Annotated in this window: 101 protein-coding genes and 2 pseudogenes (1 of these 103 cut by a window edge); 43 read left to right on the top strand and 60 right to left on the bottom strand. The window is 72.9% G+C overall.

Translation table 11 applies throughout. The features are described 5' to 3' along the window. Positions 1-249: 249 nt before the first annotated feature. Complete coding sequence (locus ACFY0K_RS42710; RefSeq protein ID WP_390644441.1) at positions 250-504, bottom strand: hypothetical protein; 255 nt, start codon at positions 502-504, stop codon at positions 250-252. A gap of 266 nt (positions 505-770) precedes the next feature. Between ACFY0K_RS42710 and ACFY0K_RS42705 the strand changes: the two genes are divergently transcribed. From ACFY0K_RS42705 to ACFY0K_RS42695, 3 genes are all read left to right on the top strand, one after another. Further along, complete coding sequence (locus ACFY0K_RS42705; protein WP_390644440.1) at positions 771-1,322, top strand: PH domain-containing protein; 552 nt, start codon at positions 771-773, stop codon at positions 1,320-1,322. Positions 1,323-1,726: 404 nt separating this feature from the next. Further along, positions 1,727-2,215 (top strand): hypothetical protein, encoded by a 489-nt coding sequence (locus tag ACFY0K_RS42700; RefSeq protein WP_390644439.1) that lies wholly within the window; start codon positions 1,727-1,729, stop codon positions 2,213-2,215. A gap of 133 nt (positions 2,216-2,348) precedes the next feature. After that, positions 2,349-2,495, top strand: coding sequence for a hypothetical protein (locus tag ACFY0K_RS42695; protein WP_390644438.1), 147 nt, complete (start codon positions 2,349-2,351; stop codon positions 2,493-2,495). Positions 2,496-2,706: 211 nt separating this feature from the next. Here the strand turns inward: ACFY0K_RS42695 and ACFY0K_RS42690 are convergent, their stop codons facing one another. The 7 genes from ACFY0K_RS42690 to ACFY0K_RS42660 form a co-directional block, all read right to left on the bottom strand. Next, positions 2,707-4,401, bottom strand: coding sequence for an FtsK/SpoIIIE domain-containing protein (locus ACFY0K_RS42690; RefSeq protein WP_390644437.1), 1,695 nt, complete (start codon positions 4,399-4,401; stop codon positions 2,707-2,709). Positions 4,402-4,466: 65 nt separating this feature from the next. Next, positions 4,467-4,808, bottom strand: a complete 342-nt coding sequence (locus ACFY0K_RS42685) for a hypothetical protein (protein WP_390644436.1) — start codon at positions 4,806-4,808, stop codon at positions 4,467-4,469. An 86-nt stretch (positions 4,809-4,894) separates the two neighbouring features. After that, complete coding sequence (locus ACFY0K_RS42680; RefSeq protein ID WP_390644435.1) at positions 4,895-5,086, bottom strand: DUF6257 family protein; 192 nt, start codon at positions 5,084-5,086, stop codon at positions 4,895-4,897. Further along, positions 5,086-5,289, bottom strand: coding sequence for a hypothetical protein (locus tag ACFY0K_RS42675; RefSeq protein WP_390644434.1), 204 nt, complete (start codon positions 5,287-5,289; stop codon positions 5,086-5,088). Before ACFY0K_RS42675 ends, ACFY0K_RS42680 begins: the two co-directional genes overlap by 1 nt. Positions 5,290-5,377: 88 nt before the next feature. Then, the gene (locus ACFY0K_RS42670; RefSeq protein WP_390644433.1) at positions 5,378-5,695 is read right to left on the bottom strand and encodes a hypothetical protein; all 318 of its coding nucleotides are present in this window, start codon (positions 5,693-5,695) and stop codon (positions 5,378-5,380) included. Further along, the gene (locus ACFY0K_RS42665; protein WP_390644432.1) at positions 5,692-6,351 is read right to left on the bottom strand and encodes a hypothetical protein; all 660 of its coding nucleotides are present in this window, start codon (positions 6,349-6,351) and stop codon (positions 5,692-5,694) included. Before ACFY0K_RS42665 ends, ACFY0K_RS42670 begins: the two co-directional genes overlap by 4 nt. A gap of 28 nt (positions 6,352-6,379) precedes the next feature. Beyond that, entirely contained in the window at positions 6,380-6,577 is a 198-nt protein-coding gene (locus tag ACFY0K_RS42660; RefSeq protein WP_390644431.1) for a hypothetical protein, read from the bottom strand. 197 nt (positions 6,578-6,774) lie between these two features. On the opposite strand from ACFY0K_RS42660, the gene purB reads away from it, so the two are divergent. Both purB and mug read left to right on the top strand, forming a co-directional pair. Then, a complete protein-coding gene (gene purB, locus ACFY0K_RS42655) occupies positions 6,775-8,220 on the top strand; it encodes an adenylosuccinate lyase (RefSeq protein ID WP_390644430.1) in 1,446 nt (481 codons plus the stop codon). Next, positions 8,217-8,792, top strand: coding sequence for a G/U mismatch-specific DNA glycosylase (mug, locus tag ACFY0K_RS42650; protein WP_390644445.1), 576 nt, complete (start codon positions 8,217-8,219; stop codon positions 8,790-8,792). Before purB ends, mug begins: the two co-directional genes overlap by 4 nt. Here the strand turns inward: mug and ACFY0K_RS42645 are convergent. Then, entirely contained in the window at positions 8,770-9,210 is a 441-nt protein-coding gene (locus ACFY0K_RS42645; RefSeq protein ID WP_390644429.1) for a hypothetical protein, read from the bottom strand. The genes mug and ACFY0K_RS42645 overlap by 23 nt on opposite strands. Before the next feature lie 176 nt (positions 9,211-9,386). Between ACFY0K_RS42645 and ACFY0K_RS42640 the strand changes: the two genes are divergently transcribed. Beyond that, positions 9,387-10,544: an ROK family transcriptional regulator gene (locus tag ACFY0K_RS42640; RefSeq protein WP_390644444.1), complete on the top strand. Its 1,158-nt coding sequence runs from the start codon at positions 9,387-9,389 to the stop codon at positions 10,542-10,544. 76 nt (positions 10,545-10,620) lie between these two features. Here ACFY0K_RS42640 and ACFY0K_RS42635 read toward each other — a convergent pair whose 3' ends face one another. Further along, on the bottom strand, positions 10,621-11,382 hold the full coding sequence (locus ACFY0K_RS42635) for a GntR family transcriptional regulator (protein WP_351955727.1): 762 nt from the start codon (positions 11,380-11,382) through the stop codon (positions 10,621-10,623). A 560-nt stretch (positions 11,383-11,942) separates the two neighbouring features. Between ACFY0K_RS42635 and ACFY0K_RS42630 the strand changes: the two genes are divergently transcribed. The 4 genes from ACFY0K_RS42630 to ACFY0K_RS42615 all read left to right on the top strand — a co-directional run bounded on the left by ACFY0K_RS42630 (position 11,943) and on the right by ACFY0K_RS42615 (position 16,580). Further along, complete coding sequence (locus ACFY0K_RS42630; RefSeq protein WP_093505801.1) at positions 11,943-12,773, top strand: alpha/beta fold hydrolase; 831 nt, start codon at positions 11,943-11,945, stop codon at positions 12,771-12,773. 111 nt (positions 12,774-12,884) lie between these two features. Then, positions 12,885-13,070: a hypothetical protein gene (locus ACFY0K_RS42625; protein WP_390644428.1), complete on the top strand. Its 186-nt coding sequence runs from the start codon at positions 12,885-12,887 to the stop codon at positions 13,068-13,070. 214 nt (positions 13,071-13,284) lie between these two features. Beyond that, positions 13,285-14,865 carry an alkaline phosphatase D family protein gene (locus ACFY0K_RS42620; protein WP_390644427.1) on the top strand — a complete coding sequence of 527 codons (1,581 nt, stop codon included), beginning with the start codon at positions 13,285-13,287 and terminating at the stop codon, positions 14,863-14,865. Between the two features lie 275 nt (positions 14,866-15,140). After that, positions 15,141-16,580, top strand: a complete 1,440-nt coding sequence (locus tag ACFY0K_RS42615) for a GNAT family N-acetyltransferase (RefSeq protein WP_390644426.1) — start codon at positions 15,141-15,143, stop codon at positions 16,578-16,580. 89 nt (positions 16,581-16,669) lie between these two features. Here the strand turns inward: ACFY0K_RS42615 and ACFY0K_RS42610 are convergent, their stop codons facing one another. Beyond that, positions 16,670-17,848: a trans-sulfuration enzyme family protein gene (locus ACFY0K_RS42610; protein WP_390644425.1), complete on the bottom strand. Its 1,179-nt coding sequence runs from the start codon at positions 17,846-17,848 to the stop codon at positions 16,670-16,672. A 59-nt stretch (positions 17,849-17,907) separates the two neighbouring features. On the opposite strand from ACFY0K_RS42610, the gene ACFY0K_RS42605 reads away from it, so the two are divergent. From ACFY0K_RS42605 to ACFY0K_RS42580, 6 genes are all read left to right on the top strand, one after another. After that, the gene (locus tag ACFY0K_RS42605; protein ID WP_351955732.1) at positions 17,908-18,399 is read left to right on the top strand and encodes an Lrp/AsnC family transcriptional regulator; all 492 of its coding nucleotides are present in this window, start codon (positions 17,908-17,910) and stop codon (positions 18,397-18,399) included. Between the two features lie 33 nt (positions 18,400-18,432). Next, a complete protein-coding gene (locus ACFY0K_RS42600; RefSeq protein ID WP_390644424.1) occupies positions 18,433-20,121 on the top strand; it encodes a DUF885 domain-containing protein in 1,689 nt (562 codons plus the stop codon). 245 nt (positions 20,122-20,366) lie between these two features. Next, on the top strand, positions 20,367-21,038 hold the full coding sequence (locus tag ACFY0K_RS42595) for a hypothetical protein (protein WP_390644423.1): 672 nt from the start codon (positions 20,367-20,369) through the stop codon (positions 21,036-21,038). Between the two features lie 147 nt (positions 21,039-21,185). Further along, on the top strand, positions 21,186-21,413 hold the full coding sequence (locus ACFY0K_RS42590; RefSeq protein WP_352361506.1) for a ferredoxin: 228 nt from the start codon (positions 21,186-21,188) through the stop codon (positions 21,411-21,413). Further along, positions 21,400-22,794, top strand: a complete 1,395-nt coding sequence (locus tag ACFY0K_RS42585; RefSeq protein ID WP_390644422.1) for an NAD(P)/FAD-dependent oxidoreductase — start codon at positions 21,400-21,402, stop codon at positions 22,792-22,794. Before ACFY0K_RS42590 ends, ACFY0K_RS42585 begins: the two co-directional genes overlap by 14 nt. Before the next feature lie 34 nt (positions 22,795-22,828). Beyond that, positions 22,829-24,058 (top strand): cytochrome P450, encoded by a 1,230-nt coding sequence (locus ACFY0K_RS42580; RefSeq protein ID WP_390644421.1) that lies wholly within the window; start codon positions 22,829-22,831, stop codon positions 24,056-24,058. A 7-nt stretch (positions 24,059-24,065) separates the two neighbouring features. Here ACFY0K_RS42580 and ACFY0K_RS42575 read toward each other — a convergent pair whose 3' ends face one another. Together ACFY0K_RS42575 and ACFY0K_RS42570 are read right to left on the bottom strand one after the other, a co-directional pair. Further along, positions 24,066-24,581, bottom strand: coding sequence for an immunity 21 family protein (locus ACFY0K_RS42575; protein ID WP_390644420.1), 516 nt, complete (start codon positions 24,579-24,581; stop codon positions 24,066-24,068). 47 nt (positions 24,582-24,628) lie between these two features. Further along, a complete protein-coding gene (locus ACFY0K_RS42570) occupies positions 24,629-25,102 on the bottom strand; it encodes a rhodanese-like domain-containing protein (protein WP_390644419.1) in 474 nt (157 codons plus the stop codon). Between the two features lie 135 nt (positions 25,103-25,237). Here ACFY0K_RS42570 and ACFY0K_RS42565 point away from each other — a divergent pair, with 135 nt between their 5' ends. Next, positions 25,238-25,684 carry an Lrp/AsnC family transcriptional regulator gene (locus ACFY0K_RS42565; protein WP_382728609.1) on the top strand — a complete coding sequence of 149 codons (447 nt, stop codon included), beginning with the start codon at positions 25,238-25,240 and terminating at the stop codon, positions 25,682-25,684. 214 nt (positions 25,685-25,898) lie between these two features. Here the strand turns inward: ACFY0K_RS42565 and ACFY0K_RS42560 are convergent, their stop codons facing one another. The 5 genes and pseudogenes from ACFY0K_RS42560 to ACFY0K_RS42540 form a co-directional block, all read right to left on the bottom strand. Next, positions 25,899-28,889, bottom strand: coding sequence for an AAA family ATPase (locus tag ACFY0K_RS42560; RefSeq protein ID WP_390644418.1), 2,991 nt, complete (start codon positions 28,887-28,889; stop codon positions 25,899-25,901). 34 nt (positions 28,890-28,923) lie between these two features. Next, a complete protein-coding gene (locus ACFY0K_RS42555) occupies positions 28,924-30,087 on the bottom strand; it encodes an exonuclease SbcCD subunit D (protein WP_390644417.1) in 1,164 nt (387 codons plus the stop codon). A 227-nt stretch (positions 30,088-30,314) separates the two neighbouring features. Next, positions 30,315-31,073 (bottom strand): annotated as a pseudogene (locus ACFY0K_RS42550) (cupin domain-containing protein); the annotation flags it as partial. Then, positions 31,067-31,993 (bottom strand): PmoA family protein, encoded by a 927-nt coding sequence (locus ACFY0K_RS42545; RefSeq protein ID WP_390644416.1) that lies wholly within the window; start codon positions 31,991-31,993, stop codon positions 31,067-31,069. The gene ACFY0K_RS42545 and the pseudogene ACFY0K_RS42550, both read right to left, overlap by 7 nt. After that, positions 31,990-33,108 (bottom strand): Gfo/Idh/MocA family protein, encoded by a 1,119-nt coding sequence (locus ACFY0K_RS42540; RefSeq protein ID WP_390644415.1) that lies wholly within the window; start codon positions 33,106-33,108, stop codon positions 31,990-31,992. The genes ACFY0K_RS42545 and ACFY0K_RS42540 overlap by 4 nt, the downstream gene beginning before the upstream one ends. A 387-nt stretch (positions 33,109-33,495) precedes the next feature. On the opposite strand from ACFY0K_RS42540, the gene ACFY0K_RS42535 reads away from it, so the two are divergent. Together ACFY0K_RS42535 and ACFY0K_RS42530 are read left to right on the top strand one after the other, a co-directional pair. Further along, positions 33,496-33,864: a LacI family DNA-binding transcriptional regulator gene (locus tag ACFY0K_RS42535; protein WP_390644414.1), complete on the top strand. Its 369-nt coding sequence runs from the start codon at positions 33,496-33,498 to the stop codon at positions 33,862-33,864. Positions 33,865-33,963: 99 nt separating this feature from the next. Continuing rightward, on the top strand, positions 33,964-35,820 hold the full coding sequence (locus ACFY0K_RS42530; RefSeq protein ID WP_390644413.1) for a glycosyl hydrolase family 28-related protein: 1,857 nt from the start codon (positions 33,964-33,966) through the stop codon (positions 35,818-35,820). Positions 35,821-35,914: 94 nt separating this feature from the next. On the opposite strand, the gene ACFY0K_RS42525 is transcribed toward ACFY0K_RS42530, so the two are convergent. From ACFY0K_RS42525 to ACFY0K_RS42515, 3 genes are read right to left on the bottom strand one after another with little or no spacing between them, the layout of a single operon-like run. Next, the gene (locus ACFY0K_RS42525; RefSeq protein ID WP_390644412.1) at positions 35,915-36,541 is read right to left on the bottom strand and encodes a YigZ family protein; all 627 of its coding nucleotides are present in this window, start codon (positions 36,539-36,541) and stop codon (positions 35,915-35,917) included. A gap of 23 nt (positions 36,542-36,564) precedes the next feature. Further along, the gene (locus ACFY0K_RS42520) at positions 36,565-37,122 is read right to left on the bottom strand and encodes a histidine phosphatase family protein (RefSeq protein ID WP_351961279.1); all 558 of its coding nucleotides are present in this window, start codon (positions 37,120-37,122) and stop codon (positions 36,565-36,567) included. Beyond that, positions 37,119-37,856, bottom strand: coding sequence for a hypothetical protein (locus ACFY0K_RS42515; RefSeq protein ID WP_390644411.1), 738 nt, complete (start codon positions 37,854-37,856; stop codon positions 37,119-37,121). Before ACFY0K_RS42515 ends, ACFY0K_RS42520 begins: the two co-directional genes overlap by 4 nt. 205 nt (positions 37,857-38,061) lie before the next feature. Here ACFY0K_RS42515 and ACFY0K_RS42510 point away from each other — a divergent pair, with 205 nt between their 5' ends. The 3 genes from ACFY0K_RS42510 to ACFY0K_RS42500 all read left to right on the top strand — a co-directional run bounded on the left by ACFY0K_RS42510 (position 38,062) and on the right by ACFY0K_RS42500 (position 41,641). Next, positions 38,062-38,475 carry a CoA-binding protein gene (locus ACFY0K_RS42510; RefSeq protein WP_390644410.1) on the top strand — a complete coding sequence of 138 codons (414 nt, stop codon included), beginning with the start codon at positions 38,062-38,064 and terminating at the stop codon, positions 38,473-38,475. A gap of 229 nt (positions 38,476-38,704) precedes the next feature. Then, entirely contained in the window at positions 38,705-40,342 is a 1,638-nt protein-coding gene (locus ACFY0K_RS42505; protein ID WP_390644409.1) for an APC family permease, read from the top strand. 75 nt (positions 40,343-40,417) lie between these two features. Further along, complete coding sequence (locus ACFY0K_RS42500; protein ID WP_390644408.1) at positions 40,418-41,641, top strand: 4-hydroxybenzoate 3-monooxygenase; 1,224 nt, start codon at positions 40,418-40,420, stop codon at positions 41,639-41,641. A gap of 30 nt (positions 41,642-41,671) precedes the next feature. Here the strand turns inward: ACFY0K_RS42500 and ACFY0K_RS42495 are convergent, their stop codons facing one another. Further along, positions 41,672-42,037 (bottom strand): ArsR/SmtB family transcription factor, encoded by a 366-nt coding sequence (locus ACFY0K_RS42495; protein ID WP_390644407.1) that lies wholly within the window; start codon positions 42,035-42,037, stop codon positions 41,672-41,674. 64 nt (positions 42,038-42,101) lie between these two features. Here ACFY0K_RS42495 and ACFY0K_RS42490 point away from each other — a divergent pair, with 64 nt between their 5' ends. After that, positions 42,102-43,232: a cation diffusion facilitator family transporter gene (locus ACFY0K_RS42490; RefSeq protein ID WP_390644406.1), complete on the top strand. Its 1,131-nt coding sequence runs from the start codon at positions 42,102-42,104 to the stop codon at positions 43,230-43,232. Positions 43,233-43,363: 131 nt separating this feature from the next. On the opposite strand, the gene ACFY0K_RS42485 is transcribed toward ACFY0K_RS42490, so the two are convergent. The 4 genes from ACFY0K_RS42485 to ACFY0K_RS42470 form a co-directional block, all read right to left on the bottom strand. Then, complete coding sequence (locus tag ACFY0K_RS42485) at positions 43,364-43,918, bottom strand: YbaK/EbsC family protein (RefSeq protein WP_390644405.1); 555 nt, start codon at positions 43,916-43,918, stop codon at positions 43,364-43,366. Positions 43,919-43,949: 31 nt separating this feature from the next. After that, complete coding sequence (locus tag ACFY0K_RS42480; protein WP_390644404.1) at positions 43,950-44,522, bottom strand: XRE family transcriptional regulator; 573 nt, start codon at positions 44,520-44,522, stop codon at positions 43,950-43,952. Positions 44,523-44,648: 126 nt separating this feature from the next. Further along, positions 44,649-45,497 (bottom strand): DUF1206 domain-containing protein, encoded by an 849-nt coding sequence (locus ACFY0K_RS42475; protein ID WP_390644403.1) that lies wholly within the window; start codon positions 45,495-45,497, stop codon positions 44,649-44,651. A gap of 83 nt (positions 45,498-45,580) precedes the next feature. Further along, entirely contained in the window at positions 45,581-46,345 is a 765-nt protein-coding gene (locus ACFY0K_RS42470) for an acyltransferase (RefSeq protein ID WP_351961269.1), read from the bottom strand. A 109-nt stretch (positions 46,346-46,454) separates the two neighbouring features. On the opposite strand from ACFY0K_RS42470, the gene ACFY0K_RS42465 reads away from it, so the two are divergent. Beyond that, positions 46,455-46,982, top strand: coding sequence for a gamma carbonic anhydrase family protein (locus ACFY0K_RS42465; protein WP_352361397.1), 528 nt, complete (start codon positions 46,455-46,457; stop codon positions 46,980-46,982). Between the two features lie 66 nt (positions 46,983-47,048). On the opposite strand, the gene ACFY0K_RS42460 is transcribed toward ACFY0K_RS42465, so the two are convergent. Beyond that, positions 47,049-47,693 carry a DedA family protein gene (locus tag ACFY0K_RS42460; RefSeq protein ID WP_390644402.1) on the bottom strand — a complete coding sequence of 215 codons (645 nt, stop codon included), beginning with the start codon at positions 47,691-47,693 and terminating at the stop codon, positions 47,049-47,051. A gap of 200 nt (positions 47,694-47,893) precedes the next feature. Between ACFY0K_RS42460 and ACFY0K_RS42455 the strand changes: the two genes are divergently transcribed. Continuing rightward, a complete protein-coding gene (locus tag ACFY0K_RS42455; protein WP_390644401.1) occupies positions 47,894-48,886 on the top strand; it encodes a YbhN family protein in 993 nt (330 codons plus the stop codon). A gap of 9 nt (positions 48,887-48,895) precedes the next feature. On the opposite strand, the gene ACFY0K_RS42450 is transcribed toward ACFY0K_RS42455, so the two are convergent. The 8 genes from ACFY0K_RS42450 to ACFY0K_RS42415 all read right to left on the bottom strand — a co-directional run bounded on the left by ACFY0K_RS42450 (position 48,896) and on the right by ACFY0K_RS42415 (position 67,804). Next, positions 48,896-49,951, bottom strand: a complete 1,056-nt coding sequence (locus ACFY0K_RS42450; protein WP_390644400.1) for a class I SAM-dependent methyltransferase — start codon at positions 49,949-49,951, stop codon at positions 48,896-48,898. Beyond that, the gene (locus ACFY0K_RS42445; protein ID WP_390644399.1) at positions 49,935-51,125 is read right to left on the bottom strand and encodes a glycosyltransferase; all 1,191 of its coding nucleotides are present in this window, start codon (positions 51,123-51,125) and stop codon (positions 49,935-49,937) included. Before ACFY0K_RS42445 ends, ACFY0K_RS42450 begins: the two co-directional genes overlap by 17 nt. Beyond that, positions 51,122-51,937, bottom strand: a complete 816-nt coding sequence (locus ACFY0K_RS42440; RefSeq protein WP_390644398.1) for an alpha/beta fold hydrolase — start codon at positions 51,935-51,937, stop codon at positions 51,122-51,124. The genes ACFY0K_RS42445 and ACFY0K_RS42440 overlap by 4 nt, the downstream gene beginning before the upstream one ends. A 3-nt stretch (positions 51,938-51,940) precedes the next feature. Continuing rightward, a complete protein-coding gene (locus tag ACFY0K_RS42435) occupies positions 51,941-52,258 on the bottom strand; it encodes an acyl carrier protein (protein ID WP_093505746.1) in 318 nt (105 codons plus the stop codon). Continuing rightward, positions 52,255-56,808, bottom strand: coding sequence for a beta-ketoacyl synthase N-terminal-like domain-containing protein (locus tag ACFY0K_RS42430; protein ID WP_390644397.1), 4,554 nt, complete (start codon positions 56,806-56,808; stop codon positions 52,255-52,257). Before ACFY0K_RS42430 ends, ACFY0K_RS42435 begins: the two co-directional genes overlap by 4 nt. 1 nt (position 56,809) lies before the next feature. Beyond that, on the bottom strand, positions 56,810-63,670 hold the full coding sequence (locus ACFY0K_RS42425; RefSeq protein ID WP_390644396.1) for an SDR family NAD(P)-dependent oxidoreductase: 6,861 nt from the start codon (positions 63,668-63,670) through the stop codon (positions 56,810-56,812). Between the two features lie 528 nt (positions 63,671-64,198). Beyond that, the gene (locus ACFY0K_RS42420; protein ID WP_390644395.1) at positions 64,199-66,679 is read right to left on the bottom strand and encodes a beta-glucosidase; all 2,481 of its coding nucleotides are present in this window, start codon (positions 66,677-66,679) and stop codon (positions 64,199-64,201) included. A gap of 519 nt (positions 66,680-67,198) precedes the next feature. Then, on the bottom strand, positions 67,199-67,804 hold the full coding sequence (locus ACFY0K_RS42415) for a CGNR zinc finger domain-containing protein (protein ID WP_390644394.1): 606 nt from the start codon (positions 67,802-67,804) through the stop codon (positions 67,199-67,201). A 291-nt stretch (positions 67,805-68,095) separates the two neighbouring features. Here ACFY0K_RS42415 and ACFY0K_RS42410 point away from each other — a divergent pair, with 291 nt between their 5' ends. After that, positions 68,096-68,821, top strand: a complete 726-nt coding sequence (locus tag ACFY0K_RS42410; RefSeq protein WP_390644393.1) for a flavin reductase family protein — start codon at positions 68,096-68,098, stop codon at positions 68,819-68,821. A 101-nt stretch (positions 68,822-68,922) separates the two neighbouring features. After that, positions 68,923-69,969, top strand: coding sequence for a hypothetical protein (locus tag ACFY0K_RS42405; protein ID WP_390644392.1), 1,047 nt, complete (start codon positions 68,923-68,925; stop codon positions 69,967-69,969). Between the two features lie 56 nt (positions 69,970-70,025). Here ACFY0K_RS42405 and ACFY0K_RS42400 read toward each other — a convergent pair whose 3' ends face one another. After that, on the bottom strand, positions 70,026-71,882 hold the full coding sequence (locus tag ACFY0K_RS42400) for a ricin-type beta-trefoil lectin domain protein (protein WP_390644391.1): 1,857 nt from the start codon (positions 71,880-71,882) through the stop codon (positions 70,026-70,028). Positions 71,883-72,297: 415 nt separating this feature from the next. On the opposite strand from ACFY0K_RS42400, the gene galU reads away from it, so the two are divergent. After that, the gene (gene galU / locus ACFY0K_RS42395) at positions 72,298-73,245 is read left to right on the top strand and encodes a UTP--glucose-1-phosphate uridylyltransferase GalU (protein WP_390644390.1); all 948 of its coding nucleotides are present in this window, start codon (positions 72,298-72,300) and stop codon (positions 73,243-73,245) included. A 158-nt stretch (positions 73,246-73,403) separates the two neighbouring features. Here the strand turns inward: galU and ACFY0K_RS42390 are convergent, their stop codons facing one another. Then, positions 73,404-73,856, bottom strand: a complete 453-nt coding sequence (locus ACFY0K_RS42390; protein ID WP_352361424.1) for a DUF4442 domain-containing protein — start codon at positions 73,854-73,856, stop codon at positions 73,404-73,406. Between the two features lie 134 nt (positions 73,857-73,990). On the opposite strand from ACFY0K_RS42390, the gene ACFY0K_RS42385 reads away from it, so the two are divergent. Then, positions 73,991-74,995: a hypothetical protein gene (locus ACFY0K_RS42385; RefSeq protein ID WP_390644389.1), complete on the top strand. Its 1,005-nt coding sequence runs from the start codon at positions 73,991-73,993 to the stop codon at positions 74,993-74,995. A 174-nt stretch (positions 74,996-75,169) separates the two neighbouring features. Further along, the gene (locus tag ACFY0K_RS42380; RefSeq protein ID WP_390644388.1) at positions 75,170-76,498 is read left to right on the top strand and encodes an MFS transporter; all 1,329 of its coding nucleotides are present in this window, start codon (positions 75,170-75,172) and stop codon (positions 76,496-76,498) included. Here the strand turns inward: ACFY0K_RS42380 and ACFY0K_RS42375 are convergent. Beyond that, positions 76,460-77,305: a spermidine synthase gene (locus ACFY0K_RS42375; protein WP_390644387.1), complete on the bottom strand. Its 846-nt coding sequence runs from the start codon at positions 77,303-77,305 to the stop codon at positions 76,460-76,462. The genes ACFY0K_RS42380 and ACFY0K_RS42375 overlap by 39 nt on opposite strands. A gap of 92 nt (positions 77,306-77,397) precedes the next feature. Next, positions 77,398-78,564: an elongation factor Tu gene (gene tuf, locus ACFY0K_RS42370; RefSeq protein WP_390644386.1), complete on the bottom strand. Its 1,167-nt coding sequence runs from the start codon at positions 78,562-78,564 to the stop codon at positions 77,398-77,400. Between the two features lie 313 nt (positions 78,565-78,877). Here tuf and ACFY0K_RS42365 point away from each other — a divergent pair, with 313 nt between their 5' ends. Beyond that, a complete protein-coding gene (locus ACFY0K_RS42365) occupies positions 78,878-79,642 on the top strand; it encodes a TVP38/TMEM64 family protein (protein ID WP_390644385.1) in 765 nt (254 codons plus the stop codon). Between the two features lie 99 nt (positions 79,643-79,741). On the opposite strand, the gene ACFY0K_RS42360 is transcribed toward ACFY0K_RS42365, so the two are convergent. Continuing rightward, a complete protein-coding gene (locus ACFY0K_RS42360; protein ID WP_388600783.1) occupies positions 79,742-80,914 on the bottom strand; it encodes a thiolase family protein in 1,173 nt (390 codons plus the stop codon). Between the two features lie 103 nt (positions 80,915-81,017). Here ACFY0K_RS42360 and ACFY0K_RS42355 point away from each other — a divergent pair, with 103 nt between their 5' ends. Next, positions 81,018-81,488 carry a winged helix-turn-helix transcriptional regulator gene (locus ACFY0K_RS42355; RefSeq protein WP_390644384.1) on the top strand — a complete coding sequence of 157 codons (471 nt, stop codon included), beginning with the start codon at positions 81,018-81,020 and terminating at the stop codon, positions 81,486-81,488. A gap of 18 nt (positions 81,489-81,506) precedes the next feature. On the opposite strand, the gene ACFY0K_RS42350 is transcribed toward ACFY0K_RS42355, so the two are convergent. Together ACFY0K_RS42350 and ACFY0K_RS42345 are read right to left on the bottom strand one after the other, a co-directional pair. Continuing rightward, entirely contained in the window at positions 81,507-82,436 is a 930-nt protein-coding gene (locus ACFY0K_RS42350; RefSeq protein ID WP_390644383.1) for a PmoA family protein, read from the bottom strand. Further along, positions 82,433-82,588 carry a hypothetical protein gene (locus ACFY0K_RS42345; protein WP_390644382.1) on the bottom strand — a complete coding sequence of 52 codons (156 nt, stop codon included), beginning with the start codon at positions 82,586-82,588 and terminating at the stop codon, positions 82,433-82,435. Before ACFY0K_RS42345 ends, ACFY0K_RS42350 begins: the two co-directional genes overlap by 4 nt. A gap of 334 nt (positions 82,589-82,922) precedes the next feature. Here ACFY0K_RS42345 and ACFY0K_RS42340 point away from each other — a divergent pair, with 334 nt between their 5' ends. Beyond that, complete coding sequence (locus tag ACFY0K_RS42340) at positions 82,923-83,798, top strand: undecaprenyl-diphosphate phosphatase (RefSeq protein ID WP_390644381.1); 876 nt, start codon at positions 82,923-82,925, stop codon at positions 83,796-83,798. Positions 83,799-84,075: 277 nt separating this feature from the next. On the opposite strand, the gene ACFY0K_RS42335 is transcribed toward ACFY0K_RS42340, so the two are convergent. Both ACFY0K_RS42335 and ACFY0K_RS42330 read right to left on the bottom strand, forming a co-directional pair. Continuing rightward, positions 84,076-84,450 (bottom strand): DUF4440 domain-containing protein, encoded by a 375-nt coding sequence (locus ACFY0K_RS42335; RefSeq protein WP_390644380.1) that lies wholly within the window; start codon positions 84,448-84,450, stop codon positions 84,076-84,078. 54 nt (positions 84,451-84,504) lie between these two features. Next, positions 84,505-85,212 carry an alpha/beta fold hydrolase gene (locus tag ACFY0K_RS42330; RefSeq protein WP_390644379.1) on the bottom strand — a complete coding sequence of 236 codons (708 nt, stop codon included), beginning with the start codon at positions 85,210-85,212 and terminating at the stop codon, positions 84,505-84,507. Positions 85,213-85,345: 133 nt separating this feature from the next. Here ACFY0K_RS42330 and ACFY0K_RS42325 point away from each other — a divergent pair, with 133 nt between their 5' ends. Then, on the top strand, positions 85,346-86,179 hold the full coding sequence (locus ACFY0K_RS42325; protein WP_390644378.1) for a helix-turn-helix domain-containing protein: 834 nt from the start codon (positions 85,346-85,348) through the stop codon (positions 86,177-86,179). A gap of 262 nt (positions 86,180-86,441) precedes the next feature. Continuing rightward, positions 86,442-86,621, top strand: a complete 180-nt coding sequence (locus tag ACFY0K_RS42320; protein WP_350778494.1) for a hypothetical protein — start codon at positions 86,442-86,444, stop codon at positions 86,619-86,621. An 11-nt stretch (positions 86,622-86,632) separates the two neighbouring features. On the opposite strand, the gene ACFY0K_RS42315 is transcribed toward ACFY0K_RS42320, so the two are convergent. The 3 genes and pseudogenes from ACFY0K_RS42315 to ACFY0K_RS42305 all read right to left on the bottom strand — a co-directional run bounded on the left by ACFY0K_RS42315 (position 86,633) and on the right by ACFY0K_RS42305 (position 88,930). Then, positions 86,633-87,373, bottom strand: a complete 741-nt coding sequence (locus ACFY0K_RS42315) for an SDR family oxidoreductase (protein ID WP_390644377.1) — start codon at positions 87,371-87,373, stop codon at positions 86,633-86,635. A gap of 68 nt (positions 87,374-87,441) precedes the next feature. Beyond that, positions 87,442-88,296: a phosphotransferase enzyme family protein gene (locus tag ACFY0K_RS42310; protein WP_390644376.1), complete on the bottom strand. Its 855-nt coding sequence runs from the start codon at positions 88,294-88,296 to the stop codon at positions 87,442-87,444. Between the two features lie 60 nt (positions 88,297-88,356). After that, positions 88,357-88,930: pseudogene (locus ACFY0K_RS42305) on the bottom strand (dihydrofolate reductase family protein). A 166-nt stretch (positions 88,931-89,096) separates the two neighbouring features. On the opposite strand from ACFY0K_RS42305, the gene ACFY0K_RS42300 reads away from it, so the two are divergent. Together ACFY0K_RS42300 and lnt are read left to right on the top strand one after the other, a co-directional pair. Beyond that, entirely contained in the window at positions 89,097-89,582 is a 486-nt protein-coding gene (locus tag ACFY0K_RS42300; protein WP_390644375.1) for a nuclear transport factor 2 family protein, read from the top strand. A gap of 76 nt (positions 89,583-89,658) precedes the next feature. Further along, on the top strand, positions 89,659-91,233 hold the full coding sequence (gene lnt / locus ACFY0K_RS42295; protein ID WP_390644374.1) for an apolipoprotein N-acyltransferase: 1,575 nt from the start codon (positions 89,659-89,661) through the stop codon (positions 91,231-91,233). On the opposite strand, the gene ACFY0K_RS42290 is transcribed toward lnt, so the two are convergent. Next, a complete protein-coding gene (locus ACFY0K_RS42290; protein ID WP_390644373.1) occupies positions 91,151-92,062 on the bottom strand; it encodes a Gfo/Idh/MocA family protein in 912 nt (303 codons plus the stop codon). The genes lnt and ACFY0K_RS42290 overlap by 83 nt on opposite strands. A 98-nt stretch (positions 92,063-92,160) precedes the next feature. Here ACFY0K_RS42290 and ACFY0K_RS42285 point away from each other — a divergent pair, with 98 nt between their 5' ends. Further along, entirely contained in the window at positions 92,161-92,673 is a 513-nt protein-coding gene (locus ACFY0K_RS42285; RefSeq protein WP_390644372.1) for a DinB family protein, read from the top strand. A 112-nt stretch (positions 92,674-92,785) separates the two neighbouring features. Then, complete coding sequence (locus ACFY0K_RS42280) at positions 92,786-93,259, top strand: hypothetical protein (RefSeq protein ID WP_390644371.1); 474 nt, start codon at positions 92,786-92,788, stop codon at positions 93,257-93,259. Between the two features lie 15 nt (positions 93,260-93,274). Here ACFY0K_RS42280 and ACFY0K_RS42275 read toward each other — a convergent pair whose 3' ends face one another. From ACFY0K_RS42275 to ACFY0K_RS42245, 7 genes are all read right to left on the bottom strand, one after another. Then, positions 93,275-93,775, bottom strand: coding sequence for a hypothetical protein (locus tag ACFY0K_RS42275; protein ID WP_390644370.1), 501 nt, complete (start codon positions 93,773-93,775; stop codon positions 93,275-93,277). 201 nt (positions 93,776-93,976) lie between these two features. Further along, on the bottom strand, positions 93,977-94,663 hold the full coding sequence (ung, locus tag ACFY0K_RS42270) for a uracil-DNA glycosylase (RefSeq protein ID WP_382733554.1): 687 nt from the start codon (positions 94,661-94,663) through the stop codon (positions 93,977-93,979). A gap of 93 nt (positions 94,664-94,756) precedes the next feature. After that, a complete protein-coding gene (locus ACFY0K_RS42265) occupies positions 94,757-96,334 on the bottom strand; it encodes an ABC transporter substrate-binding protein (protein WP_390644369.1) in 1,578 nt (525 codons plus the stop codon). 211 nt (positions 96,335-96,545) lie between these two features. Next, positions 96,546-97,307 (bottom strand): SDR family oxidoreductase, encoded by a 762-nt coding sequence (locus ACFY0K_RS42260; protein WP_390644368.1) that lies wholly within the window; start codon positions 97,305-97,307, stop codon positions 96,546-96,548. Positions 97,308-97,338: 31 nt separating this feature from the next. After that, on the bottom strand, positions 97,339-98,100 hold the full coding sequence (gene fabG, locus ACFY0K_RS42255; protein ID WP_390644367.1) for a 3-oxoacyl-ACP reductase FabG: 762 nt from the start codon (positions 98,098-98,100) through the stop codon (positions 97,339-97,341). Positions 98,101-98,237: 137 nt separating this feature from the next. Continuing rightward, the gene (locus ACFY0K_RS42250) at positions 98,238-98,654 is read right to left on the bottom strand and encodes a DUF3037 domain-containing protein (protein ID WP_390644443.1); all 417 of its coding nucleotides are present in this window, start codon (positions 98,652-98,654) and stop codon (positions 98,238-98,240) included. Between the two features lie 29 nt (positions 98,655-98,683). Beyond that, positions 98,684-99,448, bottom strand: coding sequence for a HipA family kinase (locus ACFY0K_RS42245; protein ID WP_390644366.1), 765 nt, complete (start codon positions 99,446-99,448; stop codon positions 98,684-98,686). A 410-nt stretch (positions 99,449-99,858) separates the two neighbouring features. Between ACFY0K_RS42245 and ACFY0K_RS42240 the strand changes: the two genes are divergently transcribed. Further along, positions 99,859-100,359 (top strand): Rieske (2Fe-2S) protein, encoded by a 501-nt coding sequence (locus ACFY0K_RS42240; RefSeq protein WP_390644365.1) that lies wholly within the window; start codon positions 99,859-99,861, stop codon positions 100,357-100,359. 3 nt (positions 100,360-100,362) lie between these two features. Here the strand turns inward: ACFY0K_RS42240 and ACFY0K_RS42235 are convergent, their stop codons facing one another. Beyond that, on the bottom strand, positions 100,363-101,010 hold the full coding sequence (locus ACFY0K_RS42235) for a cysteine hydrolase (RefSeq protein ID WP_390644364.1): 648 nt from the start codon (positions 101,008-101,010) through the stop codon (positions 100,363-100,365). Positions 101,011-101,098: 88 nt separating this feature from the next. Here ACFY0K_RS42235 and ACFY0K_RS42230 point away from each other — a divergent pair, with 88 nt between their 5' ends. Beyond that, complete coding sequence (locus ACFY0K_RS42230) at positions 101,099-101,566, top strand: pyridoxamine 5'-phosphate oxidase family protein (RefSeq protein ID WP_293994619.1); 468 nt, start codon at positions 101,099-101,101, stop codon at positions 101,564-101,566. Positions 101,567-101,584: 18 nt separating this feature from the next. Here ACFY0K_RS42230 and ACFY0K_RS42225 read toward each other — a convergent pair whose 3' ends face one another. Further along, positions 101,585-102,487, bottom strand: a complete 903-nt coding sequence (locus tag ACFY0K_RS42225) for a LysR family transcriptional regulator (protein WP_351961229.1) — start codon at positions 102,485-102,487, stop codon at positions 101,585-101,587. A gap of 74 nt (positions 102,488-102,561) precedes the next feature. Here ACFY0K_RS42225 and ACFY0K_RS42220 point away from each other — a divergent pair, with 74 nt between their 5' ends. Beyond that, positions 102,562-103,536, top strand: a complete 975-nt coding sequence (locus tag ACFY0K_RS42220) for a DMT family transporter (RefSeq protein WP_388600759.1) — start codon at positions 102,562-102,564, stop codon at positions 103,534-103,536. Between the two features lie 25 nt (positions 103,537-103,561). On the opposite strand, the gene ACFY0K_RS42215 is transcribed toward ACFY0K_RS42220, so the two are convergent. Beyond that, positions 103,562-104,890, bottom strand: a complete 1,329-nt coding sequence (locus ACFY0K_RS42215; protein WP_388600757.1) for an aminotransferase class I/II-fold pyridoxal phosphate-dependent enzyme — start codon at positions 104,888-104,890, stop codon at positions 103,562-103,564. A gap of 36 nt (positions 104,891-104,926) precedes the next feature. On the opposite strand from ACFY0K_RS42215, the gene ACFY0K_RS42210 reads away from it, so the two are divergent. After that, complete coding sequence (locus ACFY0K_RS42210; protein ID WP_390644363.1) at positions 104,927-105,616, top strand: pyridoxamine 5'-phosphate oxidase family protein; 690 nt, start codon at positions 104,927-104,929, stop codon at positions 105,614-105,616. A gap of 57 nt (positions 105,617-105,673) precedes the next feature. On the opposite strand, the gene ACFY0K_RS42205 is transcribed toward ACFY0K_RS42210, so the two are convergent. Next, positions 105,674-106,642 (bottom strand): DMT family transporter, encoded by a 969-nt coding sequence (locus ACFY0K_RS42205; protein ID WP_390644362.1) that lies wholly within the window; start codon positions 106,640-106,642, stop codon positions 105,674-105,676. Between the two features lie 46 nt (positions 106,643-106,688). Further along, a protein-coding gene (locus ACFY0K_RS42200) for a Clp protease N-terminal domain-containing protein (protein WP_390644361.1) crosses the window boundary here: on the bottom strand, positions 106,689-107,081 show its 3' portion. Its footprint extends 213 nt past the window's final position; only the last 393 of its 606 coding nucleotides appear in the window; the start codon falls outside the window, past its right edge — the gene reads right to left on this strand; its stop codon occupies positions 106,689-106,691.

The raw sequence follows: 107,081 nt of genomic DNA, 5'->3' as shown, positions 1-107,081 counted from the left end.
TACGGCGACCGCGTCACCGACAACCAGTAGCACCGCCACACCACACAGAAGAAGCGTCAGCACCAGGGCTTACACAAAGAAAAAGACACTCCCCAAGCACCCCGAGGCGCGGGTGCGGGACGCCCGGGTTCACACCCTGCTGCGCTCGGGCTTCGACCCTCTCAAGGCCGCCTGATGCAGGAGAGCGGCCCGTCCGGGGGCCGCTCCTCCTGTACCTACCGATCGAGATGCCCGACGGGCTCGGTGTAGTCAGGACTTCGGCGGGTTCCCCTCTCGCCCCCACCGGGTGGCCCAGTACAGATCCCGTACCGGCACGTACTCCTGAAACGCCTTCATTGCCTCGGTCTGTGCGTCACGATGCGCCTTCGTCAGGACCGGAGGCTCTTCTCCAGGAGCAAGCGGCTTGGGGTCCCCCATCGCCTCATGCAACACCTGATAGGCCTTGCTCATCCGGTTCAGCGCGGTCCTGTACCGGTCTTCCAGTTCCTCGAACGATGCGCTCATCCCCGCTCCCTTTCCGTGCGATTGGACGGCGTGGAGCGGGAATGTACGACCGTGGCCGGGGATCGGCAAGCAGTAGTGAGACTGCGAAGGGGACGGTGCCGCACCGGCTTCCCGGTTCCACAGGACCTGTGTCGGCTGCTGGTCGGTCCGCGACTTCCCGAATCCGCCTGCACCGCCAGCATGTGCTGACAGGCTTCGTCGATGGTGCTGCGCAGCCATGGACGCGTCGATACGATCCGGACATTCATTTCAGGAGGGGGGACGTCATGGCGACGTTCAATGTTCGGCCGGACATCGATGCGGCTGCTGCGAAGCTGAGCAGCACCTTGGGGTCGAAGCGAGAGATCCAGAGACTGCCCGAGGTGCTGTGGGAGGGCGAGACGGTCGAGATGCTCGCGACCGGGCAGTATGGCGGGGGCGCAGGTCTGGTCGCGATGACCAACCTGCGGCTGATCTTCTACAAGAACGGGATCATGTCGCAGAAGGTCGAGGACTTCCCGTACGGCAAGGTGTCCTCGGTGCAGTGGCAGGGCGGCATCATGATGGGCACGCTCACGGTGTACACCTCGGGCAACCGGGCGGACATCAAGAACATGCCCAAGGACCAGGGCAAGGCACTGGCCGACGATCTCCGCCGCCACATCGCACAGGGCACAGCCCCCGGCGCACCGGCCGCGGCCCCGGCAGTATCCCCGGCCCCGGCGGCCGGCCAGGACGTGGCGAGCCGTCTGGCGACGCTCGACCAGCTGCGCGGCCAAGGGCTCGTCTCCGAGCAGGAGTACGCGCAGCGCCGCGCGCAGATCCTCGACAGCCTGTAGACCGGCGCTGCGGCGTCGAAGCCTCGGGCTAGCGGTGCTCCGGGGCTTTGCGCAGGCGGAGGGAGACGAACCGATGCCAGACGAGACGCTGGCCAAGCGTTGGAAGCTCGCGCTCGAGACCACCCCGGCAAGTCCGCGTCAGCGTGCACGGTGGGTGCGGCCAGCGAGGGCCAGGCGTCGTTCGACCTGATGTCCGCGGAGATGTCCATCGGCAACGATCACCTGGACACTGTGGTGAAGGGGATTAACGAGATCACCGGGAACTAGCCAGCGTCTGATGCAATGCCAGACGCAACCGAGACCAGCACGGCCCGCTGACAGGGGCTGCTGGCCTCCCGAGGCACCATGTACTGTCCTGCTGAAACAGTCGCTGATCAGGTACGACGTGAGAATCAGAGGACAGCATGAGTCAGTGCACGGTCACGACGAAGAAGGGAACCCGCTGCCGCCACCCGCTCATGGTCTGGCACGGCATCGGCCCGCACCCGGAAGTCTGCGCGCGCCACGCCACCCCTGAGCAAAAGGCCGCATCCGCAGCGGCCCTGGACATTCCCGTCAACATCGCCACCGCGGACCCCGCCACGGTGTTTCCCATGGTGTCGATCACGCCGCAACGAGTTTTCAGCGACAGTCCGATCGGTTGGGTCGCCAAGATCCGAGGAACGAACAAGAAGTACGTGTACGCGCGCACCTTCCTCGACCGCAGCGGCCCCCCTTATGGATGGGCGCTCGCCGGAAACGGCCTCTACGAGTGTCGGGAGATCGGAGCACAAGGAAAGTTCTCTGGCTTCTTCGTCGTCAAGGGCGCCTTCCGTCGCAAGGTGGAGCTGGTGTCCCCGGAGATGGCCGCCCGGCTCGCCCGCAAGATGGGGCCGCAGCCCGCTGAGACGTGAATCGTCAGCCCATCTGGTCGGATCGAGAGCGCCCCACCCGCGACACGCTGAGAAAAGTTGGGGCGGCCTCCTGTCCAGGCACCCTGTGCTGGCCTGTGGGACGAGAGCAAGCTCAACCAGAAAGGCAAAGATCATGGTCAAGGAGCCCGACGGCGTCACCTTCTGCAAGGACTGCGGCCTCCCCGTCAGCCTCGGCGCTACGAACGGGAGCGGCGAGAGTGTCTCGCCTCGCCACATCACCGAGCCCGGCCAGCCGACGGAGTGTCCCGAGCAGAAGTAGGCAGACGCGAAAGGCCCCCGCCTCGGCATGGCGGGGGCCGTGTGACTTCGGGCTGGGCAGGTACGGCGAGGCCGCCATAGGGCAGGGTTTCCGCCCTATAGGGCTGCCTACGAAACCCGAAACTTCCCAGCTCAGGCCCGATATCGGGGGCGAAACCAGTTTCGGGCCGGGGTGAAACCTCAACCCGTCCCCGAAACCGGCTGGAGGGGCCCTACTCAACGTTCTCGGCGTCCGGGAGGTCGGTGTAGCGGAGGCCCTTGGCGCCACCGCAGCACTCCCTGATGGTGATCTGCTTGGTGGAGATCTTGAAGGGCTTCAGGGCGGCGCTGAGTGCGGTAGACGAGGCGACGGTGTCCAGATCCGTCCACGGTCCGTACAGGTCGTGCCGAAGGCGGGCGAGGGCTTCGACGAGGCGGTGGGAGTGGACCGTCTCGACTCCGTCCGGCCACACGGCGCGCAGGTGATCGACGACCGTCTCGATCTCCAGTGTCTCGATCTGCTGGCCGACGGACTGCCCGGACAGGGCGCCGGTCGCCGTACGCAGCGCGAGGGCGCGCTTGGCGATGTCCTCGGCCTCGGTCTGCTTGATGAACGCGGCGCGCACGGTGATGCCTTCGCGGCCTCGGGCGAGGATGCCGGTGCCCTGCTCGTCGACGCTGATGTCTGTGGCGCGCAGGCCCCGCTCATAGGCGCTGGTGCCCAGGACGTTGTTGTTGGCCCGCCAGTCCATGACCGCCAGGCACAGGCGGGTGCCGACCGACGAAGAGACTGAGGTGGGCAGGGACGGTGCGTCGGGGTTCTGGGTGAGCAGGATGAGGATGATCCCGTAGGCGCGGGCCTTCTTGATGAGGCGGGTGGCCAGGGCGGCGGCTTCCTCCTTGTACTCGGCGTGGGTGAACAGTTCCTGCACCTCGTCGATGACGATGACACGCGGTCCGAGGTTCTGCTCGGGGTACTTCTCGGCGAGCGCGCGGGTGACCTTGCGGCCTTCGGGGACCTCGGAAGCAGGCAGGGAGCGGATGAACGCGGCGCGCCGCTGGTACTCGGCGATCCCCGAGCGCATCCCGTTGAGCGCGGCCTCCAGGTCTTCGTCTTCGTCGCCAGATACGTAGCAGTGGCAGATGGGCTTGACGGAGTCGAGGTCTCCGGACCCCTTGAGCTCGTAGATCCAGAGTTCCGCGGTGGGGTCGAGGGCGACGCCGAGGACGATCGCCAAGGCGCACGAGGTCTTACCGGAGCCGGGGATGCCTCCGACCAGCAGGTTGGAGTACATCAGGGTGATGGTGATGAGGTTGCCGCGAGGGTCGAACCCAAAGGGCAGCGGCTCGTACACGTCAGCCTGGCCGGACTTCATGAGCGGCCACAGCTTGCGGCCCGTCTTCGCCGGGTCCCGCTGGGCAACCCACAGGACGAGGCGGCCGGGGTGGGCGGTGCGGTCGGCTTCGGGCCACACCGTGCTGATGGGGCGGCGCATGGCGGCGGCGAGCGCGGCCCGCTTCTCCAGGACGGCGGTGGCCTCGACGCCGGGCGGGAGGTCGATCTCGGCGCGCCAGCCGGGGCCGTCGCGCATGATCTCGGAGACGAACTCCACACCCTTGCGGCCCTTCTTGCCCTCGATACCGATCGCGGCGAGCGCGTCGAACACCTCGGTGGAGTCGAGGCGGCGCATCACGTTCTTGGCGACGTAGCGGGTGACCAGGGGCTTGTCGCCGCCCTTCTTCCCGTTCAGCCCGGCGAGTGCTGCGGCGGCGACGGCTGCCGTGAGGGTCCAGCCGGGCACCAGGAACGCGGCGGTCAGGGTGGTGATGCTGGTGGTGGCGGCGACGGCCAGGGAGGCGATACGCCTGGGCCGGACCCGGCGGGAGTGCTCCCGGGACAGGGCCATCCACGCCTCGATGTCCGCCATGGCGGCGGCCTTGGCCTCGACGGGCCGGGCTTCGGTGTCGGCGACCCACTTTCCCCAGCGGACGATCAGCCGGCCAGCACCGCGGGGGAGCGCAGCAGCAGGCGGGCGAGGTAGGCGGGCGCCCTGACGGTGTGGAAGGCGCTGACGTGGGCGTAGTAGGAGACGGTCCAGCGGGTGGCGTCCTTGAAGGTGTCCCAGCGGCGGAAGGCGGCGGGTACGACGGGCGGGGCGTCGGCAAGGTAGGCCTTCCGTTCGGCGAGCCAGCTACCAGGTTCAGGAGCCGGGCTGGGCGGGTCGACAGGCTGTGGCTCGGCGTCGTGGATGACGTCGATGACCGTCTCGGTGAGGGTGTCCGTGGACATGCCGGGCGGCGGGGTCTTGTGGAGCTGGATCACGTTCTCGGTCATGCTGAGGGCTCCCTGCCTCTTGCTGGGGGTTGGGAGGCCCGGGTCGGCAGACGTCTGGCCAAGGTGACGGCCGACCCGGGGTGTAGCTACATGCGGGTCTTCTTACGACGGCGGGCGCCGTCCTCGATCCGCTCGATGCGGCGCTGCAAATCGCTGATGTCGACGTTGCCGGTGCCGTCGTCGGCCAGGCCGCGTTTCGCCATCCGCGCCGTGAGGGCGCCGATACGAAGCCGTTCGCCCACCGTGAAGTCGGAGAAGCTCAGGTCGTCGTCGGCCATCAGCGGCGGCGACCGGAGGGTCCGAGGGCCCTGATGAGGACGCTGACCTTGTCGGTGACGTCGGTGACCCGGCCGGACTCCAGTTCGTCAGCCCGTTCCTCCAACTGCTTGGCCCGCTGCTCGTGGCCGTGGGCGCGGGCCCACTCGGCAGCCTCTCGGTTGTCGTCGGCCTGGCGGCGCATCCGGTCGGTGATCTCGGCCATGTGGTTCCTCTCGGGTGGCGGCCCGGGCTGTCCGGCCCCTCCGCACCTGCACGGTCATGGAGGCCGTGCAGGACAGGAGGGCCGGACGTCAGCGGCCCGCGAGGTGGTCGCGCCACATCGAGCGCAGCACCAGGACGCAGATGGTCAGGGCGACGACGGCGATGGACAGCACCACCAAGGCGATGGACAGGCCGATGAGGATGGCGATGATGACCGCGCCGACGATCGCCAGGGCGACGACGCCGAGGCAGCCGAGCCCGACGTACGTACCGACCGGGTACGCCTTGATCGGGGGCAGAGGTACCGGCGCCGGGGTGGTCGGCCACGGGTAGATCGGCTGGCCGGTGCTGGTCATACCGATCGGCCGGAGGTGGTCACGCGACGGCGTGTAGTCGGGGGTGTTCATGACCGCTTCCCCTCGACGATCTCGCGCCGCAGTTCGGCCGCTTCACGGCGAGACAGGTCGAACTCCGAACGCAGGCGATCGATGGTCACCTTCCGTCCGGTCGCGGTGACCACTTCCCGGTTCAGCTTGAGTGCCCTTTTCCGCAGCTCAGCGGGGGTGAGGGTGACCACCTCGGTGACCACCCTCCGGGGGGTGGCGGCGGGGAGGGAAGTGGTCACCTTGCTGGTCGTCTGAGTGGCAGTGACGTCGGCCCAGGCGAACGGCAGCGGGTCGGGCAGAGCGGACGGCGGAGTGACCACCTGCGCGGGCCTGCGCGGCGCTTCGGGCGTGGTCACCTCGGACTCGCTCCGGGCGAGGGCATGGGTACGCCACAGCGCCACGGGGACGAGCAGCGAGACGACCACCACGAGACGGAAGGTGACCGTGATGACGCCCGCCTCCAGGGCGTGTGCCGCGACCTGCGCGGCGCACATCAGCCCGAGCGACAGGGTGACGTCGAGTGCGCGGAACCATCGCAGGGCGGCGACCACGTACGCGTCGATGGCGACGGGCAGCATGGCGGCGATGACCGGGTGCGCGCCGAGGGTACGGGCGAGGTCGTATTCGGCGGTGGCGGTGAAGGCGATCCCGGCGGCGAGGGACAGTCGCGCAGCCACGTGCGCGTGAGGTCGTGATCCTGGTCGGTCACTGGTCGCCGCCTTCGACGGTGAGGATCAGCATGGCGACGACGACCTCCAGTCGGCCGACGAGACGACACAGGTCCTGCGCGCTGAGTTCGGTGTAGTCGAGCCCATCCGTCTCGACGAGCAGCTGACGGGCAATGGCGACGTGGCGGCGGGCGGTCTCGTCGAGTTCCTGGCGCGGGGCGGGTACGTTTTCCATGGGTCTGGCTCCTTGATCAGAAGGGTCTGGATCAAGGCCCCGGCTGGTGATGGGTTCACCAGTCCGGGGCCGCCGCCGTCTCACGCTTGTCTCACGGACTGTGCGAGGGTCGACGGACTCGGAGCCCCTGACCTGGACGTTCTCACCCTGTGTAGACAGTGACGGAGCACCGCGGACGGTGGGTAAACTCCCTACACGTGACTTCAGCCGCGCCCGCCAAGCCCCGCATTCCGAACGTCCTCGCCGGACGCTACGCCTCCGCCGAGCTCGCCACGCTCTGGTCGCCCGAGCAGAAGGTGAAGCTGGAGCGGCAGCTCTGGCTCGCCGTGCTGCGGGCCCAGAAGGACCTCGGGATCGAGGTGCCGGACGCGGCGATCGCCGACTACGAGCGGGTCCTCGACACCGTCGACCTGGCCTCGATCGCGGAGCGCGAGAAGGTCACCCGGCACGACGTGAAGGCGCGGATCGAGGAGTTCAACGCTCTCGCCGGCCACGAGCACGTGCACAAGGGCATGACCTCCCGGGACCTGACGGAGAACGTCGAGCAGCTGCAGATCCGCCTCTCGCTGGAGCTGATGCGGGACCGTACGACGGCCGTCCTGGCCCGCCTGGGCAGGCTGGCCGGCGAGTACGCCGAGCTGGTCATGGCCGGCCGCTCGCACAACGTGGCCGCGCAGGCCACCACCCTCGGCAAGCGGTTCGCGACCGCCGCCGACGAGCTCCTTGTGGCCTACGGCCGCGTCGAGGAACTCCTCGCCCGTTACCCGCTGCGCGGCATCAAGGGCCCGGTGGGCACCGCACAGGACATGCTGGACCTGCTGGGCGGGGACGCGGCGAAGCTGGCCGAGCTGGAGGACCGGATCGCGCGGCACCTCGGCTTCTCGCAGGCGTTCACGTCGGTCGGCCAGGTGTACCCGCGCTCGCTGGACTACGAGGTGGTGACCGCGCTCGTCCAGCTGGCCGCCGCGCCGTCCTCCCTGGCCAAGACGGTCCGGCTGATGGCCGGGCACGAGCTGGTCACCGAGGGCTTCAAGCCGGGCCAGGTCGGCTCCTCCGCGATGCCGCACAAGATGAACACGCGGTCCTGCGAGCGCGTCAACGGCCTCATGGTGATCCTGCGCGGCTACGCCTCGATGACCGGCGAGCTGGCCGGCGACCAGTGGAACGAGGGCGACGTCTCCTGCTCGGTGGTGCGCCGGGTGGCCCTGCCGGACGCCTTCTTCGCGCTCGACGGCCTCCTGGAGACCTTCCTCACGGTCCTCGACGAGTTCGGCGCCTTCCCGGCCGTCATCGCCCGGGAGCTGGACCGCTACCTCCCGTTCCTCGCCACCACCAAGGTGCTGATGGGCGCGGTGCGCGCGGGCGTCGGCCGTGAGGTCGCGCACGAGGCGATCAAGGAGAACGCCGTCGCCACCGCGCTCGCGATGCGCGAGCAGGGCGCCGAGCGCAACGACCTGCTCGACAAGCTCGCCGCCGACGAGCGGCTGCCGCTGGACCGCGAGCAGCTGGCGGCCCTGATGGCCGACAAGCTGTCCTTCACGGGCGCGGCCGCCGCCCAGGTCGGTGCCGTCGTCGGCCGGATCGAGGAGATCGTCAAGCAGCACCCCGAGGCCGCCGGTTACACCCCCGGAGCGATCCTCTGACCCGCTTCACCCAGGCGGAGCTGGAGGCCGCCCGCGACCGGCTCGTCCCCGACGTGCTCGCGGACGGCCTCCACGTCCTGTTCTGCGGGATCAACCCCGGCCTGATGACGGCGGCCACGGGCCACCACTTCGCCCGTCCCGGCAACCGCTTCTGGCCGGTCCTGCACCTGTCCGGCTTCACCCCGCGGCTGCTGAAGCCCGCGGAACAGGGCGAGTTGCTGTCGTACGGGCTCGGCATCACGAACGTCGTGGCGCGGGCGACCGCGCGCGCCGACGAGCTGACGGCCGCGGAGTACGCCGAGGGCGGGCGCCTCCTGACGGCCAAGGTGACGCGGGTCCGGCCGAGGTGGCTGGCGGTCGTGGGCGTCACGGCCTACCGGGCCGCCTTCGCCGACCGCAGGGCCCAAGTGGGGCCACAGGAAGGGACGATCGGGGAGACACGGGTGTGGGTCCTGCCCAACCCCAGCGGCCTGAACGCGCACTGGACGGCGGCGACGATGGCGGAGGAGTTCGGGCGGTTGCGGGCCGCGGCGGCGGAGGGACAGCCGGTCACGGAGGGTCCGCAAGAATGACGAAGGCCAGCAGCTGGAAGGGCAGCTCACGGTCCCACTGGGAGACGCCGAGGCCGACCCGGCGGCCGGTGTCCGTCTGCCACAGCTGCACGTCCGGCACGTGGTCGCAGAGGTGCGCCCAGGGTTCGTCGACCTCCTCGCCGTCCATGGCACGCTCCACAACGCTGTGCAGACCGACCTCCTGAGCGGGCCCCCACCGCTCGCCGAGCCGTCTGCCGAGGGCGTCCCGGTCGGCCTCGAACCGCGCCTCCGTCTCCTCCCGCTCCCCTCCCTCGTCCTCGTAGAAGTCTCCGCTGGTCTCCAACGCGGTTATCAGGTATCCCGGTCCGCCCGTGCCGGCATCCGTTCGGCCGTGTTCCGCCGGGAACTCCCGCGCGCACAACTCGTCGATCCGGGCGAGGCACTTCGCGATGTCCATGTGATCCAGTAAAACCGGTGCCACTGACACCCGGCCGATCCTCAGGCCGCGTGCCTGCGCCTCGGGTCGTGCTGATCGCGGATCTCGGGCAGATCGGGGGCGTCCGGCACTCGCCGGGGTCGTCGGCGTCGAAGTACGATCCGGCCAACGTGCACGGACAGCTGGGAGGACGGACGTTGGCGGGGTTGACCGGTGGTGATCCGTCTCTGTTGCGGAGGATCAATTCCGCGGTGGTGCTGCACGCGCTGCGAGCCACCGACTGTGCCACGCTCACCGAGATCACCCGGGTGACCGGGCTGTCCCGGCCGACCGTCGAGGGGGTCGTGGAAGGGCTCATCGAGGCCGGACTGGTCGTCGAGACGGTGGCCGAGGAGGGCGCCACCCGGAAGCAGGGGCGGCCGGCGCGGCGGTTCCGGTTCCGGGCCGAGGCCGGGCACCTGCTGGGCCTGGAGATAGGCCCGCACCGCGTCGCCGCGCTCCTGTCCGACCTGGACGGGCGGGTGCTGGGGGCACAGGCCAAGGAGGTCGACGAGACGGCCGGCGCGGACGAGCGGCTGGAGCGGCTGCGCACCGCCGTCGCCGAGCTGCTGCGCCGGGCCGGGGTGGCGCGCGGTTCGCTGCGGGCCGTCGGGGTCGGCACCCCCGGCATCGTCGAGGCGGACGGCCTGGTGCGGCTGGGGACCGCGCTGCCCGAGTGGACGGGGCTGCCGCTCGGCGAGCGGCTGAGCCGGTCCTTCAAGTGCCCGGTCCTGGTGGAGAACGACGCCAACGCGGCGGCCGTGGCCGAGCACTGGAAGGGCGCGGCCACCGATTCCGACGACATGGTGATGGTGATGGCCGGGCTGAGTCCGGGCGCCGGATCGCTGATCGGCGGGCGGCTGCACCGGGGGTACGGCGGGGCGGCCGGGGAGATCGGCGCACTGCACCTGCTGGGCCGTGAGGTGACCCCGGAGACGCTGCTGTCGACCACCGACGAGCCGCTGCACCCGCTGGACGAGCAGGCGGTCGCCGAGGTGTTCGCGCTGGCCCGCAAGGGGGACGCGCGGGCGCGGGCGGCCGTCGACCGGTTCATCCAGCGGCTGGTCCACGACGTGGCCGCGCTGGTGCTGGCGCTGGACCCGGAGCTGGTGGTGATCGGCGGCTGGGCGGCCGGGCTGGACGGCGTCCTGGAGCCGCTGCGCCGGGAGCTGGCCCGGTACTGTCTGCGGCCGCCCCGGGTGGCGCTCTCGCTGCTCGGTGAGGCGGCGGTGGCGACGGGCGCGCTGCGGCTCGCCCTCGACCATGTGGAGGAACAGCTGTTCGCCGTGGACGGGACGGTCACCGCGCGCCGCTGAGCGGCTGCGCCGGGCCGGCAAACCCGTCGCGCCCCGGAGGTGGTCCGGGGCGCGGTCCGGTCGTCCGGCGCGGTGGCTAGGAGGCCTGCCGCTCGGGGCCGTGGTGGATCTCCACGCCGCCGGTGTCACCGAAGGTCAGCCGGCAGGTGTCCGCACGGTAGGTGGCGACGGAGAGCGCGGAGGTGCGGCCGGCGGCGAGGAACCGGGTGGTGACGACCAGCACCGGGGCGCCGGGGAGCCGGTCGAGTTCCTTGGCGTCGTCCGCGCGGGCCGAGCCGAGCTCCACGGCGCGGTCCTGGCCCTCGAGCTCCAGGCGCTGCAGCTCACGCAGGACCGCACGCGCGCGGGGCGCGCCGGACGGCGCGTCGATCGCGGTCAGCTCCGGGACCGAGTCCGCCGGGATGTAGAGCAGCTCGGCGGCGACGGGCTGGCCGTGCGAGACGCGAGAGCGGCGCACGATGTGCACGGGCTCCTCAGGGCCGGTCTCCAGGGCGGTCGCGACGGCGGCGGGCGGCACCGCGAGGGTGCAGTCGACGGGCTGCCAGGCGTCCCCGGCGGCGCCCGGCCAGGCGTGCTGGTCGGTGCCGACCGCCACGCCTACGCGCGGGGGCGCGACCGTGGTGCCGACACCGCGGCGGCGCTGCAGCCGGCCCTCCAGTTCGAGCTGTTCGAGGGCCTGGCGGAGGGTGGCGCGAGCCACGCCGAAGCGGGCGGCGAGGTCGCGCTCGTTGGGCAGGATCTCGCCGACCGAGAACTCCGAGTCCAGTGCCTCACTGAGCACGGTCTTGAGATGCCAGTACTTCGGTTCCGGCACCGATTCCAGCTGCGTGGTCCCCACCCTGTCCTCCGCGATCGCCGTGGTCCGGCGGCGTTTTAGCGCCCTTGTTTATTAAAGGTTGTTTTACTTATCTGCGACCATAGGGCGGCGCAGACCCTTGGTCAAGACCAATCCTCGATCCCTTGGCCCACGCATAGAAAGCGGTGCCACAGAGCGTTCACGAGGCGTTCGCGCAGGTGCGTTTTCGTGACATGGCGGCAAAGCTCCCGTCGCGCGGCGGGAAGCGCCCGGAGCAGGGCGAGCCGCGGCCGGCGCCGAGGGCGTCACTCCCGCCGGGCCCGACACGTTCGCGCATGCCAGGGCGGAATCGCGCCGCGCCCCGCACCCTCGGCCCAGAATGATCCGGGGGCTGCCGGAGGACGGCGGCCCCGGTGCGGAAGCGGCCGGCGCGGTGAACCCCGGGATGCGTGCGCGGCATCCCGAGGCGAATCCGGAGCCGTCCGAGGTGCGTTGACGGCGCGTGCCGGCATACGACACACCCCATCGGGGACTACCCGCGAGTAGCAATTGCTGACAAGCTGTCTACGGCGTCCGCCGAAGTCGCCAGACGAGGAGCCCCCATGTCCGCCACCGTCTCGTTCAAAGCCCCGGCCGCGCACGGCCGGCAGGATGTGACCGTCTCGTACGCGCGCGTGGGCCGCGGCGAACCACTGGTCCTCATCCACGGCATAGGGCATCACCGGCAGGCCTGGGACCCCGTGGTGGACATCCTCGCGACCGAGCGGGACGTGATCGCCGTGGACCTGCCCGGCTTCGGCGCCTCCCCGGCCCTGCCCGACGGCCTCGCCTACGACCTGCCGACCACCAACGCCCTGCTCGGCGCCCTGTTCGAGGCTCTGGAGCTGGACCGGCCGCACGTGGCGGGCAACTCGCTCGGCGGACTGCTGGCCCTGGAGCTGGGCCGCGAGAAGCTCGTACGGTCCGTCACCGCCCTCTCCCCCGCCGGGTTCTGGTCACAGGCCGAGCGGCGCTACGCCTTCGGTGTGCTCATCGCCATGCGGCGGATCGCGGAGCGGCTGCCGCTCCCGCTGGTCGAGCGGCTGTCCCGGTCGGCCGCCGGCCGGGCCGCCCTGACGAGCACCATCTACGCCCGCCCGGCGCGCCGTTCACCCGAGGCCGTGGTCGCCGAGACGCTGGCCCTCGCGCAGGCCAGCGGATTCGCCGAGACCCTGCGGGCGGGTGCCGCCGTCCAGTTCACCGACGACGTCCCCGGCATCCCGGTCACCGTGGGCTGGGGCACCCGGGACATGCTGCTGGTGCGCCGCCAGGGGGTCCGGGCCAAGCAGATCATCCCCAAGGCCCGGCTGGTCCGGCTGCCCGGCTGCGGCCACTGCCCGATGAACGACGACCCGGCGCTGGTCGCCCGCGTCATCCTCGACGGCAGCCGCTGACCGACACCCGGGCGCCGGCGCCGGGTGCGCAGCGGACAGCCGGCGCCGGTCGGCCGACGGCACGGAGCGGCGCGGAGCCGGGGGAAGGTGCGGTGCGGGGGCGGAGCGACGGTGTGGCGCGGGGCCTCGGCGGCCGGGGTCGAGACGGCCGGGGTCGCGCTGCGCCCGTCCGCTCAGCGCGTGCACACACGCGCGGGTGACGCGTCCGGCGTACGGCTGGTGCTGGGGTACGCGCATCTGCCGGCGGCCCGGGGCCGGGAGGGCGTGCGGGTGATGGCGGAGGCGGTGGACGGGTGAGGCCGGCATCGCCGGACGCGAAGCGGCGGCGCGACGGCCGGACCGGAACCACCAGGACACCGCTGGACCGGACCGACCGCGAAGCGGCTGCCCCCCGGAGGGACAGCGCTTGCGGGACCGGTCAGTTGTTCACTCGCGGTTTGCGTGTGCGCTGCGGTGCCCCAGTAGTTGTGGCTGTGCACCCCTGGCCGGATCCCGTTCTGGAGGCCCTTCCATGTCCCTTTCGCTGCCTGGCCGCCGCAGTGTGCTGCGCGGCTCGCTCGCCGCGTCGGCTGCCCTGACCCTGCCCACGGCGCTCTCTTCCGCGCCGGCGTTCGCACTGTCCGGGCGTCCCCAGGCGGACTGGGGCGTGCAGGCGGGCGACGTGACCGCCGACTCCGGTCTGGTGTGGGTCCGTTCGGACCGACCGGCCCGGATGATCGTGGAGACCTCGGCCACCGAGTCGTTCCGCAACGCCCGCACCTGGCGCGGCCCGCTGCTCGGCGCGGACAGCGACTTCACCGGTACCACGCGGCTGCACGGACTGCCGTCCGGCGAGCAGATCCACTACCGGGTGCGGCTCGCCGACCCCGACGACCCGCGCCGCACCGGCGAGCCGGTCACCGGCACCTTCCGCACCGCGTCCGCGCGCCGCCGCCAGGGCGTGAAGTTCCTGTGGTCCGGCGACCTCGCCGGGCAGGGCTGGGGCATCAACGAGTCCATCGGCGGCTACCGCATCTTCGACGCGATGGCGAAGCTGGACCCGGACTTCTTCCTGTGCAGCGGTGACAACGTCTACGCCGACGGCGTGATCACGGCAACCCAGGCGCTGCCCGACGGCAGCCTGTACCGCAACGTCACCTCCGAGGCGAAGTCGCACGTCGCGGTCACGCTCGACGACTTCCGCGGCAACTTCCGCTACAACCTGCTGGACGAGGCGCTGCGCAGGTTCAACGCCCAGGTGCCGAACGTCATCCAGTGGGACGACCACGAGGTCCGCAACAACTGGTACCCGGGCGAGGTCATCGGCACCGGCACCGCCTACCCGGCCGGCACCCGGCTGGACGACATGGCGCTGCGCTCCCGGCAGGCGTTCTCCGAGTACTTCCCGATCTCCACGATCAGCGGCCGCCCCGACGGCCGGATCTATCGCGTCCACCACCACGGCCCGCTCCTGGACGTGTTCGTGCTGGACATGCGGACCTACCGCAACGCGAACTCGCCCGACGACCAGACCACCGACCCGCAGGGCATCCTCGGCGCCGAGCAGCTGGCGTGGCTCAAGCGCGAGCTGTCCCGCTCGCGTGCGGTGTGGAAGGTGATCGCCGCGGACATGCCGATCGGTCTTGTCGTGCCCGACCCGGTCGAGGGCAAGCCGAACTTCGAGGCCGTCGCCCAGGGCGACCCGGGCGCGCCGCTCGGCCGTGAGCTGCAGATCGCGGAACTGCTGCGGTACATCAAGCACCGGAGGATCACCGGCACGGTGTGGCTGACCGCCGACGTCCACCACACCTCGGCCCAGCACTACGACCCGTCGCGGGCCGCGTTCAAGGACTTCGCGCCGTTCTGGGAGTTCGTCTCCGGCCCGCTGAACGCCGGCGCCTTCCCGGCGAACGCATTGGACGGCACGTTCGGCCCCGACCGGGTGTTCGTCAAGGCGCCGACCGCCTCGAACGTGTCACCCGCCGAGGGCTACCAGTTCTTCGGCGAGGTCGACATCGACGGCGACAGCGGCGAGCTGACGGTGCGCCTGCGGGAGTACGACGGCACCGTGCTGTTCACCCGGACCCTGCAGCCGGGCCGGGTCGGCCAGTAACTCCCGTACGCTTTCACCAGGGCCGCGGACCGGCGTCATCCCCCGGTACGCGGCCCTGCCGCATGCTCCGAACCCGCCCGCCCGCAGCGCAGCTTCGCGGGCTCTTCGCAGGTCGACACAGGGCATGGCGGAGGGCGGCGCAGGACGCCCTGACCATGACCGCGGCAACTGTTGAAAACAGCACAAAAACCACGTAAGCATGCTTTACCCATCGGTCACAGAGCGTTCGTGATCACGCAACACCATTGCTTCACAGTGGCTGCATGAATCGAGACATGTCTGATGTGACGCGCACGAGGAACGGACGCCCCGTGCACCACTGGCGGCGGGACGTCGTCGAACTCGCCGCCCTGTTCACGGCGGTCGCGGTGGCCGACGGAGTGGCCAACCTGGTCGGGCACGGGCCCGACGGTCCGGCGCTGCTGGTGCTCTCGGCGCTGGTGCTGGCGGCGACGGCGGGCTTCCACGTCTGGTGGGCGAGGCGCCCGGGTCACGCACCCCCGGTGACGGATACCGATACCGGCGCCCGGCCGGCCGTTCCCCAGGCGCGGCAGGCCGGACCCGGCGCGGACACCTCGGGAACCGGCGACCGGGCGAGCACGCTGTGGCGGCTGCGGACGACGGTGCGGGACGAGCCCGGATCGCTGGCGGCGCTGTGCGGCGGGCTCGCCAGGCACCGGGTGGACATCCTGAGCCTGCAGACCCATCCGCTGGGCGACGGGACCGTGGACGAGTTCCTGCTGCGGGCGCCGGGTGAACTGACCGCCGGCGAGATCACGCGGGCGGTGGCGCTGGCCGGGGGCACGGACACCTGGATCGAGCGGGCCGACGCCCACGATCTGGTGGACGCGCCGACCAGGGTCCTCGGCCTGGCCACCCGAACCGCCCTGGACGCGGCGGAACTTCCGCTGGCCCTCCGGCAGTTGTTGGGGAGGTGCACGATCCGCTCGCTCCCCGCCCACCCGGTCGGCGGGGCCCGGGGCCCCGAGGCGGTTCCCGTCGAAGGGGTGCTGGAGGACACCGTGATGCGGCTGCGTGCGCCGGAGGGGGGAGTGATCACCGTGGAACGGCCGTATCTCCCGTTCACGCCGACCGAGTTCGCGCGGGCGCGGGCGCTGGTGGAGCTGGACGCCCGGCTCGGACCGCGCATCCCGCGCGGCCAGGACGTGATCTCGCTGCCCGCGGGCAGCGAGATCACGGTGCGCCGGGCCGACACCGGTGACCTGGAGGCGGCGAAGGCGATGCACGAGCGCTGCTCGTCGCGGACGCTCGGGCTCCGCTACCACGGGCCGGTCGGGGACGCCGACCGGTACCTGAACCACCTGCTCAGCCCCCGCTTCGGCCGGACGCTGGCCGTGCAGACCGCGTCGGGCCGGATCGTCGGCCTCGGGCATCTGCTGTGGGACGGGGACGAGACCGAGGTGGCGCTGCTCGTCGAGGACGACTGGCAGCGGCGCGGTATCGGCGGCGAGTTGCTCGGGCGGCTGGTGAGGATGGCCGTCGAGGCGGGCTGCGAGAGCGTGTACGCGGTGACGCAGGCGTCCAACACGGGGATGGTGGCGGCGATGCGGGGGCTGGGGTTGCCGTTGGACTATCAGATCGAGGAGGGGACGCTGGTCATCACGGCGCGGCTCGCTGCGGAGATGGGGGACGCCGTGACTGCTGCGGGGTGGCTTTCCGGTGCGGGTGAGCTGGGGAACGCCGAGGCGCCGTAGAGTTCAGGGCGGTCCTGCGGCTGCGGGTGTGCGGGGGCTGGTCGCGCAGTTCCCCGCGCCCCTGCCGGGGCGCTACGGCCGACGGGCCTCTAGATCACCCCCAGTGCCCGGTCCAGGTCCGCCCACAGGTCGTCGGTGTCCTCCAGACCGACCGAGAGGCGCAGCAAGTTGTCGCTCACGCCGGCGCCGCGGCGGTCTCCCTCGTCGACGACGCGGTGGCTGATGGAGGCCGGGTGCTGGATGAGGGTGTCGACGCTGCCGAGGCTCACGGCAGGGGTGATCAGGCGTACCCGGGAGATGACCTCGTGCGGGTCGTCGTAGACCTCGAAGGCGATCATCGCGCCGCCCAGCCGCGGGTAGTGGACGCGGGCGACGCGCGGGTCGGCGGTGAGGCGGTGGGCCAGTTCGGCGGCCGTGGCGGAGGCCGCGCGGACCCGTACCGGGAGGGTGGCGAGACCGCGCAGCAGGAGGTAGCCGGCGAGCGGGTGCAGGACGCCGCCGGTGGCGAACCGTATCTTTCTGAGCTGTCCGGCGAACTCCTCGTCGCAGGCGACCACTCCGCCGAGCACGTCGCCGTGGCCGCCGAGGTACTTGGTGGCGCTGTGCAGTACGAGCCGGGCGCCGAGTTCGGCGGGGCGTTGCAGCACGGGGGTGGCGAAGGTGTTGTCGGCGAGCAGCGGCACCGTGCCGCAGGCGTGCGCGACGGCCCGCAGGTCGAGTTCGGCGAGGGTCGGGTTGGCCGGGGACTCGACCAGCACCAGGCCGGTGTCGGGGCGCAGCGCGTCGGTGATCCCGGCCGGGTCGGTCCAGGTGACCTGGGTGCCGAGGAGGCCGGCGTCGAGGAGATGGTCGCTGCAGCCGTACAGCGGCCGTACCGCGACGACATGGCGCAGGCCGGCGGCCGCGCGGGCGAGGAGGACGGCGGTCAGGGCGGCCATGCCGCTGGCGAAGGCGACCGCGGCGCCGGTGCCCTCCAGACGGGCCAGGGCGGTCTCGAAGCGGGCCACCGTCGGGTTGCCGAGGCGTCCGTACACCGGCGGTCCCGCCGGGTCCGCGCCGTCGGCGGCGAAGGCGTCGACGCGGGCCGCCTCGGCCCGGCTGTCGTACGACGGGTAGGTGGTGGACAGGTCGATCGGCGGGGCGTGCAGGCCCTGGCGGGCGAGGTCGTCGCGGCCGGCGTGCACGGCCTCGGTGGCCAGGGCGCGGGGTGCGCGGGAGACGGGGCCGCCGACGGGCGCCAGGGTGTCGTAAGAGCTCGCTGTGTCCATGACGGAAGGGTGAACAACCGACGGGGTGGGCGCGGTGAACCCCGTGCTACGTTCGGCCCGTGGCCGATTCCGTCGTACTGGATCCGGTCGATCTGCATCTGCTGCGGCTGCTGCAGAACGACGCCCGGACCACCTACCGTGATCTCGCCGCCCAGGTGGGCGTGGCGCCGTCGACGTGTCTGGACCGGGTGACCCGGCTGCGCCGCTCGGGGGTGATCCTCGGGCACCGCCTCGAACTCGATCCGGCCAGACTCGGGCGCGGTCTGGAGGCGCTGCTGTCGGTGCAGGTCAGGCCGCACCGGCGGGAGTTGGTGGGACCGTTCGTGGAGCGGATCCGGGCGCTGCCGGAGTCACGGACGGTGTTCCACCTCACCGGTCCCGACGACTATCTGGTGCATGTGGCCGTGGCGGACATGACGGACCTGCAGCGGCTGGTCCTGGACGAGTTCACCGCCCATCGGGAAGTGGCCCGGGTGGAGACCCGGCTGATCTTCCAGAAATGGGAGTGCGGGCCGCTGCTTCCGCCGGTGTCGTCGGTTCAATCCCCGTGACGGACGGCGGTCCGTCGTACGAGGATGGACCGCATGTCACAGACCAGCAACCCGCTGCCCCGTCAGGTCGCCGACACCTTCGTCGACGAACTCATCGCCCTCGATCCGATCACCGGTACCTTCCTCGGCGACAAGGAGAGTTCGGGCCGGCTGCCCGACAACTCGCCGGCCGGGGCGGAGGCGCTCGCCCGGCTCCAGCGCGACACGCTCGCCAAGCTGGACGAGGCCGAGCGGCAGCCCGGTGCCGACAGTGACATCGAGCGTCGCTGCGCGCGCCTGCTGCGCGAGCGGCTCAGCGCCTCCCTCGCCGTGCACGAGGCCGACGAGAGCCTGCGTTCGGTCAGCAACCTGAGTTCGGCCGCGCACGCGGTGCGCCAGGTGTTCACGGTGACGCCCACCGCCACCGAGGAGGACTGGACGGCGGTCGCCGAGCGGCTGCGCGCGGTGCCGGCCGCGCTGGAGGGCTACCGGCAGTCCCTCGAACTCGGCCTGGAGCGGAAGCTGTACGGCGGTCCGCGCGCCACCGCGACCTTCGTCGGGCAGCTCGGCGAGTGGGCCGACACGGGCGACGGCACGGGCTGGTTCGAGCAGTTCGCGGCGTCCGGCCCCGAGGCTCTGCGCACCGAGCTGGACACGGCGGCCCGCTCCGCCACCGAGGCCGTGGTGGCGCTGCGCGACTGGATGCGGGACGTGTACGAGCCCGCGGTCGAGGGCTCGCCGGACGTGGTGGGCCGGGAGCGGTACGCCCGCTGGGTGCGCTACTTCAACGGCACCGACCTCGATCTGGACGAGGCGTACGCGTACGGCTGGTCCGAGTACCACCGGCTGCTCGGCGAGATGAAGGCCGAGGCCGAGAAGGTCCTGCCCGGCGCGGCCACGCCGTGGGCGGCGCTGGCGCACCTGGACGAGCAGGGCACGCACATCGAGGGTGTCGACGAGGTGCGCGGCTGGCTGCAGGCGGTGATGGACGAGGCCATCGAGAAGCTGGACGGCACCCACTTCGACCTGGCCGAGCGGGTGCGCCGGGTGGAGTCCCGGATCGCTCCGCCCGGCAGCGCGGCGGCGCCGTACTACACCCCGCCGTCGGACGACTTCTCGCGCCCGGGCATCACCTGGCTGCCGACCATGGGCCAGACCCGGTTCCCGGTCTACGACCTCGTGTCGACCTGGTACCACGAAGGCGTGCCCGGCCACCACCTCCAGCTGGCGCAGTGGAAGCACGTCGCCGAGAACCTCTCCCGCTACCAGGCCAGCGTGGGCATGGTCAGCGCCAACGCCGAGGGCTGGGCGCTGTACGCGGAGCGGCTGATGGACGAACTGGGCTTCCTGACCGACCCGGAGCGCCGCCTCGGCTACCTGGACGCGCAGATGATGCGGGCCGCGCGGGTCATCATCGACATCGGCATGCACCTGGAGCTGACGATCCCGGACGACTCCCCGTTCCACCCCGGGGAGCGCTGGACGCCGGCGCTGGCGCAGGAGTTCTTCGGCACGCACAGCAGCCGGCCCGCGGACTTCGTGGAGAGCGAGCTGACCCGCTACCTGTCCATGCCGGGGCAGGCGATCGGTTACAAGCTGGGCGAGCGGGCCTGGCTGCTGGGCCGGGAGCAGGCCCGGGAGCGGCGGGGCACCGGCTTCGACCTCAAGTCCTGGCACATGGCGGCCCTCTCCCAGGGCTCGCTCGGCCTGGACGACCTGGTGGACGAGCTGTCCCAGCTGTGACGACAGGGGCGGCCCGCGCCTGACCGGGCGGCTGCGCCGGGCGACGACGCCGGGCGGCTGCACCGAGCGGGCGCCCCACTGACGGTGGGCGCCCGCTGCCGTGAGCGCCCACTGCCGGTGGGCGCCCGGCGGCGGCCGCGACCGGGCCGGCGCGGTCTGCCGTTCGGGTGTGCTCCGGTGGCGGCGGCCGGAGCCGGCGGGCTTGCTGGTGCCGGGGGCCACCGGCGACAGGAAGCGAGCCGCGGATGCAGACCTCCACGCACCCGACGGAGACGTTGCAGACCCCACGCGCCGCGGGCATGGCCGGGGTCGTCTTCGCCCTGCTGCTGGCCGCCGCCATGGTGCTGATCCGGCTGGCCGTCCCCCAGGGCGCCGACGCGGTCACCGTCCAGCAGCCGGATCCCGGCCGGCGCGAGGCCGTCCGCACGGCCCTCCTGCTGGTGCCGTTCGCCGGCATCTTCTTCCTGTGGTTCGTCGGCGCCGTCCGCTCGCACGTCGGCGACGCCGAGGACCGCTTCATCGCCACCGTGTTCCTCGGCAGCGGCCTGGTCTTCACGGCCATGATCTTCGCCGCCGCCGCGGTGGCCTCGGCCGTCCTCGACACCGCTCATCCCGCGGGCACCTCGCCGTCCCGGCCCACCTGGGACTTCGGCCAGCACCTCGCGTACACGCTGATGACCGGGTACGCGATGCGGATGGCCGCCGTCTTCACGTGCTCCGCCTCGGTGATCGGGCACCGCCTGCGCATCCTGCCGCGCTGGCTCACGCTGGTCGGCTTCCTCACCACCGTCGTCCTGCTGTTCGTGTCGTCCGCCGTGCCCTGGGCCGAGCTGGTGTTCCCGGCGTGGTCGCTGCTGCTCAGCGCGTACCTCGTCGTGGCGGGCTTCCGCCGCTCCGCCGCGGCCCCGGCGGTCTGACGCATCGCTCACCCGATCGGCGGGCCCCGGCGCGCGACCGCGGGAGGGGGCTCCCATGCTGGCGTGCGGGGAGTTCTCCGCCGTCCGGCACTGGAACGACGGACCGCGGTACGCACCGGACCTGGCCACCGGAAGGGCGGAGCCATGATGCGCCTTGTCGTCGACCTCAACAGATGTCAGGGATACGCGCAGTGCGCGTTCCTCGCGCCGGACGTCTTCACCATGCACGGCGAGGAATCCCTCGTCTACAACCCGCAGGCCGAGCAGGAGCACCGCGAGCGGGTGGCGCGCGCCGTCGCCGCCTGCCCGGTGCAGGCGATCACCGCCGACGGCCTGGACGGATTCGCGGGAGGGTCCTCCGATGCCGCCCGCTGACTATCTCGACTGGCTGCGCCGCGAGGGACGGATCGTCGTCGTGGGTGCCTCGCTGGCCGGGCTGCGGGGCGCCGAGACGCTGCGTGCCGAGGGGTTCACCGGCGAACTCACGATGATCGGCGACGAGCCGTACGAGCCCTACGACCGGCCGCCGCTGTCCAAGGCGGTGCTGCTCGGCCGGGCGGCTCCGCACCACACCGCGCTGCCGCACCGCGGGGAGATCGACGCGAAGTGGCGGCTGGGCGTCGCGGCGACGGGTCTCGACGTCGAGGCCAAGCGGGTCCGGCTGGCCGACGGCGACGAGGTCGAGTACGACCGGCTGCTGATCGCGACCGGCGTGCGGGCCCGGCCCTGGCCCAAGGAGGACGAGGCCCGTCTGGAGGGCGTGTTCACGCTGCGCACCCGGGACGACGCGGCGGCGCTGCTGCGGCGGCTGAAGGCCGGGCCGCGCCGGGTGTTCGTGATCGGCGCCGGGTTCACCGGGTCGGAGATCGCCTCGGCCTGCCGCGAGCAGAACATCGCGGTCACCGTCGCGGAGCGCGCGGGCGCGCCGCTGGTGGGCGCCCTCGGCGGGGTGATCGGGGCGGTCGCGGCCGAGCTGCATCGCGAGAACGGCGTGGACCTGCGCACCGGCGTCCAGGTCACCGCGCTGGAGGGTGACCCGGCCGGGCGGGTGCGGGCGGTCCACCTGTCCGACGAGTCCGTCGTCGAGGCGGACGTGGTGATCGTGTCGCTCGGCGCGACCCGCAACACCGACTGGCTGACGGGCTCCGGTCTCGGCGCCGGCCCGCGGGGCATCGCCTGCGACGCGGGCTGCCGTGCCTTCGACTTCCGGGGCATCGTCACCGACGACATCTTCGTCGCCGGCGACGTCGCACGGTCCCCGCACGCGCTGTTCGGCTACCAGTTCCTGTCGCTCGAGCACTGGGGCAACGCGGTCGCGCAGGCCGAGACCGCCGCGCACAACATGATCAGCCCGAGCGCGGAGCGGCGGCCGCACCTGTGGGTGCCGGCGTTCTGGTCGTCACAGTTCGGCGTGAACATCAAGTCGGTCGGGGTGCCGCCGATGGGCGAGCAGATCATGATCACCCAGGGTTCGCTGGCGGAGCGCCGGTTCGTCGGGGTGTACGGCTACCAGGGCCGGACGATCGCCGCGGTGAGCTTCGACAACACGCGGTGGCTGGAGTTCTACCAGCGGCAGATCGAGAAGGCCGGGCCGTTCCCGGTGGAGTTCCCGACCGTGGACCGCCGTCCCGAGGGACGGGTGCCGGTGGACGCCGACTTCCCGGACCCTGCCCTGCCGACGCACGGCCCCATGGTGACCCTGAGCGGCTACTCGCCGACCGACCAGCAACTGGTCTTCCACCCCGTCCGCCACTGACCGCGACCCGGCCCCGACGCTGCAAGGAACTGTCATGACGCAGACCTCGATGTTGCGCCAGATCACCGACTTCGCGAACCGTGCCAACCCGTACCCGCTGTACGAGGAGCTCCGCAAGACGCCGGTGCTGCACGAGGAGGAGGACGGCCCCTACATCATCAGCACCTACCACGACATCGAAGCCCTGCTCCACGATCCGCGGATCAGCTCCGACGAGTCCAACGTGACCGTGGGCGGGGACGACGAGCTGTCCGGCCCGGAGGCGACCGGGCTGCCGCCGAGCTTCATCCGGCTCGACCCGCCGGAGCACGACCGGCTGCGCCGGATCGCCAACAGCTCCTTCGGGCCGCCGCACCGGCCGCGCCGGATCGACGACATGCGGGGCCAGCTGGAGGAGATCGTCACCGAGCTGATCGACGGCCTCGGGGACGCCCGGGAGATCGACCTGGTCGACCAGGTCGCCTACCCGTTCCCGGTCACGGTGATCTGCCGGCTGCTGGGCGTGCCGCGCGAGGACGAGCCGCGGTTCCGGGCCTGGGTCGACCCGATCGTGGCCGGTCTGGACCCCGACAGCCGCACGGCCGACGACTCCGCGAAGACCGCGCAGGAGGCCCGGCTGCAGCTCGGGATGTACCTGAACGGGCTGGTGGAGCAGCGGGCCAAGGAGCCGCGCGACGACATGCTGTCCGACCTGGTGCACAGTCGCGGCCCGGACGGCGCCATGACGACCATGGAGGTGCTCAGCACGTCGGTGCTGCTGCTGATCGCCGGCCACGAGACGACGGTCAACCTCATCACCAACGGCATGCTGACGCTGCTGCGGTACCCGCAGTACCTGGAGCGGCTGCGGAACGACCCGGGGCTGTCGGTGCGGATCGTGGAGGAGCTGCTGCGCTACGAGCCGCCGGTGCAGTTGCTGCCGCAGCGCACCTGCATCGCCGACCTCGAGGTGCACGGGGTGACCATCCCCAAGGGCTCGCGCATCTGGCTGGTCCTTGCCGCCGGCAACCGGGACCCGCACCGGTTCACCGATCCCGACCGGTTCGACCCGGACCGCCAGGACATCCAGCACCTCGGCTTCGGCAGCGGCATCCACAGCTGCTTCGGCGCCCCGCTGGCCCGCCTGGAGGCGCAGATCGCGCTGTCGCAGCTGGCCCGCCGGCTCGACAATCCGCGCCTCGTCGAGGACCCGCCGCCCTACCGTCCGAACGCGGTGCTGCGCGGCCCGCGCCACCTCGGCATCGCCATCGACGGCATCAGGTGACGGGCTCTCAGGACGAGAGCCGGCGCAACTGCACCAGGCCCAGCCAGGTTTCCGGGCCGGGCCTGGTGTAGGCGGCGCGCACCGCGTAGGTGCCGGGTTCCAGCGGGACCCGCAGACGGTCACCGCCCTCGGCCTCGCCGCCGGGCCAGGCGGAGTCGAAGAGGACGACCGGGCCGGGGACCTGCCAGCGGATCTCGTTCTCCCACGCGGCGCCGTCGAGGGCGGCGGGCACCTGTGCCAGGAGTTCCTCCTCCGAGTCGGCGGCGGACCACCGTACGAAGGTGCCGTGGTCCGGCAGGAAGGACGTCGAGGCGGGTTCGTCGCCGAGGACCAGGGCGGTGCTGTCCCCGACCGGGAGGAGTCCGACGTAGCCGTCGACCTCGCAGGCCCGGTCGTAGTCGGTGGCCAGATCCTCGCTGTCGGCGCCGGCCCAGAACGGCAGGACCGTCTCCGGGACCGCCACCAGCGGACCACCGCCCGACTCCACCCACTCCACCGCGCCTGGATCCCCATATCGAGTCATGGGGTGAACCTACACGGACAGCGACGGCACAGGTTCGCCGCCGGGAATCAGCAACCGCAGTCGCCCGCGACGGGTGCGGTCAGCGGGTCCGGGGCGCGGCGTTCGCGGCCCTGCCAGGTCTCGAACTCGAACCCCTCACGCACCCAGTACTCGAATCCGCCGAGCATCTCCTTGACCTGGTAGCCGAGTTCGGCCAGCGCGAGGGCGGCACGGGTGGCGCCGTTGCAGCCGGGACCCCAGCAGTACGTCACCACGGGCACGGACCGGTCCAGGAGTTGGGGCGCCTGCTCGGGGATGAGCACGGTGGGCAGGTGGACTGCGCCCGGGATGTGCCCTTGGTCCCAGGAGTCGGTGGAGCGGGAGTCCAGGACGACGAAGCCGGGGTCGCCGCCGGCCACGAGGGCCGCGGCCACGTCGGAGACGTCGGCGTGGAAGGCGAGGCTCGCCCGGAAGTGGGCGGCGGCCTCGACGGGCGCGGCGGGGGCGACGCGCAGAACGGGGTTGCGGGTGGTGCCGGTCATGTGAGGCCTTTCGCCGGCCGCCGGTGCGGCGGATCTCTCCTTGGCCGCAAATCTACGAGGGTGCCGGGGCGCCCTGAAGCTGCGATCCCCGGCCGTGCCCTTGTCCGGCCGGGGATTCCCTGTTATCCATCCCCCATGACCGAGTTTTCCCCGGACGCCACCGACCGGCGCATCCTCGACGTCCTGCAGCGCGAGGGCCGGGCCAGCTTCGCCGAGCTGGCGCGGGCCGTCGCGATGTCCGCGAGCGCGGTGACCGAGCGGGTGCGCCGGCTCGAGGAGGCCGGCGTGATCCAGGGGTACGCGGCGGTGGTCGACCCTGAACGCCTCGGCCTGCCGATCCTCGCGTTCGTCCGGCTGCGCTACCCGAACGGCAACTACAAGCCCTTCCACGACCTGGTCGCCGCCACCCCCGAGATCCTGGAGGCGCACCACGTCACGGGCGACGACTGCTTCGTCATCAAGGTCACCGCCCGCTCGATGCGCCACCTCGAGGAGGTCTCCGGCCGCATCGGCACGCTGGGCTCGGTGACGACCAGCGTCGTCTACTCCTCGCCGCTGCCGCGCCGGGCCGTCGGCACCTGAGCGCTCCGCGGGAGTGCCGCGACAGGCCGTCGGCCGACTGCGGTTCCGTCGTGGCTGGTCGCGCAGTTCCCCGCGCCCCTTCGGGGGCGCTTCCCCCCTGGCGGTCGGCGCCCAGCGTGAAGTCGCCTGGGAAACTGCCCGTAAGGGGCGCGGGGAACTGACGGCCGGCCTCCGCCGGCCCGCGGTGAACGAACCGCGCCCAGCGGGGCGCTTCTCAGACCCCGCGCTGCCGCAGGGTCGAGCCCGTTCTCCCCTTCGAGACCTCCAGCTGGGCATGGACCCGGCGGCGCAGGTCGGCGACGTGGCTGACGATGCCGACGCTTCGGTCGCGTTCGCGGAGGGAGTCCAGGACGTCGAGGACCTCGTCGAGGGTCTGGTCGTCGAGGCTGCCGAAGCCCTCGTCGATGAAGAGGGTGTCGAGGCGGACGCCGCCCGCCTCGTCGGTGACGACGTCGGCGAGGCCGAGGGCGAGCGCGAGGGAGGCGAAGAAGGTCTCGCCGCCGGAGAGGGTGGCGGTGTCCCGTTCGCGTCCGGTCCAGGCGTCGACGACGTGCAGTCCCAGACCACTGCGGCCGCGTCCGGTGCGGTCGTCGGAGTGGACCAGGGTGTAGCGGCCGGACGACATGCGCCGCAGGCGGACGGTCGCGGCGGCGGCTACCTGTTCGAGGCGGGCGGCGAGGACGTACGACTCCAGGCGCATCCTGCGTTCGTTGTCGGCGGAGGTGCCCGCGGTGAGGCCGGCCAGGCGGGCGACCCGGTCGTACTCCTCACGCAGCGGCGCCAGTTGCCGGACGCCCGCGGTGGCGCGGGCGGAGAGCCGGTCGAGTTCGGCGCAGCTGCGGGCGGCCCGGTCGCGGGCGGAGGCGGCCTCGCGCAGGCGCTGGGCGGCCAGGGCGGCGGTGCGCTCCGCCGTGCCGAGGTCGGCGGGCGGTCGCTGGGCTGCGGCCGCGGTGTCGGCCTCCGCGAGGACGGCACGCACCGCGGCCTCCTCGGACTGCCACTGGTCCAGGCGCCGTTGGAGTTCGCGGTGGGCGGTGTCGTCGAGGAGGGCGGCGGCCGCGGCCTGCGGGGTGTCGAACCCGGCGCGGTAGGCGGCGTCGGCGAGCCGCGCGTCGGTGTCCTTCAGGTGCCGGGCGGTCTCCTCGCCGGCGCGCGCGGTGTCGGCGGCGTCGGTGAGCAGTGCCACCTGCCGTTCCAGCTGCGCGGCCCGTGCGGACACGCTGGCGGCGTTCCCCCGGGCCTGGGCCAGCTCCTCTTCGAGGGCCGCGAGTTCCCTGTCGAGACCCTCACGGCGGGTGAGCCGTGCGACGGCCCGGACCTCGGCCTGCTGCCGCCCGGCGAGCCGGTGCTCGCGCTCCTGCTCGGCCAGCCGCAGCTCCTCGTGCGCCGCGTGCAGGACGGACCCGGCCCGCCGGGCCTGGACGTACTCCCGTTCCAGCTCCTCGGCCTGGGAGGCGAGTTGCTCGGTCGGCGTGTCGCCCGCCTCGGCGGTGGCGGCGGCCAGGGCCTCGCGTGCGGCGGCCAGCCGCCGTTCGTCCCGGGCGCGCTGCTCGTCGGCGCGCTGCACGGCGGCGAGCGCGCGCTCCTCGGCCTCGCGGTCGACGTGACCGGCGAACTTCTCGGCCGGCGCCGGGTGTTCGGTGGCCCCGCAGACCGCGCACGGCTCTCCCTCGGCCAGCTGAGCGGCGAGCTCGGCGGCGATGCCGTTCAGCCGCTGTTCCTTGAGGTCGAGCCAGTGCGTCCGCGCGTCGACGGCATGCTGCGCGGAGGCGAGGGCGGCGCGCTGGGCCTCGTCGGTGTCCCGGCCCAGCTCGTCCCGGAGCCGCGCCGCCGCCACGCGCCGCCGGGCGGGGTCGCGCTGTACGGCGAGCTGCTCGGCGCGGGTCGCTGCCTCCTGGGCGGCGTCGACACGGGCCTGCAGTCCGGCGCGCCGGGTGTCCCAGCCGGCGAGCCAGCCCGCGGCCTCGCGCAGTGTGTCCTCGTCGTCCCGCTCCTGCCGGTCGAGCCGGTCCCGCTCGTCGGCGGCCTCGGCGAGCCGTCGCTCGGCCCGGCGGGCGGACTCCAGCCCGCCCAGCTCCTCTGCGGCCCGGCGGGCGGCGGCTGCGAGCCCCGCCGCACCGGCTTCGGCGAGGCTCTCCGGCAGCAGCGCCCGCGCGCGCAGCTCGGCGCCGGAAGCCCTGCGGTGCTCCTCCTCGGCGGCCTCCCGCAGCTCCAGCGCCGGCGCCACCGTTTCCGCCTTGCGGGCCCGCTCCATCCGCGCCTGCGCCGCCCGGTGGTCCCCGGCGCGCTCCTCCAGCCGTACGGCCCGCTGCCGGGCCTCTGCGAACCGGGCCTGCAGCCGGGCCAGTTCGCGTGCTTCGGCCAGCGCGCGGTCGGCGGCGACCTGGGCGGACTCGGCGGCGGTGAGCCGGCAGTGGGCGACGGCGAGGCGCTCCCGCGCGGTGCTGCGGGCCACGGCCGCGGCGGCGAGGACGGCCTCGGCCAGGCCGGGCTCGCCCGGGGCCAGCTCCGGCAGCTCCATCGCGTCGCCGGCCTCCTGCTGCATGCGGTGCGCGTCGGCCAGCAGCGCGGAGTCGCCGTCCCGGACCCGGGCCTCGGCAGTCTTCCGGCGTTCGGCGAGGCGCTTCTCGACGTCGGCGAAGCGCTGGGTGTCGAAGAGCCGGCCGAGCAGCTGGCCGCGGGCACCGGCGTCGGCGCGCAGGAAGCGGGCGAAGTCGCCCTGGGGCAACAGGACGACCTGGCAGAACTGCTCGCGGCTCATGCCGAGCAGCTGGGTGATCTCCTCGCCGATCTCCTGGTGGGAGCGGCTGAGGTCCTTCCAGGCGCGGACGGTCACGTCGTACTCGCGCAGCCAGGTCTGGGCCTTGTCCAGGGTGGTGCCCGCTCCGCGCTTCTTGGGGCGCTCCCAGGGCGGCTGCCGGGTGATCTCCAACCGGCGTCCGGCGACGGTGAGTTCGAGGCGGACCTCGGTGCGGGTGGCGGGGTCGGCGTGGTCGCTGCGCAGGGTGAGGCCCTGGCCGCTCTGGCGGGCGCCGGGGACGGTGCCGTAGAGGGCGTAGCAGACGGCGTCCAGGACGGAGGTCTTTCCGGCGCCGGTCGGGCCGTGCAGGAGGAAGAGACCGGCGGTGGAGAGCGCGTCGAAGTCGACGCTCTGGGAGCCGCCGAAGGGTCCGAACGCGGTGATGTCGAGCCGGTGGAGCCTCACGCGGCCGCCTCCCCGCAGGGGCTCGGGTGCGCTGTCACCGGGCCACCTCGCGTACCGCGCCGTCCGCGCGCACCGCGTCGAACGCCTCGCCCAGGACGGCCAGTTCGTGTTCGTCGGGGCCCGCGCCGCGCACGTGGGCGACGAAGTCCTCGGCGATCTGCCGGTCGGTGCGGCCGGCCAGGCGGCGGGCGTAGGAGACGTCGGGGTCGTCCGGGGCGCGGTCGGGGTCGAAGACCAGGCTGAGGGTGTGCGGGAACCGGTCGGTGAGGCGGGCCATGGGGTCTGCGGGGCGGACCGGGTCGGTGAGGGTGGCCTCGACCCAGGCGCCCTCGTGGGGGGTGAGGGCGGGGTCGGCGAGGAGGTCGTCCAGGGTGCCGCGGAGGCGGGCCAGCGGGCGTGGGACCGGGCAGTCGAGGCGTTCGGCGGTGACCGTGCCGTCGGCGGCGAGGTCGACGAGCCACATGCTCTTGCGGTGGTCGGCCTCGGAGAAGGAGTACGCCAGCGGGGAGCCGGAGTAGCGGACGCGCCCGGTGATGGTCTGGCAGCCGTGCAGGTGGCCGAGGGCCACGTAGTCGACGCCGTCGAAGACGCCGGCCGGGACGGCGGCGACGCCGCCGACCGTGATGTCCCGTTCGCTGTCGCTGGGCTCGCCGCCGGTGACGAAGGCGTGCGCGAGGACGACGGAGCGGGCGCCGGCCGGACGGGCCGCGAGGTCGGCGCGGACCCGGTCCATGGCGGCGGCCAGCACCGTCTCGTGCCCGGCCCGTTCGACCGCGAACTCATCCTTCACCAGGGCCGGTTCGAGATACGGCAGGCCGTAGAACGCGACGTCCCCGTGGGCGTCGGCGAGCACGACCGGGGTGCCGCAGGCCGACGGTTCGGTGCGCAGGTGGATGCCGGCGCGGTCGATGAGTCCGGCGCCGACGCCCAGGCGGCGGGCGGAGTCGTGGTTGCCGGAGATCATCACCGTGGGCACGCCGAGGTCGGCGAGCCGGTGCAGGGCGTCGTCGAACAGCTCGACCGCGGCGAGCGGAGGTACCGCGCGGTCGTAGACGTCTCCTGCCACCACCACGGCGTCGACGGCGTGCTCGCGCACGGTCGTGACGAGGTGGCCGATGAACTCGGACTGGGCGTCCAGCATGTTGACGCGGTGGAAGGCCCGGCCCAGATGCCAGTCGGAAGTGTGCAGGATCCTCATGAAACCACCCCGACCTGCACCCTTACCCCTATTGCACCTATATGACCCGCATGAACCGGCACGGGGACTCCCCGGCAACGCCTGCCACGCTAACGCATATCACCCCCTGATCCACCACGGACCTCACGTTCCCTGGCTCCGGACGCCATCGGCGGGCATGCCGAGGTCACCTCATCCTTTCCCCGGACTTCCTGACGCCCCCCCTCGATCCCCCCGGGCCTCGGTTGTTCGCCGCCGTAGGGGAGCGTCGTCCCCGGCAGGTCGTACTCGTCGCGGCGGCCGCACATCCCGAACCCCCCGAGCCGGGTGGGCGCGGCCTCGTACGCGGTCGCCTCGCCGAGGTACGACGCCTCGCCCGCCTGCAGCGCGTCCAGTTGGGCGCCCGTGCGCTCGGCGGCGGCGAGCGCACCGGCCCGCCACAGCTCACGCCAGCGCGGCACCTTCGCGCGCACCAGCCGGGCGGCGGCCCGCTGGAACTCCGCGTACGGGCCGCCGTCCCCGGCGGCCAGCGCCTCCCGCAGGACGAGGTAGCCCTCGACGGCGAGGTCCCGGCGCCTGCGGGCGGCCCGCTCCGCCTCGGCTCCGGTGCCCGGTGGCAGCGTCGCCGCGGCGGCGTACCGTTCGGGATCGGCGAGCACCTCGGGCGGGAAGGTGAAGACGGCGTCCCCGGCCTCCGGCAGTCCGCCGTTCTGCATCAGCACGGTGATGCGCAGGCCGCCGCCCTGCACCATGCGGTGCACGGTGCCCGGGGTGAACCAGGCGACGGACCCGGGCTCCAGCGGGATGTCCCGGTAGCCGTCCGGGCTGAGCGTCTGCACGGCGCCCCGGCCGCCGGTGACGACGTACGCCTCGGTGCACACCAGGTGCAGGTGCGGGCTGCCGCCGCAGACCCCGTCGGCGGCCGCCCATGCGTAGGCGCTGAGGTGGGACAGGCCGATGGCGCCGGGCAGCGGGTGCGCGAGCGCCGGCTCCGGTGCGCTCACCACGGCAGGCTCGCCAGGTGGCCGGCGACGCGGTCGGCGTCCCAGGCGCCGTCGGCGAAGACGATCCGGTACCGGTAGGCGAAGGACTCCCCCGGCGGCAGGTCGAACTCCTCGAAGAACGCCCAGGAGAACGCGGCCGTGGGGATCGGTTCCGCGCGCACGAACCAGTGCGACTCGTGGATCGCCGTCCGTGCGTCGAGGTTCTCGGGCGCGTGGGCGAAGACGATCGTGGAGTGGCCGTCCACCTCGTCGTGCTCGGTGGTGTAGGCGAGCCAGGGGCCCTGGGTGCCCATCAGTTTCTCGGCGCCGGTGACGGAGTCCGGGCCGAACGCGGTGCCGCCGGTGAAGTCACGGGGGCCACGCCACTGGAGCCCGGTGTATCCGGCCATCTCGCGGCCCTCGGTGGTGGGGGAACCGAAGGTCAGCGGCACGTCGCGGACGTTGGTGAGGCGGATGGCCCAGTCGAGCGCCCAGGCGCCGGCCTCCTCGTCGACGGAGTGGACGGTGAGCCCGCGCACCTCCCGCGCCCACTCCGCGCCGCCGTTCTCCACCCAGGTGAGTTCCTCGGTGAAGGAGAACCGGTCGTCCGCGACGGCGAACCCGGTGAATCCGTCGTGCCGCATCGAGCCGACCCGGTCCGGCAGCACCAGGTAACCCTGCCCGTGGACATAGGTGTTGCCGCCCCAGAAGTTCTGCCCGGACAGGTGGCTGGCCGTCATCTGCAGGCCCTTGTGCCAGCGGTGGTCGCTCGGCCGGTAGCCGGTGACGGTGCGGCCCGCGAGCGTGCGCACCGGGTGGGCGTACGGCTTGCGCGCCTCGTACGCCTCCGGGTCGGGACGGTAGACGTACCGCAGGATCTCGGTGCCGTCCGGTGCCTCGACCGCGATGTGCTCGCCGTGGACGTGGCTGACGCGGATGCTCATGCGCGCTCCTCGGTGGGGGCCCAGTGGGGGTGGTCGCCGTGCATGGCTGCGTAGTAGGGGTCGCCGGGGCCGATCTCGCCCGCGTGCACGGGGCGGCCCGTGAACGCCGACTTGTAGAGCGCGGCGGCGAATTCGAGGGTGGCGCGGGCGTCGGGGCCGCTGCCCGGCGGCCGTTCGCCCGCGTCCCAGGCGTCGAGGAGGGCGCCGAGCTGCGCGGTGTGCGAGCTGGGCACGTCCGCCTCCGGGGTGCGCCAGTCGGCGGCGCGTGCGGCGGGGACATGCGGGGCCGGGGTGTAGACCCAGTCCTCGTTGCGGTGCCCGTACAGGTGGGTGAGCTCGACGGTCGCGTCCGCGCAGTCGACACGGATGCGGCTCACCTCCTGGGGCGAGAGCACGCTGTTGACGACGGTGGCCAGTGCACCGTTCGCGAAGCGGACCAGGGCGGTGGACACGTCCTCGCTCTCGGTGTCGTGGACCAGGCGGCCCGCCATGGCCCGGATCTCCGTCCACGGGCCGAGCAGGTGCAGCAGCAGGTCGTACTGGTGGATGCCGTGCCCCATGGTCGGGCCGCCGCCCTCGCTCGCCCAGGTGCCGCGCCACGGCACGGCGTAGTAGGCGGCGTCCCGGTGCCAGGTGGTCTGGCAGTGCGCGACCAGCGGGGCGCCCAGCCCGCCGCCGGTGATCAGCTGCCGGGCGTGTACGGCGCCGGAGCCGTAGCGGTGCTGGAAGACGACGGAGGCGTAGCCGCCGGAGGCCGCCTCGGCGGCGGCGATCTCGTCGTACTCGGCGAGGGACAGGCACAGCGGCTTCTCGCAGAGCACCCAGGCGCCCGCCTTCAGGGCGGCCACCGTCTGCTCGCGGTGAAGGGAGGGGGGTGTGCCGACGAGGACGAGGTCGGGGCGTACGGCGTCGAGCATGTCGTCGACGGAGGTGTAGCCGGCGACGTCGCCGCCGGCGAGTTCCCGGAAGGCGTCGAGGCGGGTCTGGTCGACGTCGACCGCGGCGACCAGTGCGGCACGGTCGGCATGGGCGGTGAGGGCGGGCAGATGGCTGCCGCTGACGATCGAGCCGGTGCCGATCACGGCGACACGGCGGCGGGTCGGGTGTGGGGGCATGCGGTCCTCCATGGAAGTGCCGAGAACCAAGACGCGGAGAAAGCGCTTGCTCTCGGAGGGACCCTAGATGCGGAGGAATGTCAGGACAACCCCCCGCGCGGCGATGACCGGGAGAAGCGGGCGGGGCGGCCCGGCGGCGGCAAGGCAGCAGGGGCGGAGGGGGCCGTTCAATCGGCATGCGCAGGGAACGTGGAAATCACGCAATCCGAATGCCGACTGACCTGATCAAGCCGACTGAAAGTTTTCAACGGTATCTTGTAAGTGGCGCAGGGCACTTGCTAGCTTCCAGCCAGGCCGCAATCCGGCACGCACGACCGCGCACGATCGAGGGCCGGCCCACGGGCGGCGGAGGGAACCGTATGAAGGTCGGTATCGGCGGGGCAGTGGGTGGTGCGGCAGTCCTACACGGTCGAGGGCGGTCAGTCGGCTGCCGTCGCGTTGCTGGCGCGTGGTGCCACCGCGATCGTGGCGGCCAGTGACTACATGGCTCTGGGGGCGATCCGCGGGGCGCGCCGGCAGGGCTGGGAGGTGCCCGGTGACGTGTCGGTCGTCGGCTACGACGGTTCGATGATCATGGACTTCGTGGATCCGCCGCTCACCACCGTCCGCCAGCCCGCCGACCGTCTCGCCGCCGAGGCCGCCCGCAGCGTCCTCGCCCTCCTCGCCCACCGCGACGTACCCGTCGGCGAACTCCTCTTCGACCCCGAACTCGTCATCCGCGCCAGCACCGCACCCCCGTTGCAGGAGCGCGGATGAGGGCGCCGTTCCGAAGGCGCGGCCGTCCTCGGTTCTGCGACGGCACAGCACGGATCGACCCAGCAACGCACACGCGCGGATTACCCGGAGGGACTGTCCATGTCTCGGTTCGTGTTTCTTGGAGTGGCACTGGCGGCGTTGCTCGCAGGTGCCGCGAGTCCTCCTGCCGTCGCGGTGCCGAAGGCGAGGCCGGTGGTGGTCGACGTGGACGACTACGGGGCCGACCCCACGGGCCGGACGGACTCGACGCCGGCCGTCACCGCGGCGCTGCGGCACGCCCGGAGCATCGACCGGCCGGTCCGGATCGTGTTCTCGAAGGGCACCTACCAGCTCTATCCCGAGCGGGCCGAGACGCGTGAGCTCTACGTGTCCAACACCGTCGGCGCCGACCAGCGCTACCGGGACAAGAAGATCGGGCTGCTCATCGAGGACATGCACGACGTCACCGTCGACGGCGGCGGGGCCGAGCTGGTCTACCACGGCCTGCAGACGGCGTTCGCGTCGATCCGCTCCACGAACGTGACCTTCACGGACTTCTCCTTCGACTACGCGGCCCCCGAGGTCGTCGACGCGACGGTCGCCGCCACCGGTGTCACCGACGGGCACGCCTACCGCGTCCTGTCGATACCCGCCGGCAGCCCCTACCGGGTGAACGGCACGCACGTCACCTGGCTCGGCGAGACCAGCCCGGCCACCGGACAGCCGTACTGGTCCGGTGTCGACGGACTCCAGTACACCCAGATCCACGACCCCGCGGCGCAGCGGACCTGGCGCGGGGACAACCCGCTGTTCAACGACGTCGCCTCGGTCACCGACCTCGGCCACCGCCGGATCCGGATCGACTACACCACCGCGGCCCGGCCGGCGGACGCCGGCCTCGTCTACCAGATGCGCAACATCGAGCGGACGGAACCGGGCGCGTTCATCTGGCAGTCGAAGAACGTGACCCTGCGCTCGATGAACGCCTACTACCTGCAGTCCTTCGGCGTGGTCGGGCAGTTCAGCGAGAACATCTCGATCGACAGGGTGAACTTCGCGCCCGATCCGGCGTCCGGCCGCTCCACGGCCTCCTTCGCCGACTTCGTGCAGATGTCCGGCGTCAAGGGGAAGGTCTCGATCACGAGAAGCGTCTTCGACGGCCCGCAGGACGACCCGATCAACATCCACGGCACCTACCTGGAGGTCGTCGGGAAACCCGGCCCGGACACCGTCACCGTCGCCTACGAACACCCGCAGACCGCCGGCTTCCCGCAGTTCGCGCCGGGTGACGAGGTCGAGTTCACCGACAAGCGCACGATGACCCCGCTGACCGACACGCACGCGGTGGTCGCCGCGGTCGACGGGCCGAGCGGCACCGACCACGACAAGTCCCTCACCACGATGACCGTCACCCTCGACCGGCCGGTCCCCGACGGGACCGAGATCAACGGCACGGTCGTCGAGAACGTCACGGCCACCCCGTCGGTCGTCATCTCCCACAACGTGTTCCGCAACGTCCCCACCCGCGGCGTCCTGGTCACCACCCGCAAGCCCGTCCTCATCACCGGCAACCGGTTCGACGGGATGTCCATGGCCAGCATCTACGTCTCCGCCGACGCCTACCAGTGGTACGAGTCGGGTCCCGTCACCGACCTCACGATCCGCGGGAACACCTTCACCCGGCCCACCGGCCCGGTCATCTTCGTGGAGCCGACCAACCAGGTCGTCGACCCGGCGCACCCGGTGCACCACAACATCAAGGTCGAGCAGAACGCGTTCGACATCGGTGACGTCACCGTCGTCGACGCCAAGAGCGTCGGCGGCTTCGCCTTCACCGGCAACACGGTCCGGCGCCTGGACGGCCCGGACCGGCCGCCGTACACCTCACCGCTGTTCGTCTTCCACGGCAGTTCGGGCATCCGCATCGCCGGCAACCACTACGACAAGGGCCTGAACACCTCCGTGGTCGCGGACTGACCGGGACCTCGACCGGGCCCTGCGCGCAGACGCGAGTCGCTGCGGGCGGGGCGCCTGGCCGCCGGTCAGGTCTCCGCACAGGTGTCCTCGGCCGTCACGCGTCCCCGTAGGCCTCCCCGCCCAGGTCGAGGGTGGCGGTGCCCGCCGTCGCGTCGGCGAGCCAGGCGCGGAAGGTGTCCACGTCGGCGTCCGGCAGGCCGATCTCGATGGCGACGGCCTCGCCGTAGCGGACGTCGCGGACCTCGCGGCCGGTGGCGCGCAGGTCGTTCTGGACCTTGCCGGCCCGCTGGTGGTCGACGGTCACCGTGGCCAGCCGGAAGCGGCGCCGGGTGCGGGTGCCGACGGCGTCGAGGGCCCCGCCGACCGCGCCCCCGTAGGCGCGGATGAGGCCACCGGCGCCCAGCTTGACGCCGCCGTAGTAGCGGGTGACGACCGCGACGACGTACCGCATGTCCCGGCGCAGCAGCATCTGGAGCATGGGGACGCCCGCGGTGCCGCCCGGTTCGCCGTCGTCGCTCGCCCGCTGGGTGGCGGCGTCGGCGCCGATGACGTAGGCCCAGCAGTTGTGGGTGGCGTCCGCGTGCTCCCTGCGGACCGCCGCGACGAAGTCCTGGGCCTCCTGCTCGGTGGCCGCCGGGGCGAGGGCGCACAGGAAGCGGGAGCGGTTGACCTCGGTCTCGTGCGTGCCCGCGCGGGCCACTGTGCGGTACTCGTCCTGCATCCGCCCACCCTATGCGGACGCCTTCAGCTCTCCTTTCCCCCCTCCTTGCGGCCCCGGGCCACCGTCACCCCCGTCAGCAGGGCCGTCCCCGGGGCGAGGGCCGCCCAGGTCGTGCCGTGCCAGGCCAGGACGGCGATGGCGGAGGTCGGGAACTTCCTGCGGACCTGCTCCAGGGTGTCGTCGAGGCCGTCGCCCGCGAGGTCGAGGACGAGTTCCTCCAGGCCGGGGTTGTGGCCGACCAGCAACAGCGTCTCCACCTCGGCGGGCACCTCGTGGACGACCGCGAGCAGGTCGGGTACGTCGGCCGCGTACACCCGCGGGTCGTGGCGGACCGGCGGCGGTGTGCCCCACTGGGCGGAGGCCAGCTCCCAGGTCTGCCGGGCGCGTACCGCGGTGGAGCACACCGCGAGGTCGGGCAGGCAGTCGGACGCGGCGAGGGCACGGCCGGCGGCGGGGGCGTCACGGCGGCCGCGGTCCGCGAGCGGGCGCAGGCGGTCCGGGACGCCCTCGGGCCAGGCGGACTTGGCGTGCCGCAGCACGACCAGGCGGCGCAGCGGGCCCGCGCCCGCCCGGGTGATCACGCCGCCCGCCCGAGGTCGCGCGTGAGGTCGAGGGCGAGCAGCCGGTCGGCGTAGGCGCAGGTCTCGAAGCGGGCGCCGTCGGGGATCTCGGGCTGGTCCTCCATCCAGCGCAGCACGCCGAGCACCGCGGGCACGTCGAGGTCGTCCTCCCAGGCGTCCCGGAGGCGTCCCCGAACCTTCTCGGGCACCGGCCGCGAGGGACTGCGCGCCCAGTGCGCCACCGACCGGCGCAGCCTGCCGAGCCGCCGCCCGGCCGCGTCGAGGGCGCCGGCACCGAGGTGGACGGCCGTGCCGCGAGGGGCGTCGAGGAGGGCGAGCCGCAGTGCGGCGGGGTCGTCGAGCGTGCCGAGGACACCCGCGTCGGGGCCGTCGGCGGGGGCGACGGCGACGGTCACGCCGGTCCCGGTACCGGGCGCGGTGCCGCCCGCGGCCGTCACGTGGACGACCTGTGCCTCGCCCAGTCCCGCCGCGAGGTCGCGGCCGTCCTCGAAGGGGCGGATGCCGAGGGTGGTCGCGGCGGCGTGCAGCTCGGCCTGGTGGTGGTCGGCGGTGAGCAGGGGCAGGACGGGGGTGCCGCCGAGTTCCAGTGCGCGCAGCAGCAGGTCGGTGGTGAGCAGGACCCGCAACGCCGTCAGGTCGTACCCGGAGGCGTGGACCTGCACCCGGGTCAGGGCACGGCGGGCGGAGACGGCGGGGACGGTCTCACCGGACTTGGCGTCGAGGATGCGCAGCACGGGCTGAGCGTAGGCGTGCGGCGGGCCGCACGCAGGCACCTTGCGATGATTCAGGTCACCGTGGCGGGACATGCGGGACATGCGACACCCCCTGCCGCGCGGGCTGTCCCGACGGTACTGCGCGGACCCGGTCCGGGCCGGGGAATCAGGCTCCGGCGGCCGCTGTTGCCCACGGCGAATGTTCCCCGAGCCGAGGAGGCCGACGGTGTACGGCGACGAAGCGACGATCCGCAGGATCCTGACCGGGACGGGTGACACCTGGGCGGTGGTCGGCCTGTCGTCCAACCGGGGACGGGCGGCGTACGGAGTGGCGCAGGTGCTGCAGCGGTTCGGCAAGCGGATCGTGCCGGTCCACCCCAAGGCGGAGACGGTGCACGGCGAGCAGGGCTACGCGTCCCTCTCGGAGATCCCCTTCGAGGTCGACGTCGTCGACGTCTTCGTCAACAGCGAGCTGGCCGGCGCGGTCGCGGACGAGGCGGTGGCGAAGGGCGCGAAGGCGGTGTGGTTCCAGCTCGGGGTGGTCGACGAGGCGGCTTACGAGCGGGTGCGGACCGCGGGTCTGGACATGGTCATGGACCGCTGCCCGGCCATCGAAATTCCTCTCCTGGACGGGAACTGAGCCGGATTTGAGGAAGATCTGAGCTTGCCTGTCTTACCCTCTTCTCACCTAACATAACTGAATACGGACATTCTGTGACCCTCACTGACCTGTGCAAAAGCTTTGGCCAAGACAGGAAAGATCGAGGGTCAAATCTTTGGCAACACTCTTCTCGGCCTGCGGCGTGCGCCCTTAAGTTGTGCCCTCTTGCTCGTTAAATCTGCGTTCAGAAACTGAGAGGCCACTTGACATGGTGAGTGTCGAGAAAGCCGCAACGGAGGACATCACTCCTTCGGGCGGTCTGAGGCGGGACGTCGGGCTGATCGGCCTGATGTGGGCCTCTGTGGGCTCGATCATCGGCTCCGGATGGCTGTACGGCGCGCACGACGCGGTGATGCAGGCCGGTCCCTCGGCGATCATCTCGTGGGTGATCGGCGCGGTCGCGATCGTGCTGCTGGCACTGGTGCACGCCGAGCTCGGCGGCATGTTCCCGGTGGCGGGCGGTACGGCCCGTTACCCGCACTACGCGTTCGGCGGCCTGGCCGGCATGTCCTTCGGCTGGTTCTCCTGGCTCCAGGCGGCGACCGTGGCGCCGATCGAGGTCGAGGCCATGATCGGCTACGCCGGTCACTGGAAGTGGGCCCAGGGCTTCCAGCACGCCGACAAGACCCTGACGGCCAGCGGTCTGCTGGTGGCGATCGTCCTCATGGCGGTCTTCGTCGGCGTCAACTTCTTCGGCGTCCGGGCGCTGGCACACACCAACAGCGCCGCGACCTGGTGGAAGATCGCCGTGCCACTGGCCGCGATCTTCATCGTCGCTGCCACCAACTTCCACCCCGCCAACTTCCACTCGGAGGGCTTCGCCCCCTTCGGTGCCAAGGGCGTGCTCGCCGCGATCAGCACCAGCGGCATCATCTTCGCGCTGCTCGGCTTCGAGCAGGCGATCCAGCTGGCGGGCGAGAGCCGCAACCCGAAGAAGGACCTGCCGCGCGCCACGCTCGGCTCGGTCGCGATCGGTGCCGTCATCTACGTCCTGCTCCAGGTCGTGTTCATCGGCGCGCTGTCGCACAGCTCCTTCGCGCACGGCTGGGGCAGCCTGCACTACCCGGGCGACAGCGGTCCGTGGGCCGGCGTCGCCACCATGGTGGGCCTCGGCTGGCTGGCCTGGGTGCTCTACGTGGACGCGATCATCTCCCCCGGCGGCACCGGCCTGATCTACACCACGGCCACCTCCCGCGTCTCCTACGGCCTGGCGAAGAACGGCTACGCGCCGAAGGTGTTCACGCGGACCGACTCGCGCGGTGTGCCGTGGTTCGGGCTCATCATGTCCTTCGTGACCGGCGTGATCTGCTTCCTGCCGTTCCCGAGCTGGCACGAGCTGGTCGGCTTCATCACCTCCGCGAGCGTGCTGATGTACGCGGGCGCCCCGCTGGCGTACGGCGTCTTCGCCGACAAGCTGCCGGGCCTGGAGCGCCCGTACCGGCTGCCCGCCGGCAAGCTGGTCTCGCCGGTGGCGTTCGTGGTGGCCAACCTGATCATCTACTGGGCCGGCTGGGGCACCCTGTGGCGGCTCGGCCTGGCGATCGTCCTCGGCTACCTGCTGCTCGGCAGCTACGCCTGGTACGCCCACAGCAAGAACCTGCCGGACGCGCCCCGGCTGGACTTCAAGGCCGCGCAGTGGCTGCCCGTCTACCTGGTGGGCATGGGCCTGATCTCCTGGCAGGGCGGCTTCGGCGGTCGGGGGAACCTCCCGCTGTGGTGGGACATCGTCGTCATCGCGGCCTTCTCGGTGGTCATCTACTACTGGGCCAGGGCGACCTCGTCCACGGCCGAGGACATCGAGCGCAGCATCGACGAGGTCGTGGTCACGGACGCCCCGGCGCACTGACCCCTCCTCCTCACCCGCGTCCCGTCAGCCACGGTGGCACTGCCGTGGCTGACGGGACACCGTCATAATGCGGGGGTGACGCACCCCTCCCCCCACCGCAACTCCCCCGCCGAGGAACGCCGTACGGTCGTCGTCGTGGGCGCCGGGCCCGCCGGACTGACCGTCGGGAACATCCTGCGGGCCGCCGACGTCGACTGCGTGGTCCTGGAGACCGAGAGCAGACAGTTCATCGAGACCCGGCCGCGGGCCGGGGTCATCGAGGAGTGGGCGGTCCGCGGGCTCCGGCAGCGCGGCCTGGGCGACGGCCTGGCAGCCCGCGCGCAGGTGCACAGCGAGTGCGAGTTCCGCTTCGGCGGCGACCGGTTCCGGTTCGACTACACCGAACTGACGGACCATCATCACTACGTCTATCCGCAGCCGTTGCTGGTGACGGACCTGGTCCGCGAGTACGCCGACGCGCGCGGCGGGGACATCAGGTTCGGGGTGCGCGACGTCGCGCTGCACGACCTGGAGACGGACCGGCCCGCCGTGTCCTACCTCGACCCCGCGACCGGCGAACGGCACGTCCTGCGCTGCGCGTTCGTGGCGGGCTGCGACGGCGCGCGCGGGGTGACCCGGGACGCGATACCGCAGGGGCGGGTGCACATCGCCCGGCAGGACTACGGCATAGCCTGGCTGGCGCTGCTCGCCGAGGCGCCGCCGTCCTCGGACTGTGTGGTGTTCGGCGTCCATCCGAACGGCTTCGCCGGGCACATGGCGCGCAGCCCCGAGGTCACCCGCTATTACCTGCAGTGCCCGCCGGGCGACGACCCGGAGAACTGGTCGCACGACCGGGTCTGGGACGAGCTGCGCGAGCGGCTCGGCGCCGCCGGGGCGCCGCCGCTCACCGAGGGGCGGCTGATCGAGAAGCGCGTGCTGGACATGCACGACTACGTGGTCGAACCGATGGTGTTCGGCCGCCTCTTCCTGGCCGGTGACGCCGGGCACCTGACCGCGCCGATCGCCGCCAAGGGCATGAACCTCGCCCTGCACGACGCCTTCCTGCTGGGCGACGCGCTCGCCGCGCACGCCGTCAAGGGCGACGACACCGGTCTGGAGGGCTACTCCCACGCCTGCCTGCGCCGGGTCTGGGACTACCAGGAGTTCTCGCGGTTCCTGTCCGGCATCTACCACGGCACGGCCTCCGGCGACCCGTTCCTCGCGGGCACCAGCCTGGCCCGGCTGCGCAGGCTGTTCACCTCACGCGCGGCGGCGACGGCCTTCGCCGAGCAGTACCTCGGTGCGGCCGCCGCCTTCTGAGAGTGCCTGCCGACGGCCTCCGGCCGAAGCTCAGCCGTCCGCCTCGGCGGTGGTCTCGGTCAGCCGGTGGTCCGCCACCTTCAGCGCCTCCTCGACGAGCGTCCGCAGATGGCCGTGGCGCAGCGAGTACACCACCCGCCGCCCCTCCTTGCGCGTGCCCACCAGACCCGCGAGCCGCAGCCGGGCCAGATGCTGGCTGACGGCGGGCCGGGCGGCGCCGCACACCTCCGTGAGCGTGCTGACGTCGGCCTCCCCCGTGGTCAGGGCGTGCAGCAACGTGAGCCGGGTGCGGTCGCCGAGCAGGGCGAGGAGTTCGGCGGCGAGCGCGAACTGTTCCTCGCCCGGGGTGCGCGGGTGCGCATGATGCGCAGGTGATAGGTGCAAGCGTGCGCTCATACGCACATAATGGCGTGGTGGGCGTCCCGTGTCCACGTCCCGCGCACCGGAGAGGGGAGCCGTCATGAGCGACCGGCACCGTCACGAGCACGCACACACCCCCGACCGGCACGGCGAGCCCGCCCACGCTCACGGCCACGGCCATGAGCACGGCCATGAGCACGGTCACGGCCACCCTCGCTCCGAGTCCCGCTCCCCCGCCGCCGGCCTCCGACACCGTCTCGCCCACCTTCTGACGCCGCACTCCCACGAGACGGCCGACAAGCTCGATCCCGCGCTGGAGTCCTCGGCACGGGGCATGCGCGCGCTCTGGGTCTCGCTGGCCGTGCTCGGCGCGACGGCGTTCGTGCAGGCGGTCGTGGTGGTCCTGTCCGGCTCCGTCGCCCTGCTCGGGGACACGGTGCACAACGCGGCGGACGCGCTGACCGCCGTACCGCTGGGCATCGCCTTCGTCATCGGACGCCGCGCGGCGAACCGCCGCTACACCTACGGCTACGGGCGGGCCGAGGACCTCGCGGGAATCGCGATCGTGCTGACGATCACCGCGTCGGCCCTCTTCGCCGCGTGGACGGCCGTCGAACGGCTGCTGGACCCGCGGCCGGTCACGCATCTGACGGCCGTCGCGGTGGCCGCGCTCGTCGGGTTCGCCGGGAACGAGTGGGTGGCCCGGTACCGGATCCGGGTGGGCCGGGAGATCGGGTCGGCCGCCCTGGTGGCCGACGGGCTGCACGCCCGTACCGACGGGTTCACCTCGCTCGCCGTGCTGCTCGGGGCCGGCGGCGCCGCCCTCGGCTGGCAACTCGCCGATCCGCTCGTGGGTTTGGCGATCACCGCGGCGATCGCGCTGGTGCTGCGGGACGCGGCGCGCGAGGTGTTCCGGCGCGTGATGGACGCGGTGGACCCGGAGTTGACCGACCGGGCCGAGCGGGCGCTGCGGGAGGTGCCGGGGGTGCGGGCGGTGGATGAGCTGCGGCTGCGGTGGATCGGGCACCGGCTGCGCGCCGAGGTGGCGGTCGTGGTCGACGGCGAGGCGACGGTACGGCAGGCGCACGCGGTCGCCGTCGCGGCGGAACACGCGCTGCTGCACGCCGTGCCGAGGCTGACGGCGGCCCTGGTGCACGCGGATCCGGCCCCGGCGCCGGGCCAGGCGGACCCGCACCTGGCGTTGGCGCACCACGTACACGCCGGCTCCTGAGCGCGGCGCCGGACGCGCCGCGACATGCCGTCGTCAGGCTGCGGCGCCGTCGCGGCTGGTCACGCAGTTCCTCCCCGGCCTTCGGCCCGGGGGCACCCCGGCGCCCCTGACGGGGCGCTGACGACGGAGCGTCAGACGCCCAGCCCCGGCAGCACCACCGCGCCCGGCAGTTCGGCGAACGCCTCGCCGGGGACGAGGAGTTTGCCGCGCCGGCGGCCGCTGCCGACCAGGACGTAGGGCAGGTCGACCACGGCCGGGTCCACCAGCAGGGGCCAGTCGCGCGGGAGTCCGATCGGGGTGATGCCGCCGTACTCCATGCCGGTCGCGCCGGTCGCGGTGTCCGTCGAGGCGAACGAGGCCTTACGGGCGCCGAGTTGGCGGCGCACCACGCCGTTGACGTCCACCTTGGTGGTGGACAGCACCAGGCAGGCGGCCAGGGTGGTCTCACCGCCGCGCTTGCCCGCCACCACCACGCAGTTGGCCGACTTGTCCAGCAGGTCGTGCCCGTAGTGCTCGACGAAGACCGCGGTGTCCGCCCACTGCGGGTCGGTCTCGACGTACACGATCCGGTCGGCGGGCACCGCGCCGGTCCAGTGCCGTACGGCGTCGGCGACCGGCGCGGTCAGTTCGTCGAGGCAGTCGGGGGCGGAGACGGCGGTGTCGAAGTCTCCGATGGGTGCGCGCATGTCCGCACGCTAACAGCCCGGCCCGCCCGGCTCAGGGCACGGGCGGCACGGAGACCGTCATGACCATCTCCATCGGCACGTCCCCGGTGTTGCCGTACACATGGGCCGAGTTGGCCTCGAAGGAGGCGCTGGCGCCGGTCGGCACGCGGTAGTCGACCCCGTCGACGGTGAGGGTCAGTTCACCGGCGGTGACATGGACGATCTCCACCGTGCCGGACGGATGCGGCTCCGAAGGGCTGCTCTCGCCGGGCATCAGACGCCAGTCCCACATCTCCAGCGGGCCGGGCGCCTCGGTCCCGGCGAGGAGCCGGTTGAAGCTGCCGGCCTCGGTGTGCCACAGCCGCACGGCCTTGTCGGCGGGGACGATCTGGACCTTCGGGCCCTGCTCGTAGTCGAGCAGCGTGGTGATGCTGACACCGAGCGCGTCGCCGATCTTGACGACGGTGCCGATGCTCGGGTTGGTGCGGGCCTGCTCGATCTGGATCAGCATGCCCCGGCTGACCCCGGCCCGGGCCGCGAGCACGTCAAGCGTGAAGCCGCGCACCGCCCGCCAGTGCTTCACGTTGCGGGCCAGGGACTGGGTCAGCAGGTCGAGGTCCGACACGTTCCGTCCATCGTCGAGTGCATCGCGGTCCATTATTTTCGCGTGCAGGGTTCGATCAAATGTACTACGGCGGGATGTACCTGACCGTGCACCGAACTGTACTGGGAAGCGGTGCCGTTCCCGGCATCAGATCCTGCGCCAGCGTGCGTTGCACCACGAGAAGACGCCGAAGGCCGCCAGACCGAGCGCGATCGCGGCGAGCAGCCACGGACCGGCGGGCAGATCGCGGAACGTGCGCAGGGTGTCGTCCATGCCCTTGGCCTCGCCGGGCCGGTGCCTGACGGCCGCGACGACCGCGAACACCCCGGCGACCGCGAAGACGGCCCCGCGTGCCGTACCCCCGGTCACCCCGAAGACGTCGGTGAACCGCCTGGCCCGCGAGGACATGGCGGCGGTCCGCAGCTTCTCCCGGAACTTCAGCCGGACGGCCCGCACGGCTATCCACAGCCCGGCGGCCACCACCCCGGCCCCGGCGACGCCCACGATCCACTGGCCGCCCGGCCAGCCCAGCACCGTGGCGGTGACGTCGTGCGTCTGCCGGTCCGAGGACCCGCTGCCGCTGCCGCGCTCCCCGGCCGCGTACGACAGCACCGAGTAGCAGGCGAAGACGTAGAAGACGCACCGGCCCGCCGCGGCCGCGCGCTTGGACGGCTCGGCGCCCTTGGGTCCCGCTCCGCCGAACACCGCCTCCGACAGGCGCCACAGCGCCATGCCCGCGAGCGCCACTGCCAGGACCACCAGCAGCGCCGCCCCGAAGGGCCGGCCGGCCAGTTCCTCCAGAGCACCGCCGCGATCGGCCTGCTGTCCACCGTCCCCGCCCTGCCCGAACGCGATCCGCAGGGCGATCACGCCCACCAGTACGTAGATCAGCCCGCGGGCGGCGAACCCGGCCCGTGCCGCCACGGCCAGCGCCTGACTGTGCGCCCCCCGAGCGGCCCGGCCGCGCGCCCGCAGTGTCCATGCCTGTGCATCCATACCTCGCCGGTGCCCCGGTCCCCCGGTCCGACACCTCAGCGGACGTCGTCAGCCCGGGGCAAGCGCGCCGGCCGCGGCCCGGCTCAGCTCTCGGGCTCCAGCTCGGCGAGCCGCGCCACGTCCGCCTCGTCCAGCTCCGCCAGCGCGCGCAGCTGCTCCGGCGTGGTGCCCGCCGGGATCGGCACCGGCGGGGGCGTGCGAAGCGGCGGCTGCCAGCCGGTCTCGGGCGTCCAGCGGCGTACCACCCGGGCGGGCGCACCGGCCACCACGGCGTGGTCGGGCACCACGCCCCGGACCACCGCACCGGCGGCCACCACCACGTTCCGGCCGATCCGCGCGCCCGGCAGGATCACCGCGCCCGTGCCGATCCAGCACCCCGGGCCGATCTCCACGGGCTCCATGCGGGGCCACTGCCGGCCGATGGGCTCGTGCGGGTCGTCGTAGGAGTGGTTGGTGGAGGTGACGTAGACGTACGGGCCGAAGTAGCAGTCGCTGCCGATGGTGACCGTCGTGTCCGCGATGACGTGACTGCCGCGGCCGAGGACCACGCCGTCGCCGATGCGCAGGATCGGGTCCGGACCGAGGTCGAGGTCGGGCATCAGGCCCGCGGTGAGTGTGACCTGTTCGCCGACGATGCAGTGCGAGCCGAGGTGGATCCACGGTTCGCCGAAGACCGTGCCGAGCGGGAAGGCGAGCCGGGTGGCCTCGCCGAGGGCGCCGAACCGGAAGCGGCCGGGATGGTCGGCGGTGACGGATCCGGTGCGCTGCACCCAGGCCCAGGCCGCGTGCACTGCGCGTTGGGCGAGGTGACGGCGCCAGGACGAGAACGTGTTCTTGGGCTTCGGCACGCAGTCACGCTACTCAGCGGGCTGCGGCTTGCAGAGGGTGGGCTGCTGTGATCTTCGCCCCAGGCGGTGGCGTAGGTTGCCGGGGAATCGACGACGACGGGAGACGGTGATGACGCAGCGGGCGCTGATCGTGGGGATCGGGGGGCGCGAGCCGAAGGTCGGGGCCGACGTGTTCGTGGCGCCGACCGCCTCGGTGATCGGGGACGTGACGCTGGAGGCCGGGGCGAGTGTCTGGTACGGGGCGGTGGTGCGCGGGGACGTGGAGAGGATCACCGTGGGGGCGCAGTCGAACGTCCAGGACAACGTGACCTTGCACGCGGACCCGGGGTTTCCGGTGAGCGTCGGGGAGCGGGTGTCCATCGGGCACAACGCGGTGGTGCACGGGGCGACCGTCGAGGACGACTGCCTGATCGGGATGGGGGCGACCGTGCTGAACGGCGCCGTGATCGGGGCGGGGTCGCTGGTGGCCGCGCAGGCTTTGGTGCCGCAGGGGATGGTGGTGCCGCCGGGGTCGCTGGTGGCGGGGGTGCCGGCGAAGGTGCGGCGCGAGCTCAGCCGTGAGGAGCGGGAGGGGGTGGCCCTCAACGGGACCTTCTACGCGGAGTTGGCTGTGGCGCATCGCGGGGTGCACGAGTAGGTCGTGGGGCGGGTGCGGCGGAGTGGGGGCTGGTCGCGCAGTTCCCCGCGCCCCTTTCGGGGCGCTTCAGTCCCCGGCGCTCACAGGTTCCGCTTCCTTCTGCGTCATCTGGGCCTTCTTCGCCCGGCGCTGCACGACCAGCATCGACGCCAGCCCGAAGAGGACCGCTGCTGCCAGGCCCGCGTACGAGAACCGCTTCAGCCAGTCCTCGGCGACGAGGCCGACGTAGTAGACGACCGCCGTCGTGCCGCCCGCCCAGCAGATGCCGCCGAGGAGGTTGGCGGTGAGGAACTTCCAGTAGGGCATGTGGAGGACGCCGGCCAGCGGGCCCGCGAAGATGCGGAGGAGGGCGATGAAGCGGCCGAAGAAGACCGCCCACATGCCCCACTTCTCGAAGGAGCGCTCGGCGGTGGCGACGTGGCCCTCGCTGAAGTGTCTCGGGAACTTCCTGCCCAGCCAGGCCAGCAGTGGGCGGCCGCCCTTGCGGCCGATCGCGTAGCCGATGGAGTCGCCGACCACCGCGCCCGCGGTGGCGCAGGCGCCGAGGACGAACGGGTTGATGCCCGAGTGCTGGGAGGAGAGCAGCGCGGCGGAGACCAGGACGATCTCGCCCGGCAGCGGGATGCCCAGGCTCTCCACGCCGATCACCAGCGCCACCACGGCGTAGACGGCGACCGCGGGCACCGAGTCGAGCCATTCCTGGACGTGCACCGCCGGAACCTCCCCTGTCGTGTGCTCCTTCCTCACGAAGGCTACCGGGTCGGCCGGGTACCACCGCGCCCGCGGCACCGGCCCGCCCCCCTGCCTTCGGCTTTCGGACATCCGGGTGTCACACGGGACGGGAAGGCTCCCCGGCGTCTGCTCGCCTGCGGCTCCCCACCGCCGGCCCGCCGTGGAAGGACAACGTCCCCGTGTCCTCACTGTCCTCGCTGTCCCCGCCCTGCCCCGACGCGCCCGGGCGTCCGCTGCCGGCGCCCTCCTCGATGGCGGGCCGGCCGCTCCGGCTCGCCCTGTGCCTGTCCCCGCTGCTCATCGCGGCGGTCTGGGGCCTGACCAACCAGTCACTGCTCCACGAGGGCGTCACCCGGCTCGCCCGCGCCGAACCGGCGTGGCTGCTGGCCGCGGGCGGTTTCACCTGCCTGACCTGGGTGGTGGCCGCCTGCATGCGGCAGGGCGCGGTGCCCGACCGGCTGCCGCCGGGACTGCTGCTGGCCTCGCAGTTCGCCGCCGGCGCCGCCAACCACGCGCTGCCCGCCGGACTCGGCGCGCACGCCGTCACCGTGCGTTTCCTGCGCACCCGGGGCGTCCCCCTGGAGCGGGCCACCGCCTCGATCGCGCTGTACTCGGTGGCGAAGTCCGGTGCGAAGACGGTCGTGCTGATCGGGTTCCTGCTGTCCTCGTCGGCGTGGCGGCGGCTGGGCGAGCTGGTGCCGGACGGCGTGGTGCTGATCCCGGTCGCCGCGGTGCTCACTTTGCTGGGCGTGGCGACGGCCGTCGTACGACCGCTGCGGCGGCCGGTCACCGGCATGGTGCGGAGCGCGTTCACCGACGCCAGGACGGTGCACGCGCGGCCCGCCCGGGTGCTGGCCCTGTGGGGCGGGGCCACCGCGATGCCGCTGGTGCAGGCGTGCGTGCTGGCCTGCACCGGGGAGGCGCTCGGGCTCGGGCTGTCCTGGGGCACCGTGATCTTCGCCTACCTGGCGGCGGGCACGGCGGGGGGTGCCGTTCCGGTACCCGGCGGGGTCGCGGTGGACGCGGCGCTGGTGATCACGCTGGTCGCGTTCGGCTCCCCGGTGGCGGTGGTCACCGCCACCGTGATCGGCTACCGCGTCCTGACCGACTGGATTCCGCTGCTGCCGGGCGCCCTGGTGCTGTCGGCGATGATCCGCGCGAAGGTGCTGTGAGGCGAGGCGTCAGTCGCGGCGGGCCACGATCCGGTAGGCGTTGGAGAGGCGGAGGCGGCGGGAGAGCGGCCGTACCGCGAAGCGGTCCAGGAGGGTGCCGGCGATCAGGGCCGGGATGCCGGCGATGAGCAGGGCCGCGCGGAGCGCCTTCCGCGGGGCGCCGGGCGGGGTCGGCAGCCAGGGGGCGTCCTCGCGCGGGGCGGTGTGGTCCAGGGCGAGCCAGACGGCGGCCAGCAGGTCGACGGGGTCGTGGGCCTCGGCGTGCTCCTCGGCGACGACCGTGAAGCCCAGGCCGGTGAGCCGGTCGCGGAGGTTGGCGACCGGGACGAAGTGCAGGTGCTGCGGCTGGAGCCAGGGCAGCCACCAGCGGCCCAGCAGGCGGCCGTAGCGGCTCTCGGGGTCGGGGACCTCGATGAGGAGGTGGCCGCCGGGGCGTACCGCCTCGTGGGCGGCGCGCAGTTCGCGGTCGGGGTCGGTGCTGTGCTCCAGGTAGTGGAACATGCTGACGACGTCGTAGCGGGCGGCCAGTTCGGGGGCGAGGTCCGGGAAGGCGCCGCGGTAGGCGTGCTCGACGCGGCCTTCGCGGGCGGCGAGTTCGACGCCGTCGGTGAAGTCGAGGCCGTCGAAGGCGGTGCCGGGCAGCACCTCGCGGGCGGCCTCGCAGAAGTGGCCGTGGCCGGTGCCGACGTCGAGCCAGTTCTTGGGGGTCGCGTCATGCGGGACCAGGGACCGGGCGCGGCCCTGGTACATCTTGGTGCGGCCGCCGAAGGTGCCGCTCATCTTCTGCTCGCCGAGGCCGTCGTAGAAGTCCCGGTAGTAGAAGTCCAGCCCCGTCTCGTTCAGGCGCGGGTTCTGGAAGGTGTGGCCGCACTCCTGGCAGCGGTCGAGGACGAAGGCACCGGGCTTGTGCTGGAGCAGGTCGGTGGTGCGCAGCCGGGTGGTCAGCCGGTCGGAGGCGCACCAGGGGCAGGTGGTGCGCCGGGGTTCGAAGAAGCGGTCGGTGCCCTCGGCGAGGTCCCGCTGGTAGGCGGAGCGCAGCGCCTCGACGTCACTCTGCTTGCTCATCGGGTCTCCTTGCGTACGGGTCTGCTGCGAGGGCTTCCAGATGGGTCGCGGCGGCCGGTGCGCCGCCCGCCGCGCGGAAGGCGGTGCGGATCCTGGCCGCCGCGGTGCGCGGGCCGGGCTCGTACAGGACGGTGTCGAGGGCCTCGCCGAGCCGCGGGGCGGTGACCCGGCCGAACCGGACCCGCAGGCCCGCGCCGGCGTCGACGACCTGCCCGGCGATCACCGGCTGGTCGTCGCGGATGGGTGCGACGACCAGCGGGACGCCGTGCCACAGGGCCTCGCACACGGTGTTGTGCCCGGCGTGGCAGACGACCGCGTCGACCCGTTCCAGGAGCGGGAGCTGGGGCAGCGAGGGCAGGATCAGGATGTCCTTGTCGTCGGCCGCGGGGGGCAGGGTGCCGCCGGGGTCGGCGACCAGCGCCTGGACCCGGTCGGCCCGGTCGCGTACGGCGGCCACGCACTCGGCCAGGAACCGCCCGCCCACGTCCGCGTTGGCGGTGCCGAGGGAGATCAGGACCCGCTCCCGGCTCGGGTCGAGCCAGTCCCAGGGGAAGCCGTCGGCGACCGGCCGCTCGGAGATCGACGGGCCCACGTAGCGGACCGCCGGCCGGTCGGTGGGGCCCGCCAGTTCGGGTGTGGTGAAGGCGAGGGTGAGATGGGGCGAGAAGCGCGGGTCGGCGGTGCCCGCCGGGTCGCCGAAGCGGCCGCGCAGTTCCGCGAGCCGGTCCCGGAGCCACTCCGCGACCTTGGGGATGCCGTCGTAGGCGCCGCCGAACTCGGCCGAGGTGGTCGCGGAGGTCGCCCACGGCAGGCCGAGCCGCTCGGCCACGAGCGCCCCGGCGAAGGCCTGTTGGTCGGCGACCACCACATCGGGGCGGAACTCGTCGACGGCCGCCGCCACGCCGGGCGCCATGGCGTCCGCCAGCGGCACCAGGAACCACTCCCAGAGGAATCTCAGCGCCTCCGCGCCCCGCAGGTCGGCGGGCCGTTCGCCCGCCAGGGCGCCCGCGCAGGGGAACACCGTGGCCGCCGGACCCGCCAGCCGGTGCACCAGCCCGGCGTCGGCGCAGACCCAGGCCACCCGGTGTCCGCGCGCGGCGAGTTCGGCCGCGACACCGACGGCCGGGTTGATGTGCCCGACCAGGGGCGGTACGGCGAACAGGAAGCCGCTCACCGGACCCCGGCCCGTACGCCGCCGCTGACCGAGTGGATCAGCTCCAGGATGTGTCCGCCGACTGTGCCGGACGCCTCGACCAGCACGGAGTGCTCGTGCCCGGGCAGCACCACCGACCGGTAGTCCGCGAGCAGGGCCTCCTTCAGCGGGACCACCTCGACCAGGTCGGAGTCCCCGCCGTACACGCCGAGGACCGGGCAGCGTACGGCGCTGATCTGGTCCTCGGTCAGGACCCGGCTGGCCGGGATGTCCCGGCCGAGGCTGGTCTCACGGGCGAGCCGGGCCGCGCCCTTGGCCAGGCGGGCGGTGTTGTGGCTGCGGTTGGCGGTGATCCAGGCGATCGCGTCCGGCTCGTTGTGGGCGAGTTCGGTGACGACCCGGTGCAGGATGCCGCCGAGTTTCGCGGCCCAGGCGGCGGTCGCCGGTTCGGACTCGATGAGCGTCAGGCTGGCCGCGCGCTCCGGGTGGCGGGCCGCGTAGCCGAAGGCGATGGTGCCGCCGTAGGAGTTGCCGACGAGGTGGACCGGGCCCGTGACCGCCAGGTGGTCGAGCAGGGCCTCCAGGTCGTCGATGTTGTGGTCGAGGGTGTAGCCGCCCGCCGGGCGGCCGCTGCGGCCGTGGCCGCGCAGGTCGTACATGACCACGTCGAGGCCGGAGGCGGCGAAGGCGGGGGCCACGGTGAAGTAGTAGCTGGCAAGGCTGTCGGTGAGCAGCCCGTGGACGAGGACCACGGTGGCGACCGGGGTACGGCCCTCCCCCGGGCCCATTCTCTGTACGTGCAGCCGGACGTCTCCGGTGTCGACGATCGCCATGACTCAGCCCGCCTCCGTGGCCTTCAGGCTCCACACCACGTACTCGACGAGCCGGCCGACGGTGAGTTCGATGATCTCGTCGAACTCCATCCCGGCCAGGAACTCGGCGAAGTTGACCCGCTTGCCGTACCGCTCCTCCAGGAGCCCGGCGAGGGTGACCAGGTCGATGCTCTCCAGCTCCAGGTCGCGGTTGAAGGTGGTGCTCATGCCGATCTCGGCGTCGTCGTCGCCGTACTCCTCCAGGAGGGTGCGGAGCATCCCCGCGAGGTCGGCGAGCACGGCCTCCTCGTCGGCGCGGATCTCGGGCTCGGTGGGATTCATCGCGGGTCCTCCTCGGGGTCTGCGGCTGCCGGTCCGGTGGTCCAGGCCACGACGTAGTCGCGGTCCGGCAGTGCGGGGGGATTGCGGACCGGTGCGCAGTGCACCGGGTAGGCACGTTCCAGCCGGCCCGAGACCAGCAGCCGGCTGCCGTCGGGAGCCGCCTCCAGTACGGTGAAGTCCCTTGGTCTGCCGTCGAATCCGGTGCCCTCCGCCTTGGCGACGGCCTCCTTGGCGGCCCAGAAGCGGGTGAACCACAGCGACGGCGAACCGTCGGCGTCGCCGGCGGACAGTGCGTGCAGCAGGCGTAGTTCGTCCGCACCGAGCGCGACCTCCATGGCCGCCGGGTCCCGGTCGGTGACCTCTTCGAGGTCGATGCCCGGACCGGGTCCGGGGGTGTGCGGACGTACGATCGCCACCGCCGCCTCGGCCCGGTGGGCGAGCGAGACGTCCAGCGCGGGCAGCGTGCGGCCGTGCACGCCGACCACGTACGGGCGGCCCAGCTCGTCGTTGTGGACGCGGAGTTCGGCCGGGAAGACCGGGCCCTCGCCGTGCTGCCAGAGCCACCGGCGTACCGCGTCCTTGGCGGCGATGCGGCCCAGCAGCCACTGCCTGCGACCACGTGGCGGGCGCTCGGCGTACTGCGAACGCTCGGCTCCGCCGAGGGAGTTGCGCATGATCAGCTCGCGGGAGGCCAGGTCCGGCCAGCGTTCGTGGAGCAGGGTCCAGCCGCCGGGCCGGGCCTCGGAGAGGGTGTTGCGTTCCGGGAAGCGCTCGACGGGGCGGGTGTGCGGGTCGTTGTCGAAGCGGCGGTCCTGCCAGCCGTCGATCCGGGCCCAGACCCGGTCGCCGACGGTGAGTTCCACGTCCGCCTCCAGGACGGTGTCGGTGAGCGAGGTGATCCGGACCAGGCAGCCGACCTCGGTGCCGGGGGCGGGATGCGGGCCGTGGAAGCGCATCTCCCGCATCTGCACCGGGAAGACGACGGTCCGCTCGGTGCGGGTGGACATGATCCAGTAGCCGAGGATCTGACCGACGTTGTCGAGCAGGGCGCCCGGGGCGGCGGGCGTGGTGATCACGCCGCGGACGTGCCGGTCGCCGATCGCGGTGAGTTCGGTGACGCCCTGGAACGCCGGGCCGTGGAACATCCAGCGCTCGGCGTACAGTTCGGCGGCCGTGTGGCCGGGGGTGCGCTCGGGAGCCGGGGGCCGGGCGGGTCCTGCGGGCGGCGGGGTGTGGGCCGGGGCCACCTCCACGACCGCGCGGGCGGTGGGCCCGAAGGTGACCGTGACGCGGCCGGGACCTTCGGGGGTGACGGTGACCTGGACGTCGACGGCCGGTGTGGCGGTGAGCCAGCGGTCGAAGCGGGCTCCGTGCACGGCGACCGCCCGCAGTCCGGTGGCGTCCTCGGCCGCGTCCACCATGTGCTGGACGATCGTGGTGGCGGGGACCACCGGCCACCGGTCCTCGGTGTCGGGCCAGCCGGGGCGTTGCGGGAAGAAGCAGTGGTCGAGGAGGTGCGGCATCGCCTCGGGGGACACCTTGAGGGTGGTGGTACGGGGCGTGGGGGGTGGCGTGGCGGGGGCGGGGACGCTTGGCCTGGCACGGGGGGCCGTGGTGGCCGGCGCGGCGCTGATCGCGGTGAGGACGGCCGCCGCCGTGTCCGCCGTCTCCCGCAGCAGCGCGTCGAGTTCGGCGGCGGCCGGGACGCGGGCGGCGAGGTCGTCCAGCGGGGAGGGCCCGGCGGGTGTCGGCCGGCTGCCCAGCGCGGCGCGGAGTGCGGGCAGTTCCGGGCCGTCCAGGGACACCAGCGCGCCGCCCAGGTCGAGCCGGACGGGCGGTCGCTGTCGTGACGGCGTGGCGGTGCGGGCCGTGCCCGGGACCGCCGGTGCGACGGCGGCGCCTGCGGTCCACAACGCGGTGGCCACGCGCCGGAGCTGGGCCAGGCCGGAGCGGTGCGGGGAGTTGGCCGCCACGGCGAGGTGGTCGCGGTCGCCGAGGGTGTCGCCGATCAGGGAGGCCAGCTGCCCCGGGCCGGTCTGGACGAAGACCCGGTGCCCGTCGGCGTACAGGGCCTCGACCAGCTGCCGGAACCGGACCGGCTCCAGCAGGTGCCGGACGAACAGCTCGCGTACCTCCGCCTCGGCCGCCGGGAAGGGGGCCGCGGTGGTGCCGGACCAGACCGGGACGGTCGGCCGGTGCAGCCGGAAGCGCTCGGCGGCCTCCCTGATGGGGGTGAGGTACGGCGCCAGCATCGGGGTGTGGAATCCGGACCGGAAGGGCAGCACCTGGCACAGCACGCCGTCGGCGCGGAAGGCCCGGACGAAGTCCGCCACGGCCCGGTCCGGGCCGCAGACCATCGACTGGTTCGGCGCGTTGTCGTGGGAGAGGACGATCCCGGCGCCCGTCCAGTCCGCGCGGAGTGCGGCGAGGACTCGGTCGGCGGGGGCGCCGACGGCGGCGAAGGCCAGGCCCGGGACGGTGACCGCGTCGGGGTCGAACCCGGCCATGAAGGCGTCGACCTGGTCCCCCGCGTAGAGCCCGGCGGCCACCATCGCGGTCCACTCGCCGACGCTGTGCCCGGCGACCGCGTCCGGCACCACGCCCATCCGGCGCAGCGCCGAGTCCAGCAGCCGCCCCACGCCGACGACACCGAACCCATGACGGCCTACGTCCCCGACCCGCACGGCGTCCATGGCGGGGCCGGTGACGGCGGGGAGGCCGAAATGCGTGGCGATGTCGTCGACGCGGGGAGTGAACTCGCCCTCCAGGCCGGGGAAGACGAAGGCCAGCCTGCCGGTGCGCAGCAGCGGGGCGGGCCGGAACCAGACGTCGTTGCGGCCCTGCCAGGCGCGTCCCTTGCCGACCGCGCGCCGGGCGAGCGCGAGCCGTCGGGCGGTGGGGTCGACGATGCCCAGGCGGACCGGGCCCGCCTCCCGGTGGGTTCCCCCGGGGGCGAGACCGGCGGCGAGGACGGCGGAGTCGTCGGCGGCGAGGAGTGCGGTCAGCTGCCCGGGGGTGTCGGCGGCGAGCAGGAGGACGCGCTCGGGTTCGGTGACTTCGATGCTTTCGGCGATGCGGGGTGCGGCCGCTTCCGTGCCGCGGCGGCTGACGGTGGCGGCGCGACGGCCGGGGGCGGCCTCCTCCAGCACCACGTGCGCGTTGATCCCGCCGAACCCGAAGGCGTTCACGGCGGCTCTGCGGACCGGCTCTCCCGGAGCGGTCTCCCAGGGCGCGGCCCGGTCCAGGGTCCGGAAGCGGGTGGCGGCCAGGGCCGGGTGCGGGTCGTCGCAGTGCAGGGTGGGCAGCAGGGTGGCGTGGTGAAGGGCGAGGGCGGCCTTGACCAGCCCGGCGACTCCGGCGGCCGGCATGGTGTGGCCGATCATCGACTTCACCGAGCCCAGCACTGCCCGGTCGCTCTCGCCCTTGCTCGGTCCGAACACCTCGGCCAGCGTGGTGAGTTCGGCCGCGTCCCCGGCCGGGGTGGCGGTGCCGTGCGCCTCCAGGAGGCCGACCGAGTGCGGTGCGGCGGGGTCGAGTCCCGCGGCCCGCCAGGCCTGGCGTACGGCGTGGGTCTGGCCGCCGGGGTCGGGGTTGACGAGTCCGGCGGTGCGGCCGTCGCTGGCCACGCCGGTGCCGCGGATCACGGCATAGACGCGGTCGCCGTCGCGTTCGGCGTCGGCGAGGCGCTTGAGGACGACGACCCCGGTGCCCTCGCCGATGAGGATGCCGTCGGCGTCGCGGTGGAAGGGGCGGATGCGCTGGCTCGGGGAGAGCGCGCGCAGCTGGGAGAAGACGCTCCACAGGGTGATGTCGTGGCAGTGGTGCACTCCCCCGGCGAGCATCAGGTCGCAGCGCCCGGCGCCGAGTTCGGTGACGGCCTGGTCGACGGCGACCAGCGAGGAGGCGCAGGCCGCGTCGACGGTGTAGGCGGGACCGCGCAGATCGAGGCGGTTGGCGATCCGGGAGGCGGCGAGGTTGGGCACCAGGCCGATCGCGGACTCGGGGCTGGCGGGGCCGAGTCGCTCGGTGAACGCCTCGCGCACCCTGGCCAGTTGCCCGGGCGTGAGGTCGGGCACCAACTCGCCGAGGGTGCGGACGAGTTGCCCGGCGGTGCGGACCCGCTGGTCGAGCCGGACCAGGCCGGGGGTGAGGTAGCCGCCCCGGCCCAGGACCACGCCGATCCGGTGCCGGTCGGGCAGCCGGTCCGGGCCGCCCGCGTCGGCGATCGCCGCCGCGGCCACGTCCAGGGCGATCAGCTGGTCGGGCTCGGTGCCGTGGACGGAGTTGGGCATGATCCCGTACCGGGTGACCTCCACCTCGGCCAGCCCGTCCACGAAGCCGCCGCGCCTGCAGTACACCTCGTCGGGCATGGCGGGCCCGGCGGCCGAGCCGGGCCGGTAGTACTCCGCGTCCCAGCGGCCTTCGGGCACTTCTCCGATCGCGTCCACGCCGTCGCGCAGGTTGGTCCAGTAGGCGTCGAGGCCGGCGGCGCCGGGGAGCAGCACCGCCATGCCCACGATCGCGACCGGTGTCCGGCGGTCGTCGGTCATGTCACCAGCCCGAGGCGGTGTAGACGACGGCCCGGACGGACTCCTCGCCCCAGGCGAGTTCCCGCAGCAGCGCGGCGGTGCCCTCGTCGGGGTCGATCAGCCGGATACCGCGGCGCGCGTACTCGCGTCCGAGTTCCGGGCTGACCATGCCGGTGTGTCCGCCGACGGGCGCCCAGGGCCCCCAGTGCACGGTCAGCGCGCGGTTCCCGGTGCGCTCCGCCCAGCCGGCGCCGAGGCCCTCCAGGGCGTCGTTGGCGGCGGCGTAGTCCGCCTGGCCGCGGTTGCCGAGGACGGCCGAGACGCTGCCGAACAGGACGGCGAAACCGGGACCGCTGGGCAGTTCCTCCAGGGCGGCGAGCAGGGTGGCCGCGCCGGTCGTCTTGGTGCCGTAGACCCGCTGGAAGGACTCCGGGGTCTTCTCGGCGATCAGCCGGTCCTCGATCACCCCGGCCGCGAAGACGACCCCGTCGAGGCGGCCGTGGTCGGCGTGGATCTCCTTGACGGCCTGGAGGGCGGCGTCGCGGTCGCGGAAGTCGACGGCGCGGTAGCGGGCTTCGCTGCCGAGCGCGCCGAGTTCACCGAGGGTGGCGGTGATCTCCCGCTGGGCCAGGAGCAGTTCGGCCTCGCGGTTGATCTCGGCGGGCTTCAGGCCGCCCCGGGCGGCGAGGGCGGCGCGGAGTTCGGCGGGGGTGCGGGCGGCGGCGGTGTCCGGGGCCTCGGGACCGTTCGGCGCGGGGGTCCGGCCGAGCAGTTCGATCCGGCAGCGGCAGGCGGCGGCGAGGGTGGCCGCGAACTTCGCGGTGATGCCCCGGGCGCCGCCGACCAGCAGCACCACCGAGTCCCGGTCGAGGCCGAGGGCCGCGGCCTCGGCGGCCCCCGCCCCTGCCGGTCCGGCCCCGGTGCCGGCGAGCGCGCCGGGCGCCGCCTCGACCAGCTCCAGGCCTTGTCGGCCGGTGGCCGTGCGCAGGACGACGGGAGCCTGATCCGGTGCGAGCAGTTCCGCGAGCAGGGCGTCGGCGACCGCCTCCGGTGCGGTGTCGGCGAGGGTCACGACGCGGGCGACGGTGTCCGGGTACTCCCTGGCCACGGTGCGGAACAGTCCGTGCAGCCCCGCCGAGCGTGCCGCCTCCGTGCCGTCGGCGGGGCGGGCGGCCAGCAGCCAGCGCGGGCTCCGGGCCAGGGCCGCCCGCAGCACCGGGTAGGCGTCGGGCAGCACGGGGCTGTCGCTGCCGGGGAGCGCGCCCAGGTACAGCACGCCGTCCACGGCTCCGTCCGCCTCCCCGAGCAGGTGGTCCGCCTGGACGGTCACGGCCTCGGCGCCGTGTCCGGCGAGCCGTGCCGCGACCTGCGCGCCGCCGTCCCCGAGGACGAGGAACCGCCTGCCGGACAGCACGGCGGCCGGGTCGGCCGCGGCATCCGGCTCGGGCAGGGCCACGGGCCGCATCTCGAACCGCTTGGGTGCCTCGCCCGCGGGGGCCTCGTCGGCCACGGGCACCTCGTCGGTCGCGGCGGGGCGGGGCGCCGGGGCGGGTACCCCCGGCTCGGGCAGAGCGGCCGCGGGGTCTGTGGCGGCCGGGACCGTCGCCGTCTCCTCCGCGCCGGTGCCGACCCGTGCCCTCAGCCACCCGGTGACGGCCGCGGCCGTGCGCGCCTTGGCCAGCTCCTCCAGTTCGGCGTCGTCCAGGGTCTCCGCGCCGCCCGCGATACCGAGGCGCTTCGCCAACTCCCCGGCGATCTCGGCCCGTTTGATCGAGTCGATGCTCAGGTCGGCTTCCAGATCGAGGTCGGGCTCGATCATGTCCACGGGGTAGCCGGTGCGCTCGCTGATGATCTCCAGGACGACCCGCTCGACGTCGGCCGTCGCCTCGGGCTCGGCCGCCGGGGCAGGCGCGGGCGCGGGCGCGGCTGCGGGGGCCGTCGACCGGGGTTGCGGTACGACCACTTCGGCCGACGGCAGCTGCTGGAGCACCGGCGCGGCCGGCAGCTGCACCTGGGCCGCCCCGAAGTAGGTGAGCAGCACGTCGCGCTGGGCGGCGATCATCTCCCGGCTGGTGCGCAGGAACTCGGAGATCAGCGCGTCGCGGTCGGCGGGGGCGCCGTGCGGCTGGTTCGTCGTCACAGTCGTCGTCTCCACGACTCGTCGGGCCGGTGCGAGGGCACCGGGCAGGAGGTCTCCGGCGGCGGTGCGCACGAGCTGTCCGTCGACCGTCCAGCCGGGCCGTTTCGGCTCCGGGGCCCGGACCGCGTCCACGGCGTCCCGGCCGCGCAGCAGCCAGGCGGTGCGTACCGGTGCGCCGGCCACGGCCAGCTGGGCGAGCGCGTCGAGCCAGCCGCGCAGTCCGCTGCCCGCTCGCGGCTCGCAGGCCACCGTGGTGTGCGGTCGGTCGCCGAGGATCTGCCCGACGAGCCGGGTGAGGACGGTCCCGGGCCCGGCCTCCACGAAGACGCGGGCCCCGGCCTCGTACATCGCCTCGATCTGGGCGGCGAACGCGACGGGTGAGCCGATCTGGGCTGCGAGTTCGGCGCGTACCGCGTCGGCGTCGGGCCGGTAGGGTGCCGCCGTGCGGTTGGACCACACCGGGAACTCGGGCGGTCGTACGGCCGTGTCCGCGAGGACCTCCGCGAACCGCTCGCCCGCCCCGGCCACGACCGGGCTGTGGAAGGCGCAGGCCACCGGGATCCGCTTGGCGCCGAGGCCGGCCGCGCGCAACGCCCGTACGGCTTCGGTAACTTCGCCGGTCGGGCCGGAGATGACTGTCTGGCGGGGCGAGTTGTGGTTGGCGACGACCACGGAGGCCGGGGCGTCGGCGGTCCGCAGCGCGCGCTCGACCTCGTCCGCCGCGCCGGACACGGCGGCCATGGTGCCGGGTTCGTCGCCGGCGGCGGCCAGGATCGCGGCCGCGCGTTCGCCGCTCAGCCGCAGCAGGGTCTCGGGGGTGAGGGCGCCGGCCGCGCTGAGGGCGACGAGTTCGCCGTAGCTGTGGCCGGCGGCCATGTCGGGGCGGACGCCGGCCGCCGTCAGGAAGGCGTGGGCGGCGAGGCCGGTGATGCCGAGGGCGGGCTGGGCGGCCCGGGTGTCGGTGAGGGCGGCCCGGCGGCGCTCGCGGGTGTCCTCGTCGAAGGCGGCCGGCGGGTAGAGGGTGTCGGCGTGGGCGCGGCCGAGCTGGAGGTAGTGCTGCAGTTCGGGGAAGGCGATGAGGAGGTCGGCGAGCATGCCGGGGCGCTGGCTGCCCTGACCGGGGAAGAGGAAGGCGACCTTGGCGTCGGCGTCGCGGGGCCCGTCGGCCAGGTGGATCCCGGCGCCGGGGTCGTGCTCCCCTGCGAGGACCCGGCGCAGCTGTGCGGCCAGCCCGGCGACGTCGGCCGCGACCACCGCGGCCCGTACCGGCTCGTGGGAGGAGTCCGCGCGGCGGGCGGCGGCGAGCGCCAGGTCGCGCAGCCGCCAGGAGCCGGTCGAGGCGGCCCGCAGGATCTCCTCGACGCCCCGGTGCGCGGCCTTGTCGTCCCGCCCGCGGAACACGAACAGCTCGGCGGGCCAGGCGTCCAGCCCCTGCTCGGGCGGTACGGCGCTGTCGTACGCGCCCAGCACCACGTGGAAGTTGGTGCCACCGAAGCCGAACGCGCTGACCCCGGCCACCCGTTCGTCGGGCGGGACCGCCCAGGGCCGGGCCTCGGTGTGGAAGGCGAACGGGCTGTCCGCCTCCTTCCAGGCCGGGTTGGGGCGGTCGAGGTGCAGGGTGGGCGGCTTGACGCCGGTGTGCAGGGCGAGGGTGGTCTTGATCAGCCCGGCGAGTCCTGCGGCGCACTTGGTGTGCCCGATCTGGGACTTGACCGACCCGAGGCCGCATCCACCGCTCGCCGCGCCCGCCTCCGCGAACACCTCGCTGAGGATGGTGAGTTCGGTTCGGTCGCCGACGACGGTCCCGGTGCCGTGCGCCTCCACCAGGCCGACCTGCGCCGGGGAGATGCCGGCGTTGCGGTACGCGCGGAGCAGCGCGGCCCGCTGGCCCTCGGGCCGGGGCGCGGTCAGGCCCAGGGAGCGGCCGTCGCTGGACGAACCGAGCCCCTTGATCACCCCGTAGATCCGGTCGCCGTCGCGCTCGGCGTCGGCCAGCCGTTTCAGGACGACGCAGGCCACGCCCTCGCCGAGGGCGATGCCGTCGGCGGAGCCGTCGAAGGCGCGGGAGCGGCCGGTCGGGGACAGGGCGTGCACCGAGGAGAAGAGGACGTAGTCGTTGATGCCGTTGTGCAGGTCGGCGCCGCCGCAGAGGACGACGTCGCTGGTGCCGGCGGTGAGTTCCTTGCAGGCGACGTCGACGGCGGCCAGCGAGGAGGCGCAGGCCGCGTCCACGGTGTAGTTGGCGCCGCCCAGGTCCAGGCGGTTCGCGATCCGCCCGGAGATGACGTTGGCGAGCATGCCCGGGAAGGAGTCCTCGGTGAGCCCGGGCAGCTGGTCCGCCAGGCCGTCGGGGACCTTGCCGTAGTAGGAGGGCAGTACGGCGCGCAGGGTGGCCGCGTTGGAGAGGTCGCTGCCGGCCTCGGCGCCGAAGACGACGGAGGTGCGCGACCGGTCGAACTCCCGTCCCCGGGTGCCGTATCCGGCGTCGTCCAGGGCGCGCCGGGCGGCCTCCAGGGCGAGCAGCTGGACGGGCTCGATGTGGCCGAGGGAAGCGGGCGGGATGCCGTAGCCCAGCGGGTCGAAGGGGATGGGCGGCAGGAAGCCGCCCCACTTCGAGGTGGTGGAGCCGTCGGCGTGGTGCACGGCCGGGTCCCAGCGCTCCACCGGCACCTCGGTCACCGCGTCGTGCCCGGCGACCACGTTCGCCCAGAAGGTGGCGAGGTCGGGGGCCCCGGGGAACATGCACGCCATGCCGACGATCGCGATGTCGAGCGGGGCGGGCGCCGGGAGCTGGGCCGGCCGCGCCGCCGCCGTCGTGCGCGCGGCCAGGAAGTCGGCGGCTCCGCCGGTCACGGCGTGGTGCAGGGCGGCCACGGTGGTGGCCGCCGAGCGCAGGACGGCGACCTCTCCGGCCATGAACATCCCGTCGGAGAACTGGCGTTGCTCGTCCACGGCGGTCAGCTCGCCGCCGGCCGTCCGGTCGACGCCCTTGCTGGCGATGCGCAGCCGGCCGACGTTGAGCCGTTCCAGCTCCTCCCACACCCGCCGGTCGGGCACCCCGCTGTCCCGCAACTCGGCCTCGCGCTCACGGTAGTTGAAGGTGAACGGGCTGGGCACGCAGCGGGTGGCGTGGCCGGGCGCGGTCTCCAGCAGGGCGGTCGAGGCGGCCGCCATGACCTGGCGCTGGAACAGGGGCTGGATCGCGCCCCGGTCCACGGCCTCCTCGGTGAAGAGGTAGGCGGTGCCCATGAGCAGGCCGACGGCCGCGCCCCGGGCGGTGAGCGGCGCGGCGAGCGCGGCGACCATCGCCGCCGAGCGTTCGTCGTGGATGCCGCCCGCGAAGAAGACCTCCAGGCCGTCGACGTCGGGGAAGTCCTCCAGGACGGCGAGCTGGGCCTCCCAGAGCGGGAAGCTCGCGCGCGGTCCGACATGGCCGCCGCACTCGGAGCCCTCGAACACGAACTTCCGGGCCCCGGCCTCCAGGAACTGCCGCAGCAGCCCGGGCGAGGGCACGTGCAAAAAGGTGCTGATCCCGGCCCGCTCCAGCGCCTCGGCCTGCGCGGGCCGGCCGCCCGCGACGATGACGTGGCTGGGCCGCAGCTCCCGTACCGCCTCGAGCTGGGCGTTCCTGAGTTCCTCGGGCGCGAAGCCCAGGACGCCGACGCCCCAGGGCCGTCCGTCGAGCGCGGCCTTGGCCTCGGTCAGCATCTCGCGGGTGCGCGCGCCGTCGGCGAGGGCCAGGGCCAGGAAGGGCAGCGCCCCGTCGTCGGCGACGGCGGCGGCGAAGGCGGCCCGGTCGCTCACCCGGGTCATCGGGCCCTGCGCGACGGGCAGCCGGGTGCCGAGGGCACGGCTCATGGCGGAGGTGCCGGGCCGCAGTGCCTCGACGGCGCCGGGGTCCACGCCGATCGCCGCCGTCAGCTCCTTCACGGTCCGCCGTACATCGCCCCAGCGCTCGGCGAACCGCGCGGCGAGGAAGCCGTCCTGGCCCACCGGGAGCAGCTGGGTGCGCAGGTCCTCGGCGCCGAGCAGCGCGGCGACCGCGGCCGGGTCGTCGGCGGGCGGGCGCACGGCGTCCGGGCCGCGGCGGTGCAGGATCCGGTGACCGGCCACGACGGCCGTCTCGGAGCCGTCCAGGGAGCGCAGTGCGGCCGCCGTCGCCTCGGGGAGCCGGGACTCGGCGAGCAGCGCCAGCTGGCTGTCGAGGACCACCCCGGCCGCGCCGCCGGCCACCGCGGCCGCCGCCGTGCGCGGCCCGATGCCGCCGGCGGCCCAGACCGGCACGTCCAACTCGGCTGCGCCGAGCAGCTGTTGGAGGAGGACGAAGGTGCTCAGGTGGCCGACCCGGCCGCCGCTCTCGGCGCCCCGGGCGATCAGCCCGTGCGCTCCGGCGGCGACCGCCGCACGCGCTTCGGCCAGGTCGGTCACCTCGGCCAGCACGCGCGCGTGCGGGGCGAGTACGGCGATGCTCCAGGGTGCGTCGGCGGCCCGGACCACGGTGTCGGGCGCCGCGCCGAGTTCGTCCGGGGCGAGGGCACAGCCGGCGGCGACCCGCACGCCGTACGGCCCTGGTGCCGCCCGTCTCAGGCTGGCCAGCGCCTCCCGGGTTCTTCGGTCGCCGCGGCCCAGGTCGAGGACGCCGAGTCCGCCGGCGGCACAGACCGCTGTGGCGAGCCTGGCATCGGGTTCTCCGAAAGGGGTGATGCACATGATCAGGTCGACGGCACGCACAGGGGACGTCATGACGCTCCGAATAATCGGGAGGACAGCACGGTGGGGGATGTGTGCGGCGGAAAGCTCGGGGTGAGGCCACCGGAAACTAGCGAGTTCATTACTCGCGGGTCAATAACGGAGGGGACCCGTCACGTCCGGTAGTATTGATTCGGCCAGCGGGAGGAATTCACCGCAAGAGCCGAAAACCCGAGCAATCCACTGCGGATCGGCGTCCGCTCGGGACCCGCATCACCGACGGCACACCGACACAAGGCCGTCAAAGCGCACCGGTCATTCACCCGGTACTCACCACGGCGCAACGCACCGTGCGGCCGCGCCGAGCTCTGTAAATTCGGGGTGACTTCGGCCCGCTGGCTCGATCGTGGCACACCGGAAACCCGCAGCGAACGCCGCTGCGCAACCCCTCACCCAATCCTGACAAAAATCTGCCGTCAACCACATCGCTGCAAATGAAACACACGCCGGGGAAAATTCTTGTAAATCCTTGAAGTAAACGGCCGGAAAGCCCTTGCTCACCGACCGTTCATTGACAGGAATTCAGCGGTGGCCGCCGCCCACCCGCACGCAGGTGCGCAGCCTCAGGTCACCCGCCGAGGCGCCGACCCAGACGGTCCGCCGACCGGTGCCGAGCGTCCAGCGGTGCTGCCGGGCGTCCCAGGACGACAGGGTGCGCGCGGCCGCCCGCACGGCCACCCGCCGCCGCTCACCGGCCCGCAGTTCCAGGCGCCGGTAGCCGCCCAGCACCCGTACCGCCTGGTCGAGTCGGAGATCCGGGGAGGGCCCGACGTACACCTGCGGCACCGCGATCCCGGTGCGGCGCCCGGTGTTGTGCACGGTGAAGGTGACCTCCAGTGCGCCGTGCGTCCACCGGGTCTGCGGGTCGGAGTAGGCGAAGGAGGTGTAGGAAAGCCCGTGCCCGAAGGGGAACAGGGGCCGCACCCCCCGTGCGTCGTACCAGCGGTAGCCGGTGTGGATGCCCTCCGAGTACTCCTCGACGCCGTCGACGCCGGGGTAGCGGCGCGGGTCGCCCGCGACCGGGTGGTGGTCGTCGTCGGCCGGGAAGGACTGGGTGAGGCGTCCGCCCGGATCGGTGTCGCCGAAGAGGACGGCGGCGGTGGCGGCCGCACCCTCCTGGCCCGGGTAGTACATCTGCAGCACGGCTCCGGTCCCCGCCAGCCACGGCATCGAGGTGCACGACGAGGTGTTGAGGACGACGGTGGTGCGCGGGTTGGCCGCCGTCACCGCGCGGATCAGCTGTTCCTGGTGGCCGGGGAGGGCGACGGTGGTGCGGTCGAGTCCCTCGGTGGCGTCCTCGTAGGCGAAGAGCACGACATGGCGGGCCGCCCGGGCCGCGCCGACCGCGGCGGCGACGTCCTGGGCGCGGGTCGCGCCGGTGATGCGGCGCAGCCGGAACAGCAGACCGGAGTCGCCGCCGTCCGCGGAGATCTTCAACGTGTGGGCGCCCCGGCCGAGTCGGAGTGTCTTACGGCGGACGCCCAGACCGTCGGGGGCCGCGGCGACCAGGCCGCCGGAGAAGTACTCGCCGTATCCGGCGGCGAGCGGGAAGAGTTCCTCGCCGTCGAGCAGCACCTTGGGGCGGGCGGTGGCCGCGGAGGAGAAGTGGAGCACGAAGGTCCACTCGTCGTCCTCGGCGACGGTGAGCGTGCCGTCGTAAGCCCAGGTCTTCCCGGCGCCCACCTGTTGTCCCTCGCTGGTGAAGCCGGGGCTGAGGGAACCGGCCGGGAGGGCCTTGCCGAACAGGTCCTCGCCCAGGGCGTAGCCGACCGGGCCGCGGGTCCGGGCCCTGATGGCGTCGAGCGGGCTGTCGGCATGGTCGGGGACGACATGGGCGCTACCGCCGCCACTGACGAAGGGCAGCGATCCGGTCGGTCCGATCACCGCGACGCTGCCGCCGTCCAGGGGCAGGGTGCCGTGCTCGTTGCGCAGCAGGGTCGCGCCGGCCTTGGCGACCTCCAGGGCCACCGCGGCGCCCGCCCTGGCATCGCGGTCCGGGCGGGGCGGGGCGCTGCCGTCGAGGAGTCCGAAGCGGTCCATCACCGCGAGGATCCGCCGTACCGCCCGGTCGACGTACCGCTCCGGCACGCTGCCGTTCTGCACCGCCGACCTGAGGGCCGTACCGAAGTACGTGCCGTCGGGCATCTCCATGTCGAGGCCGGCGGTGATCGCGGCGACGGTGCTGTGGGCGGCGAACCAGTCGGTCATCACCCAGCCCGCGAAGCCCCACTGGTCGCGGAGGATGTCGGTGAGCAAGGCCTTGTTCTCGCAGGCGAAGGTGCCGTTGACCCGGTTGTAGGAACCCATGACCGCGCCGGTGCCGGCCGCCACCGCCGCCTCGAAGCCCCGCAGTTCGAGTTCGTGCATGGTCTGTTCGCCGGCGTGCACGTCGATCGTGTCGCGGTTCTGCTCCTGGTTGTTGAGCGCGAAGTGCTTGACGGTCGCGATCAGGCCTTCGCCCTGGATTCCGCGGATCTCGGCGGCGACCAGGTCGGAGGCGAGCAGCGGGTCCTCGCTGAACGTCTCGAAGTTGCGGCCGGCGTACGGGGTGCGGATGAGGTTGACCATCGGGGAGAGCAGCACGTCCTGGCCGAGGGCGCGTCCCTCACGGCCGATCACCCGGCCGTAGCGGCGGGCCAGTTCGGGGTCGAAGGCGGAGGCGAGCAGTACCGGGGCCGGCAGTGCGGTGGCGTGTTCGGTGATGCGGACACCGGCCGGGCCGTCGGCGAGCCTGAGGGGCGGGATGTTCAGGCGGGGGACGCCGGGCACGTAGCCGGCCTGGCCGAGCGAGTCGGGGTCGTCCGCCCCGTGCAGCAGGGAGATCTTCTCGTCGAGCGTGAGTCTGGCGAGCAGCCCCTCGACGCGGGGACCGGCCCCGGTCTCGGGTCTGCCGGCCGCCGCGGCGGGCGTGAGCGGGATGAGTCCGCCGGTGGCCGCGGCGGCGACCGCGACGGCACCGGCCGTGAGGCGCAGGGCGGATCGTCGGGAGAAGGTTTCGGACATGAGCCGTCACTCCTTCGGTGTGCGGGCACGACGATGTGGACCGCGAAGACGCCGAAGGCGTCCGGAGCGCGTTCGGCCTGTGAACGCATCAACCGCCACAGGGCCTTGACGAGCCGTCAGCCGTACCACCGGCGCGTCGGAAACGTAGAATCCGGTGGTGACTCGTGTCAACGATCCGAACAAGAAAAGGGCCCGACGCCGACAAGAACCGAAGACGAGGGGGCGGCCACTTTGGGACCGGGACCGGGACCGGGGCGGTCGGCCGTCCGCCGAAACGGATCGGATCGCCCGCCGCCCGCCGCCACGGATCGGATCGCCCGCCGCCCGCCGCCCGCCGTCCGCCGTCCGCCGCCACGGTCGGACCGGCCGCCGGCCGCCGGCCGCCGCCCGCCGCCCGCCGTCCGCCGTCCGCCGCCCGCCGTCCGCCGTCCGCCGAAACGGATCGGATCGGGTCGGCCGTCGTCCGGCGAAACGGACCGGACCGGCCGTCCGCTGGGGCGGGCCGGGCGCCGCCGTCCGTCAGGTGGGGTCCGCGCCCGCCCGTTTGCGTGCCCGGTAGTTGCGCAGGTTGGCCGCGTTGCCGCAGACGTGGACGTCGTGCCAGACGCCGCTGTTGTTGCGGGAGCGGTCGTAGAAGGCGGTCTGGCAGCGGGGGTTGCGGCAGGACTTCAGGCGGCGCAGTGTGTCGGTGCACTGCGCCTGGTAGATCTCCGTCAGAGCGAGTGAAGCCACCTGCCGCCAGCCCGTGCCGCGGGGCTCGGCGTGGACGACCCCGTGCTCGTCGAGCCGCAGCGCCGTGGGCAGGGTCAGCACCGACGCCGCCGGACCGGCCCCGGCCGCCGGGTCGCTGTGCCGGCCGTGCAGGCTCTGGGCCAGGTCATGACGGAAGTCGCGGAGGCCCTCCACGTCCTCGGCCGTCAGTTCGATGCCGGGTGCGGTCCGGTGGGTGACGCCGCTCCAGCTCCGCAACGCCTGGTCGAGCCAGGCACGGGCGTCCTCCTCGGTCCGCAGCAGGTCGGGCTTGCGCGGCTTGCCGGCGGACAGCGTGTTCAGCAGGTCCTGCACGAAGGCCAGCCCGCCCGGGGCAGGCTCCAGGCCGTATCGGGCGGTGGCGGTCCAGGACATCGGCGGGATCCCTCTCCGTGGTGGAGCCGCGGCGTCGCACCTTCTCAGCTCCTCCAGTCGAAGTTAACCCAGGTCATAGACATGGCCAAAATCCCCACACCTATGTCATCGGTAGGGAGCATCCGGCATCTGCTGAGCGATGAGCGAGGCCAGCGTCACACCGGATCGACATATCCATGGGGCATACACTTCTGTCGATCGGCGTTGTGTCCGATATCGGGCGTTCGGCACCGCCCCACGAGTCGCTCCTCTCCGGCACGGAGCGCGCCGTAATCCGATGGAGGTCCGAGGATGATCATTGACGCTGCGGAACTGGACGCCGCTCACGCCTACAAACTGCTGATCGGAAGTATCATTCCGCGGCCGGTCGCCTGGGTCAGCACGGTGTCCGCCGAGGGCGTGGCCAACCTCGCGCCCATTTCGTTCTTCACCGCGGTCGGCAGGAAGCCGCCCATGGTCTCGATCACGCTGCAGCCGCAGGCGGACGGCGTCACGCTGAAGGACACCTTCGTCAACATCCGTGACACCGGCGAGTTCGTCACCAACCTGGTGACGCTGCCGCAGGCGGACGCCATGCACGGTTCGGCGTTCGGGTACGAGGCGGACGTGGACGAGTTCGAGGCGCTCGGCCTGGGCAAGTCGCCGTCCGAGGTGGTCCGCGCCCCCCGGGTCGAGGATGCGCCGATCTCCTTCGAATGCGTCGTCGACCGGATCATCCCCGTCGGCGACGACAAGGTCGACCACGTGGTGTGGGGCCGGGTCGTGCGCTTCCACATCCGGGACGACCTCTACCTGGACCGGGGCCGGATCGACACCGCCGCCCTGCCGGCCGTGGGACGCCTGGCCGCCGAGTACACGCTGGTCGAGAACGTCTTCACCACCCCCCTGGACAGGGAACTGCTGACGGCGAGGGCCGGCCGGCGGATGCGGCGCCTGGACGGGCGGCCCACCGGCTGGTCCCCGATCGACACCAAGGAGTGGTCCCCGTCCGGAGCCACGACCGCCCCCGGAAGATGAGCGCGGCGGTCGGCTCCCTTGGCCGCCCGCCGTCCCGGCCCCCGGCCGCCCCACCCGGCCCCGCTGCCGTCGGTCCACCACACGTCATGGAGAAACCCCGAGTGCGTCCCAGGTCCCACCCGCCCCAGTCCCATCCGCCCCACCCCGCCCAGCACCGGCGCCGCCGTCCCGTCCGGGTGTGGCTGCAGCCGTTCCTGATCGGCCTGGTCATCGTCTCGGCGTTCGTCAGCTGCTACATCGGGCTCATGCGCGATCCCCAGCCCCACCGGATCCCCGTGGCGGTCACGGCTCCCGAGCTGGCGGACAAGGTCCAGCAGGCCATGGGGGACTCGCTCGACGTCCGGGCCGCCCACTCGACCGCCGAGGCACGCGACGCGCTGCGCCACCGTGACGTCGTGGCCGTCCTCGGCAGCGGCCCGCACGGCAAGGGCCTCGAACTCGACGTCGCGAGCGCGAACGGGCTGTCGACGACCACCGCGGTCACCAAGCTCGCCACGGCCTACGCGCACGGCGCCGGCCGGCACCTCGGCGTCTCCGACCTCGTGCCGCTCGCCCGGTACGACGCCCGGGGCCTGGCCGGGTTCTACGTCTCCTTCGGAGTGACCCTCTCCGGCTTCGCCCTCGCGCAGAACGTCGTGGGACTGAGCGGCCTGCTCCAGCTCCGGCACCGCTTCGCCCTGATGGCCGCGTTCGCCGCGGCGTCCGGCCTGGTCGCGGCCGCCATCGCCGGCCCCGTCCTCGGAGCCGTCCCCGCCCCGTATCTGCCCCTCGCCTTCGTCCTGGCCCTGCTGGCCGCCGCCGCGGCCTTCACCACGAAGATGCTGGCCACCTACGTCGGCCCGCTCGGCATACCCCTCGCCACCCTGTTGCTGCTGACCGTCGGCAACTCCACCAGCGGCGCCACCATCGGCGCCAACCTGATGCCGAGCGGCGCCCGGGCCCTGTCGGAGCTGCTGCCACCCGGCGCCGCCGTCCGTGCCATCTCCGATCTCAGCTATTTCCGCGGCTCCCACGTCCTCGCCCCACTGGCCACACTCGTCCTGTGGGCTGCGGCTTCCGCGGTCCTGCTGGCCTTCCGCACCGCCAAGCAGAGCCCGGCGCCGTCCCTCGCCGCACCCGACGTTCCCGCCCGGGGCGCGGCTTCGTAGCGGACGGGGACTCTGCTCGGCTGCCGTGCAGCCACGCTCGCCCCCGGCCTGACGTCTCAGCCGACCAGGCCGCCCACCCCGTTCACGGTGGCCGGGACGGAGTCGAGGACGGCCGTGACGGTCGTCGGTACGGCGTCCAGGACGTCGGCGACCGCGTCCTCGGCCGATGACGCTCGCGAGCCGACGGGTTCGCGGGGAGCGGTCGGTGTGGCGGTGACGGGAGGGTGCCGGTCCGCGGCCTGTGCGACCCGTGTGCTGTAGGGCCCACCCGGTTCGGCGGACTGTTCCTGCGGAACGGGCGGCGGGGCGGGGATTCCCGTCGGCCCGGCCTTCCGGGGCCCGGGCGGTGTGGAGGGCGTGGCGCCCGGTGCCCCGGGCGTCTGCGCCGGGCCGCCGCTCCCGGACTCCAACTCCCATCGCTGACGCATCGATCCGTTCCGCGCGGCCACGACCACCCGCGTGCCGTCGGCGGCCAGCGCGAGGTCCTTGTCCCAGCGGAGCAGGAGCTCGCCGCGCACCGTCAGGTCGTAGGACACCTCCCCCGCGTGCACCAGGCAGCCGGAGACCACGACGCTGCGCGCACCGGGGTCGGCGGCCAGGCAGAGGGTGGGGTCGAGCGCGCTGCGCAGCATGCCGTCGTCCTGGTAGGACCACTGCTGGGACCCGGCGTCCGAACACCGGCCGAGCAGCAGTTCCGCCCCGGTCCGCACCCGGCCCCCGCGCACGTCGACGCAGCGCCCGGCGTCGAGGCTGCGCAGCCTGCCGTGGGCGATCTCGACGGGCTCGCCCACCGAGGCCGGGGACGGGGAGCCCGCGGAAGGCGGGTTCACGGCGGAGCCGGACCCGGTGGTGCCGACGCCGGGGGCTCCCCAGGTGGTGGTGCCGGGGCGGGGGACACCGTTGTCGTCGGACCAGCTCTTGGCCACCAGCACGGTGGCGAGGAGGGCGAGGGAGACCAGGCCGGCACCGGCCAGCAGGGCCTTGCGCCGTCCGCTCCCGGCGTCGGTGCGGTGCCGTCCGGCGGGCACCGCGGCGGTGCCCGCGTCTTCGTCTCCGGTTGGCCAGGCCTCGACGACCCCGCCGGGTCCGGGCCGCGAGTCGAGATAGCGGCGGGCGCCCCAGCCGAGCACGGTCTCGGCGAGCAGCACCTCGAGACCGCCGTCGAAATGGCTGAGTTGTTCGGCGGCGTGCCGGCAGTACCGGCACTCGGTGAGATGCCGTTGCACATCGGGGAGCAGGGCGCCGCCCCGGCGAATGGGGACATCGAGCAGCCGGTTGTAGAAGCGGCATTCCTTCGAGGGCGCGAGTTCCCGGTGGGCGCGCACCAATCCGGTCCTGAATTGTTCGCGGGCCTGACCGAGGGCGGCCGTCGCGGTAGCGGTGTCGACGCCCAGCAGACCAGCGGGTATGTTTATGGGTTCGGCTTCGACCTCGGTGTGCCAGAGGAGGCATTGCGAGGCCCCCGGAAGAGCCTGGAAAGCGCGTTCGGCGAGTTGCCGTCTTTCCGGGGTGCCGGGTCTTGCGGCGCTGAGTCCGCGGCCGCCGGTGGTCTTGCGCAGTTCCGGTGCGACCACCGATACGGCCTCGTCGGCGGCCCACGTGCGGACGGTCTCCCGTACCGCCACCAGGAGCTGCGGGCGCAGGGCGCCGCCCACCGCGCCGCCGGCCAGCCGGCCGAGGACCCGCTCGAAGGCGGCGCTGGCGACGAGTTGGGCGGTGGGGGTGGCCGCGGCGAGGCAGACCACGGCGTAGTCGCAGGTGGCACGCCAGTGCCGGGCGAGCAGCAGGGCGACGGCATGATGCCTGGCCGCGGGGGCGCCGGTGAGCTGGGCGATGAGATTGCGGTCGGACTCCGCCGGGGTCGAACCGGGGCGGGGCGAGTAAGGCGGGCGTGGGGGGTAGGGCGATTGCACTGAACCATTTCCTTCCGAGCCGCAGGACGGCATGCGAAATGGCGCCCTGACGGAATGCAGTGCTGATTGGTGCGTACCTTTTGGGTCCGTAACGGCCGCGTCCTGCCGGCCGTACCGTTCCGTGGACCCTCCCGCGGGGTGGCTCACCTTTGCACACAGGCCTCGCGGGAAACAAGAAGTTGAGGTGACCGAAGTTCAAGGAACATGGAATTCAGATAAGTTACCGGCGGTATCCACATCCAGCCCGGATTCGGCGGCCGCACGGGTTCAACTTGTGCACGCCCGGGACCCGATGGCACACGAAATCTTCAACTCCCGGACGGTCGGGGTCACCAGGGGCGGAACGCCGGGTTCCACAGCCGCCTCCCACGTTTCTCCCGGCCCCCTCTCATCCCGGTGGGCCAGCATGTGCCGCATGATCGCCCCCCACTCCCCCGCCCCCTCGTCCCCCCGGCCGGTCCGCAAGGCCGTCGTCCCGGCCGCCGGGCTCGGCACCCGTTTCCTGCCCGCCACCAAGGCGACACCGAAGGAGATGCTGCCGGTCGTCGACAAGCCGGCCATCCAGTACGTCGTCGAGGAGGCCGCCAAGGCCGGTCTCGACGACATCCTCATGGTCACCGGCCGGCACAAGCGGGCCATCGAGGACCACTTCGACAACGCCTTCGAGCTGGAGCAGGCGCTGGCCGCCAAGGGCGACACCGTGCGCCTGGACGCCGTACGCGACCCCGCGCGGCTCGCCGACATCCACCACATCCGCCAGGGCGACCCGCTCGGCCTCGGCCACGCGGTGCTGTGCGCCAGGCACCACGTGGGCGACCAGCCCTTCGCGGTGCTCCTCGGCGACGACCTGATCGACGCCCGCGAGACCCTGCTCAGCCGGATGCTAGACGTCCGCGACCGCCACCAGGGCAGCGTCGTCGCGCTGATGGAGGTCGACCCGTCGCAGGTCCACCTGTACGGCTGCGCCGCCGTCGAACCGACCGGCGAGCACGGTGTGGTCCGGGTGACCGGCCTGGTGGAGAAGCCGTCCCCGGAGAACGCGCCCAGCAACTACGCGGTCATCGGCCGCTACGTCCTCGACCCCGAGGTGTTCGACGTCCTGGAACGGACCGCCCCCGGCCGCGGCGGCGAGATCCAGCTGACGGACGCGCTGCAGGACCTGGCAGCGGCCGGCACGGTCCACGGGGTGGTCTTCGACGGACTGCGCTACGACACCGGCGACAAGGCCGATTACCTGCGCACGGTGGTCCGGCTCGCCTGCGAACGCCCGGATCTGGGGCCGGAGTTCATTGCCTGGCTCAAGGAGTTCGTGGCGGGCCTGGCGGAGACGGGGGCCGGGCGCGAGGAGAGCCGCGCCGCCTGAGCGGCCCCGACGAAGGACGGGGTGAGGGGTCGGCGCCCCTCACCCCGTCCGACATGTGACAACGCAATGCGACACCGGCGGCCGGTACCACCGGGCGGCCGACACCACCGGGCGGCCGACACCACCGGGCGGGCCGACGTCGCCGGCCCGCCGGCCGGTCAGCTGTTGGGACGCAGCGTCCAGACGACGGTCATCTCACCGGTGACCGCGCCGTCCTCGCGCGTGATGGCGACGGCGACCGGGAACTCGGGGCGCTCGCCCGCGTCGAGTTCGGCGACGACGTCCGCGATCGGGCGGCCGAGGGTCGCGGTGGCCTTGACCGGGCCGAGTGCCACCTTCTTGTAGGCGATCTCGGCGCTGACGGCCAGCGGCACGGCCCGGGAGAGCTGGTCGCCGAAGGCGGCGAGTACGATCGCGCCGCTCGCGGACTCGGCGAGGGTGAACATCGCGCCCGCGTGCGGACCGCCGATGTGGTTGTGGAAGTCGCCCTGGTCCGGCAGGGACAGCACGGCCCGCTCCGGAGTGGTCTCCAGGTACTCCAGGTTGAGGGTCCGCACCATCGGGACCGTGGCGGCGAGCATCTCGCCGATCGACATCTGGTCAGTGCTCATGACGGTTATGTTACTAGCGGGTAGCAGGGTCTGACCAGAGCGGTTCCCGTGATCGTCCGGTGACGGCCGTCACGGCGGGGCCACGGCCCCCGCCCTGGAGCGGACCGGACCGGGCCGCACTAGGGTTACGGGCCATGTGGCCAGAACAGCAGCCGCCAGGGGGCGAGCAGTACCCGCAGAGCAACCCGTATCAGCAACCGGGTTACCAGCAGCCGAATCCGTATCAGCAGCCCGGCTACCAGCAGTATCCGCCGCAGGGCGGGTACGGGCAGCAGCCGCAGTGGGGCCAGCCCGGCCCCGCCGGCGCTCCGCAGCCACCGCAGGGCGGGGGCGGGGGCGGCGACCGCACGAAGCTGGTCGCGGTCATCGCGGCCGCGGCCGTCGTGGTGGCGGCCGCGGTGACCGGGTTCCTGGTCCTCGGCGGCAAGAAGGACGACAAGGCGGACACCGGCGGGAACCGGCAGGTGAGCCAGTCGCCCACCGTCACCGCCTCCGCCTCCGCGCCGGCGGACGACGATCCGCGCGGCGGCGGCGAGACCGAGAAGCCGACGATCGCGGGCTGGAAGACCGTCGTGAACCCCAAGTGGGGGACGGCCTTCGACGTACCGGCCGACTGGGAGGTCCTCACCCCGGGGACGTCCATCGGTTTCGAGGACAAGGACGGCAAGCCGATCATCACGATGTCGGCGCCCGCCCGGTACAAGTCGAAGTGGTGCACGAGCGACGACGACAAGGACGGCAGGACCGAGGACACGTCCCTGGCGGGGGTGGGCACCAAGGGCGAGAGCGGCGCGAAGACCCCGGGCGACGCGGCCGTCACGGAGGTCCCCTGGTGGGTGTACGGCGGCTACACGTATCCGGACAAGAAGAGCATCACCTACGACAAGAAGGCCACCGCCTACACCACCGCGTCGGGGCTCAAGGGCGCCTACGCCTGGGCGCGTTCGACGAACAGTCCGCAGAAGGGCAAGTGCGCGAGCGACGGCAGGGCGATCACCTTCGGGTTCGAGAACTCGGCCGGCGACCTGGTGTCCTGGGACTTCTACGGCGCCCAGGGAGTCGACGGTGAGGTCCCGACGGCGACGATCATGAAGATCCTCAGCACGGTCCGGCTGCACGGGACCCCGACGGGGAGCTGACCGCCGCCGGGGACCGGACGACGAAGGCCCGGACACCGACGGGCCGGATACCAAAGCACCGGATGCCGAAGGACCGGACGCCCGAGGGCCGGATGCCGAAGGACCGGACGCCCGACGGCCGGACTCCCGGGAATCGGATTGGCAAGGCGGGCACCCGGCAGGGATAGTCGGGCGGTGACCTCAGCCTCCGACTCCCCCGGCTCCCCGGGTGCCCCCGGCACCGCCTCCCGCCTGCGCAGACCCGCCTGGGCGGGCCGCAACTACAGCCTCCTGACCGCGGCGACGATCGTCACGAGCCTGGGCGCCAACGGCTCCCTGATCGCCGCCGCGTTCGCGGTGCTGGACGCGGGCGGCGACGCCGGGGACGTCGGACTGGTGGCCGCCGCCCGTACCTTCCCGCTGGTGCTGTTCCTGCTCGTCGGGGGTGCCGTGGCGGACCGTTTCCCCCGTCACCGCGTGATGGTCGCGGCGAACGCCCTCAACTTCCTCTCCCAGGGCGCCTTCGCCGTCCTCGTGCTCACCGGCGAGCCCCGCCTGTGGCAGATGATGCTGCTCACCGCGCTGGGCGGCACCGGCCAGGCGTTCTTCAGCCCGGCGGCAGAGGGCATGCTGCTCTCCTCGGTGAGCGGCGAACAGGCGGGCCGCGCGTTCGCCGTGTTCCGGATGGCGATGCAGAGCGCCGCCCTCGGAGGCGCGGCCCTGGGCGGCGCGCTGGTGGCGGCGGTGGGCCCCGGCTGGGTCCTGGCGGTGGACGCGGCGGCGTTCGCGGTGGCCGGTGCGCTGCGGTCCTTCCTCGACGTCAGCCATATCCCGCCGCGCGCCCCGGGCGGGGGGATGCTGGCCGATCTCCGGGAGGGCTGGCGGGAGTTCGCGGGCCGCCCCTGGCTGTGGGGGATCGTCGTGCAGTTCTCGATCGCGAACGCGGTGGTGGGCGCCGCCGACGCGGTCTACGGCCCGCTGGTCGCCCGCGACAGCCTGGGCGGACCGGGCCCCTGGGGCCTGGCGCTGGCCGCGTTCGGCGCGGGTACGGTGGCCGGCGCCCTGCTGATGACCCGGTGGAAACCCCGCCGGCTCCTGTTCGTCGGCACCCTGTGCGTCTTCCCGCTGGCACTCCCCTCCGCGGCGCTCGCGGTACCCGTCTCCGTGGGAGTCCTGTGCGCGGTGATGTTCGTGGCGGGCACGACGGTCGAGGTCTTCGGCGTCTCCTGGATGACCGCGCTGCACCAGGAGATCCCCGAGGAGAAGCTCTCCCGGGTCTCGGCCTACGACTGGTTCGGCTCCGTCTCCCTGCTGCCCCTGGCCACGGCGCTGGCGGGCCCCGCCGAGCAGGGCTTCGGCCGGGGCCCGGCGCTGTGGGGCTGCGCGGGCCTGGTCGTCGCCGTCACGGCCGCGGTGCTGCTCGTCCCGGACGTACGCAACCTCACCCGCCGCACGGTCCCGGTCACCGCCAGGCCGTCGGCCGCCTCAGCCGATGCCGAACGCTCCGCCGGGGGGCTCGGGTGACGGCACGGCGTCCGCGTCCCCGACCGGCCGGGCCGCGCCGACGAACTCCCGCAGCGCGGGCCCGTGTTCGACCCGCGCCGGAAAGGCGTCGGCGGCCGTACGACGGGCCAGCGCGCCGGCGTCGACCGGCCGGTGCGAGGCGATGAGCACCGCGTTGCCGAACCGCCGCCCGCGCAGCACACCGGGCTCGGCGATGAGCGCCAGTTCCTCGAAGGCGGTGGCGAACGTGGCGAGTTGGGAGCGCAGGAAGCCGAAGGGGGCGGAGTCCGCGAGGTTCGCGAGGTAGACCCCGTCGCCGCGCAGCACCCGCTCGGCCTCCCGCGCGTACCCCAGCGAGGTCAGGTGCGCGGGGATCCGGGACCCGCCGAAGACGTCGGCGACGATCACGTCCGCCGAATCCGCGGGCGCCGCCTCCAGCCAGCCCCGCGCGTCGGCGGCGTGCAGGGCGATCCCGGTGCCGTCCGCCAGCGGCAGATGCTCGGTGACCAGCTCCAGCAGCTCCCGGTCGGCGTCCACGACGTCCTGCCGGGACCCGGGCCGGGTCGCCGCCACGTACCGGGGAAGCGTGCAGGCACCGCCGCCGAGATGCAGCACGTCCAGCGGCACGCCGGCCTCCGCCACGGCGTCCAGCACGTACCCGAGCCGCCGGGCGTACTCGAACTCGAGATGCGTCGGCTCGTCGAGGTCCACGTACGACTGCGGCGCCCCGTCGACGGTCAGCAACCAGGCCCGCTCCCGATCGACGTCGGGCATCAGCTTGGCGGTCCCGTGCCCGGTGACCCGGACGACGGGTATGGATTCGTTCACTTCTCCATTGTGCGGTGCCGATGCCTGCCCAGGGGCGCGGGGAGCTGCGCGACCGGCCCCCACCGGCCCGCAGCCCCCCGCACACCGCAACCTCACTCCACGGAGGTCACGGTCCCCGCCCCCACGGTCCGGCCGCCCTCACGGATGGCGAACCCCAGCCCCGCCTCCAGCGGAACGTCCCGCCCCAGCTCCACGGTCATCTCCACCGTGTCCCCGGGCCGGGCGACCGTCTCGCCGAGGTCGACGTCCCCGACCACATCCGCCGTACGGATGTAGAACTGCGGCCGGTACCCCGTCGAGACGGGAGTCGTACGACCCCCTTCGCGCCCCGACAGGACGTAGACCCGCGCCGAGAACCGCCGGGCCGGCACCACGCTCCCCGGCGCCGCGACCACGTGCCCCCGCCGCACCGCGTCCCGGGGCACGCCCCGCAGCAGCAGCGCCACGCTGTCCCCGGCCTGCGCCTCGTCCATCGGCTTCCCGAAGGTCTCCAGGCCGGTGACGACCGTCTCGACGTCCGCGCCGAGCACCTCGACCCGGTCCCCCACCCGCACGGTCCCCCGCTCGACCGCACCGGTCACGACGGTCCCGCGCCCGGTGATGGTGAGCACGTTCTCCACCGGCAGCAGGAACGGCGCGTCCAGGTACCGCTCCGGCATCGGCACATACGTGTCCACCGCGTCGAGCAGCGCCTCGATGGACGCCGTCCACCGCGGGTCGCCCTCCAGCGCCTTGAGCCCGGAGACCCGTACGACGGGCACGGAGTCGCCGCCGTAGCCGTGCGCGCTGAGCAGCTCGCGGACCTCCAGCTCGACGAGCTCGACCAGCTCCTCGTCGGCCGAGTCCGCCTTGTTCAGCGCGACCACCACGTGGTCGACGCCCACCTGCCGGGCGAGCAGCACGTGTTCGGCGGTCTGCGGCATGATCCCGTCGAGCGCGGAGACCACGAGGATCGCGCCGTCCAGCTGCGCGGCCCCGGTGACCATGTTCTTGACGTAGTCGGCATGGCCCGGCATGTCCACGTGGGCGTAATGCCGGGTGTCCGTCTCGTACTCGACGTGCGCGATGTTGATGGTGATGCCGCGGGCGGCCTCCTCGGGGGCCCGGTCGATGCGGTCGAACGGCACGAACGTGCCGGTGCCGCGCTCGGCGAGGACCTTGGTGATGGCGGCGGTCAGGGTGGTCTTGCCGTGGTCGACGTGGCCCATCGTGCCGATGTTGAGATGCGGCTTGGTGCGGACGTATGCCGTCTTGGGCATGGCTGTACCTCGAAGCTTGTCCGTAGGAAGAGCGGGGACCCCGAGGAACTGCCCGACCCTCCCCCTGCGGGGTCCGCCGGACTTTCCGGGGAGGGTCAGCTTCGGGCGCCGTCGACAGCGGCCGTGAGAACGGGAACGGCAGCCTTCGGCGCATCCGCGACTGCGGATGCTGCGACGAGGAAGGCGAACCGGAACATGAGACAGATCATGTCCGACGCGTCGCCCCACGTCGAACGGTTTTCCGCGGCTCCGGTTCACCCAAGGGACAGGAACCATACGGCGATCACACATCAGCTTCGGTTAGTGTCACCGAATGCTCGATGCCAACCGCTCTGGCACCGCCACGGCCTCTCCCCGGCCCGCCGCCCAGGAGCTGACCATCGCCGTGCCCGCTCCGCTGGGCTTCGGTGCCCGCTGCACCCGCGTGCTGCTGTCGCCGTGGTCCCGGCTGTCCCTGCTCGTCGCCCTGCTGGCGGCGGCCGGGGCGTCGGTGCTGCTCTTCGAGCCCCAGAAGCTGATGACACAGGGCTGGCCGCCACACGTGGCGGGCACCACCGCGGTGGTGGTCTTCGCCGTGGCGTACGGCCTGATCACGGTGGCGTTCGTGCCACGGCCGATCCTGAACCTCGCGGCCGGTGCGCTGTTCGGCTCGGCCCTGGGCATGGGTGCGGCCATGGCCGGCACCGTGCTCGGGGCGTGGATCTCCTTCGTGCTCGGCCGGATGCTCGGCCAGGAGGCGCTGCGCCCGCTGCTGCGCGGCCGGCTCCTCAAGGCGGCGGACAACCAGTTCAGCAAGCACGGCTTCCGCTCGATGCTGGCGGTACGCCTGTTCCCCGGCGTTCCCTTCTGGGCCGCGAACTACGCGGCCGCCGTCTCGCGCATGCGCTGCACGCCGTTCCTGGTCGCGACCGCCCTGGGCTCGATCCCGAACGTCGCCGCCTACGTCGTCGCAGGCGCCCGCGCCTCGGCCCCGACCTCCCCGGTCTTCCTGATCTCGGTGGCGGCGATCGTCGTCCCGGCGGTGGCCGGAGCAGTCGTGGCCTGGCGCAAGCGCCACCACCTACGCCCCAAGCGATAGCGCGCCCGAAGGGGCGCGGGGAACTGCGCGACCAGCCCCCACGGCGCGCCGGCCGCCCGACAACCCCAAGCGGCACCCCACTAGGCGCACAGCACCCCCCTACCGAACCGCCTCCAGAATCATCGCGTTCGCCAACCCACCCGCCTCACACATCGTCTGAAGGCCGAAGCGAGCGCCGCGTTCCCGCATCGCATGCACGAGCGTCGTCGTCAGCCGAGTCCCGCTCGCCCCCAGCGGATGCCCCAGCGCGATGGCCCCGCCGTGCACGTTCACCTTCGCCAGATCGGCCCCGGTCTCCTGCCGCCAGGCCAGCACCACACTGGAGAACGCCTCGTTCACCTCGAACAGGTCGATGTCCCCGATGCCGAGCCCGGCCCGCCGCAGCACCTTCTCCGTCGCCGGGATCACTCCGGTCAGCATGAGCAGCGGATCGGAGCCGGTGACGGCGAAGTCGCGCAGGCGGGCCAGTGGCCGCAGCCCGAGCCGCGCCGCGGTCTCACCGGAGGTGATCAGCACCGCGGACGCGCCGTCGTTGATCGGGCTCGCGTTGCCCGCGGTCACGTTCCACTCGATCTGCGGGAACCGCTCGGCGAACCCGGGGTCGTAGTAGGCGGGCTTGAGCCCGGCGAGGATCTCGGCGGTGGTCCCGGGCCGTACCGACTCGTCGCGGGCGACCCCGTCCAGCGGCGCGACCTGCGCGTCGAAGAGTCCCGCTGCCCACGCGGCCGCCGCCTTCTGGTGCGAGGAGACCGCGAAGTCGTCCATCTCGGCCCGGCTGATCGACCACTTCGCGGCGATGAGCTCGGCGCTGATGCCCTGCGGGACCAGGCCCTCCGGGTATCGCGCGGCGACTCCGGGCCCGAAGGGGTCCTTGCCGGCCGGCACGTTGGACCACATCGGCACCCGGCTCATCGACTCGACACCGCAGGCGATCACGATGTCGTAGGCACCGGACATGACGCCCTGCGCGGCGAAGTGCACGGCCTGCTGGGAGGAGCCGCACTGGCGGTCCACGGTGGTCGCCGGGACCGTCTCGGGGAAGCCGGCGGACAGCAGGGCGTACCGGGTTGTGTTCATGGCCTGCTCGCCGACCTGGTCGACGGTGCCGCCGATCACGTCGTCGACGAGGGCGGGGTCGATGCCGGAGCGCTCGACGAGGCTGCGCAGGGTGTGGGCGAGGAGTTCGACGGGGTGGACGTGCGCCAGGGACCCGTTCGGCCTGCCCTTGCCGACGGGGGTGCGTACGGCTTCGACGATGACTGCGTCACGCATCTCGGGGACCTCGATTGCCAGTGTCGATTACCGGTGAGTAGGAAATCCGAACCCACCATAACTCCGAGGGTTGGAAATTCCAACCCTCCACTAGACTGGCCCCATGGCCGCCCCCAAGGACCCCCGCCCGTGTTCGATCGCCGACGCCCTGGCGGTCGTCGGCGAGAAGTACTCCCTGCTGGTCCTGCGGGAGGTGAGCCTGGGCAACGGCCGCTTCGACCAGCTGGTGCGCAACATCGGCGCCCCGCGCGACATCCTGGCCACCCGGCTGCGCCGGCTCGTCGACGCGGGGATCCTCACCAAACGCGTCTACAGCGAGCGGCCGCAGCGCTTCGAGTACCTGGCCACGCAGGCGGGCCTCGAACTGCAGCCGGTCCTGTTGACCCTGATGGCCTGGGGCGACCGCCATTTCCACCCGGACGGCGACCGCCCGATGGTGATCGAGCACAACTGCGGTGAGACCCTCACCCCGGTCGTCACCTGCGCGGCCTGCGGCGACCCGGTGCGCCACGGGGACTCGACGGCCCACCCGCAGACACCGGGCTGGACCGTCAGCGGGCCGGAAGCCGCCTGAGGAGCCGCTTCCCCGCCCTCACCACGGATGCGCCGCCAGGTATCCGGCGATCTCCGCGCGTTCCCAGGCACCGTCGGCGACGACGACCCGGTAGCGGCGCCGGAGGGTGTCGCCGGGGGCCAGCTCCAGCTCGTCGTGGAAGGCCCACGAGGGGGCGATGCCGGCGAACGGGTCGTTGCGCACGAACCAGTGGGCGGGATGGCCGCCGCCGGTGCCCAAGTGGTCGTTCTCCGGGGCATGTTCGAAGACGACGGTGGCATGGCCGTCGGCGCCGTCGTGCTCGCCGGACAGGGCCAGCCAGGGCGACTGGGAGCCCATGCGCTCCGGGCCCTCGCCCTCCGGGCCGACGATCCGGCCGTCCCGGAAGGCACGCGGGCCGCGCCAGAACAGGCCGGTGTAGCCCGCCTGTTCACGACCGGCGGTGGTCGGGCTGCCGAACAGCAGCGGCTCGGCACGGCGGTTGGTGATCGCGCTGGTCCACGTCAGCGCCCAGGACCGCGCGCCGGGATCCACGTCGTGGACCTCGATACGGCGCCGCTCCTCCGCCCACAGCGTCCCGTCGTACGGATGCCAGGTCACCCGCTCCGCGACCACTACGCGACCGTCGGCCGAGGACAGCTCGTCGAACCCGGCGTGCCGCATCGAGCCGACGCGCTCCGGGACGGCCACGTAACCCTTCCCGTGGATGTACGAGTTGCCGCCCCACAGGTTCGCGCCCGACAGGTGCGAGGCGGTCAGGGAGATGCCCTTGTGCCAGCGGTGGTCGTTGGGCCGGTAGTCGGTGACGACGTCCCCGGCGAGGGTGCGCACCGGGTGGAGGTAGGGCCGCGGCGCCTCCCAGGCCCGCTCGGGCCGGTAGACGTACGAGAAGAGCTGCACCCCGGTGACCGGCTCGGTCACGGTGACCCGGTCGCCGTGGGTGTGGGTGATCCGCAGTTCGTCACTCACGCGGACACCTCCGCGCGGACGGTGGTGTCCGTGAGCGCCGCCTTGTCCGGCGCGGTGATCCGCTCCAGGCCGGTGCGCCCGATGGCGCCGGCGACGGCGGCCCGGACGCGGCGGCCGGCGAAGGGGGCCGTGGAGCGGGGGGAGCGGGGCATGTACGTGATCAGCACTCCTCGGGCGTGTACCGGCGGTGGGCGAACTCCCGCCCGAAGCGCGCCGCACACGCACCCCGATGTGCGGAGCAAGCGCTTTCTCCTGCAGAAACGTAAGCGTCGGCACCTTGACCGGTCAACACCCCGTGGCCGCCGGTCCGCCTGCCGAACCCCTGTGTCCCCGCTGTCGCCCCGGCCCGCTACGCTGCGGTTGCACGCGCATGATCACGTGCGCCCGACTGTTTCACGCACCGCCGTGTGAGCATCCGCGCCCGCGTGATCGCGTGTGCCCGCGCGACCGCCAGCCCCCTCCTCACCCCTGGGACGCCGTACCTTCATGTCTTGGTTTGAATCGCTGGTCCTCGGACTCGTCCAGGGGCTGACCGAGTTCCTGCCCGTCTCCTCCAGCGCGCATCTGCGGCTGACCGCGGCCTTCTCCGGCTGGAAGGACCCGGGGGCCGCCTTCACGGCGATCACCCAGATCGGCACGGAGACCGCGGTGCTCATCTACTTCCGCAAGGACATCGGGCGGATCGTCTCGGCCTGGTTCCGCTCGCTGTTCGACAAGACGACGCGGCGTAACCACGACGCCCAGATGGGCTGGCTGGTGATCGTGGGCTCCATCCCGATCGGTCTGCTGGGCGTGACGCTGAAGGACCAGATCGAGGGCCCGTTCCGCGACCTCCGCATCACCGCGACCATGCTCATCGTCGTCGGCGTCGTCATCGGCATCGCCGACCGGCTCGCCGCCCGGGACGAGACCGGCGGCAGGCACCGCGCCCCCAAGCAGCGCAAGACGCTGGAGAACCTCGGCGCCAAGGACGGCCTGATCTACGGCCTCTGCCAGGCCTGCGCCCTGATCCCCGGCGTCTCCCGCTCCGGCGCCACCATCAGCGGCGGCCTGTTCATGGGCTACAAGCGCGAGGCGGCGGCCCGCTACTCCTTCCTGCTCGCCATCCCGGCGGTGCTGGCCTCCGGCGCCTTCGAGGTCAAGGACTCGGTGGGCGACGGCCATGTGGACTGGGGCCCGACCCTGTTCGCGACGGTGATCGCGTTCGCGTCCGGCTACGCGGTGATCGCGTGGTTCATGAAGTGGATCTCCAACAAGAGCTTCATGCCGTTCGTCTGGTACCGCGTCGCCCTCGGCGTCGTCATCATCGCCCTGGTCTCGGCGGACGTACTGAGCCCGCACGCGGCGGAGTCGGCGAGCTAGGCGCTTCGCTGGGGGCGCCGCGAACTGCCCTCCGCCGACTGCCGCACCGTCGTGGCCGGTCGCGCGGTTCCTCCCCAAGCCTTCGCCGGGGACACCCTCAGCGCCGCCTCGGGGCGCTGCCCCACGCGGCCTGCGTCACCGAATCCGCGGGGGCGCTCCACTTGAAACACCGCACCGGGCCGTCCGCCGACTGCCGCACCGTCGTAGCCGGTCGCGCGGTTCCTCCCCCAGCCTCCGGCCGACGGCTGGGGGCACCCCAGCCGCCTTGGGCGCGCTCTCAGCCGCGGTCGGCGGCCAGGGTGCCCTGGTGGTGGTAGAGGCGCCAGCCCGTCTCCGTGAGTCGCCACAGGGAGCTGCGCCAGGCGCGGCGGCCCTGGTTGTCCGCGAAGTAGGTCAGGTGCACGATGCCCGGGGCCAGGACGGTCCCGGACATCCCGCTGACTTCGACCGGTGACTCGGGGGACACCGATCCGCCGCTGGTCACCGTCAGGATCGACGTCGCGTCCCAGTGGCGGCCGGACACCCCGACCTCGGTGAACTCCGGATCGAGCAGTTCCAGGACGAGGTCCGGGCGGGCGCGCACCTCGGGGTCGAGGAGCCGAAGCTCCGCGTCGATGGCCGCCTGTACCGCCCGCTGGTTCTCGTCCGTCATACGGCGACCTTATGGACGGGTGGTCGCCGGGCCCAGCGAATATTCCGCCCGGAATCAGCCCAGCTTGAGCAGCAGGGCGGTGAGTTCGGCCGGCATGGTGATCATGCAGTCGTGGCCGCTGGGCAGTTCCCACACCTGCTGGGCCGCCGGGACCGGACGCCGGACGATGCCCTCCGGGACGTTCGCCACGCAGTGGATGTGGGTGCGCGGGATCGCGCCCACGGCAGGATCGTCAACGCGCACCGGCTGCTGCAGGGTGCGCACCGACTGGTCGGACAGCAGGCCGCGCAGCCACGCCACGTCCGCCGGCTCGGTCACCCCGAACAGGCCGTAGGGCGGCGGCAGTTCGGGCAGCGGCGGGACCCGCCAGCCGTCGCCGGACGCGAGGGCCCTGTCGATCAGCTCCCGGGTCGCGGGCTGGACGTCGGCCGCGGTCTCGCCGTGTTCCGGGACCATCGCGTCGAGGTAGACCAAGTGCCCGATGCGGTCGGGGACTTCGTTGGCGGCGCCCGTGACCACGAGCCCCGCGTAGCTGTGCCCGACGAGGACGACGTCGGTGAGGTCCTCGTCCCTGATCAGCCCGACCACGTCGGCCACGTGGGTGTCCAGGCCGACGTCCGGACCGAGCAGACGGGCCTTCTCGCCGTGACCGGTCAGGGAGGGTGCGTACACCCGGTGTCCGGCCGCCGCCAGCAGGGGAACCACCCGCTGCCAGCACTCCCCGCTGTGCCAGGCGCCGTGCACCAGCAGATAGGTCGACATGATCGTGCTCCTCGGTAGGTTCGCCGCTGTCACCCGTCACGCTCGCGGCCCGGCCCGGGACGGGGCAGAGCCCTGCTGATCCTGGGGGTGACAGGACCAGGCACGAGCGCGGCGGCGGCGTTACGGTGGCGGGATGACCGACGAACCGAACCTGCTGGGCTCGTACGTGCGCGCCCGCCGCGAGCTGGTCACGCCGGAGCAGGTCGGCATCCCCGTGCTGGGGGTTCGGCGGGTACCGGGCCTGCGCCGGGAGGAGGTCGCGATGCTGGCCGGCATCAGCGCCGACTACTACCTGCGCCTGGAACAGGGCCGCGACCGCAATCCCTCCGTGCAGGTCCTGGAGTCGCTCGCGCGCGTGCTGCGGCTCGACGAGGACGCGACGGCGTATCTGCTCCGCCTGGGCGCCGGGCGGCCTCGCAGGCGCCGGCGCCGGGCCCGGAAGGAGACCGTCCCGCCCGGCGTCGCCCAGCTCGTCACCGCTCTCCCGCTGCCCGCGCTGGTCGAGGGCCGGTACTTCGACGTCCTCGCCGTCAACGCCCTCGCGACCGCCCTGTCACCGCGTTTCTCGGTCGGCGCCAACCGGCTGCGGGACATCTTCCTCGACCCCGCCGAGCAGGCCCTGCACCCCGGCTGGGAGGAGGCCGGTGCCGGCATGGTCGCCGGCTTCCGGAGCTCCGTCGGGACCGACGCGGACGATCCGCGTGTCATCGAGCTGGTCGGCGAACTCTCCGTCGCCAGCCCGCACTTCAGCCGCCTCTGGGCCCGCCACGACGTGGCGTCCTGCGACGGCGCGGCCAAGGTCGTCGACCACCCCCGGGTCGGCCGGCTGCGGCTGAACCGGGAGCGGCTCGACGTCAGCGGCGCCGCGGGGCAGACCCTCGTCGTCTACCACCCGGACCCGGGGAGCGGCAGCGCCGAGAAGCTCGCCCTGCTCGCCTCGGCGCTGCCGACGGGGACGCCGGGGTGACGACGGGGTGACGACGGCCGGGCGGCGCATCTCGGCCAACCCCCGACTTCCGTCGTGTTCCGGGGATTCGGGGCCACCGCACCCGCTCCGGCAAGGGCGAAGTCCTGCACAGGGGCACAAGGGCCGCCCGGAGCCCCGACGATACGCCTGGCACATGCCAAGGCGCGGCCACCCGCTCGCCGTGCCGCCCGTGACCAACCCCATACGGTCTGCGTAGTGGCCCGGTGGCGCACGGTCAGCTCTTGCCCCTACGCTGTTTCGCATGTCCCCCGATTCCCGAACCCCTGGTTCCGTGCGGTCTGCTGCCGAGGTCAACGAGCACATCCGGGCGCTGTGGCTGCGTGCGGGCGGAACCCTGTCGGCGCAGGAACGGTCGGAGTACGAGCTTCTGGTGGTCGAGTGGGCCGCGGCGATCCGCGAGCAGATCATCGAGGCGGCCTGACCGGCCGGGGTTCAGCGGCCCCCGGAGACACGCAGCACCGTGCCCGTCGTGTAGGAGGCCTCGGGCGACAGCAGCCAGGCGATCGCGGCGGCGATCTCCTCGGGCCGGCCGGCCCGGCCCAACGGGGTGGTGTGACCGACCCGTTCGGCCCGGCCCGGGTCGCCCATCGCCGCGTGGATCTCGGTGTCGATCACGCCGGGTGCCACCGCGTTGACCCGCACGCCGTCGGGGCCGAGTTCCTTGGCGAGGCCCACGGTGAGGGCGTCGACGGCCGCCTTGGTCGCCGCGTAGTGGACGTATTCGCCGGGGCTGCCGAGGGTGGCCGCCGCCGATGACACGTTCACGATGGCGCCGCTCCCCCGGGCCGTCATCAGCCGGGCGGCACGGCGCGAACACAGCAGCGTCCCCAGCAGGTTGACCTCCACCACCCGGCGGAGGTCCGCGGTCCCGGCGTCGGCCAGCCGCCCGAACGGCCCGGTCACGGCGGCGTTGTTCACCAGCCCGGTGACGGCCCCCAACTCCCGCTCCGCCGCGTCGAACAGCCCCTCCACCTCGGCCTCCACGGACGTGTCCGCCCGGACCACGGCGCAGCGCGCCCCGTCCTTGCGCACCCCCTCCGCGACCGCCTCGGCGGCGTCCCCGTCCCGGACGTAGCCGATCACCACGTCGTGCCCGTCCGCCGCGAGCCGCAGACAGGTCGCCGCGCCGATACCCCGGCTGCCACCGGTGACCACCGTGACGGGACGTGCCATCTCAGACCTCCTCGAACCGGCCGGACGACGATCTTACGTCGGCACGCGCACGGGCACGGGCTCTCCGGTCAGCGCCGGGCATCCGGGCCGCCGAGGCCGCGAGCCGCCCGGATCCGGCCGAGCCACTCCGTGCCCAGCCGACGCCCCTCGGGGAGCTGGTCGTCCTTGTCCCAGCGCCACGCGGTGACCATCGCGAGCACGAGGCGCCGGCACTGGCGCAGCAGGTCCCGATCGATCCCCGGACAGTGCGCGCCGACTTCCTCCGGTGCGTGCGCGAGGTCGAACTCGACCGGCCCACGGCAGCACGTCTCCAGGTCGATGAAGAGCAGCCCGTTCCCGGTGGTGAGCACATTGCCCGGGTGCGGCTCGCCGTGCAGCAGCTGCTCGGCGCCGCCGTGCTCGCCGATCGCTCGCCGCAGGTTCCGCAGCGTGTCGCCGAGCAGCTCGCGATCCGCGTCGGCGAGTTCCGGAGTGCGGTCGTGGTCCGCCACGAGTCGCTGCGCCTGCTCGACCCGATCGGTGAAGTGCGGCGTCGGCACGTCGAGCGTACGCATGCCGGCGTGCAGCCGGCGAAGCGCATGGGCGTAGTCGGCCGGTGGGATCTCCCGACGAGGTGTCAGGGGCTCGTGGTAGCTCCAGAGCGTGACCTCGAAACCGTCCCGCTCGTGGACGCGCGGCTCCACTCGCGGTTCGAGTGCGGCCACCGGGCACCCGGCCGCGGTGAGCCGCTGGGCGAGCTCGATCTCGAACCGCGCGACCTGCTGTGCCGCAGGTGCCACCCGGGCCAGCACGTCACAGGGCAGCAGCCGCAGGGTGAGCTTGTTGGAGTCCTGCAGAACGGTCACGTCGTCGGCGGCCAGGCCGAGCGACACGGCAGTCGAGCCGGCCGCAGCCACGGCACGCCGGGCTTCTGACGCCTGCATGGTCCGCCGGTCCCCTTCCCCGCACGCCATCCGGTCCCGCGGCACCGGCGGTGTTGCCGGTCAGGCCGTCCGGCGGGTCACGCGGTAGCGAAGGTAGACGACTTTCGAGTCGAAGGTGCGGGATTCGACGAGGTCGAGGTCCACGCGGCGCTCGTGCCGGGGAAAGTACGGGACGCCACCGCCGACCAGCACCGGGTGGACCCGGACCCGGTACTCGTCGATCAGGTCCAGCGCGGCCGCCTCCGCGGCGAGAGCCGCGCCGCCGATCGCGATGTCGCCCTCCCCCGGCTCGGCCCGCAACCGCCGGACCTCCTCCGCCAGGCCACCGGAGACCAGGCGGGCGTTGCCCTGTACCGCGGAGATCGTGCTCGAGAACACCACTTTGGGGAGCTGCTTCCAGATCTCGGCGAACTCGGACGTCGAGAAGCCGAGCGCCGGGTCCTCGTCGGCGGTCTCCCAGTACAGCATCGTCTCGTACAGCCGTCGCCCCAGCAGGTGGACGCCGAGCCCCCGGATCTCGTCGGTGGCTGAGGCGGAAGAGCTCCTCGTCGGGCTCCGTCCAGCCGAAGTCGCCGTCCGGCCCGACGATGTAGCCGTCGAGCGAGACGTTCAACGAATAGGTCACGCTGCGCATCGGGGGTCCTCCTCGGTATCGGGTTCGACCGTACGACCGCCGGACCCCCCAGGACTCATCGGCACGACGCGTCGGACAACCCGGCGGCCGTGCGGTCCGGTTCGAACATCACCGAATATCGTCCGTGCCCCTTGGCTCCGCCCGCCCGGTGCCCAACACTGAGCCGATGACGCAGCGTGTGGAGCTCGCGACCGTGATGGACCGGCTGGCCGTGGACGAGATGGTCACCGAGTACGCCATGGCCGTCGACGACGGTGACTGGGCGGCGTACCGGAGGCTGTTCACGGCGGACGGGCGGGCCGACTACCGCTCCGCCGGCGGGATAGAGGGCGATGCCGCGCAGGTGGCCGGGTGGCTCGCGGAGAACCTGACCCTGTTCTCGATGCGGCAGCATCTCATCGTCAACCGCCGGGTGCGTTTCGGGATCCTGGACCACGACACCGGCGACACCGCCCTTCTGCAGGCCGACTACGTCAACCCGATGCGCTTCGCCGGCGGCGACGCCGCCTCCACCGCGCCGGACTTCGTGTGCGGCGGCCGCTACTCCTTCGCGTTCCTGCGCACCCGGGACGGCTGGCGGCTGCGTCAGGTCGTCGTCGAGGAGCGGTGGCGCAGGCTGCCCGACCCGCGTGCGGTGGCAGTGTCCGACTGACCCCGCGCCCCTGCCCCCTGTCGGAGCTCCGGCCCGGTCCCGCACACTGGATGGACCCGCAGGCAGGAGGCGATGGATGAGGACCGTCGAGCGCTGGCTCACCTCCCCGTGGCGGCGTTCCTGCGCCGGGGCGCTCGCGGGGGCGCTGCCGGTGCTGGCCTTTCCGGCGCCGTCGCTGTGGTGGTTCGCGTACCTCGCGCTGGTGCCGTGGCTGCTGCTGGCCCGCTCGGCGCCGACCGGGCGGCGGGCGGCGTACGACGGCTGGTGCGGCGGGTTCGGGTTCATGGTCGCCGTGCACCACTGGCTGCTGCCGAGCCTGCACGTCTTCATCTTCCTGATCGCCGGTCTGCTGAGCGTGTTCTGGGCGCCCTGGGGGTGGGTCACGCACCGGCTGCTGGGCGGGGTGCCGTCGCCGGGGCGGGCCGCGGCCGCGGTGCTGGTGCTGCCCTCGGGCTGGCTGATGGTGGAGCTGGTGCGGTCCTGGCAGGGGCTCGGCGGCCCGTGGGGGATGCTCGGCGCCACCCAGTGGCAGATGACACCGGCGCTGCGGCTGGCCTCGGTCGGCGGGGTGTGGCTGCTGAGCTTCCTGGTGGTGGCGGTCAACGTCGCCGTCACCGTGCTGGTGTCCGTGCGGGAGGCCCGGCTCCCCGCGGTGGCCTCGCTGGTGGCCACGGCGGCCGCGACCTCGGCGGCCTGGGTGTGGTCGCCGCGCCCGGACGTCGACGGTCACGCCCGGATCGCCGTCGTCCAGCCCGGCATCGTCGACGGCACCGACAGCGGCGACCGGCGGTTCGACCGGGAGGAGCAGCTGACCCGGCAGCTGGCGGGGCAGCATCCGGACCTGATCGTGTGGGGCGAGAGCAGCGTCGGGCACGACCTCGGGGACCGGCCCGACCTCGCGCGGCGGATCGCCGCCCTCTCCCGCGAGACCGGCGCGGACATCCTGGTCAACGTGGATGCCCGGCGCTCCGACCGGCCCGGCATCTACAAGAGTTCCATCCTGGTCGGCGCCGACGGCCCGACCGGGGACCGGTACGACAAGATGCGGCTTGTTCCGTTCGGCGAGTACATACCGGCCCGCTCGCTGCTCGGCTGGGCCACCTCGGTCGGCAAGGCGGCCGGCGAGGACCGGCGGCGCGGTACCGGGCAGGTGGTGATGGACGTCGGCCACGGGCTGCGGATCGGACCGATGATCTGCTTCGAGACGGCGTTCCCCGACATGAGCCGGCACCTCGCCCAGGACGGCGCTCAGGTGCTGGTCGGCCAGTCGTCGACCTCGTCCTTCCAGGGCAGCTGGGCCCCCGAGCAGCACGCCTCGCTGGCCGCGCTCCGGGCCGCCGAGACCGGCCGGACGATGGTGCACGCCACGCTGACCGGGGTGTCCGCCGTGTACGGACCGGGCGGCGAGCGCATCGGCCCGTGGCTCGGCACCGACGCGAGCACCGCCCGGGTCTACGAGGTGCCGATCGCCCGTGGGGTCACCCCGTTCGTGCGGTTCGGCGACTGGCCGGTGGACGGCGCGCTGCTGGTGCTGGCCGCGTACTGCCTGGCCGAGGGGGTGCGGACGGTCAGGCTGCGCCGGAGTGCCGCCCAACCTCTCGTACCACCTGCTCGCACAGCTCATGAGTCGCCAGTGCGTCCCGGGCGCTGAGCACCTTCCCGGCGCGGACGGCGTCCAGGAAGGCGAGGACGGCCTGTTCGATGCCGCGCTGCCGGGCGACCGGCACCCAGTCGCCGCGCCGGCGGACCGTCGGCTGGCCCTTGTGATCGACGACCTCGGCGAGGTTGAGGACCTGGCGCTTGGTGTCCTGTCCCGAGACCTCCAGGATCTCCTCCGCCGAGCCGCTGAGCCTGTTCATCACGCCGAGCGCCGTGAAGCCGTCGCCGGCGAGCTGGAGGACGACGTGGTGCAGCAGGCCGTCGGCGACCCGGGCCCGGACGGTCACGTCCGCGACCGGGCCGGGGGCGAGGAAGCGCAGGGTGTCGACGACGTGGATGAAGTCGTCGAGGATCATCGTGCGGGGTTCCTCGGGCAGCCCGACGCGGTTCTTCTGCATCAGGATCAGGTCGCGCGGGTGGTCGGCGCACTGCACGTAGCCGGGGGCGTGGCGCCGGTTGAAGCCGACGGCCAGCGACACGTTCCGCGCCTCGGCGAGCGTCACGAGCCGCTCGGAGTCGGCCAGCCGGTAGGCGAGGGGCTTGTCGACGTACGTCGGTACGCCCGCCTCGAGCAGCCGGGTGACGATCTCGGGGTGGGCGACGGTGGCCGCGTGCACGAAGGCGGCGTCGAGGTCCTGGGCGAGGAGGCCGTCGAGGGTCGCGTGCCGGCGGTCCTCGGGCAGGCGGAGGCTGTCTCCGACCCGGGCCAGGGTGGCGGGGGTGCGGGTCTGCAGGTGGAGTTCGAGCCCCGGCTGCACGGCCAGCACCGGCAAATACGCCTTCTGCGCGATGTCGCCGAGTCCGATGCAGCCGACCTTCACTGACGCTCCCCTAGCGGTTGCCCACACGTGCCTGCGCAAAAGCATACGGGCCGATAATCTGTGGTGGGACCGGCCGGAGGTGCCCCAGGATGCCGGGCATGACGACCGAACGCCGTATGCCCGCCGTGGACGCCGACGAACGCAGCATGCTGGAGGGCTGGCTGGAGTTCCACCGGCAGACCCTCGCGGTGAAGTGCGAGGGACTGACCGACGCCCAGCTCCGGACCGCCTCCGTGGCACCCTCCCCGCTGTCCCTGATGGGGCTGGTGCGGCACATGGCCGACGTGGAGCGGTCCTGGTACCGCAGGGTCCTCGCCGGGGAGGAGGCACCGCCGCTGTACTTCAGCGACGAGGACCCGGACGCCGAGTTCCACCTCACCGAGGCGGACACCTGGCGGGAGGCGTACACGATCTGGCAGGCCGAGCTGGCGGCGGCCCGGCAGGCCGCGGCCGGCTTCGCTCTGGACGACCTGTCCAAGGGCCGCCACCGCCGCACCGGGCAGCGGATGAGCCTGCGCTGGATCCACACCCACATGATCGAGGAGTACGCCCGGCACAACGGCCACGCCGACCTGATCCGGGAGCGGATCGACGGCGCGACCGGCGACTGACGTCAGCCTGGCAGCCGCCCGTCCCCCGTACGGGGCACGAGATCACCCGTGCGGGGCACCAAAGTCTTGTCGCCGGTGTCAACCCCCGCGCCGAACCAGCAGAGTTGCGCGGGTGCATCGAACGACGACCACCGCAGCGCTCCTGGTCACCGTGACCGTCTCGGCCCTCTCCGGCTGTGTGACCGTCCAGCACCCGGCGGCACCCGGCCCGCCTCCGGGTACGGCGCCCTCGCTGCCGTCGGTGCCCCGCACGGACGGCAGCGCCGAGCCGCGCGTGGTGCAGGCGCCGGTCAAGGAGGCCCTGGAGATGGTCGGCCCGTCCCGACCGCCCCACCGTGCCGCACCGGCCGCACCGCACGCCCCGGCGCCCGCTCCCCCGGCCGGGCGTCGCCCGCCGGCGGCCCCGCGTGCCGTCACACCGCAGCCCCCCACGGCCCGCCGGACGCACAGCCCGCAGGCCGGCCTCCCCGGCATCTCCCACTCCGTCCCGAATCCCCCGGACGTGTGCGCCCTCGGCGAGCAGTACGGCGGCTGGGCCGCGGACAGCACGCAGGCACGCGTCTGCGAACAGGCGTACGGGCACTGAGAGCCCGGTGCGGCGCTACTCCGGCCGCTGTCGCGGTGGGCCCCAGGACTCGCCACCGGAGTCGCCCGCGTCGCCGAGCCGCAGCTCCAGCCGGCCGATCGCGGCCCGGACCCCGTCGCCGTACCCGTCGTCACCGAGGGCCACGGAGGCGCCACGGGCCCGGTGCAGGTGGCTGCGGGCGGCCTCGGTACGGCCGAGCTTCACGTAGTCGGCGGCGAGGTTCAGGTGCAGGGAGGGATAGAAGCCGCGCAGCCGCGCATCTCCCTCCGCCTCGTCCGCCGCGGACAACGCCCGCAGGTCCCAGGCGAGTTCGTCGGACGGGTCGTCCTGGGTGTCGGCGAGGTAGTGGGCCAGGGTGCAGCGGTGCAGCGGCTCACCGTGCTCGCCGAACTCCGCCCACAGGTCGAGCAGGCGCCCCCGGGCCTCCTCGCGGTCGCCGGCGTGGTGCAGCATCACCACCTGCCCGATCCGAGTGAGTACGGCATCGGGTGTCGTGCGCTCCTGTCGCTCCGCCACGGGGCCCTCCGGGCTGTAAGCCGTTGTTTGCAGCCGACGCTAGAGGGCGCCGCCGGGTTTCGTCGTCAGGCGGCGCCGTGGGAGCCCGGGCCGGTGGTGCACTGCCGCCCGCTGGGGGCTGCTCGCGCAGTTCCTCCCCCGGCCTCCGGCCGGGGGTACTCCCAGCGCCCCTGGCGGGTCGCCCTCTGGTCGGCTACGAAGTCAGCCCAGGTCCGGGATTCGCCAGTCGATCGGCTCGTGGCCCTGGGCCGCCACCGCCTCGTTGATCTGGGTGAAGGGGCGGGAGCCGAAGAACTTCTTCGCGGAGAGCGGGGACGGGTGCGCGCCCTGGATCACCACGTGCCGGGTCTCGTCGATCAGCCGGAGCTTCTTCTGCGCGTAACCGCCCCAGAGGACGAAGACGGCCGGGTCGGGCCGCTCGGCGATCGCGCGGATCACCGCGTCCGTGAACTTCTCCCAGCCCTTGTTCTTGTGCGAGTTGGCCTCACCGGCACGGACCGTGAGGACCGCGTTGAGCAGCAGCACGCCCTGCCGGGCCCACGGCATCAGATAGCCGTTGTCCGGCACGGACTCCCAGCCCAGCTCCTCGCGCATCTCCTTGTAGATGTTCCGCAGGGACGGCGGGATCCGCACGCCGGGGCGGACGGAGAAGCACAGCCCGTGGCCCTGGCCCTCGCCATGGTAGGGGTCCTGGCCGAGGATGAACACCTTGACCTGGTCGAACGGCGTCGCCTCCAGCGCGGCGAAGACCTCCTCGCGCGGCGGGTAGACGGGACCCTTCGCCCGCTCCTCCTCGACGAACTCGGTCAGCTCCTTGAAGTAGGGCTGCTGCAGCTCGTCGCCCAGAACCCCGCGCCAGGACTCGGGCAGCATGGCGATGTCGGTCACGTCAACGTCCTCACGAATTGCGGTAACTTGCAGATCCTGCCGGTACCGGAAAACCTACAGGCGACCACTGACAACCGGTGCCGGACGGCGGTTTCACCAGCTGGTCTTGCGGTGCAGCTCCCACATCATCATGATCGTCGACGGGTCGAGCGCCTTCTCGCCGCCGGAGATGTCGTCGCTGGCCGCGACGTACTGCCGCCCCTGCCACAGCGGGATCAGCCGGGTGTCGTTGACGAGGATCTGCTGGGCCTCCTCGAAGTCCTTGACGACCTCCGCGCGGTCGTTCTCGCTGCGGGACCGCGGCAGCAGCCGGCCGGTGATCACCGGGGACGGGTAGGGCGTGCCGAGGGCGTTCTGCTCGCCTACGAAGGGCGCGATGAAGTTGTCCGCGTCGGGGAAGTCCGGGAACCAGCCACGGCCGAACACCGGGTACTCCCCCTTCTGGTAGCCGACGACGTAGGTCTTCCAGGGCCGGCTCCTGAGGGTGATGGTGAACAGCCCGGAGTCGTCCAGCTGCTGCTTGAGCTCCTGGAACATCCGGCCGGTCTCGGAGCCGTAGCGGTCGGTGGTGTACCAGAAGGTGAGCGGGACGCGCCGGGTGATGCCGGCGTCGGCGAGGATCCTGCGGGCCTTGGAGACGCTGGGGTCGCCGTAGACGTCGAAGAAGGCGGTGGTGTGGCCGGTCAGGCCGGCCGGGACCATGGAGTACAGCGGGTCGACGGTGTCCCTGTAGACGGAGTGGGCGATCGCGGCGCGGTCGACGAGCTGGGCGACGGCCTTGCGCACGGCGGGCAGCTTGGCCCACGGGTCCTCGGGGTTGAAGACCAGGTAGCTGATGTCGGTGCCGGTGCCGTCGATCAGCTGCAGGTCGGTGCTGCGGCGCGCCTCCAGGGCCACGATGTCGGAGGCGGCGAGACCGCGGTAGGTGACGTCGATGTCCCCGGAGCGCAGGGCCTTGACCATGGTGGCCGAGTCCTGGAAGTAGCGGATGGTCACCGCGTCGTTCTGCCGGTCGGCGAAGCCCTCATAGTTGTCGTTGCGGACCAGCTCGGCCCGTTTGCCGTCCTCGTAGGACCTGAGGGTGTACGGCCCGGAGCCGTGCACGGAGGCGTCCTTGCGCAGCGAGTGGGCGGGGTAGTCGTCCGGATCGACGATCGACATGGCCGGGGTGGCGAGCACGAACGGGAAGGTGGCGTCGGGCTTGTTGAGGTGGAAGACCACCTCGCGGTCGCCGGTCGCCTGCACCCGGTCGAGGCTGCCGAGCAGTCCGGCCGGGCCGCTGGGCGCGTTGATGCTCCGGATCCGGTCGATGGAGTACTTGACGGCCTGGGCGTCGAGCTTGCGGCCGTCGGCGAACTTCAGGCCGGAGCGCAGTTCGCAGCGGTAGGTGCGGGAGCCGGAGTCCGTGAAGGCGCAGTTCTGCGCGGCGTCGGGCTGCGGGGTGGTGGCGCCGTCGGGGTAGGCGAGCAGTGTCTGGTAGACGTTGCGGAACAGCTCCCAGGAGCCGTCCCACGATCCCGCCGGGTCAAGGGTGCTGGGGGCGCTGGTGGTGCCGACGACGATCGGTCCGCTGTTGTCCGCACTGCTGCCGGAGAGCACTCCGCACCCGGCCACCAGGGAGATGGACGCGACGGCGGCGGCTCTTCGCAGACCTCGGTTCCGGTTGAACACGCGCACGCTCCTCGATCCGCCGTACCAGGGGTCGGCGGCAGACCATACCGCAGCGTTGCGCGCGTTGAAGCACCCCGGAAACACGGGCGTTGATCGAATGTGCTATGACGACGTTGTCATTCTCCTGTGCGGATCTTGTGCGACCGCGTGGGCGCCGTTTTCCTCACAGATGCGGCAAATATCTGTGACGAAGACGACGCCCGACGCTCCGTCAGGCCATGCCGGCGTTGAGGAAGATGCCCCCGTCGACGACGAGCGTCTGGCCGGTGATCCAGTCGGACTGCTCCGAGGTGAGGAACGCGGCGGCGCCGCCGATGTCGGAGGGCACGCCGAGCCGCTTCAGCGGGTAGCCCGCGGCGGCCTCCGCCTCGCGGCCCTCGTACAGAGCCTCGGCGAACTTGGTCTTGACGACGGCCGGGGCGATCGAGTTGACCCGGACGCCGGGGGCGAACTCGTGGGCCAGTTGCTGGGTCAGGTTGATCATCGCGGCCTTGCTGATGCCGTACGCACCGATGAACGGCGAGGCCGAGAGGCCGGCGACGGAGGCGATGTTGACGATGGCGCCGCCGTTGTCCTTCTGCCAGGCGTGCCAGGTCTTCTGGGCGAAGCCGAGGGCGGAGACCACGTTGGTCTCGAACACCTTGCGGGCCACGTCCAGGTCGACGTCGGCGATCGGGCCGAACACCGGGTTGGTCCCGGCGTTGTTGACCAGGTAGTCCACACGGCCGAAGGCGGCCATGGCGCGGTCGACGACCTCGCTCTGGTGGGCCAGGTCGTGCGCCTTGCCGGCGACGCCGACGACGCGCTCGGCGCCGAGGCTCTCGACGGCCTCCTTGAGGGCTTCCTCGTTGCGGCCGGTGATGACGACGCGGTCGCCGCGGGCGATCATCGCCTCGGCGACGCCGTAGCCGATGCCGCGGCTCGCGCCGGTGACGATGGCGACCTTGCCGGAAAGCTCGGGCAGTTCAGTCATGTCAGTGTTCCTCAGGTTCCCCGGTGTGCTGCTAGTCGAGCGGTCCGCCGGCCACGTACAGCACCTGGCCGGAGACGAAGCCCGCGGCCTCGTTCGTGAAGAAGGCGATGGCGTTGGCGATGTCCTCGGGCTCGCCGACGCGCTGCACCGGGATCTGGGTGGCCGCGGCGGCCTTGAACTCCTCGAAGCCCATCTTCACGCGCTCCGCGGTGGCCTTGGTCATCTCGGTGGCGATGAAGCCGGGGGCGACGGCGTTGGCGGTGATTCCGAACTTGCCGAGCTCGATGGCGAGGGTCTTGGTGAAGCCCTGCAGACCGGCCTTGGCGGCGGAGTAGTTGGCCTGGCCGCGGTTGCCGAGCGCCGAGGAGGAGGACAGGTTGACGACCCGGCCCCAGCCGGCCTCGACCATGTGCTGCTGGACGGCTTTGGTCATCAGGAAGGAGCCGCGCAGGTGCACGTTGAGGACCGTGTCCCAGTCGGACGCGGACATCTTGAACAGCAGGTTGTCGCGGAGCACGCCGGCGTTGTTGACCAGGATGGTCGGGGCGCCCAGCTCCTCGACGACCCGCGCGATCGCCGCGGCGACCTGGGCCTCGTCGGAGACGTCGGCGCCGACCGAGATCGCCTTGCCGCCGGCCGCGGTGATCTTCTCGACGGTGTCCTTGCAGGCGGCCTCGTCGAGGTCGATCACGGCGACCGCGCGGCCCTCGGCGGCCAGTCGTACGGCGGTGGCGGCGCCGATGCCGCGTGCGGCACCGGTGACGACGGCCACCCGCTGCTCAGTGCTGGACATGCTGTTTCTCCTCGCCCTTGAGAACACCTGAATCGAGAACCCGGCCGATGGGTGAGCGACCGCTTAGTACCTTCGACAGACGTGACGCTAGAAGCCCTGGCACGCGGTGTCAACGTCACTCCGCGCAGTGTGATCCATTACCTCACCAGGAGGTCCAGCAACCGCGCCGTCTCGGCGGCCGGGTCGCGGGTGAGCCCGGTGTGCACGGGGCCCGGCTGCACGACGGTGGAGCGGGGCGCGACCAGCCAGCGGAAACGCCGCCCCGGGTCGTCACCGGCCGCGTGTCCCGCCGCCGCCCCGCCCGCACAGATACCCTCCACCGCCCCGAGCGCGGCCCGCACCCCGGCGACGTCCGCCTCCGGATGCAGGGCCAGCAGCCGGGCCTCGTCGAGATGGGTGCGGGCACCGACGTAGCCCTTGGCCCGGCAGTACACGAGCACGCCCGCGTTGATGCACTCGCCGCGCTCCACGCGGGGTACGACGCGCAGCAGGGCGTACTCGAAGACGTCCCGGTCGCCGCCCTGGCCGGACCGGGTGATGTGGCGCTCGGTCATGTGTCCGGCCACGTTGATGTGGGTCTCGCTCACTTGGCCCCCTCGATGCCGGTGATGCGCTCGTGGATGACGGCGGCCCGGGCGAGCAGCGGGCGCGCGTAGGTGCGCCGCAGGTCGTCGGGGGTGTCGAAGCCGGGCTCGGCGGCGAGCCAGACGTCCGGGATCTCGGCGGTGACCTCGGCGAGCAGGTCCTCGGTGACCAGGGGCGCCAACTCGGCGGCGGCCGCCCGGACGTCGGGACCGAACCCGCTCAGTGCGTGGTCGGCGGCGTCGTACGGGCGGGCGGCGGACGCCTCCGCCGCCGGCCAGTTGTGCTGCCAGATCATGGTGGCGCCGTGGTCGATGAGCCACAGGTCGCCCTGGTGGACCAGCAGGTTGGGGTTGCGCCAGGAACGGTCGACGTTGTTGACCAGCGCGTCGAACCAGACGATCCGCCCGGCCTCCGCGGGGCTCACCGCGAAGGCGAGCGGGTCGAAGCCGAGGGCACCGGAGAGGAAGTCCATGCCGAGGTTGGTGCCGCCGCTGCCCCGCAGCAGGTCCTGCACCTGCTGCTCGGGTTCGCCGAGTCCCAGCACCGGATCCAGTTCGACGGTGACCAGACGGGGCATCCGGAACCCGAGCCGGCGCGCGAGTTCACCGCAGACGACCTCGGCGACCAGCGTCTTGCGGCCCTGCCCCGCACCGGTGAACTTCATGACGTACGTGCCGAGATCGTCGGCCTCGACGAGCCCCGGCAGCGAACCGCCCTCGCGCAGGGGCGTGATGTAGCGGGTCGCGGTGACTTCTCGCAGCATTTTCCCAGGCCATCCAGCTTCTCAACCAGGCAGTCGGCGACCGGGGGGCCTCCGGCACGAAGTGAGCATAGTAACCGAGCGTGACAGCGGGTGAGGTCCGGGGCCCTGGCAAGCGGACGACGCAGCTCGCGGCTCGGCGTCCGGGCAGGTCATCGAAAGCCTGGCCCTTGCGCGGCTCTCCGGACCACAGCGCGCACACCTGTTCACCCTGGCCGCGCTGGCGCCCGATGATCCACCGCTGTTCCAGGTCAACTGCGTCGCAGGTCAGGACCGACAGCGAACCGACAGCGCTGTTTCACCGAAGCCTCATGTCCAGGTGGTCACTATCTGGATGCAGTCTGAACAGGTGGTGCCCGAAGACCGTACCCCTGGACGGATCAACGAGAAGCTCCGCGGAAGGGACCCCTCACATGACCAGCGCACCGCTCAACCCCTCGGCCAGCCCGGCTCGCCGCACCGTCATGGTGGCGGCCGGAGCGGCGGGGCTCGCCGCCGCGCTGACCGCCTGCGGGTCGTCGGACGACGGCTCGTCGAGCTCGACCACCACGAACGGCAACGCGGGCGGTGGCTCCACCACGCAGGACAGCAACAGCTCGGCCGGCGGCTCCACGGCCGCGGCCGGCGGCACCGCGCTCGCCAAGACCACGGACATCCCCGAGGGCGGCGGCACGATCTACAAGGACCAGGCCGTGGTCGTCACCCAGCCGACGTCGGGCCAGTACAAGGCGTTCTCGACGAAGTGCCCGCACGCCGGCTGCGCGGTGACCAGCATCGCCAACGGCGAGATCGTCTGCCCCTGCCACGGCAGCAAGTTCGCCATAGCGGACGGCAGCGTGAAGCAGGGCCCGGCGACCACGGGCCTGACGGCCGCGAACATCACGGTCTCCGGCGACCAGATCTCGCTGGCCTGACCCTCAGGACCGCCGGCGCGGTTGTTTGAGGCAGCCGAGCACCTCGTCGGTGGTCGCGACCGTGGCGACCAACGCGAGGGTGTTGCGGACCATCGCGGGGGTGTACTCGGGGGGCACTCCCGCGACGGCGTCGGCCGGGACGACGGCCGTGTAGCCCCGGTTGACCGCGTCGAACACGGCATTGGGAATGGCCACGTTGGCCGAGACGCCGGTGATGACCAGGGTGCGGCAGCCGAGGTTGCGCAGCAGCGGGTCGACGTCGGTGCCCTGGATCGGCGACAGGCCGTGCAGCCGTCGCACGACGAGGTCCTCCTCCGAGACCTCGATGGGGGGCGCGACGCGGACCGCCGCGGTGCCGGAGAGCTGCTGGACGAGCAGCCGTTCGGCGGCGCGGAACAGGCGGGCGTTGCGGTTCGCGCCGCGGCCGTCCGGGCGGCGTTCGGCGATCGCGTGGATCACCTGGACACCGGTGTCGTGCGCGGCGGCGACCAGGCGGGCGATGTTGTCGAGGGCCCCCGACGTCCGTGCCTCACGGGCGAGTTCGGGCAGCGCGCTGTCCGGGCCCACCACACCCTGCTGGCACTCGACGGTGAGCAGCACGGTGCTCACGGGGTCGAGGAGTTCCGCGAGCCGTTCGTACGACGACGGCATGACGCCCCCTTCCACCTTGGTGCGGGGCGGGTGACACTAACCGCCATCGCGCGGGAACGGAAGAAGAGACAGAAGAAGAGGGGGCCGCATGACCGTCACTCAGCGCCGGGGCCGGAAGATCATGATGACGCCCGGTGAGCTGGACGAGTTCCTCACCACACAGCGCACCTGCCGGGTCGCGACCGTCTCGGCGTCCGGCGCCCCGCACGTGAGCGCCCTGTGGTTCGCCTGGGACGGCACGTCCCTGTGGCTCTACTCGGTGGTGCGCAGCCAGCGCTGGAAGGACCTCAGCCGTGATCCGCGGGTGGCGGTCGTCGTCGACTCCGGCGAGGAGTACGACCAGTTGCGCGGCGTCGAGCTGAGAGGGACCGTCGAGTTCGTGGGCGAGGTCCCGCGCACCGGCGAACTGGTCGCCGAACTCGACTACATCGAGACGGTGTTCGCCCGCAAGAACTTCGGTCTGGACGAGATGCCGCACGACGGCCGGCACGCCTGGGCCCGGCTCACCCCGACGAAGACCGCCTCCTGGGACTTCCGCAAGCTCGGCTCGGCGTAACACGGTTCGAGGGCCGCTTCAGGCGATCGCCCCGGCCGCGCCGCGCAACTCCTGCACCGCCGCCCGGATCGAGGGGCGGCGGTCGGCGTCTGCCCGCCAGACGACGTACACATGGCGGCGCACCCGCTGCTTCAGCGGCACCATGACCACGCCTTCCGGCACCGGGTGCCGGCCCAGCAGCGGAGCGATGCAGACGCCCAGTCCGGCTGCCACCAGGTTGAGTTGCGTGTGCGTCTCGGCCGCGCGGTGCCCGACGATGGGCTCGATGCCGCGCGAGCGCAGCGTGAACATCAGCCATTCGTGGCAGAACTCGCCCTCGCCCCAGGTGATCCACTCGTCCTCGGCGAACTCCCCCAGGTCCACCTCCTCGCGCCCGGCGAGCCGGTGCCCGGCCGGCAGCGCCACCTCGGCCGGGTCGTCCAGCAGGGGCGCCTTGACCAGCCCGTCGGGCACCGGCATCGGCTTGTTGTACCAGTCCAGGACGACGGCGAGGTCGAGGTCGCCGCGGACGACCCCGGCGACGCCGTTCTCCGGTTCCAGTTCGCTGGAGCGGACGCGCAGCGCCGGGTGCCGGGCGCGCAGCGCGGCCAGTGCGGCCGGGAACAGGCCGCGGGCGGCCGTCGGGAACGCGGACAGCCGCAGCTCGCCGACGACCTGGCCCCGGTGCGCCTCCAGGTCGGACTGGGCCAGCTCGACCTGGGAGAGGATCCGGGCCGCGTGCTCGGCGAGCAGCCGCCCGGCGTCGGTGAGCCGGATGCCCCGGCCGTTCTTCGCGAGGAGCTGCTGGTCCACCTCGCGCTCCAGCTTGCCCATCTGCTGCGACACCGCCGACGTGGTCACGTGCAGGGCCTCGGCGGCGCCGCTGACCGAGCCGTGCCGGGCCAGGGCGTCGAGGGTGCGCAGGCGCTCCAGGTTCAACATGTAAGCGATTCTAAGAGATACCCAGTGAGAAGTCTCGATTGTGCTACGAGGTCGCCTCCAGCATCGTTGAGGGCATGAGCACCGTGACCTCCGCCGCGACCGGCAAGCCCGCGCTTGCCACCGCCGACTCCCGCCCCCGCCTCGACTGGCGGCTGCGCTTCGGCGCCCTCTCCCTGATCTGGGGCTTCAGCTTCCTCTTCATCAAGGTCGGGACGGAGGGCTACGCGCCGTTCCAGGTCACGCTCGGCAGGCTGGTGTTCGGTACGGCGGTCCTCGCGGCGGCGATGGCCGTGAAGCGGCAGCGGCTGCCGCGGGGCGCCCGCACCTGGGGGCATCTGGCGATCGCCGCGTTCCTGCTCAACGCGCTGCCGTTCTCCCTCTTCGCCTACGCGGAGCTGACCATTCCGTCCACCCTGGCCGGCATCTGCAACGCGACCTCGCCGCTGTGGGGGATGGTGCTGTCCCTGGTGGCCCTGTCGGAGGACCGGCCGACGCGGGTCCGGTTCGCCGGACTCGGCCTGGGGTTCATCGGTGTCCTGACGGTGCTGGGCGCCTGGGAGGGCTTCCACGGCCTGGACGTCACCGGGACCGTCATGGCGCTGCTGGCGTCGCTGAGCTATCCGATCGGCTGGATCTACGTCCGGCGGACGCTGGCCGGGACGGGTGACTCGCATCTGGCGATGACCGGCGCGCAGCTGTTGTTGGCGACCGTGCAACTGGCCGTGGTGACACCGTTGTTCACCTCCTTCCCGGCGCACTTCGCCCTGGTCCCGCTGCTGGCGATCGCCGCGCTCGGCGCGCTGGGGACGGGACTCGCGGTGCTCGTCCAGTACGGGCTGGTGGCGGAGGTGGGTCCGACCACCGCCCAGATGGTCACCTACTTCATCCCGGTCATCGCCGCCGCGGCGGGGGTCGCGGTGCTGGGCGAGTCGCTGCGGTGGAGCACGCCGGTGGGCGCGGTGATCGTCCTCGCGGGAGCGGCCCTCACCCAGGTACGGCCGCGCCCCGCAGGGGCGCGGGGAACTGCGGCCCCCACCGGCCCGCGGTGAACGAACGGCACCGCCGGCGGAGCGCTCAGGCCTGGACCCGGCCCCTCGCCGGCGTCACCGCCCTCGCCACCGCCGCCGCCAGCGGACCGGCCTCCTCCGGGGTCAGCGTGGAGACGGTGACCCGGATGCCCGGCGGGGTCGCCAGGCGGTAGCGGGCGCCCGGGGCCACCGCCCAGCCTTCGAGCAGCAGCAGGGACACCGCGCCCGTCTCGTCCGGGACCGGGACCCAGACGTTCATGCCGCTGCGGCCGTGCGCCTCGATGCCGTGGTCCGCGAGCGCGTCGACGAGGAGGTCGCGGCGGGCCCGGTACGCCGCCGCCACCGCCCGGCCGTCCACCACGCCGTCGGCCCACATCCGGACCACCGTGCGCTGCAGCAGTCGGCTCACCCAGCCCGGGCCCAGGCGCTGACGCCCCCGCACCCGGTCGACCGTCACCTCGTCGCCGGTCAGGGTGGCCAGGCGCAGGTCCGGGCCGTAGGCCTTGGCGACCGAGCGGACGAAGGCCCAGTGGTGCGTGACGCCCGCCAGGGGGTGCAGCGGGAGGTCGACGATGCCGTGGCCGTGGTCGTCCTCGATCAGCAGGGTGTGCGGGTGTGCGCGCAAAACGGCCCGCAGGGCACGCGCGCGTGCCGCGCTCACCGCGGCACCGGTGGGGTTGTGCGCCCGGGCCGTGACGATCAGGGCGCGCGCCCCGGACTCCAGGGCCCGGCGCACGGCGTCTGCACGCGGCCCCTCGTCGTCGACGGCCACCGGGACGGTGCGCAGCCCCAGCGCCGGGATCAGGTCGAGGGTGCGGCTCCAGCCGGGGTCCTCGACGGCGACCGCGTCGCCGGGCTTGAGATGCGCCAGCAGGACGCGTTCGGCCGCGTCCAGGGAGCCCGAAGTGACGGTGAGCGGAGCGTCGGGCACGCCCTCGGCGGCCAGTTCGGCGCGCGCCATCCGCTCCAGCTCCGGCTCGACCGGGTCGGCGCCGTAGAGGACCGGGGCACGGTCGCACTCGGCCGCCACCGCCGCCAGGACCGGTGCGAGGGCGGGGAGCAGCGCGGGGTCGGGGTTGCCGGAGGACAGGTCGCGCACCCCGGCCGGGACGTCGGGGAGCTGGTCGCGTCCGGTGGTGGCCGGCTTCGGCCGGACCCGGCTGCCCCGCCGGCCGGCCGTCTCGATGACCCCGCGCTCGCGCAGCGTGCGGTACGCGGCCGCGACCGTATTGGGATTCACCCCGAGCCTGCCCGCCAACTCCCGCATCGGGGGCAGCAGTTGTCCCGGCTCCAGCTCCCCGGCACCCACCGCGCGCTCGACGCTGGCCGCAATCTCTGCTGCGCCGCGCCCCTCGATCCGATATTCTCCTAGCACAAACAACATTATGCACTAGTGCAATGGAGAACCGCAATGGAGACAGCCGTGCAGGGGACGGTCCCGGCCCAGCCCGCCGCCTACGCGAAGACCGACCGCACCGTTCCCACCCGCTCCGCCGAGCGGGCCTCGTACGACAGGGAGCTGGTGCACGCGATCCTCGACGAGGGCTACCTCTGCCACCTCGGCTTCGTGCGGGACGGCGCGCCGGTGGTGCTGCCGACGCTGTACGGCCGGGTCGGCGAGGTCCTGTACCTGCACGGTTCGACGGGTTCGCGTCCGCTGCGGATGACCGGCCAGGCCGATCCCGGACTCGCGGTGTGTGTCACGGTCACCCACGTCGACGGCCTCGTGCTGGCCCGCTCGGCCTTCCACCACTCGGTCAACTACCGCTCCGTGGTGGTGCACGGCATCGCCCACCAGGTCACCGACCCCGAGGAGAAGAGCCGCGCGCTGGACGCCCTGGTCGACCACGTGGTGCCGGGCCGGGCCGCCGACTCCCGCCCCGCCAACAAGAGGGAACTGGCCGCGACGGCGGTGATCCGCCTCGAGCTGAACGAGGTCTCCGCCAAGACCCGCACGGGCGGCGCGAACGACGAGCCGGAGGACATGGACCTCCCGCACTGGGCGGGCGTACTGCCGCTGCGCAAGGGATACGACGCTCCGGTGGCGAACGACGACCTGGCGGCGGACGTTGCGGTGCCGCCGTACCTGACGGGCGCCTGAGACGAGGCCGCGGTCGAACCACGGCCACGACGGGCCGCGGCAGTCGCCGCGGCGCGCTCAGGCCGAGGTGACCGGCTCCTGCGCCGCGCTCCGGCTCACCACCGACTCCGGCACCGGAGTCGAGGACTGTGCGATGAACGCCCCCAGCAGGACCACGGCTCCTCCCACCACCTGCGGCGCACCCAGCCGCTCCCCCAGCAGCACCCACGCCAGCACGGTCGCCACCACTGCCTCCAGGCAGGCGACCACCCCCGCCACCTGCGGAGACAACCGCCGTACCGACACCACACCCGTGACATACGCGACGACCGTCGCGACCAGCACGATCCACCCCAGCAGGACGACCGCCGGCACGGCGGCTCCGTTCATCCGCGCGGAGCCGCCCAGCACGGACCAGTCGATCTCCCACGGCCGGGCCACCACGGTGAGCAGGCCCGCCCCGACCAGCAGCCCGTAGGCGATCACCCCCAGCGGATCCGCCCCCTCGCCCCCGCCGTGGTCGGCCAGCACGAAGTACCCCACCTGGCAGCATGCCGCCGCCAGCGCCAGCACCAGCCCCAGCGCGTCGAACCGCAGCCCCGACCACACCTCCACCACACAGGCGAGGCCGCCCGCCGCGAGGACGACACCGAACGCGGCGGCGCGGGTGACCGGCCGCCGCTGCACGAACCGGACCCAGCCGAGCACCAGCGCGGGCGCGAGGTACTCCACGAGCAGCGCCACGCCCACGGGTATCCGGGAGATGGCGGCGAAGTAGCAGGCCTGGACGCCGGCCACGGCGAGCAGGCCGAACCCGGCGAGCAGCGCCGGCCGGCGGCGGGGCAGGTCGCGGTGGCGGACGGCGAGCGGCAGCATCACCAGGGCGGCACCCGCCACCCTGAGCCACACCACCTGCAGCGGCGCCAGCCCGGCCTCGATCAGGGGCTTGGCCGCGACGCCGGAGCCGCCGAAGGCGAGCGCCGACGCGAGGGCGAGAGAGAGCCCGAGGCCCTTTCCATGGCTGCTGTCCGTGGTGTGCACCGGCACATGATGCCAGCAGACGACATGAGCGTCACCCCTGATGACACCTGTCTCAACGGCTGGACGTGCGGCGCTCCCCCTCGGCGTCCCGGACCGCTCCGTCCGTGCCGACCGCCCCGTCGCCGTCTGTCCGCACGGCCAGTTCACGCGCGGCCACCCCGGCCCGCTCCAGCACCTCGACGGCCCGGGACTCCGGGTCGAGCACGAGGCCCGCGAGCAGGTCGATGCCGTCCGGGTGGGCCGCGCCGCGGCGCCGGGCGCGGCTGCGGGCGTACTCCAGGGCGGCCGCGGCCACCGGGGACCAGGCGCCGTCGCCCCTGCCCTCGGCTCTTCCCCCGGCGTACGGGAGGGCGGGCAGCGCGCCGGAGTCCTCGACCCCGCCCTGCCAGCGCAGGCCGTAGCCGATGCTGCGCTGCACGAGGTAGCCGAGCAGGCGGGCCAGTTG

It is taken from the genome of Streptomyces sp. NPDC001507 (assembly GCF_042894765.1).
Taxonomy (GTDB): Bacteria; Actinomycetota; Actinomycetes; order Streptomycetales; family Streptomycetaceae; genus Streptomyces.
The sequence above is the reverse complement of the archived record's forward strand: the minus strand, read 5'-3'. Positions and strand labels throughout refer to the sequence as shown.

Bases quoted from the DNA above. Each gene is read 5' to 3' on its own strand.
- ACFY0K_RS42390 (WP_352361424.1), bottom strand. From the start codon at position 73,856: ATGAGCACTGACCAGATGTCGATCGGCGAGATGCTCGCCGCCACGGTC.
- ACFY0K_RS42340 (WP_390644381.1), top strand. From the start codon at position 82,923: ATGTCTTGGTTTGAATCGCTGGTCCTCGGACTCGTCCAGGGGCTGACC.
- ACFY0K_RS42555 (WP_390644417.1), bottom strand. From the start codon at position 30,087: ATGAGGATCCTGCACACTTCCGACTGGCATCTGGGCCGGGCCTTCCAC.
- ACFY0K_RS42240 (WP_390644365.1), top strand. From the start codon at position 99,859: ATGACCAGCGCACCGCTCAACCCCTCGGCCAGCCCGGCTCGCCGCACC.
- ACFY0K_RS42690 (WP_390644437.1), bottom strand. From the start codon at position 4,401: ATGGCGGACATCGAGGCGTGGATGGCCCTGTCCCGGGAGCACTCCCGC.
- ACFY0K_RS42590 (WP_352361506.1), top strand. From the start codon at position 21,186: ATGCGCCTTGTCGTCGACCTCAACAGATGTCAGGGATACGCGCAGTGC.
- ACFY0K_RS42425 (WP_390644396.1), bottom strand. From the start codon at position 63,670: ATGACGTCCCCTGTGCGTGCCGTCGACCTGATCATGTGCATCACCCCT.
- ACFY0K_RS42575 (WP_390644420.1), bottom strand. From the start codon at position 24,581: ATGACTCGATATGGGGATCCAGGCGCGGTGGAGTGGGTGGAGTCGGGC.
- ACFY0K_RS42245 (WP_390644366.1), bottom strand. From the start codon at position 99,448: ATGCTGCGAGAAGTCACCGCGACCCGCTACATCACGCCCCTGCGCGAG.
- ACFY0K_RS42420 (WP_390644395.1), bottom strand. From the start codon at position 66,679: ATGTCCGAAACCTTCTCCCGACGATCCGCCCTGCGCCTCACGGCCGGT.
- ACFY0K_RS42300 (WP_390644375.1), top strand. From the start codon at position 89,097: ATGACGCAGCGTGTGGAGCTCGCGACCGTGATGGACCGGCTGGCCGTG.
- ACFY0K_RS42450 (WP_390644400.1), bottom strand. From the start codon at position 49,951: ATGAGCAAGCAGAGTGACGTCGAGGCGCTGCGCTCCGCCTACCAGCGG.
- ACFY0K_RS42530 (WP_390644413.1), top strand. From the start codon at position 33,964: ATGTCTCGGTTCGTGTTTCTTGGAGTGGCACTGGCGGCGTTGCTCGCA.
- ACFY0K_RS42700 (WP_390644439.1), top strand. From the start codon at position 1,727: ATGAGTCAGTGCACGGTCACGACGAAGAAGGGAACCCGCTGCCGCCAC.
- ACFY0K_RS42490 (WP_390644406.1), top strand. From the start codon at position 42,102: ATGAGCGACCGGCACCGTCACGAGCACGCACACACCCCCGACCGGCAC.
- ACFY0K_RS42440 (WP_390644398.1), bottom strand. From the start codon at position 51,937: ATGGCGATCGTCGACACCGGAGACGTCCGGCTGCACGTACAGAGAATG.
- ACFY0K_RS42680 (WP_390644435.1), bottom strand. From the start codon at position 5,086: ATGGCCGACGACGACCTGAGCTTCTCCGACTTCACGGTGGGCGAACGG.
- ACFY0K_RS42235 (WP_390644364.1), bottom strand. From the start codon at position 101,010: ATGCCGTCGTCGTACGAACGGCTCGCGGAACTCCTCGACCCCGTGAGC.
- ACFY0K_RS42315 (WP_390644377.1), bottom strand. From the start codon at position 87,373: ATGGCACGTCCCGTCACGGTGGTCACCGGTGGCAGCCGGGGTATCGGC.
- ACFY0K_RS42570 (WP_390644419.1), bottom strand. From the start codon at position 25,102: ATGACCGGCACCACCCGCAACCCCGTTCTGCGCGTCGCCCCCGCCGCG.
- ACFY0K_RS42250 (WP_390644443.1), bottom strand. From the start codon at position 98,654: ATGACCGAGCGCCACATCACCCGGTCCGGCCAGGGCGGCGACCGGGAC.
- ACFY0K_RS42595 (WP_390644423.1), top strand. From the start codon at position 20,367: ATGCAGACCTCCACGCACCCGACGGAGACGTTGCAGACCCCACGCGCC.
- ACFY0K_RS42630 (WP_093505801.1), top strand. From the start codon at position 11,943: ATGTCCGCCACCGTCTCGTTCAAAGCCCCGGCCGCGCACGGCCGGCAG.
- ACFY0K_RS42580 (WP_390644421.1), top strand. From the start codon at position 22,829: ATGACGCAGACCTCGATGTTGCGCCAGATCACCGACTTCGCGAACCGT.
- ACFY0K_RS42285 (WP_390644372.1), top strand. From the start codon at position 92,161: ATGACGACCGAACGCCGTATGCCCGCCGTGGACGCCGACGAACGCAGC.
- ACFY0K_RS42675 (WP_390644434.1), bottom strand. From the start codon at position 5,289: ATGGCCGAGATCACCGACCGGATGCGCCGCCAGGCCGACGACAACCGA.
- ACFY0K_RS42465 (WP_352361397.1), top strand. From the start codon at position 46,455: ATGACGCAGCGGGCGCTGATCGTGGGGATCGGGGGGCGCGAGCCGAAG.
- lnt (WP_390644374.1), top strand. From the start codon at position 89,659: ATGAGGACCGTCGAGCGCTGGCTCACCTCCCCGTGGCGGCGTTCCTGC.
- ACFY0K_RS42685 (WP_390644436.1), bottom strand. From the start codon at position 4,808: ATGACCGAGAACGTGATCCAGCTCCACAAGACCCCGCCGCCCGGCATG.
- ACFY0K_RS42260 (WP_390644368.1), bottom strand. From the start codon at position 97,307: ATGACTGAACTGCCCGAGCTTTCCGGCAAGGTCGCCATCGTCACCGGC.
- ACFY0K_RS42670 (WP_390644433.1), bottom strand. From the start codon at position 5,695: ATGAACACCCCCGACTACACGCCGTCGCGTGACCACCTCCGGCCGATC.
- ACFY0K_RS42610 (WP_390644425.1), bottom strand. From the start codon at position 17,848: ATGGACACAGCGAGCTCTTACGACACCCTGGCGCCCGTCGGCGGCCCC.
- ACFY0K_RS42320 (WP_350778494.1), top strand. From the start codon at position 86,442: ATGTCCCCCGATTCCCGAACCCCTGGTTCCGTGCGGTCTGCTGCCGAG.
- ACFY0K_RS42430 (WP_390644397.1), bottom strand. From the start codon at position 56,808: ATGACCGACGACCGCCGGACACCGGTCGCGATCGTGGGCATGGCGGTG.
- ACFY0K_RS42435 (WP_093505746.1), bottom strand. From the start codon at position 52,258: ATGAATCCCACCGAGCCCGAGATCCGCGCCGACGAGGAGGCCGTGCTC.
- ACFY0K_RS42660 (WP_390644431.1), bottom strand. From the start codon at position 6,577: ATGGAAAACGTACCCGCCCCGCGCCAGGAACTCGACGAGACCGCCCGC.
- ACFY0K_RS42325 (WP_390644378.1), top strand. From the start codon at position 85,346: ATGACCGACGAACCGAACCTGCTGGGCTCGTACGTGCGCGCCCGCCGC.
- ACFY0K_RS42620 (WP_390644427.1), top strand. From the start codon at position 13,285: ATGTCCCTTTCGCTGCCTGGCCGCCGCAGTGTGCTGCGCGGCTCGCTC.
- ACFY0K_RS42525 (WP_390644412.1), bottom strand. From the start codon at position 36,541: ATGCAGGACGAGTACCGCACAGTGGCCCGCGCGGGCACGCACGAGACC.
- ACFY0K_RS42475 (WP_390644403.1), bottom strand. From the start codon at position 45,497: ATGGATGCACAGGCATGGACACTGCGGGCGCGCGGCCGGGCCGCTCGG.
- ACFY0K_RS42210 (WP_390644363.1), top strand. From the start codon at position 104,927: ATGGAGACAGCCGTGCAGGGGACGGTCCCGGCCCAGCCCGCCGCCTAC.
- ACFY0K_RS42585 (WP_390644422.1), top strand. From the start codon at position 21,400: ATGCCGCCCGCTGACTATCTCGACTGGCTGCGCCGCGAGGGACGGATC.
- galU (WP_390644390.1), top strand. From the start codon at position 72,298: ATGATCGCCCCCCACTCCCCCGCCCCCTCGTCCCCCCGGCCGGTCCGC.
- ACFY0K_RS42230 (WP_293994619.1), top strand. From the start codon at position 101,099: ATGACCGTCACTCAGCGCCGGGGCCGGAAGATCATGATGACGCCCGGT.
- ACFY0K_RS42540 (WP_390644415.1), bottom strand. From the start codon at position 33,108: ATGCCCCCACACCCGACCCGCCGCCGTGTCGCCGTGATCGGCACCGGC.
- ACFY0K_RS42615 (WP_390644426.1), top strand. From the start codon at position 15,141: ATGTCTGATGTGACGCGCACGAGGAACGGACGCCCCGTGCACCACTGG.
- ACFY0K_RS42335 (WP_390644380.1), bottom strand. From the start codon at position 84,450: ATGACGGACGAGAACCAGCGGGCGGTACAGGCGGCCATCGACGCGGAG.
- ACFY0K_RS42385 (WP_390644389.1), top strand. From the start codon at position 73,991: ATGTGGCCAGAACAGCAGCCGCCAGGGGGCGAGCAGTACCCGCAGAGC.
- ACFY0K_RS42360 (WP_388600783.1), bottom strand. From the start codon at position 80,914: ATGCGTGACGCAGTCATCGTCGAAGCCGTACGCACCCCCGTCGGCAAG.
- tuf (WP_390644386.1), bottom strand. From the start codon at position 78,564: ATGCCCAAGACGGCATACGTCCGCACCAAGCCGCATCTCAACATCGGC.
- ACFY0K_RS42505 (WP_390644409.1), top strand. From the start codon at position 38,705: ATGGTGAGTGTCGAGAAAGCCGCAACGGAGGACATCACTCCTTCGGGC.
- ACFY0K_RS42415 (WP_390644394.1), bottom strand. From the start codon at position 67,804: ATGTCCTGGACCGCCACCGCCCGATACGGCCTGGAGCCTGCCCCGGGC.
- ACFY0K_RS42600 (WP_390644424.1), top strand. From the start codon at position 18,433: ATGTCACAGACCAGCAACCCGCTGCCCCGTCAGGTCGCCGACACCTTC.
- fabG (WP_390644367.1), bottom strand. From the start codon at position 98,100: ATGTCCAGCACTGAGCAGCGGGTGGCCGTCGTCACCGGTGCCGCACGC.
- ACFY0K_RS42565 (WP_382728609.1), top strand. From the start codon at position 25,238: ATGACCGAGTTTTCCCCGGACGCCACCGACCGGCGCATCCTCGACGTC.
- ACFY0K_RS42410 (WP_390644393.1), top strand. From the start codon at position 68,096: ATGATCATTGACGCTGCGGAACTGGACGCCGCTCACGCCTACAAACTG.
- ACFY0K_RS42355 (WP_390644384.1), top strand. From the start codon at position 81,018: ATGGCCGCCCCCAAGGACCCCCGCCCGTGTTCGATCGCCGACGCCCTG.
- ACFY0K_RS42545 (WP_390644416.1), bottom strand. From the start codon at position 31,993: ATGAGCATCCGCGTCAGCCACGTCCACGGCGAGCACATCGCGGTCGAG.
- ACFY0K_RS42710 (WP_390644441.1), bottom strand. From the start codon at position 504: ATGAGCGCATCGTTCGAGGAACTGGAAGACCGGTACAGGACCGCGCTG.
- ACFY0K_RS42645 (WP_390644429.1), bottom strand. From the start codon at position 9,210: ATGGACATCGCGAAGTGCCTCGCCCGGATCGACGAGTTGTGCGCGCGG.
- ACFY0K_RS42695 (WP_390644438.1), top strand. From the start codon at position 2,349: ATGGTCAAGGAGCCCGACGGCGTCACCTTCTGCAAGGACTGCGGCCTC.
- ACFY0K_RS42220 (WP_388600759.1), top strand. From the start codon at position 102,562: ATGAGCACCGTGACCTCCGCCGCGACCGGCAAGCCCGCGCTTGCCACC.
- ACFY0K_RS42310 (WP_390644376.1), bottom strand. From the start codon at position 88,296: ATGCAGGCGTCAGAAGCCCGGCGTGCCGTGGCTGCGGCCGGCTCGACT.
- ACFY0K_RS42225 (WP_351961229.1), bottom strand. From the start codon at position 102,487: ATGTTGAACCTGGAGCGCCTGCGCACCCTCGACGCCCTGGCCCGGCAC.
- ACFY0K_RS42495 (WP_390644407.1), bottom strand. From the start codon at position 42,037: ATGAGCGCACGCTTGCACCTATCACCTGCGCATCATGCGCACCCGCGC.
- ACFY0K_RS42345 (WP_390644382.1), bottom strand. From the start codon at position 82,588: ATGCCCCGCTCCCCCCGCTCCACGGCCCCCTTCGCCGGCCGCCGCGTC.
- ACFY0K_RS42330 (WP_390644379.1), bottom strand. From the start codon at position 85,212: ATGTCGACCTATCTGCTGGTGCACGGCGCCTGGCACAGCGGGGAGTGC.
- ACFY0K_RS42365 (WP_390644385.1), top strand. From the start codon at position 78,878: ATGCTCGATGCCAACCGCTCTGGCACCGCCACGGCCTCTCCCCGGCCC.
- ACFY0K_RS42485 (WP_390644405.1), bottom strand. From the start codon at position 43,918: ATGCGCGCACCCATCGGAGACTTCGACACCGCCGTCTCCGCCCCCGAC.
- ACFY0K_RS42705 (WP_390644440.1), top strand. From the start codon at position 771: ATGGCGACGTTCAATGTTCGGCCGGACATCGATGCGGCTGCTGCGAAG.